The sequence below is a fragment of the Janthinobacterium sp. GW823-FHT06H09 genome (genome assembly GCF_058794735.1).
In genome coordinates this window covers 112,533-222,629 of record NZ_JBXAHC010000003.1, presented here as the reverse complement: position 1 = coordinate 222,629, position 110,097 = coordinate 112,533, and the positions used below count along the sequence as shown (strand labels likewise).

112 protein-coding genes and 1 pseudogene (1 of these 113 cut by a window edge) are annotated in these 110,097 nt (G+C 63.5%); 55 read left to right on the top strand and 58 right to left on the bottom strand.

Annotated features, from left to right (window positions below):
• Positions 1–721 carry the 5' portion of a LysR family transcriptional regulator gene (locus AC1Q6X_RS05825; protein ID WP_492495692.1) on the bottom strand. It extends 233 nt beyond the left edge of the window, so 721 of the gene's 954 nt are visible here — the first part of the coding sequence; its start codon is at positions 719–721; its stop codon lies beyond the left edge, outside the window.
• A 110-nt stretch (positions 722–831) separates the two neighbouring features.
• Here AC1Q6X_RS05825 and AC1Q6X_RS05820 point away from each other — a divergent pair, with 110 nt between their 5' ends.
• The 3 genes from AC1Q6X_RS05820 (at position 832) to AC1Q6X_RS05810 (ending at position 2,520) form a co-directional block, all read left to right on the top strand.
• On the top strand, positions 832–1,071 hold the full coding sequence (locus tag AC1Q6X_RS05820; protein ID WP_492495690.1) for a DUF2798 domain-containing protein: 240 nt from the start codon (positions 832–834) through the stop codon (positions 1,069–1,071).
• Between the two features lie 101 nt (positions 1,072–1,172).
• On the top strand, positions 1,173–1,571 hold the full coding sequence (locus AC1Q6X_RS05815; protein ID WP_492495688.1) for a VOC family protein: 399 nt from the start codon (positions 1,173–1,175) through the stop codon (positions 1,569–1,571).
• Positions 1,572–1,671: 100 nt separating this feature from the next.
• Complete coding sequence (locus AC1Q6X_RS05810) at positions 1,672–2,520, top strand: alpha/beta fold hydrolase (RefSeq protein WP_230503029.1); 849 nt, start codon at positions 1,672–1,674, stop codon at positions 2,518–2,520.
• Positions 2,521–2,668: 148 nt separating this feature from the next.
• Here AC1Q6X_RS05810 and AC1Q6X_RS05805 read toward each other — a convergent pair whose 3' ends face one another.
• Positions 2,669–4,756, bottom strand: a complete 2,088-nt coding sequence (locus AC1Q6X_RS05805; protein ID WP_492495685.1) for a 3-hydroxyacyl-CoA dehydrogenase NAD-binding domain-containing protein — start codon at positions 4,754–4,756, stop codon at positions 2,669–2,671.
• A 617-nt stretch (positions 4,757–5,373) separates the two neighbouring features.
• Here AC1Q6X_RS05805 and AC1Q6X_RS05800 point away from each other — a divergent pair.
• The 4 genes from AC1Q6X_RS05800 to AC1Q6X_RS05785 are packed head-to-tail and all read left to right on the top strand — an operon-like array spanning position 5,374 to position 10,248.
• Positions 5,374–7,374: a methyl-accepting chemotaxis protein gene (locus tag AC1Q6X_RS05800; RefSeq protein WP_230503027.1), complete on the top strand. Its 2,001-nt coding sequence runs from the start codon at positions 5,374–5,376 to the stop codon at positions 7,372–7,374.
• 3 nt (positions 7,375–7,377) lie between these two features.
• A complete protein-coding gene (locus tag AC1Q6X_RS05795) occupies positions 7,378–8,202 on the top strand; it encodes a CheR family methyltransferase (protein ID WP_070288497.1) in 825 nt (274 codons plus the stop codon).
• On the top strand, positions 8,199–8,729 hold the full coding sequence (locus AC1Q6X_RS05790) for a chemotaxis protein CheD (RefSeq protein WP_070288498.1): 531 nt from the start codon (positions 8,199–8,201) through the stop codon (positions 8,727–8,729). The genes AC1Q6X_RS05795 and AC1Q6X_RS05790 overlap by 4 nt, the downstream gene beginning before the upstream one ends.
• On the top strand, positions 8,716–10,248 hold the full coding sequence (locus AC1Q6X_RS05785) for a chemotaxis protein CheW (RefSeq protein WP_492496056.1): 1,533 nt from the start codon (positions 8,716–8,718) through the stop codon (positions 10,246–10,248). The genes AC1Q6X_RS05790 and AC1Q6X_RS05785 overlap by 14 nt, the downstream gene beginning before the upstream one ends.
• Positions 10,249–10,263: 15 nt before the next feature.
• Here the strand turns inward: AC1Q6X_RS05785 and AC1Q6X_RS05780 are convergent.
• Positions 10,264–11,907, bottom strand: a pseudogene (locus AC1Q6X_RS05780) (3-(methylthio)propionyl-CoA ligase); the annotation flags it as partial.
• A gap of 137 nt (positions 11,908–12,044) precedes the next feature.
• On the opposite strand from AC1Q6X_RS05780, the gene AC1Q6X_RS05775 reads away from it, so the two are divergent.
• The 7 genes from AC1Q6X_RS05775 (at position 12,045) to AC1Q6X_RS05745 (ending at position 17,535) form a co-directional block, all read left to right on the top strand.
• Complete coding sequence (locus tag AC1Q6X_RS05775) at positions 12,045–13,601, top strand: protein adenylyltransferase SelO (RefSeq protein WP_492495682.1); 1,557 nt, start codon at positions 12,045–12,047, stop codon at positions 13,599–13,601.
• A 9-nt stretch (positions 13,602–13,610) separates the two neighbouring features.
• Positions 13,611–14,012 (top strand): peptide-methionine (R)-S-oxide reductase MsrB, encoded by a 402-nt coding sequence (msrB, locus tag AC1Q6X_RS05770; RefSeq protein ID WP_070311881.1) that lies wholly within the window; start codon positions 13,611–13,613, stop codon positions 14,010–14,012.
• 74 nt (positions 14,013–14,086) lie between these two features.
• Positions 14,087–14,716, top strand: coding sequence for a septation protein A (locus tag AC1Q6X_RS05765; protein ID WP_492495680.1), 630 nt, complete (start codon positions 14,087–14,089; stop codon positions 14,714–14,716).
• Positions 14,713–15,015, top strand: coding sequence for a BolA family protein (locus tag AC1Q6X_RS05760; RefSeq protein WP_492495678.1), 303 nt, complete (start codon positions 14,713–14,715; stop codon positions 15,013–15,015). The genes AC1Q6X_RS05765 and AC1Q6X_RS05760 overlap by 4 nt, the downstream gene beginning before the upstream one ends.
• Positions 15,016–15,128: 113 nt before the next feature.
• A complete protein-coding gene (locus tag AC1Q6X_RS05755) occupies positions 15,129–15,908 on the top strand; it encodes a peptidylprolyl isomerase (protein ID WP_070218374.1) in 780 nt (259 codons plus the stop codon).
• Positions 15,909–16,019: 111 nt separating this feature from the next.
• On the top strand, positions 16,020–16,796 hold the full coding sequence (locus AC1Q6X_RS05750) for a peptidylprolyl isomerase (protein WP_034756072.1): 777 nt from the start codon (positions 16,020–16,022) through the stop codon (positions 16,794–16,796).
• Positions 16,797–16,854: 58 nt separating this feature from the next.
• Positions 16,855–17,535: a DNA alkylation repair protein gene (locus AC1Q6X_RS05745; RefSeq protein ID WP_492495676.1), complete on the top strand. Its 681-nt coding sequence runs from the start codon at positions 16,855–16,857 to the stop codon at positions 17,533–17,535.
• On the opposite strand, the gene AC1Q6X_RS05740 is transcribed toward AC1Q6X_RS05745, so the two are convergent.
• On the bottom strand, positions 17,498–18,193 hold the full coding sequence (locus AC1Q6X_RS05740; RefSeq protein ID WP_492495674.1) for a TetR/AcrR family transcriptional regulator: 696 nt from the start codon (positions 18,191–18,193) through the stop codon (positions 17,498–17,500). The two genes, AC1Q6X_RS05745 and AC1Q6X_RS05740, sit on opposite strands and share 38 nt — an antisense overlap.
• A 107-nt stretch (positions 18,194–18,300) precedes the next feature.
• Between AC1Q6X_RS05740 and AC1Q6X_RS05735 the strand changes: the two genes are divergently transcribed.
• The gene (locus tag AC1Q6X_RS05735; protein WP_070288503.1) at positions 18,301–19,005 is read left to right on the top strand and encodes a DAPG hydrolase family protein; all 705 of its coding nucleotides are present in this window, start codon (positions 18,301–18,303) and stop codon (positions 19,003–19,005) included.
• 6 nt (positions 19,006–19,011) lie between these two features.
• Here AC1Q6X_RS05735 and AC1Q6X_RS05730 read toward each other — a convergent pair whose 3' ends face one another.
• Complete coding sequence (locus AC1Q6X_RS05730; RefSeq protein ID WP_492495672.1) at positions 19,012–19,905, bottom strand: GNAT family N-acetyltransferase; 894 nt, start codon at positions 19,903–19,905, stop codon at positions 19,012–19,014.
• Positions 19,906–20,072: 167 nt separating this feature from the next.
• Here AC1Q6X_RS05730 and ypfJ point away from each other — a divergent pair, with 167 nt between their 5' ends.
• Positions 20,073–20,966: a KPN_02809 family neutral zinc metallopeptidase gene (gene ypfJ, locus AC1Q6X_RS05725; protein ID WP_492495670.1), complete on the top strand. Its 894-nt coding sequence runs from the start codon at positions 20,073–20,075 to the stop codon at positions 20,964–20,966.
• A gap of 44 nt (positions 20,967–21,010) precedes the next feature.
• Here ypfJ and AC1Q6X_RS05720 read toward each other — a convergent pair whose 3' ends face one another.
• The 5 genes from AC1Q6X_RS05720 to AC1Q6X_RS05700 all read right to left on the bottom strand — a co-directional run bounded on the left by AC1Q6X_RS05720 (position 21,011) and on the right by AC1Q6X_RS05700 (position 26,774).
• Positions 21,011–22,090, bottom strand: coding sequence for a TIGR03118 family protein (locus AC1Q6X_RS05720; protein WP_492495668.1), 1,080 nt, complete (start codon positions 22,088–22,090; stop codon positions 21,011–21,013).
• Positions 22,091–22,197: 107 nt separating this feature from the next.
• Positions 22,198–22,962: a substrate-binding periplasmic protein gene (locus tag AC1Q6X_RS05715; RefSeq protein WP_070292299.1), complete on the bottom strand. Its 765-nt coding sequence runs from the start codon at positions 22,960–22,962 to the stop codon at positions 22,198–22,200.
• Complete coding sequence (gene nadC, locus AC1Q6X_RS05710) at positions 22,962–23,828, bottom strand: carboxylating nicotinate-nucleotide diphosphorylase (protein ID WP_070218382.1); 867 nt, start codon at positions 23,826–23,828, stop codon at positions 22,962–22,964. Before nadC ends, AC1Q6X_RS05715 begins: the two co-directional genes overlap by 1 nt.
• On the bottom strand, positions 23,825–24,958 hold the full coding sequence (nadA, locus tag AC1Q6X_RS05705; protein ID WP_070218383.1) for a quinolinate synthase NadA: 1,134 nt from the start codon (positions 24,956–24,958) through the stop codon (positions 23,825–23,827). The genes nadC and nadA overlap by 4 nt, the downstream gene beginning before the upstream one ends.
• Before the next feature lie 217 nt (positions 24,959–25,175).
• Positions 25,176–26,774 (bottom strand): ABC-F family ATPase, encoded by a 1,599-nt coding sequence (locus tag AC1Q6X_RS05700; protein WP_492495665.1) that lies wholly within the window; start codon positions 26,772–26,774, stop codon positions 25,176–25,178.
• Positions 26,775–26,984: 210 nt separating this feature from the next.
• Between AC1Q6X_RS05700 and AC1Q6X_RS05695 the strand changes: the two genes are divergently transcribed.
• The 3 genes from AC1Q6X_RS05695 (at position 26,985) to AC1Q6X_RS05685 (ending at position 28,774) form a co-directional block, all read left to right on the top strand.
• A complete protein-coding gene (locus tag AC1Q6X_RS05695) occupies positions 26,985–27,533 on the top strand; it encodes a DUF2939 domain-containing protein (protein ID WP_492495663.1) in 549 nt (182 codons plus the stop codon).
• A gap of 74 nt (positions 27,534–27,607) precedes the next feature.
• Entirely contained in the window at positions 27,608–28,279 is a 672-nt protein-coding gene (locus tag AC1Q6X_RS05690) for a hypothetical protein (protein ID WP_492495661.1), read from the top strand.
• A 48-nt stretch (positions 28,280–28,327) separates the two neighbouring features.
• The gene (locus AC1Q6X_RS05685) at positions 28,328–28,774 is read left to right on the top strand and encodes a GNAT family N-acetyltransferase (protein ID WP_492495659.1); all 447 of its coding nucleotides are present in this window, start codon (positions 28,328–28,330) and stop codon (positions 28,772–28,774) included.
• A 59-nt stretch (positions 28,775–28,833) separates the two neighbouring features.
• On the opposite strand, the gene AC1Q6X_RS05680 is transcribed toward AC1Q6X_RS05685, so the two are convergent.
• Positions 28,834–29,526, bottom strand: a complete 693-nt coding sequence (locus AC1Q6X_RS05680; RefSeq protein WP_070218387.1) for a DUF3334 family protein — start codon at positions 29,524–29,526, stop codon at positions 28,834–28,836.
• A 306-nt stretch (positions 29,527–29,832) separates the two neighbouring features.
• Positions 29,833–30,090, bottom strand: coding sequence for a DUF1488 family protein (locus AC1Q6X_RS05675; RefSeq protein ID WP_070310574.1), 258 nt, complete (start codon positions 30,088–30,090; stop codon positions 29,833–29,835).
• Positions 30,091–30,384: 294 nt separating this feature from the next.
• Between AC1Q6X_RS05675 and AC1Q6X_RS05670 the strand changes: the two genes are divergently transcribed.
• The 11 genes from AC1Q6X_RS05670 (at position 30,385) to AC1Q6X_RS05620 (ending at position 38,096) form a co-directional block, all read left to right on the top strand.
• Positions 30,385–30,747 carry a hypothetical protein gene (locus AC1Q6X_RS05670; protein WP_492495656.1) on the top strand — a complete coding sequence of 121 codons (363 nt, stop codon included), beginning with the start codon at positions 30,385–30,387 and terminating at the stop codon, positions 30,745–30,747.
• A 76-nt stretch (positions 30,748–30,823) separates the two neighbouring features.
• The gene (locus AC1Q6X_RS05665) at positions 30,824–32,494 is read left to right on the top strand and encodes a DUF6138 family protein (protein ID WP_492495654.1); all 1,671 of its coding nucleotides are present in this window, start codon (positions 30,824–30,826) and stop codon (positions 32,492–32,494) included.
• 111 nt (positions 32,495–32,605) lie between these two features.
• A complete protein-coding gene (locus AC1Q6X_RS05660; RefSeq protein ID WP_492495652.1) occupies positions 32,606–33,295 on the top strand; it encodes a hypothetical protein in 690 nt (229 codons plus the stop codon).
• A 25-nt stretch (positions 33,296–33,320) separates the two neighbouring features.
• Positions 33,321–33,647: a hypothetical protein gene (locus tag AC1Q6X_RS05655; protein ID WP_099411814.1), complete on the top strand. Its 327-nt coding sequence runs from the start codon at positions 33,321–33,323 to the stop codon at positions 33,645–33,647.
• A gap of 106 nt (positions 33,648–33,753) precedes the next feature.
• On the top strand, positions 33,754–34,395 hold the full coding sequence (locus AC1Q6X_RS05650) for a hypothetical protein (protein WP_492495650.1): 642 nt from the start codon (positions 33,754–33,756) through the stop codon (positions 34,393–34,395).
• 85 nt (positions 34,396–34,480) lie between these two features.
• Entirely contained in the window at positions 34,481–35,353 is an 873-nt protein-coding gene (locus AC1Q6X_RS05645) for an alpha/beta hydrolase (RefSeq protein ID WP_492495648.1), read from the top strand.
• Positions 35,354–35,448: 95 nt separating this feature from the next.
• Positions 35,449–36,303 (top strand): undecaprenyl-diphosphate phosphatase, encoded by an 855-nt coding sequence (locus AC1Q6X_RS05640; protein ID WP_492495646.1) that lies wholly within the window; start codon positions 35,449–35,451, stop codon positions 36,301–36,303.
• A gap of 59 nt (positions 36,304–36,362) precedes the next feature.
• Complete coding sequence (gene mntP, locus AC1Q6X_RS05635) at positions 36,363–36,932, top strand: manganese efflux pump MntP (protein ID WP_070218395.1); 570 nt, start codon at positions 36,363–36,365, stop codon at positions 36,930–36,932.
• A gap of 95 nt (positions 36,933–37,027) precedes the next feature.
• Positions 37,028–37,234 (top strand): hypothetical protein, encoded by a 207-nt coding sequence (locus tag AC1Q6X_RS05630; protein ID WP_070292290.1) that lies wholly within the window; start codon positions 37,028–37,030, stop codon positions 37,232–37,234.
• A gap of 237 nt (positions 37,235–37,471) precedes the next feature.
• Positions 37,472–37,777 carry a hypothetical protein gene (locus AC1Q6X_RS05625; protein WP_070218397.1) on the top strand — a complete coding sequence of 102 codons (306 nt, stop codon included), beginning with the start codon at positions 37,472–37,474 and terminating at the stop codon, positions 37,775–37,777.
• Positions 37,778–37,850: 73 nt separating this feature from the next.
• Positions 37,851–38,096, top strand: a complete 246-nt coding sequence (locus AC1Q6X_RS05620) for a hypothetical protein (RefSeq protein ID WP_492495643.1) — start codon at positions 37,851–37,853, stop codon at positions 38,094–38,096.
• A 7-nt stretch (positions 38,097–38,103) separates the two neighbouring features.
• On the opposite strand, the gene AC1Q6X_RS05615 is transcribed toward AC1Q6X_RS05620, so the two are convergent.
• On the bottom strand, positions 38,104–38,325 hold the full coding sequence (locus AC1Q6X_RS05615) for a hypothetical protein (protein WP_070218399.1): 222 nt from the start codon (positions 38,323–38,325) through the stop codon (positions 38,104–38,106).
• A 146-nt stretch (positions 38,326–38,471) separates the two neighbouring features.
• On the opposite strand from AC1Q6X_RS05615, the gene AC1Q6X_RS05610 reads away from it, so the two are divergent.
• A complete protein-coding gene (locus tag AC1Q6X_RS05610; RefSeq protein ID WP_492495640.1) occupies positions 38,472–39,188 on the top strand; it encodes an SOS response-associated peptidase in 717 nt (238 codons plus the stop codon).
• Between the two features lies 1 nt (position 39,189).
• On the opposite strand, the gene AC1Q6X_RS05605 is transcribed toward AC1Q6X_RS05610, so the two are convergent.
• The 8 genes from AC1Q6X_RS05605 to queE all read right to left on the bottom strand — a co-directional run bounded on the left by AC1Q6X_RS05605 (position 39,190) and on the right by queE (position 47,926).
• Complete coding sequence (locus AC1Q6X_RS05605) at positions 39,190–40,371, bottom strand: DUF418 domain-containing protein (RefSeq protein ID WP_492495638.1); 1,182 nt, start codon at positions 40,369–40,371, stop codon at positions 39,190–39,192.
• Between the two features lie 5 nt (positions 40,372–40,376).
• Entirely contained in the window at positions 40,377–41,294 is a 918-nt protein-coding gene (ldcA, locus tag AC1Q6X_RS05600; RefSeq protein WP_492495636.1) for a muramoyltetrapeptide carboxypeptidase, read from the bottom strand.
• Positions 41,295–41,326: 32 nt separating this feature from the next.
• Positions 41,327–42,244: an alpha/beta fold hydrolase gene (locus AC1Q6X_RS05595; RefSeq protein ID WP_070218402.1), complete on the bottom strand. Its 918-nt coding sequence runs from the start codon at positions 42,242–42,244 to the stop codon at positions 41,327–41,329.
• Positions 42,245–42,512: 268 nt separating this feature from the next.
• Positions 42,513–43,667, bottom strand: a complete 1,155-nt coding sequence (locus tag AC1Q6X_RS05590; RefSeq protein WP_492495634.1) for a hemin-degrading factor — start codon at positions 43,665–43,667, stop codon at positions 42,513–42,515.
• Positions 43,668–43,728: 61 nt separating this feature from the next.
• On the bottom strand, positions 43,729–46,092 hold the full coding sequence (locus tag AC1Q6X_RS05585) for a TonB-dependent hemoglobin/transferrin/lactoferrin family receptor (protein WP_492495632.1): 2,364 nt from the start codon (positions 46,090–46,092) through the stop codon (positions 43,729–43,731).
• Between the two features lie 240 nt (positions 46,093–46,332).
• Complete coding sequence (gene tadA, locus AC1Q6X_RS05580; protein WP_492495630.1) at positions 46,333–46,842, bottom strand: tRNA adenosine(34) deaminase TadA; 510 nt, start codon at positions 46,840–46,842, stop codon at positions 46,333–46,335.
• Positions 46,835–47,281: a 6-carboxytetrahydropterin synthase QueD gene (gene queD, locus AC1Q6X_RS05575; RefSeq protein WP_035819191.1), complete on the bottom strand. Its 447-nt coding sequence runs from the start codon at positions 47,279–47,281 to the stop codon at positions 46,835–46,837. The genes tadA and queD overlap by 8 nt, the downstream gene beginning before the upstream one ends.
• A gap of 9 nt (positions 47,282–47,290) precedes the next feature.
• On the bottom strand, positions 47,291–47,926 hold the full coding sequence (gene queE / locus AC1Q6X_RS05570) for a 7-carboxy-7-deazaguanine synthase (protein ID WP_070218406.1): 636 nt from the start codon (positions 47,924–47,926) through the stop codon (positions 47,291–47,293).
• 290 nt (positions 47,927–48,216) lie between these two features.
• Between queE and AC1Q6X_RS05565 the strand changes: the two genes are divergently transcribed.
• From AC1Q6X_RS05565 to AC1Q6X_RS05550, 4 genes are all read left to right on the top strand, one after another.
• Entirely contained in the window at positions 48,217–49,116 is a 900-nt protein-coding gene (locus tag AC1Q6X_RS05565; RefSeq protein WP_070292281.1) for a sensor histidine kinase, read from the top strand.
• 90 nt (positions 49,117–49,206) lie between these two features.
• A complete protein-coding gene (locus AC1Q6X_RS05560) occupies positions 49,207–50,193 on the top strand; it encodes a sensor domain-containing diguanylate cyclase (RefSeq protein WP_070218408.1) in 987 nt (328 codons plus the stop codon).
• A 150-nt stretch (positions 50,194–50,343) separates the two neighbouring features.
• Positions 50,344–53,208, top strand: a complete 2,865-nt coding sequence (locus AC1Q6X_RS05555) for a M16 family metallopeptidase (protein ID WP_492495627.1) — start codon at positions 50,344–50,346, stop codon at positions 53,206–53,208.
• 106 nt (positions 53,209–53,314) lie between these two features.
• Complete coding sequence (locus AC1Q6X_RS05550) at positions 53,315–53,950, top strand: VOC family protein (protein WP_492495625.1); 636 nt, start codon at positions 53,315–53,317, stop codon at positions 53,948–53,950.
• Positions 53,951–53,987: 37 nt separating this feature from the next.
• Here the strand turns inward: AC1Q6X_RS05550 and AC1Q6X_RS05545 are convergent, their stop codons facing one another.
• Both AC1Q6X_RS05545 and AC1Q6X_RS05540 read right to left on the bottom strand, forming a co-directional pair.
• On the bottom strand, positions 53,988–54,242 hold the full coding sequence (locus AC1Q6X_RS05545; protein WP_070218411.1) for a nucleotidyltransferase family protein: 255 nt from the start codon (positions 54,240–54,242) through the stop codon (positions 53,988–53,990).
• A gap of 24 nt (positions 54,243–54,266) precedes the next feature.
• On the bottom strand, positions 54,267–55,052 hold the full coding sequence (locus AC1Q6X_RS05540) for a DNA/RNA non-specific endonuclease (RefSeq protein WP_230502997.1): 786 nt from the start codon (positions 55,050–55,052) through the stop codon (positions 54,267–54,269).
• 237 nt (positions 55,053–55,289) lie between these two features.
• Here AC1Q6X_RS05540 and AC1Q6X_RS05535 point away from each other — a divergent pair, with 237 nt between their 5' ends.
• Entirely contained in the window at positions 55,290–55,817 is a 528-nt protein-coding gene (locus AC1Q6X_RS05535; protein ID WP_034755971.1) for an SRPBCC family protein, read from the top strand.
• 72 nt (positions 55,818–55,889) lie between these two features.
• Here the strand turns inward: AC1Q6X_RS05535 and AC1Q6X_RS05530 are convergent, their stop codons facing one another.
• The 6 genes from AC1Q6X_RS05530 to AC1Q6X_RS05505 form a co-directional block, all read right to left on the bottom strand.
• Positions 55,890–56,903 carry a response regulator gene (locus AC1Q6X_RS05530; protein ID WP_070218412.1) on the bottom strand — a complete coding sequence of 338 codons (1,014 nt, stop codon included), beginning with the start codon at positions 56,901–56,903 and terminating at the stop codon, positions 55,890–55,892.
• Positions 56,896–57,993 (bottom strand): hybrid sensor histidine kinase/response regulator, encoded by a 1,098-nt coding sequence (locus AC1Q6X_RS05525; RefSeq protein WP_492495622.1) that lies wholly within the window; start codon positions 57,991–57,993, stop codon positions 56,896–56,898. The genes AC1Q6X_RS05530 and AC1Q6X_RS05525 overlap by 8 nt, the downstream gene beginning before the upstream one ends.
• 1 nt (position 57,994) lies before the next feature.
• Complete coding sequence (locus AC1Q6X_RS05520; RefSeq protein ID WP_070310594.1) at positions 57,995–59,338, bottom strand: sensor histidine kinase; 1,344 nt, start codon at positions 59,336–59,338, stop codon at positions 57,995–57,997.
• Positions 59,339–59,340: 2 nt separating this feature from the next.
• Positions 59,341–60,735, bottom strand: a complete 1,395-nt coding sequence (locus AC1Q6X_RS05515) for a class I SAM-dependent methyltransferase (protein ID WP_070218415.1) — start codon at positions 60,733–60,735, stop codon at positions 59,341–59,343.
• A gap of 263 nt (positions 60,736–60,998) precedes the next feature.
• A complete protein-coding gene (locus AC1Q6X_RS05510; protein ID WP_492495619.1) occupies positions 60,999–62,024 on the bottom strand; it encodes an AraC family transcriptional regulator in 1,026 nt (341 codons plus the stop codon).
• Positions 62,024–62,932 (bottom strand): GGDEF domain-containing protein, encoded by a 909-nt coding sequence (locus AC1Q6X_RS05505; protein WP_492495617.1) that lies wholly within the window; start codon positions 62,930–62,932, stop codon positions 62,024–62,026. The genes AC1Q6X_RS05510 and AC1Q6X_RS05505 overlap by 1 nt, the downstream gene beginning before the upstream one ends.
• A 308-nt stretch (positions 62,933–63,240) precedes the next feature.
• Here AC1Q6X_RS05505 and AC1Q6X_RS05500 point away from each other — a divergent pair, with 308 nt between their 5' ends.
• Complete coding sequence (locus tag AC1Q6X_RS05500; protein WP_492495615.1) at positions 63,241–65,778, top strand: TonB-dependent receptor; 2,538 nt, start codon at positions 63,241–63,243, stop codon at positions 65,776–65,778.
• 17 nt (positions 65,779–65,795) lie between these two features.
• Complete coding sequence (locus tag AC1Q6X_RS05495) at positions 65,796–67,655, top strand: phytase (RefSeq protein WP_492495613.1); 1,860 nt, start codon at positions 65,796–65,798, stop codon at positions 67,653–67,655.
• An 82-nt stretch (positions 67,656–67,737) separates the two neighbouring features.
• Here the strand turns inward: AC1Q6X_RS05495 and AC1Q6X_RS05490 are convergent, their stop codons facing one another.
• The 4 genes from AC1Q6X_RS05490 to AC1Q6X_RS05475 all read right to left on the bottom strand — a co-directional run bounded on the left by AC1Q6X_RS05490 (position 67,738) and on the right by AC1Q6X_RS05475 (position 69,703).
• Positions 67,738–68,151 carry a hypothetical protein gene (locus tag AC1Q6X_RS05490; RefSeq protein WP_492495611.1) on the bottom strand — a complete coding sequence of 138 codons (414 nt, stop codon included), beginning with the start codon at positions 68,149–68,151 and terminating at the stop codon, positions 67,738–67,740.
• 229 nt (positions 68,152–68,380) lie between these two features.
• Positions 68,381–68,761 (bottom strand): hypothetical protein, encoded by a 381-nt coding sequence (locus AC1Q6X_RS05485; protein WP_492495609.1) that lies wholly within the window; start codon positions 68,759–68,761, stop codon positions 68,381–68,383.
• Positions 68,745–69,476, bottom strand: a complete 732-nt coding sequence (locus tag AC1Q6X_RS05480; RefSeq protein ID WP_492495607.1) for a CPBP family intramembrane glutamic endopeptidase — start codon at positions 69,474–69,476, stop codon at positions 68,745–68,747. The genes AC1Q6X_RS05485 and AC1Q6X_RS05480 overlap by 17 nt, the downstream gene beginning before the upstream one ends.
• A gap of 119 nt (positions 69,477–69,595) precedes the next feature.
• The gene (locus tag AC1Q6X_RS05475; RefSeq protein ID WP_492496054.1) at positions 69,596–69,703 is read right to left on the bottom strand and encodes a hypothetical protein; all 108 of its coding nucleotides are present in this window, start codon (positions 69,701–69,703) and stop codon (positions 69,596–69,598) included.
• Positions 69,704–69,995: 292 nt separating this feature from the next.
• Here AC1Q6X_RS05475 and AC1Q6X_RS05470 point away from each other — a divergent pair, with 292 nt between their 5' ends.
• The gene (locus tag AC1Q6X_RS05470; RefSeq protein WP_492495605.1) at positions 69,996–70,874 is read left to right on the top strand and encodes an EamA family transporter; all 879 of its coding nucleotides are present in this window, start codon (positions 69,996–69,998) and stop codon (positions 70,872–70,874) included.
• Between the two features lie 103 nt (positions 70,875–70,977).
• A complete protein-coding gene (locus AC1Q6X_RS05465; protein ID WP_227741974.1) occupies positions 70,978–71,412 on the top strand; it encodes a c-type cytochrome in 435 nt (144 codons plus the stop codon).
• Positions 71,413–71,458: 46 nt separating this feature from the next.
• On the opposite strand, the gene AC1Q6X_RS05460 is transcribed toward AC1Q6X_RS05465, so the two are convergent.
• From AC1Q6X_RS05460 to AC1Q6X_RS05440, 5 genes are all read right to left on the bottom strand, one after another.
• Entirely contained in the window at positions 71,459–71,809 is a 351-nt protein-coding gene (locus AC1Q6X_RS05460) for a hypothetical protein (RefSeq protein ID WP_070310599.1), read from the bottom strand.
• 12 nt (positions 71,810–71,821) lie between these two features.
• Positions 71,822–72,085, bottom strand: a complete 264-nt coding sequence (locus AC1Q6X_RS05455; protein ID WP_083287945.1) for a DUF378 domain-containing protein — start codon at positions 72,083–72,085, stop codon at positions 71,822–71,824.
• Positions 72,086–72,297: 212 nt separating this feature from the next.
• Positions 72,298–72,828, bottom strand: coding sequence for a GNAT family N-acetyltransferase (locus AC1Q6X_RS05450; protein ID WP_492495602.1), 531 nt, complete (start codon positions 72,826–72,828; stop codon positions 72,298–72,300).
• Between the two features lie 7 nt (positions 72,829–72,835).
• Complete coding sequence (locus AC1Q6X_RS05445) at positions 72,836–73,408, bottom strand: helix-turn-helix domain-containing protein (RefSeq protein WP_492495600.1); 573 nt, start codon at positions 73,406–73,408, stop codon at positions 72,836–72,838.
• A 32-nt stretch (positions 73,409–73,440) separates the two neighbouring features.
• Positions 73,441–74,340: a LysR family transcriptional regulator gene (locus tag AC1Q6X_RS05440; RefSeq protein WP_492495598.1), complete on the bottom strand. Its 900-nt coding sequence runs from the start codon at positions 74,338–74,340 to the stop codon at positions 73,441–73,443.
• Between the two features lie 105 nt (positions 74,341–74,445).
• On the opposite strand from AC1Q6X_RS05440, the gene AC1Q6X_RS05435 reads away from it, so the two are divergent.
• Together AC1Q6X_RS05435 and AC1Q6X_RS05430 are read left to right on the top strand one after the other, a co-directional pair.
• Complete coding sequence (locus tag AC1Q6X_RS05435) at positions 74,446–75,522, top strand: YeiH family protein (protein WP_230502984.1); 1,077 nt, start codon at positions 74,446–74,448, stop codon at positions 75,520–75,522.
• 106 nt (positions 75,523–75,628) lie between these two features.
• A complete protein-coding gene (locus AC1Q6X_RS05430; RefSeq protein ID WP_070218425.1) occupies positions 75,629–76,270 on the top strand; it encodes a LysE family translocator in 642 nt (213 codons plus the stop codon).
• 2 nt (positions 76,271–76,272) lie between these two features.
• Here AC1Q6X_RS05430 and AC1Q6X_RS05425 read toward each other — a convergent pair whose 3' ends face one another.
• Entirely contained in the window at positions 76,273–77,037 is a 765-nt protein-coding gene (locus tag AC1Q6X_RS05425; protein ID WP_492495595.1) for an alpha/beta fold hydrolase, read from the bottom strand.
• Positions 77,038–77,125: 88 nt separating this feature from the next.
• Between AC1Q6X_RS05425 and AC1Q6X_RS05420 the strand changes: the two genes are divergently transcribed.
• Positions 77,126–77,884 (top strand): AraC family transcriptional regulator, encoded by a 759-nt coding sequence (locus AC1Q6X_RS05420; RefSeq protein ID WP_492495593.1) that lies wholly within the window; start codon positions 77,126–77,128, stop codon positions 77,882–77,884.
• Here AC1Q6X_RS05420 and AC1Q6X_RS05415 read toward each other — a convergent pair.
• The 7 genes from AC1Q6X_RS05415 to AC1Q6X_RS05385 form a co-directional block, all read right to left on the bottom strand.
• A complete protein-coding gene (locus AC1Q6X_RS05415) occupies positions 77,881–78,522 on the bottom strand; it encodes a CatA-like O-acetyltransferase (RefSeq protein WP_492495591.1) in 642 nt (213 codons plus the stop codon). The genes AC1Q6X_RS05420 and AC1Q6X_RS05415 overlap by 4 nt on opposite strands.
• 37 nt (positions 78,523–78,559) lie before the next feature.
• On the bottom strand, positions 78,560–78,949 hold the full coding sequence (locus AC1Q6X_RS05410; protein ID WP_492495589.1) for a DUF5071 domain-containing protein: 390 nt from the start codon (positions 78,947–78,949) through the stop codon (positions 78,560–78,562).
• Between the two features lie 13 nt (positions 78,950–78,962).
• The gene (locus tag AC1Q6X_RS05405) at positions 78,963–80,183 is read right to left on the bottom strand and encodes an MFS transporter (protein WP_492495587.1); all 1,221 of its coding nucleotides are present in this window, start codon (positions 80,181–80,183) and stop codon (positions 78,963–78,965) included.
• A 134-nt stretch (positions 80,184–80,317) separates the two neighbouring features.
• Positions 80,318–80,629, bottom strand: a complete 312-nt coding sequence (locus AC1Q6X_RS05400) for a pentapeptide MXKDX repeat protein (RefSeq protein WP_492495585.1) — start codon at positions 80,627–80,629, stop codon at positions 80,318–80,320.
• Between the two features lie 190 nt (positions 80,630–80,819).
• A complete protein-coding gene (locus AC1Q6X_RS05395; protein ID WP_492401205.1) occupies positions 80,820–81,596 on the bottom strand; it encodes a molybdopterin-dependent oxidoreductase in 777 nt (258 codons plus the stop codon).
• 4 nt (positions 81,597–81,600) lie between these two features.
• Positions 81,601–82,197: a cytochrome b/b6 domain-containing protein gene (locus tag AC1Q6X_RS05390; protein ID WP_492495583.1), complete on the bottom strand. Its 597-nt coding sequence runs from the start codon at positions 82,195–82,197 to the stop codon at positions 81,601–81,603.
• Positions 82,197–83,003, bottom strand: coding sequence for a DUF1223 domain-containing protein (locus AC1Q6X_RS05385; RefSeq protein WP_492495581.1), 807 nt, complete (start codon positions 83,001–83,003; stop codon positions 82,197–82,199). The genes AC1Q6X_RS05390 and AC1Q6X_RS05385 overlap by 1 nt, the downstream gene beginning before the upstream one ends.
• Positions 83,004–83,134: 131 nt before the next feature.
• Between AC1Q6X_RS05385 and AC1Q6X_RS05380 the strand changes: the two genes are divergently transcribed.
• The 10 genes from AC1Q6X_RS05380 (at position 83,135) to AC1Q6X_RS05335 (ending at position 94,094) form a co-directional block, all read left to right on the top strand.
• Positions 83,135–83,725 (top strand): sigma-70 family RNA polymerase sigma factor, encoded by a 591-nt coding sequence (locus AC1Q6X_RS05380; protein WP_070292257.1) that lies wholly within the window; start codon positions 83,135–83,137, stop codon positions 83,723–83,725.
• Entirely contained in the window at positions 83,722–84,369 is a 648-nt protein-coding gene (locus AC1Q6X_RS05375) for an NrsF family protein (protein WP_492495579.1), read from the top strand. Before AC1Q6X_RS05380 ends, AC1Q6X_RS05375 begins: the two co-directional genes overlap by 4 nt.
• Positions 84,370–84,500: 131 nt before the next feature.
• Positions 84,501–86,009: a DUF4331 domain-containing protein gene (locus tag AC1Q6X_RS05370; RefSeq protein ID WP_492495577.1), complete on the top strand. Its 1,509-nt coding sequence runs from the start codon at positions 84,501–84,503 to the stop codon at positions 86,007–86,009.
• A gap of 13 nt (positions 86,010–86,022) precedes the next feature.
• The gene (locus AC1Q6X_RS05365; RefSeq protein WP_230502968.1) at positions 86,023–86,271 is read left to right on the top strand and encodes a hypothetical protein; all 249 of its coding nucleotides are present in this window, start codon (positions 86,023–86,025) and stop codon (positions 86,269–86,271) included.
• A 64-nt stretch (positions 86,272–86,335) separates the two neighbouring features.
• Positions 86,336–87,550 (top strand): hypothetical protein, encoded by a 1,215-nt coding sequence (locus AC1Q6X_RS05360; protein ID WP_492495575.1) that lies wholly within the window; start codon positions 86,336–86,338, stop codon positions 87,548–87,550.
• A complete protein-coding gene (locus tag AC1Q6X_RS05355; protein WP_492495573.1) occupies positions 87,547–88,680 on the top strand; it encodes a HupE/UreJ family protein in 1,134 nt (377 codons plus the stop codon). Before AC1Q6X_RS05360 ends, AC1Q6X_RS05355 begins: the two co-directional genes overlap by 4 nt.
• Before the next feature lie 129 nt (positions 88,681–88,809).
• Positions 88,810–89,319, top strand: a complete 510-nt coding sequence (locus AC1Q6X_RS05350; RefSeq protein ID WP_230502962.1) for a sigma-70 family RNA polymerase sigma factor — start codon at positions 88,810–88,812, stop codon at positions 89,317–89,319.
• Positions 89,316–90,308 (top strand): FecR domain-containing protein, encoded by a 993-nt coding sequence (locus AC1Q6X_RS05345; protein ID WP_492495571.1) that lies wholly within the window; start codon positions 89,316–89,318, stop codon positions 90,306–90,308. Before AC1Q6X_RS05350 ends, AC1Q6X_RS05345 begins: the two co-directional genes overlap by 4 nt.
• Before the next feature lie 103 nt (positions 90,309–90,411).
• Positions 90,412–92,880 (top strand): TonB-dependent siderophore receptor, encoded by a 2,469-nt coding sequence (locus tag AC1Q6X_RS05340; RefSeq protein ID WP_492495569.1) that lies wholly within the window; start codon positions 90,412–90,414, stop codon positions 92,878–92,880.
• On the top strand, positions 92,880–94,094 hold the full coding sequence (locus tag AC1Q6X_RS05335) for a PepSY-associated TM helix domain-containing protein (RefSeq protein ID WP_492495567.1): 1,215 nt from the start codon (positions 92,880–92,882) through the stop codon (positions 94,092–94,094). Before AC1Q6X_RS05340 ends, AC1Q6X_RS05335 begins: the two co-directional genes overlap by 1 nt.
• Here AC1Q6X_RS05335 and AC1Q6X_RS05330 read toward each other — a convergent pair whose 3' ends face one another.
• Both AC1Q6X_RS05330 and AC1Q6X_RS05325 read right to left on the bottom strand, forming a co-directional pair.
• Complete coding sequence (locus tag AC1Q6X_RS05330; RefSeq protein ID WP_492495565.1) at positions 94,095–94,640, bottom strand: RNA 2'-phosphotransferase; 546 nt, start codon at positions 94,638–94,640, stop codon at positions 94,095–94,097.
• Between the two features lie 17 nt (positions 94,641–94,657).
• Complete coding sequence (locus tag AC1Q6X_RS05325; protein ID WP_492495563.1) at positions 94,658–96,727, bottom strand: TonB-dependent receptor; 2,070 nt, start codon at positions 96,725–96,727, stop codon at positions 94,658–94,660.
• Between the two features lie 95 nt (positions 96,728–96,822).
• Between AC1Q6X_RS05325 and AC1Q6X_RS05320 the strand changes: the two genes are divergently transcribed.
• Entirely contained in the window at positions 96,823–98,052 is a 1,230-nt protein-coding gene (locus AC1Q6X_RS05320) for a response regulator (RefSeq protein WP_070218440.1), read from the top strand.
• Here the strand turns inward: AC1Q6X_RS05320 and AC1Q6X_RS05315 are convergent.
• The gene (locus AC1Q6X_RS05315) at positions 98,031–98,402 is read right to left on the bottom strand and encodes an immunity 22 family protein (protein ID WP_492495561.1); all 372 of its coding nucleotides are present in this window, start codon (positions 98,400–98,402) and stop codon (positions 98,031–98,033) included. The two genes, AC1Q6X_RS05320 and AC1Q6X_RS05315, sit on opposite strands and share 22 nt — an antisense overlap.
• Before the next feature lie 4 nt (positions 98,403–98,406).
• Positions 98,407–101,100, bottom strand: a complete 2,694-nt coding sequence (locus tag AC1Q6X_RS05310; protein WP_492495559.1) for a polysaccharide deacetylase family protein — start codon at positions 101,098–101,100, stop codon at positions 98,407–98,409.
• Positions 101,101–101,261: 161 nt separating this feature from the next.
• On the opposite strand from AC1Q6X_RS05310, the gene AC1Q6X_RS05305 reads away from it, so the two are divergent.
• A complete protein-coding gene (locus AC1Q6X_RS05305; RefSeq protein ID WP_256267169.1) occupies positions 101,262–101,384 on the top strand; it encodes a hypothetical protein in 123 nt (40 codons plus the stop codon).
• Between the two features lie 29 nt (positions 101,385–101,413).
• Here AC1Q6X_RS05305 and hmgA read toward each other — a convergent pair whose 3' ends face one another.
• The 8 genes from hmgA to hemB form a co-directional block, all read right to left on the bottom strand.
• Positions 101,414–102,715, bottom strand: a complete 1,302-nt coding sequence (hmgA, locus tag AC1Q6X_RS05300; protein ID WP_492495557.1) for a homogentisate 1,2-dioxygenase — start codon at positions 102,713–102,715, stop codon at positions 101,414–101,416.
• Positions 102,712–102,897, bottom strand: coding sequence for a DUF2783 domain-containing protein (locus tag AC1Q6X_RS05295; protein WP_070218444.1), 186 nt, complete (start codon positions 102,895–102,897; stop codon positions 102,712–102,714). Before AC1Q6X_RS05295 ends, hmgA begins: the two co-directional genes overlap by 4 nt.
• 118 nt (positions 102,898–103,015) lie before the next feature.
• A complete protein-coding gene (locus AC1Q6X_RS05290; RefSeq protein ID WP_492495555.1) occupies positions 103,016–104,683 on the bottom strand; it encodes an FAD-dependent oxidoreductase in 1,668 nt (555 codons plus the stop codon).
• A 12-nt stretch (positions 104,684–104,695) separates the two neighbouring features.
• Positions 104,696–106,048: an MFS transporter gene (locus AC1Q6X_RS05285; RefSeq protein ID WP_492495553.1), complete on the bottom strand. Its 1,353-nt coding sequence runs from the start codon at positions 106,046–106,048 to the stop codon at positions 104,696–104,698.
• A gap of 175 nt (positions 106,049–106,223) precedes the next feature.
• Positions 106,224–107,042 (bottom strand): helix-turn-helix domain-containing protein, encoded by an 819-nt coding sequence (locus tag AC1Q6X_RS05280; protein ID WP_070291432.1) that lies wholly within the window; start codon positions 107,040–107,042, stop codon positions 106,224–106,226.
• 18 nt (positions 107,043–107,060) lie between these two features.
• The gene (gene msrA / locus AC1Q6X_RS05275; protein WP_492495550.1) at positions 107,061–107,570 is read right to left on the bottom strand and encodes a peptide-methionine (S)-S-oxide reductase MsrA; all 510 of its coding nucleotides are present in this window, start codon (positions 107,568–107,570) and stop codon (positions 107,061–107,063) included.
• A gap of 56 nt (positions 107,571–107,626) precedes the next feature.
• Complete coding sequence (locus tag AC1Q6X_RS05270; protein WP_492495548.1) at positions 107,627–108,970, bottom strand: MBL fold metallo-hydrolase; 1,344 nt, start codon at positions 108,968–108,970, stop codon at positions 107,627–107,629.
• Positions 108,971–109,081: 111 nt separating this feature from the next.
• Positions 109,082–110,056, bottom strand: coding sequence for a porphobilinogen synthase (hemB, locus tag AC1Q6X_RS05265; RefSeq protein WP_070218449.1), 975 nt, complete (start codon positions 110,054–110,056; stop codon positions 109,082–109,084).
• Positions 110,057–110,097 lie beyond the last annotated feature (41 nt).

The following is a 110,097-nucleotide window of genomic DNA, read 5'->3' as shown; positions in this document are numbered from 1 at the left end:
ACTGCAAAAGCGGACACAGCAGGATGCCGATGCCCGCGTCGGCCATTTCCACGGCCAGGCGCATTTCGTTGACGCGGAGGCGCGCCTGCGGCTCGATCAGCATTTCGGCGCCGTCGCCGGGCCGCCGCAGCCGCCAGCTGCGCAGCGGTTCGGCCACGATCAGCTCGTGCTTTTCCAGTTCCTGCAAGTCGCGCGGCACGCCCGCGCGCGCCAGGTAGCCGGGCGCGGCCACCATCACCAGCGCGGCGCTGCCCAGGCGGCGCTGCATCAGCGAAGAATCGTCGAGCGCGCCCACGCGAATGGCCAGGTCGGCGCCGCTGCCCACGAGGTCTTGCAGCAGGTTCGACAGTTCCAGTTCCAGGCGGATATCCGGATACTGCTGCATGAAGCTGACCCAGGCGGGCGTCAGCAAGCCGCTGGCAAAGTTCACGGGCGCCAGCACGCGGATACTGCCCGAAACGGCCGACAGACTGGCGTCGAGCTGCTGCGTCGCCTGCCGCAGCGCGTGCACGAGGGGACGGCACTGCTCGTAGTATTGCCAGCCTTCCGCCGTCGGCTGCAGGCGGCGCGCGCTGCGGTTCAGCAAACGGTAACCGAGCTGGCTTTCCAGCTTCTGCAGCCGGCGCGTGACGGTGGCGGCGGGCAAGTCTTCCTTGACGGCCGCCGCATGCAGGCTGCCCGCCTCGACGATGGCGACAAACAGGGCTAGATCATCAAGCATGATTCGTCGAGCATGATTGCATTTTCGGAATTTGAAATTAAAAATATGGCTCTAGTATAGATTGCCGCAAGTTGTTACGCTGCATATCTTCACCATTTTGAAAGTGTCCCATGACCGACGCCCTGCGCCTGCGCTGCGTATTTGCCTTTCTGATGTCGCTGCTCATGACCCTGCTGATGAGCGCCTGGGTCACCTGGCTCAATATCGGTTTGCAGGCGGACTTCCTGCCCCGCTGGCGCCATGCCTTCTTTGCCGCGTGGCCCGTGGCCTTCTGCGCCGTGATGCTGTTCGCGCCCCGCGTGCAGCTGATGAGCCGCAACATCGTGGCGCGGCTGGCCAGCCGCCCTTAACCGGCAGTCGGCCAGCAACAGTATCACTCGGTCACTCCCGCCCACGGCCGCCCTGATCCGGGCTATGCTATGGCCGTCCTGTTTTTTACAGCGGAGTGCCCATGCTCGATCACGTATCCCTCACCGTCAGCGACCTGGAACGCGCCGAGCGCTTCTATGACGCCGTCTTTGCCGCGCTGGAGGTGCCCAAGGTGGGCAGCGACCATGCCAACGCCTGGATAGGCTACGGCGAGCGCAGCGATGCACAGCACCCCGAGCGCAGCTACTTTTCCGTGCGCCTGGGCCCGCAGCCCGACGACGCGCCGCGCCGCCACTGCTGCTTCAAGGCCCCCTCGCGCGCGGCCGTGGACGCGTTTTGGCAGGCCGGACTGGCGCATGGCGGCATCGACCTGGGCGCGCCCGGCCTGCGCCACTATCACGCCAGCTATTACGCGGCCTTTCTGTTCGATCCGGACGGCAACCGGATCGAAGCCGTCTGCCACCGCGCCGAGGCCGGCTGACAGGTGGGGAAATCCGGCTCTGTTCGGCATTTCCACTTCGAGACGATTTGCCTATAATGGCTGGCACGCCATACCGGTCCGTGAACAAAGAAGGAGATTCATGCATCATCTATTCGTCGGCCGCCCCGCGCGCACCATGCTCCTCTCCAGCGCCGGCTTGCTGCTGGCAGGCTGTTTTTCCGGCTGCTCTCTGTTTCCATCCGCCCCGGCCACGCCAGGTGTGCCGGCCACTGCGGCCCTGCCCGACGCCAGCATCGCGTATACCCTGAGCGGCCAGGACGGCTTGCCCGTCGTGTTCCAGTCGGCCATGGGCGACGGCAAGGATGTATGGGCCAAGGTCGTGCCGGAAGTCGCCCGGCAGCACCGCGTGCTCGTCTACGACCGTCCCGGCTATGGCGACAGCCAGAAGACCACCACGCCGCGCGATCCCTGCACCATTGCCGCCCAGCAGCGCGCCCTGCTGGCGCAAGCGGGCCTGAAGCCGCCGTATGTGCTGGTCGGCCATGGCTTGGGCGGGCTGTACCAGTACGTGTATGCCAGGCTGTACCCGCAGGACGTGGCCGGTCTGGTCCTCCTCGACCCCACGCACCCGCAGCAGTGGAACCGCCTGCAGACGGACGCGTCCACCTACGCCATGCTCGTGAAGACGCGGCGCAAACTCATGTTCAACAGTACGGAATCGGCCGAATTCGATGCCCAGACGCAATGTCTGCAACACGTCGACATGAACAGCCCGCTGCGCGTGCCCGCCATGCTGCTGGTGCGCGACAAGTTCGGCATCGAGGAAATGGGCTCGTTTGAAAACGTGGTGCGGGCGCAGGAAAAGGATTGGCAGCGCCTGTCCGGCGCGCCGGCCATCGAGCGCATCACGGGCGCCGGCTATTACATCCAGAAAGACAACCCCGTCATCGTCAACGAGGCGGTCAAGATGGTGGCGAAGAAGAAGTAAAACATGCTTGCTGGCGTCCGTGGTGGTGTCGGATTACGCGGCGTGCCGCCGCTAATCCGACCTACGCCTCTACGAGGGCTCAAGAGCCGGGTAGGTCGGATTAGCGCGGCAAAGCCGCGCGTAATCCGACAATATTGTTGGCGTCGGCTTAGCTATTGAAACCCTTGCCTTCGCCCGCCAGCTTCACCAGCAGCGGCGCCGGCGTCCACGCTTCGCCGTGGCGGCCTTTGGCGTAGCCGGCGATCGTATCGAGCACGTTCGGCAAGCCCACCGTGTCCGCGTAGAACATCGGGCCGCCGCGGAACAGCGGGAAGCCGTAGCCCGTCAAATACACCATGTCGATATCCGAGGCGCGCAAGGCGATGCCCTCTTCCAGGATGCGCGCGCCTTCATTGACGAGCGCATACACGAGGCGTTCGACGATTTCCTGGTCGCTGATCTTGCGCCGCGTCACGCCGATGTCGGCGGAATGCTGGACGATCATGGCGTTGACCTGTTCCGACGGATACGCCTTGCGGTCGCCCGCCTTGTAGTCATACCAGCCGGCGCCCGTCTTCTGGCCGTAGCGCCCCAGTTCGCACAGCAGGTCGGCCGTCTTCGAATACGTGACGTCCGGCTTTTCCACGTAGCGGCGCTTGCGGATGGCCCAGCCAATGTCGTTGCCGGCCAGGTCGCCCATGCGGAACGGACCCATGGCAAAGCCGAATTTCTCGACGGCCTTGTCGACCTGCTCCGGCAAGCAGCCTTCTTCCAGAAGGAAACCGGCCTGGCGGCTGTATTGCTCGATCATGCGGTTGCCGATAAAGCCGTCGCACACGCCCGAGACGACGCCCGTCTTCTTCAGCTTTTTCGACAGCGCCAGCGCCGTGGCCAGCACGTCCTTGCCCGTTTCCTTGCCACGCACGATTTCCAGCAGTTTCATGACGTTCGCCGGGCTGAAGAAATGCGTACCGATCACGTCTTGCGGACGCTGGGTGAACGCGGCGATCTTGTCCAGGTCCAGGGTGGACGTGTTCGAGGCAAGGATGGCGCCCGGCTTCATGACGGCGTCAAGCTGCTTGAAGACGGTTTCCTTCACGCCCAGTTCTTCGAACACGGCTTCGATGACGATGTCGGCTTGCGCGATGTCGGCATACGCCAACGTGCCGCTGACCAGCGCGATGCGCTGCTCGGCCTTCTCTTGCGTCAACTTGCCCTTCTTGACCGTGTTTTCATAATTCTTGCGGATCGTGGCCAGGCCTTTGTCCAGCGCTTCCTGCTTCGTTTCCAGCAGCATCACGGGAATGCCCGCGTTGGCGAAGTTCATGGCGATGCCGCCGCCCATGGTGCCGGCGCCCACGATGGCCGCGCTGGCGATCGTGCGCACGGGCGTGTCGGCCGGCACGTCGGGCACCTTGCTGGCGACCCGTTCGGCAAAGAAGGCGTGGCGCAGGGCTTTCGATTCCGGCGACTGCACCAGTTGCATGAACAGTTCGCGCTCGTACTTCAAGCCATCGTCGAATTTCATCGTCACGGCGGCCGCCACGGCGTCCACGCATTTGAGCGGCGCCGGGAACGGGCCGGACATGGCTTTGACGGTATTGCGCGAAAACTGCAGGAACGCTTCATGGTTCGGGTAATCGACCTTGCGCTCGCGCACTTTCGGCAGCGGGCGCACGTCGGCCACTTTCGTGGCGAAGGCCACGGCGGCATGCAGCAAGTCGGCGCCGGGGGCGATGACTTCGTCGAACAGGGCCGTGCCGGCCAGTTTTTCGGACGCCACGGGCGTGCCCGAGACGATCATATTGAGGGCCATTTCCAGGCCCAGCACACGCGGCAGGCGCTGCGTGCCGCCCGCGCCCGGCAAGATGCCGAGTTTGACTTCCGGCAAGGCCATCTGCGCGCCGGGCGCGGCCACGCGGTAGTTGCAACCGAGCGCCAGCTCCAGGCCGCCACCCATGCAGACGCTGTGGATCGCTGCCACGATGGGCTTGGTCGACTGTTCGACGACGTTGATCAGAGTGTGCAGGGTCGGTTCCGTGAGCGCCTTGGGCGAATTGAATTCCTTGATATCGGCGCCGCCCGAAAAGGCCTTGCCGGCGCCCGTGATGACGATGGCTTTGACGGTCTCGTCCGCCAGCGCCTGGCGGATGCCGGTCACGGCGGCCGTGCGCGTCGCCAGGCCCAGACCATTGACGGGCGGATTGGCCAGGGTAATGACGGCAACGGCGCCGTTCACTTGATATTCAGCACTCATGTCTCTTCCTTATTGGTTTTGCTCAACGTATGAGGTGGTTGCAAGGGATGAAGCTTTACTATACCGCATAAAAGAACGCTCGTATTATTTTTGTCGTGTGCGCGCGGCCGCCAGCATGCTGCGCCATGGTACAACATCGTTTGCGGATCGATTCTGCTGCCGACAGCAAACTCCGGCAGAAGCTATCAATTGGATATTCATTCAAATAACAAAACCGCAATAATAATAACGTCGTTTTATTATACGAAGGAATGCGTTTGTGATATGCCGGCATGGGGTAATTACGACAATACTTACATTATTTATTCCCTCCCCTTGTTTTTCGCCAGACGCTGGGGAATAATAAAATTATTGATTCAAATCAATACTCTACAATTTATCTCCTATAGGCCAAGCGCAGAAAAAACGTGGGCGGCAGTTCATTGCGCACATTCTCACCGATTATCACCAAATCACGGCCGATGCAATGACATTTTTGCCTTATACGGATAGCAGAAAAATAATAACAGCAGCCTTATCGCCCCCATTCCTCTTCTCATATCGAAGGACATACTATGGACGCAGCCAGCCATGTCAGCCCCACGCAGGATCTGGACTTAGAAGCGATAAATACTGCATTGAACCGTGTCCAGGCCGTCATCGAATTCGAACTCGACGGCACCATCCTGCATGCGAATGACAATTTCCTGCGTGTCGTCGGATACAGCCTGGCCGAGGTGCAAGGCAAGCACCATGCCATCTTCTGCGATCCCGAGTATGTAAAAACGGCCGAATACGCCAACTTCTGGGCCAAGCTGGCACGCGGCGAATTCGACCAGGGCGAATACAAGCGCCGCGCCAGGGATGGCCGCGAAGTGTGGATCAACGCTTCCTACAACCCCATCCTCGACGCGGACGGCAAACCGTATAAAGTCATCAAGTTCGCCACCGACATCACGGCCAGCAAGCACCGCAACGCCGATTATGAAGGCAAGATCGACGCCATCAGCAAGGCCCAGGCCGTGATCGAGTTCCGGCTCGACGGCACCATCATCCGCGCCAACGACAATTTCCTCAAGTCCGTCGGCTACACGCTCGACGAGATCGAAGGCAAGCACCACCGCATGTTTTGCGAGCCCGAGTACGCCAAGAGCGCGGAGTACGCGCAGTTCTGGCAAAAACTGGGCAAGGGCGAGTTCGACGCAGGCGAATACAAGCGCCTCACCAAGGACGGACGCGAAATCTGGCTCAATGCCTCGTACAACCCCATCTTTGACGCGGAGGGCCGCCCCTTCAAGGTGGTCAAGTTCGCCAGCGATGTGACGGCCCTGAAAAAGCGCAATGCCGAATACGAAGGCAAGGTCAGCGCCATCGGCAAGGCACAGGCCGTGATCGAATTCGACATGCAGGGCAAGGTGCTCGATGCCAACGGCAATTTCCTCGCCGTCATGGACTATGACTTGAGCGATATCCAGGGCGAACACCACCGCATGTTCTGCGAGCCCGAGTATGCGGGCAGCGCCGAGTACAAGAAATTCTGGCAAAAACTCAACCGGGGCGAATTCGACGCGGGCCGCTACAAGCGCCTGGGCAACCATGGCAAGGTGGTGTGGATACAAGCGACCTACAACCCCATCCTGGACCTGAACGGCAAGCCGTATAAAGTGGTCAAGTTCGCCATCGACATCACGGACCAGGTGAACCTGGAAAACAGCATCCAGGCCAAGGCCGCCAACGACAGCCGCAAGGTCAATGCCCTGCTCGACTCGGTGGCGCGCGCGGCGCAAGGCGACCTGACCTGCCATATCGTGCCCGAAGGCGGCGAACCGATCGATTTGCTGGCCGGCGGCATCAGCAAGATGATCGTCGACTTGCGTGGCGTCATCGGCAACGTGGTATCGGCGGCCAACGGCTTTGCCGAGGCTTCGCACACGATCGCCGAACGGGCCACGGGCGTAGCCGTGGGCACGCAGGCGCTGGGGGCCACGGTGGAAGAAATGAACGCCTCCATCGACGGCTTGACGTTTTCCATCAATTCCATCGCGGAAAACACCTCGAACGCCGATTCGCTGGCGAAAGCCACGCAGCAGGAAGCGGAATCGGGCGCGCGCGCCGTCGCCAAATCGATCGAGGCGATGGACCTGATCAACCGCTCGTCGGAAGACATCGGCGAAATCGTCAAGGTCATCAGCGAAATCGCCAACCAGACCAACATGCTGGCCTTCAATGCGGCCATCGAGGCGGCGCGCGCGGGCGAGCACGGCCTGGGCTTTTCCGTCGTCGCCGACGAGGTGCGCAAGCTGGCCGAGCGTTCCTCGCAGGCGACCAAGGAAATTTCCAAGCTGATCAACGAATCCGTCAAGCGGGTGTCCACCGGCAGCGAGATTTCGCGCCAGGCCAGCGACGCCTTCGACAAGATCGTCTCGGGCGTGGCCAAGACCACGCTGGCCATCTCCGATATCTCGAAGGCGGCCAACGAGCAGCTGCTGACGGCGCGCGAAGTGTCGACGGCGATCCAGTACATCGCCGAGGAAACGGAAAAGTCGGCCGCCAACTGCGACAGCATCGCCCGTTCGACGGATGGCTTGAACGAGCGCGCGGGCAGCCTGAACCAGACTGTCTCCGGCTTCGTGGTGTAGGCCATGAGCCACGCGGCCACCTTGACGCCCGAGGTGCTGACGACGCTGATCGCGCTGGTGCGCCAGCATACGGGCATCGCCATGACCGCGCGCAAGAGCGTCTTGCTGGAACGGCGTTTGCAGCCACGGTTGCATGCGCTGTCCCTGACCAACTACCAGGCGTACCTGGACCGGGTGGCCAGCGACCGCGACGAGGTCGCCCATTTCATCGACCTGGTGACCACCAACGACACCCTGTTCTTCCGCACGCCGCAGGTCTGGGATTACTTCCGCGACCGCTACCTGCCCGCCTGGGCGCGCGCCCATCCCGACGGCTGCCTCGCCATCTGGTCGGCGGCCGCCGCCAGCGGCGAGGAGCTGTATTCGATCGCCATGCTGTGCGAGCAATTCAAGCTGCAAGTGCCCGCCTTCCGCTACCAGATCCTGGCCAGCGACATTTCGCAGCAGATCCTCGCGGCGGCGAAGGCCGGCCAGTACAGCGGGCGCTCCGTCGAGCGTATCCGGCTGTCGCACCCGGACTTGCTGCGCAAATATTTCTCGCCCGCGCCATATGGCGTCAAGGTCAACGACGAGCTGCGGCAGCATGTCAGCTTTGCCCAGCATAACCTGCTCGAAGCGCTGCGCCCGGCGCGCCAATTCGACCTGGTGTTCCTGCGCAATGTACTGATTTATTTCGACGCGGAGCACCAGGAAGCCGTGCTGCGCCAGACGCGCCTGAGTCTCAAGGATGAAGGCCGGCTGATCCTGGGCGAGTCGGAAACGATCGCCCGCCTCGGTACCGGCTATCAGTTCGAATTTCCCATGATTTACAAGGCGGGCAGCGCATGAGCATCATCATCGAACATGGCCTGGCGCCGCAACATGTTGGCATGGGGCAACTTAGCGTCGGTACGCATGGCGAGCAGCTGCAAGCCTTGCTCGGCTCCTGTATCGGCATCGGCTTCATCTGGAAAAACGGCCCCTGCTGCGGCCTGGCCCACTGCTTGCTGCCGGAAGCGCCCGGTGCCGGGCATGCCCTTGGCGCCCGCTATGTGAGCCAGGCCGTGCCCTCGTTGCTGCGCCTGATGGGCGTGCGCCAGGCCGATTATGCCGATATCGAGGTGGTGCTGGCAGGCGGCGCCAGCATGTTCGGCCCCGCCCACGTCCACGGCCGCCTGCAGGTGGGCCGGCAAAACGCGGAAGCGGCGCAAAAATACCTGGCCCAGTGCGGCTTGCACGTCAGTTTTTGCGCGCTGGGAGGCCGCCACGGGCGCCAGCTGCTGATCGATTGCGCCCGGCACAGCTACGCCGTCACCGAGGTGGTGGCGCCACCCGAATGGATTCCACGCAAGGAAGGCGCATATGGATATGCATGAAGCGACGGGCTTGCAGGCCCATGGCGCAAGCGACACGGCCGCCGAACTGTTCGGCTCCTTCCACCTGGGCGGCGATGAATTCGCCCTGCCCGCCAGCTGCATCCGCGAAGTGGTGAACTATCCCGCGAAAGTCACGGCCCTGCCCCTGTCGCCCACGTATCTGGAAGGCATGTTCACCTTGCGCGGCAGCGTCATTCCGGTAGTCAACCTGGGGCGCTTGTTCCGCGCCGATGCGCCGCGCGCCGTGGCCACGGACAAGATCGCCATCCTCGATTTCCAGCAAGTACTGATCGGCATCGTCTTCCAGGATACGGGCGAAATCCTGCGCGTGCCCGCCAGCGCGCGCAGCGCCCTGCAATATGCGGCCGGCGACAGCCAGGCCGTCATCGCCGGCACGATTTTGCTCGACGGCGGCGCGCGCCTGCTGCAGATACTCGACCCGCACGCCCTGCTGCGCATCGAAAACGTGCCCCACGTACTGGCCCTGCAGGCGACGGGCGCCAAGCTGAGCACGGCCCGCTACCATGCGCAAAGCGAACGCCGCCAGTGCGTCAGCTTCCATGCGGCCGGCGCCACGTTTGCCTTCGAAATGCTGGCCATCCAGGAAATCATCAAGGTGCCGGAACTGCACAGTTCCCTGCTGAACAACGAACTGTGCCTGGGGCGCATGCATTTCCGCGGCAACCAGGTGGCCGTCGTCGACTTCGGCGCCCTGCTGCAGGCGCCTGCGTGCGGCAAGGCGGCCAGGGAAGCCACGCCGGACCAGCGCGTCATCGTCGTGCGCCTCGACGGCACGACCGTGGGCTTCCTCGTCGACTCCGTCGACAGCATCGTGCATTTCTTTGGCGACCAGGTGTTGCCGATCCCCCTGCTGAGCAAGGCGCGCGCCGCCATGTTTGCCGGCTGCATCACGAAAGAGGGCTTGGGCGACATCATTTTCCTGAACCACAAGGACATCCTGTCGCAGGCGGAGATCGTCGAGATGCGCGACGGCCACGCGCGCCTGTACCCGGCCGACACGGAAACGGGCGCCGCCACGCACAAGGCGCGGCGCCGCGTCTACATCACCTTTACAGTGGAAACCCGCTTCGCCGTGGAAATCGGGCAAGTGCGCGAAATTATCGATTTCAGCCACGCCATCACCACGCCGCCCGGGATGCCGGCCTGCATGCTCGGCATGCTCAACTTGCGTCAGCAAATGATCAGCATCATTGATCTGCGCCAGCTGTATGCGATGCCGGCCCTGCCGGACGCCAGCAGCGGCAAGATCTTGATCGTGGAACGGGGCGCCGAACGCTACGGCTTCCTCGTCGACCATGTCGACAACATCATGACCATCTCGGACAGCCAGCGCTTTGCGGCGCCGCAAATCATCCGCACGGGAGAGCACGACGACTTGCGCAGCGAAATGGATGAAATGATCGACATCGGCACGGATGCGCAGCGCCAGACCCTGTCCGTCTTCCAGTGCGATCATCTGCTGGAAAAGCTGGAGACGGCGCTGCCGCAAGCGGCCTAGCTTGCCTTCCATCCCCGGCAACTGGTGTCCCTTGAACTGCTCGCGCAGCTTGTTCTTCTGAATCTTGCCCGTGGCGCCCATGGGCAAGGCGTCGATGAACAGCACGTCGTCGGGCGTCCACCACTTGGCGATCTTGCCCTCAAAGAACTGCAGCAAGGCGTCGCGCGTGACCGTCATGCCGGGGCGCAGCACCACGACGAGCACGGGACGCTCGTCCCATTTCGGGTGGAACACGCCGATGCAGGCCGCCTGCAGCACGGCCGGGTGGGCCATGGCCAGGTTTTCCAGGTCGATGGTGCCGATCCACTCGCCGCCCGACTTGATCACGTCCTTGCTGCGGTCCGTGATCTGCATGTAGCCGTCCGCATCGATGGTGGCCACGTCGCCCGTGGGGAACCAGCCATCCTGCAGCACTTCGCCGCCCTCGTTCTTGTAGTACGAGGAAATGATCCACGGCCCCTTCACCAGCAGATGGCCATACGCCACGCCATCCCACGGCAATTCCTTGCCGTCGTCGTCGACGATCTTCATGTCCACGCCGTAGATCGCGTGGCCCTGCTTTTGCAGGATCTTGCGCTGCTCGTCCTTCGGCAAGTCCAGGTGCTTGGTCTGCAAGCCGCCGGCCGTGCCCAGCGGCGACATTTCCGTCATGCCCCAGGCGTGGATGACCTCGATGTCGAACTTGTCGATCAGGGTATCCATCATGGCCGGCGGGCACGCCGCGCCGCCGATCACCGTGCGGCGGAAGGTGGAAAACGTCAAGTTATTCTGCAAGGCGTGGTTCAGCAAGCCCAGCCAGACGGTGGGCACGCCGGCCGAGAACGTCACTTTTTCCGCCTCGAACAATTCATACAGCGACTTGCCGTCCAGCGCCGCGCCGGGAAACACCATGCGCGCGCCGGACAGGGGCACGGAATACGGCAAGCCCCAGGCATTCACGTGGAACATGGGCACGACGGGCAGCACCGTGTCGGAGGCGCGCACGTTCAGGGCGCTGGGCATGGCCGACGCATACGCGTGCAGCACGGTCGAGCGGTGCGAATACAGGGCGCCCTTGGGATTGCCCGTCGTGCCCGACGTATAGCACAGGGTGGCGGCCGAGTTCTCGTCGAACAAGGGCCATGCGTAGTCGTCCGAATGCGTGGCGATCAAGTCTTCATAGCACAGCAGGTCGGGGATGGTGCTGCTGGCGGGCATGCGCTCGCGGTCGCACATCAGGACGAAATGGCGGACAAAGGTGCAGTCGGCGGCGATTTTTTCCACCACGGGCAAAAAGGTCAGGTCGAACAATAAAACCTGGTCTTCCGCATGGTTTGAGATGTAGGCGATCTGGTCGGGGAACAGGCGCGGATTGATCGTGTGCAGCACAGCGCCCGAGCCGGACACGGCATAGTACGCTTCCAGGTGGCGATAGCCATTCCAGGCCAAGGTGGCGACCCGGTCGCCCATGCCGATGCCGAGGCCATGCAAGGCATTGGCCAGCCGGCGCGCGCGCTGGTGGCAATCGCGGTAGGTGTAGCGGTGCAGATCGCCTTCCACCCGGCGCGAAATGATTTCGCTGCCGCCATAATGACGCGCTGCAAACTCGATAATGCTGGAAATCAGCAGGGGCTGATTCATCATCTGGCCCATCACTGGACTCAAGGGGAATGCCGACATCGTGTCTCCTGGGGTAGCTACTCGGTTATTGTTGGAATTGACAGATTTTTTCCTAGTTTCGTACGGTCGTGCGGAAATCGTCAACGCATTTCGATATTGCGCTGCAGCATGGAATTTTTGATTCCGTTTCCAGCCGCATGGGCAAGCGCCACGCGCCTTGGCGCGGTGCGGTAAAATCGCATTCCAGGCTGGCGCACCTTGCCGGTCCACCTTATTTGACTGGAATTGCCATCACCGCTCATACCTTACCACTGGATAACGCCTTTGCGGCCTTGCCGCCCGCGTTCTATACGCGCTTGATGCCCACGCCCCTGCCCGCCCCATATTTCGTGGCCGCCAGCGCCGCCGCCGCCGCCCTGATCGGCCTCGATGCGGCGCGTCTGGCCGAGCCTGATTACGTGGCGCTGCTGGCCGGCAATGCGGTTGCCGAGCGCTCGCAGCCCCTGTCGGCCGTGTATTCGGGCCACCAGTTCGGCGTCTGGGCCGGCCAGCTGGGCGACGGCCGCGCCATCCTGCTGGGCGATATCGCCACAGCGAGCGGCCCCATGGAACTGCAGCTGAAAGGCGCCGGCGCCACGCCGTATTCCCGCATGGGCGACGGGCGCGCCGTGCTGCGCTCGTCCATCCGCGAATTCCTGTGTTCGGAAGCCATGGCGGCGCTCGGCATTCCCACCTCGCGCGCGCTGGCCATCATGGGTTCGCAGCAAGGCATCATGCGCGAAACGGTGGAAACGGCGGCCGTCGTCACGCGCATGGCGCCCACGTTTGTGCGCTTCGGCTCGTTCGAACACTGGTTTTACCGCAAGCAGCCGGACGAACTGAAAATCCTCGCCGATTACGTGATCGACAGTTTTTATCCCGAGTTGCGCGCCGCAGCAAATCCATACCAGGCCTTGCTGGCCGAGGTCTGCGTGCGCACGGCGCACATGATCGCGCAATGGCAAGCCGTCGGCTTCATGCATGGCGTGATGAATACGGACAATATGTCGATCCTGGGCCTGACGCTCGATTACGGCCCGTTCGGCTTCATGGAAGCGTTTGACGCGGAGCACATCTGCAACCATACGGACCAGCAAGGCCGCTATTCCTATGCCAACCAGCCGCAGGTGGGCCACTGGAACTGCTATGCGCTGGGCCAGGCTTTGCTGCCCTTGATCGGTGAAGTGGAACTGGCGCAGGCGGCGCTGGACACGTACCAGGGCGCGTTCGCCGAGAAGATGAATAGCTTGCTGCGCGCCAAGCTGGGCTTGCAAACGAGCCAGGACGACGATACGGCCCTGTTCGACAGCATGTTTGCGCTGATGCAAGCCAATCATGTGGATTTCACGAATTTCTTCCGCGCCTTGTCTACACTGCAGGTAGCGGCGCCCGAACATGACACCATGCTGCGCGACATGTTCATCGACCGCCCCGCCTTCGATGCGTGGGCAGCACAATACCGCGCGCGCCTGTTGCTTGAGAATAGCGTCGATGCCGAACGGCAAGCGGCCATGAACGGCGTCAACCCGAAATACGTGCTGCGCAACTATCTGGCGCAAGTGGCCATCGAGAAAGCCCAGCAGCAGGACTACACGGAAGTGGCGACATTGCTGGAAGTTTTGCAAAAGCCATTTGACGAACAGCCCGAACACCAGCACTATGCGGCCCTGCCGCCCGACTGGGCCAGCCACCTTGAAGTCAGTTGCTCATCCTGAGGAGTCATTATGACCACGAATAAAGTCAAGAAAACCGACGCCGAATGGCGCGCCATGCTCGACTCGATGCAATACGAAGTCACGCGCCACGCGGCCACGGAACGGGCCTTCACGGGCAAGTTCTGGGACCACCATGAACACGGCATCTACACCTGCGTCTGCTGCAACACGCCCCTGTTCGCGTCGGACACCAAATTCGATTCCGGCTGCGGCTGGCCCAGCTACTTCCAGGCGCTGGACCCGGCCAACGTGACGGAAATCACCGATCGCAGCCACGGCATGGTGCGCACGGAAATCGTCTGCGCCGTCTGCGACGCCCACCTGGGCCACGTCTTCCCGGACGGCCCGCCGCCGACCGGCTTGCGCTATTGCATCAATTCGGCCTCCTTGCGCTTCGATCCGCAGCCTTGATCTGGCGATGGCTTGGGCGTTGCTCCTAAGCCATTCCTAAGATGATTCTAATAAGACCAGTGTAAAGTCTCGCCATGAAATTTCTATTCGACCTATTCCCCCTGATTGCCTTCTTCACCGCCTTCAAATTGGGCGGCATGTATGAAGCGGCCACGCACGATTTCGTGCAGCAATACTTGTCCGGCTTCGTGTCTGGCGGCCTGATCAAGGCCGACCAGGCGCCGTGGATACTTGCCACCCTCGTCGGCATCGTCGCCACCGCTTGCCAGGTCAGCTATCTGCTGCTGCGCGGGCGCAAGGTGGACGGCATGCTGTGGCTGTCGCTGTTCATCTTTGTCGTGTTCGGCGGCGCCAGCATCTATCTGCATGACGATTTCTTCCTGAAATGGAAGCCGACCCTGATCTACTGGCTGTCCGGCCTGGCCCTCTTGATCGCCTATGTGGTTTTCAAGAAAAACCTGATCCGCAAGACCATGGAAGCGCAAGTGCAATTGCCCGATGCCGTCTGGAACCAGCTGCTGGCCGCATGGATCATCTTCTTTGGCGCCATCGGCGCACTGAACCTGTTCGTCGCCTTCGTGCTGTACAAGGGCGACATGGCCGCCTGGGTCAGTTTTAAAGCGTTTGGCGCGACGGGCATCTTCTTTGCCTTCATCGTGGCGCAAACCCTGTTCCTGGCCAAACATATCAAGGAAGACGCATGATGAGCTCCATCACTGAAAACACCGCGCCGGAAACGCGCATGCAGCGCATTCGTACCCGCCTGGAAACGGCACTTTCCCCTCTGGAATGCGTGCTGGAAGACGACTCGGCACGCCACCGGGGCCATGCGGGCGCCGCCTCGGGCGGAGGCCATTACAATCTGCGCATAATTTCTAGTCAATTTGAGGGGCTCAGACTCGTCATGCGTCATCGACTGGTGTATGATTCCGTGCACGATATGATGCATAATGAGATACATGCATTGGCGATTGTGGCCCTGGCGCCGTCCGAAGTAGTGTAAGGGCGGCGTTTTTGGCGTACCGGGGCAACTTGGTATGCCATTTGCCGCAAGCGCCATGCACGCGTTTTCTTCCCATGCGTTTTTTACGAAACTTTCCCTAACAGGATTTAATAATGACTTTTAAGCCAGCCCGCTTGCTGATCGCACTACTCGCCGTTGTCGCGGTACCTGTTTTTGCGCAAAATGTTGCCGTTGTTAATGGCAAGCCTATCCCATCGTCGCGCGTTGATGCAGTCGTCAAGCAAGTCGTCGCCCAAGGCCAGCAACCGGATTCGCCGCAACTGCGCGAAATGATCAAGAAAGACTTGATCGGCCGTGAAGTGCTGATGCAAGAAGCGGAAAACAAAGGTTTCGGTAAAGATGCAGCCGTCAAGCAGCAAATCGAGAACGCACGCCAAGCCATCGTCATCAACGCCCTGGTCGGCGACTACCTGAAAAAGAACCCGGTCAACGACGCTGAAATCAAGGCCGAATACGACCGCTTCGTGGCGCAGACGGGCGACAAGGAATACCACGTACGCCACATCCTCGTGGGCACCGAAGCAGAGGCGAAAGACATCATCGCCAAGCTGAAAGGCGGCGCCAAGTTCGAAGATCTGGCCAAGCAATCGAAAGATACCGGTTCGGCCGACAATGGCGGCGACCTGGACTGGGCAGCCCCTTCGTCGTTCCCGAAAGTGTTCTCGGACGCCTTCGTGAAACTGCAAAAAGGCCAGGTCACCGACACCCCGGTGCAAACGCCTAACGGTTTCCACGTGATCAAGCTGGACGACACCCGCGCGGCAAAACTGCCGACCCTGGAAGAAGTCAAGCCACAGATCGCCGAAGCGCTGCAGCAAAAGAAACTGCAAGCGTATCAGGAAGAAATGATCAAAAAAGCGAAAGTTCAGTAAGAACTGACCTCCCCGGCGCCCTTTTCGGCGCCGGTCGTGTATTCTGCGCCTGAATGCGCACTGCGCGCCAGTCGCGTATATCGATTTTTAGTATATTTATTAGGAATGAACATGATTTTGAAGCCAGCCCGCCTGATCTTAGCCCTGGTCGCCGTCGTCGCGATCCCTGCGTTCGCGCAAAACGTGGCCACCGTGAATGGCAAGGCCATCCCATCGTCGCGCGTCGACCAGGTCGTCAAGCAAGTCGTCGCCCAAGGCAAGCAAGCCGATTCGCCGCAATTGCGCGAAGCCATCAAGAAAGACCTGATCGGCCGCGAAGTGCTGATCCAGGAAGCCGACAAGCAAGGCTACGGCACGCGTCCGGAAGTCAAGTCGCAGATCGACAATGCCCGTCAAAGCATCATCATCAATGCTCTGCTGGCCGACTACGTCAAGAAAAACCCTGTCAAGGACGCTGAAATCAAGGCCGAATACGACAAGTTCAAGGCACAGGCCGGCGACAAGGAATACCATGCACGCCACATCCTGGTGGCCACCGAAGCGGAAGCGAAAGACATCATCGCCAAGCTGAAAGGCGGCGCCAAGTTCGAAGAACTGGCGAAAGTGTCGAAAGACGGTTCCGCAGCCAATGGCGGCGACCTGGACTGGGCTAGCCCGGCTTCGTACGTCAAGCCATTCTCCGACGCCATGGTCGCCCTGAAACCAGGCCAGGTCACCCAAACGCCCGTGCAATCGCAATTCGGCTTCCACGTGATCAAGCTGGAAGAAACCCGTCCGACGAAGCTGCCGGCACTGGAAGAAGTCAAGGGCCAGGTAGCCGAGTCGCTGCAACAGAAAAAACTCGCCGCCTACCGCGATGAACTCATGAAAAAAGCCAAGATTCAGTAATATTGGATCGGCATGAAAAAGCGCTCCCTGGAGCGCTTTTTTTACGCCTGGAGATGCCATGAATCTACATGCAGAATTGAAAGCCGCGCTGGAAGCGGCCGCCGAACCGGGCCGCGCAGAGCCCATGCAGGCGTACATGCGCGGCCAGTTCGTTTTCCTGGGCGTGGCAGCACCGCAGCGGCGGCTGGCCGCCAGGGGCTTGCTGGCGGGCTTGAAAGGCGTGGGGGCCGAGGTGCTGCTGGAACATGCGCAACTGCTGTGGCAGCAGCCAGAGCGCGAATACCAGCACGTGGCGCTCGACATGCTGGCCCTGCACCGGCGGCAACTGGGCGTCGAACACCTCCCCGCCCTGCTCGGCCTGGCGCGCCAGCGCGCGTGGTGGGACAGCGTCGACGGCATGGCGGGCATCGTGGGCGAGGTGCTGCAGGCGGAACGCCAGCGCGGCGGCAATGGCCATGCGCACATGGATGGCGCCTTGCGGCACGCGGACTTCTGGCTGCGCCGCATCGCCATGCTGCACCAGCTGGGCTGGCGCGCCGACACGGATGCCGGCTGGCTGTTCGGCGCGGCGCTGGCGCTGGCGCACGAAGACGAGTTTTTCATCCGCAAGGCCATCGGCTGGGCCCTGCGCGATTACGCGCGCCACGCCCCGACAGAGGTGCTAGCGTTTGCCACAGAGCACCGCCAACGGCTCTCTCCCCTCAGCTACCGCGAAGCGCTGAAGCACCAGCGACCTTGAACGACTGGCCGCCCAGCAATCGCAGCGCCGCGTCGATGCGCGGTGCCGCATCCCAGGCCGGCACGGGCGCCAGCAAGCCCAGCGCCATCTGCCGCAGCGGCTCGGCGATCACCATGGCCAGCAGCAAGCCGGCCAGTTCGTGCCCATCGTGCCCATCCTGCAGCACCAGATGGCCGCGCGCCGCCTGGCGCTGCAACCACTGGGTCAGCAAGGCCGTGCCCCGCTCGATGCCGTTGCGCTGATACACGGCCAGCAAATCGGCGCGGGCGGGAAACTCCGTGCACAGCAGACGGAACAGGCCCACGGCGTCCGCCGTCAGCACGCGCGCGGCCATCGCCTGCAAGACCTCCTTCAATAATGGCAGGACCTCGCCCGGCGCGGCCGCATCGTGCGCCATGGCGGGCAGGAACGCATCCGTCCAGCCGCGCACTACCAGGGCCACGAGTTCCTCGCGGTTGGCCGCATACTGATACAGCGACTTCTTTGCCATGCCCGCGTGGCGCGCCACCGCTTCCATGGTCGTGGCCGCATAGCCTTCGTGCAGCAGCAGCCAGGTGGCCGCCTGCACGGCCGCCTGGCGCGCTTCTTCGGGCGGGCGCGCCGGACGGCCCCGTCCACGCACAGCCTTGCTCTCTGCCTTGCTCTCTTCTTCCTGCATGCCGGCTCCAAGCTTGATCGATGGGCAATTTTACACTGAAACACATTTAGGAAACGTTATTCGTTTCTTTAATATATAATTGGCTCACCCCAACAAAGGAGAACGACATGACGAGCTACACGCACAATGCATTCCCATGGAGCATCACCGGCACGGGCGACTTGCTCGACCCGTTTCCCCTGCACCTGGAAACGGGCATCACGCGCCTCGACGATGGTTGCCTGCTGGTGGCGGCGCGCACCGAGCTGCACGGCTGCAGCGGGCGCATGCTGGACTGGTGGTTTACATTTTTCGAGACGACGCAGCACATCAAGTGGTGGCATCCGCACGACCATGTGGCCCATCACGGCTGGAACAGCGCGTGGAAAAAGGGAGAGAGTTACTACGGCGCCTCGATCGAGGCAGTGGAGTCCTTGGGCGATATTCCACCCGTGAAAGCCAAGCTGAAGTTCCATGATCCAAAGGAAGTCTTCGACCCGGCGCAGCTGCAGCAGGCAAGGGACAGCGGCGCCCTGTCGGCCGCCATCTGCGCCCGCATCGGCTTTGGCGATTACGTCGTGCTCGATCCGTACGGCGATCCGCTCGATGGCGAAATGCTGCACCTGACGCGCGACACGCCGACGGGCTGCGTGCTGCGCAGCCGCTTCTTGCTGGGCCGCAACAGCCTCAATCCCGTGCGCGACGTGCCCGACGTGCTGGGCCTGAATTTGCTGCGCCATTGCTACAGCGAATTTACCTATCTGTCGCGCTTTTTGCCGTCGCTGTACTACGGCGAGCACGCCAATGGCGAAAAGGCGCCGCTGCCCTGGTAAAGAGCCTTACAGCCGCTTGTGCATGCGCGCCAGCGGCAGTTTGATCGCGTTGGGCAAGTCGAGGTGAAAATCTTCCGTGACGGAAAAGCCGCTGGCCAGGTACAGCGGCACACCGGGCAAGGTGGCGGCCAATTCCAGCGCCGTAAAACCGGCGGCCCGCGCCTGCCGTTCGCAATGGCGCATCAGCATGCTGCCCAGGCCCTGGCGCGCCGCAGCCGGTTCCACGAAGAAGGCGCGGATGCGGCCCGGCTGGCTGGCCGGGTCAAGCAGCGGGTCAGGCCCGCTCTTGGCGCGGTCGGCACCGTACAGGGTGGCACGCCGGCTCCAGCCGCCGCAGGCCAGCATGGCGCCATCGCGTTCGATGATGAAATACGTGCGGTCGGCAACGAGCTGCGTATCGACGCCGAACACGTGGCGCGTCACGGCCTCGGCCTGTTCAGGCGTATAGAATCCCGCGCTCAGCGCCACCCCGGAACGGGCGATCAGCGCGTTCATGGCGGGCACGTCGGCCGGCAGCGCCACGCGCAGGCGCGTCAACGCGCCAAAGCTGAACCAGGCACGGCGGATGCGTCCCTGCTCCACCTCATACGTGGCCACTAATTCCTGCGCGGAAACACCGTCCGGCGTGTCGCCATGGACGATTTCATGATCGATCACCAGCTTGCCGCAGGCGATGCGGTTGAGCAACTGCGCCCGGGGCTGGCTGGCGGCGAAACGGGCCGCGAAACGGGGGCCGATTTGCGCGCCGCCTTGGGCCAGCAAGGTATCGGGGTGCTGGAATTGCTGTGCGTCATCGGCGTAAATGGCCAGCAAGGCCGCCACGTCGTGGGCATTGTAGGCGTCCAGTTGCGCCTGGACCACCGCCGTGGGCGAAATGCGTGTATCGTTGGCAAGCGCCATGCGTGTACCTGTTGTGGAGTCGATGGAAAGTTGCAAAGGGTAACATTGTCGCCCCTGTCGCGGCGTCGTTTACTGCGATAATAACAAGATTCGTCGCCAGTGGCATATTGAGGCGTCATCCATCAACCGTACAGCGCAATCGCACAAGCACAGCAGGAGTAAATATCATGAAATGGGAAGGCAATCGCGAAAGCGACAATGTGGAAGACCGCCGTGGCGAAGATGGCGGCGGGGGCGGCGGTGGGGGCGGCTTTGGTTTTGGCGGGCGCTCGATCGGCATCGGCACCATCGTCATCGCCCTCGTCGGCTCGTATGTGCTGGGCGTCAATCCCCTGACCCTGCTCAACCTGCTCAGCGGCGGTGGCGGCCAGGTCAGCACCCAGCAAAGCCAGGCCCCGGCGCGCCAGCCGCCCGAATCGGACGAGATGGCCCGCTTCGTGAAAACGGTGCTGGCCGATACGGAAGACACCTGGGGCGCCCTGTTCAAGGCCGAAGGCGGCAGCTATGTGAAGCCCAAGCTGGTCCTGTACTCGGGCAGCACGCCGACGGCCTGCGGCACGGGCCAGAGCGCCAGCGGGCCCTTCTATTGCCCCGGCGACCAGAAAGTCTATCTGGACCTCGATTTCTTCAATCTGATGCAGCAGCGCTTCAAGGTCTCGGGCGAGTTTGCGGAAGCCTACGTGATCGCGCATGAAGTGGGCCACCACGTGCAGAACCTGATGGGCTTGTCCGAGAAGGTCGACAATGCGCGCCGCACGGCCTCCGAACGCCAGGCCAACGCCATGTCCGTGCGCCTGGAATTGCAGGCCGATTGCTTTGCCGGCGTGTGGGCATTTCACGCGAACCAGGACCGCAAGATCCTCGAACAGGGCGACGTGGAAGCGGCCCTGAAAGCGGCCACGGCCATTGGCGATGATGCGCTGCAGCGCCAGTCGCAAGGCCATGTTGTGCCGGACTCATTTACGCACGGCACCTCAGAGCAGCGCGTGCGCTGGTTCAGCAAGGGCATCGAGAGCGGCCAGATTGCCCAGTGCAATACGTTCGAGGCGCGCCAGCTGTAAAGATCGCCCCCGTGCCGCCCTGCGCGCGCACGGGGACGTTGCTTCTACTTCAAATCGATGCGCCCGTATTGCCCATGCGTCTCGTCATCCGGCCCGGCCGCATAGAACAGCGTATTGACGGGCTGGCTGTTGAGGCCATTGCCGAAGGCGATGCCCCACAAGCCATCGATCGCCAGCGGCGTGCCATCGGTCTTGCGCAGCACGCCAGCGGCGGTACCCGTGTCGGGGTCATAGGCATTGATCTTGCCATCGCCAAAATTCCCTATCAACAACATATTGCTGGCCGTGCCGAAATCGGCGGGCGCCAGTGCCATGCCCCATGGCGCATTCAGGGCGCCGCCGCTCACCAGCCGCTTGATCAGTGTGCCGCCCGTGTCATACACGTTCACGATACCGAGGCCGGCGCCGGCCTCTTCATCGTCGCCGCTGGCTTCCCGCTTCGCGTAGGCGACATAGATGCGCTCGCCAATGGCCTGGATGCCGAACGGCGCATAGCCGGCCGGCAAGCCGGGGTCGCTGAATGCGCCAGGCAGGGCGACCCTGGCGAAGCCGGCATCGAAGACGTCGACGCGCCCGTTGTGGAAATCGGCCGCATACAGGTAATTGGCGCCCGCATAGCGCGAAATGGCCAGGCCCTTGTAGACGCTGCCGCCCGCGCTGCCGTCGAACACGACCAGGGCCGTCGTCGGGCTGACCGTGGGCGACCAGGCGGAAATAGTCCCGCTTTCGCTGGCGAAGATGAAGGGGCTGGGTGCCGTCACGCCGTTCTGGCTCAGCTTGAAGTCCTGCGTGCCGTTGAAGACAATCCCCGTGGGCCCGGCCGGCGTGCCGACCACCAGCGATTGCGGCACGCCGTTGCCATCGTACAAAGTGGACTTCGCCGTGCCATTCGCGGCCACCCAGACGAAACCGCGCGGGTTGAAGGCCACGCCCCAGGCGTTGACGAGGTTGGGGTCCGTGTGCGCGGCCGGCACGGCGGGCGTGTCCGACACCAGGCTGGTGGCCGCATAGGCGCTCACGGCCGGTGGATGGTGATGATGGCCGCCGCCGCAGGCAAACAGGGCCGCGGCCAGCGCGATGACGAAACCGGTGCAGATCAGTTGCTTGATGCGGTGCGTATCCATGGCATTCCCCTCGGCGTGATGGGCAGTATTGTGCTGCCTGCTTTCAGGGTAGAACCGGGCCATGGAGCATGCTTGAGGCGTGTCAAGCGCGGCAAAGATAGCCAGTGTCAGGGTATGCTGACGTCGTAGCGCTTGCCCAGTCGTTTCAATTCGCCCGTCTCGATCAGGTTATTCAGTTCCTGGTCGAACTGCAGCCGCAGCCTGTCGAAAGCGGGTGAGCGTGGATAGGCAAAATAGCCGTTTTGCAGTTCGATGATTCTGGGCAGCGGTTTCACCTGGCGGCCATAGCCGAGACGGGCGATGACGGGGTCGGTATTGCGGCGGTTGCTGATGAACACGTCGACGTGGCTGTGCACCAGCATCTTCAAGCCATTTTCCACATTGTTGGCCACACTGACCTGCAGGCCGGGCCGCACGCGCTCCCAGTCCGCGCCATAGGCCCAGCCATTGAGCAGCACCACCCTGCGGTTCTTCAGTGCCGCGTAATCGCCATCCCAGCCGAAACTGGCGTCCTGGCGCGTATAAAAGACCATCTGGTCCTGGTAGAACGGCTTGTCGGAAAACGCCATGCTGGCGATGCGCTCGGGCGTCTTGTAGGGACCGATCAGGATATCGGCCTGGCCCTGCACCAGCATGGCTTGCGCGCGCGCCCACGGCACCATGCGAAAACGCACGGTGTTACCCGTGCGCGCCGCCATCACGCGCAGCAGTTCCGCGCCCAGGCCGCCGTATTCGCCGCTGTCCTGATATTCGAACACGCGTTCGAACTGCGCACCCACGGCCAACAGCTCGCGCGCCGGCGCCGGCAAAGGCACGGCAAACGCCGGCCACAGCAGCGCCAAGGCCAGCAGGCGCCGCCCCGCTCTTCTCATCAGCCGACGATGCGCAAAGAGTAATCGGTGGCCCGCACGTCCTTCGTCAGGCTGCCGATCGAGATGCGGTCCACGCCCGTTTCGGCGATGGCGCGCACGGTGTCGAAGTTAATGCCGCCCGACGCTTCGAGCAAGGCGCGGCCGTTGGTGAGGGCCACGGCCTCGCGCATCATGTCGTTGCTGAAGTTATCGAGCAAGACGGAGACGGCGCCCGCGTCCAAGGCTTCCTGCAATTGCGCCAGGGTTTCCACCTCGATCTGCACGGGCACGCCCGCATCGAGGTTGCGCGCATTTTCCAGGGCCTGGCTGACGCCGCCGGCGGCCGCGATATGGTTTTCCTTGATCAGGATGCCGTCGTACAGGGCCAGGCGCTGGTTCTTGCCGCCGCCAACGCGCACCGCATACTTTTGCGCCAGGCGCAGGCCCGGCAAGGTCTTGCGCGTGTCCAGGATGGACGCCTTGGTGCCGGCGATCACATCGACATACCGGCGCGTCGCCGTGGCCACAGCCGACAGCAGCTGCAGGAAATTGAGGGCGCTGCGCTCGGCCGTGAGCAGCGCGCGCGCCGGCGCTTCAATCGTGCAGACGACGCTGTCGGCCGTCATCATGTCGCCTTCGGCGTAATGCCAAACGATGTCGATGCTGCGGTCCAGGCTTTTCATGATGCCTTCGAACCACGGCGCGCCGCACAGCACGGCCGCTTCGCGCACGATGACACGGGCCGTGACGATGTGGTCGGGCGGCACGAGCTCGCCCGTCAGGTCACACTGGCCCACGTCTTCCAGCAAGGCGGCCAGCAGATTGCCCTCGAACGCGCGCGCCAGGGCCGGATCGAAGGGAGCGAAAGAATTAACGAGGGTACTCATGCTGGACCGATTCCTTGGAACAATGTGGTTTCTTTTGCCAGGTCCGCGCCCGGCTTGAGGCCCGCCTTCTTGGCGGCGGCGAAGTCGAGCATGCGATTGATCGAACGCACGGCCAGCTGCCCGACGGCGGGATCGACGTGGATTTCGTTGTGCATGTTTTCCAGCGTTTGCGCCAGGTTCAGCAAGCCGTTCATGGCCATCCACGGACAATGCGCGCAGCTTTTACAGGTGGCGCTGTTGCCGGCCGTGGGCGCTTCGATGAAGCGTTTACCTGGCGCGGCCGCGCGCATCTTGTGCAGGATGCCGTTGTCGGTGGCGACAATGAACGTGTCCGTGTCCATGGTTTGCGCTGCCGCAATCATTTGCGACGTCGAGCCCACCATGTCGGCCAGGGCCACCACGTTCGCGGGCGACTCCGGATGCACGAGCACCTTGGCTTGCGGATACTCTTCCTTGAGCAAATCGAGTTCGATGCCCTTGAATTCGTCGTGCACGAGGCAGCTGCCTTGCCACAGCAGCATGTCGGCGCCCGTTTCCTTCTGGATGTAGGAACCCAGGTGCTTGTCGGGCGCCCACAGGATTTTCTTGCCCTGCGCATGCAGGTGGGCAACGATGTCGAGGCCGATCGACGACGTCACCATCCAGTCCGCGCGCGCCTTGACGGCCGCGCTGGTGTTGGCGTAAACGACGACCGTGCGGTCCGGATGGGCATCGCAGAAGGCCGTGAATTCATCGACCGGGCAGCCGAGGTCGAGCGAGCAAGTCGCGTCGAGGTCGGGCATCAGGACGGTTTTCTCGGGACTGAGGATTTTCGCCGTTTCACCCATGAAGCGCACGCCGGCCACGACGAGGGTCTTGGCCGGATGGTCGCGCCCGAAGCGGGCCATTTCCAGCGAGTCGGAGACGCAGCCGCCCGTGGCTTCGGCCAGGTCTTGCAGGTCGGCATCTACGTAATAGTGGGCAACGAGCACGGCTTCGCGCTCGATCAGCAAGCGCTTGATGCGCGTGATCAGTTCGGCTTTTTCAGCCGGGGACGGCGTCGCTGGCGTGCGTGCCCAGGCGTGGGCAGTGCAGCTGGCTCCGTCTTGTGGATGTTCGTACTCGACGGATTTGATGGCTAAAGTTTGCATGGCTGTGTCAAACAAAAACGGGATAGACCGGCACGATTGCAATGAAGCAGGTGCGCCGGAACGAATGAACCGCGGCGCGTCGGTGTGGTGCTGGCCGATGGTACAGCTGGCCGGCATTGTCGGATTACGCTACGCTAATCCGACCTACATGGCCTGCCTACTAGCGTAGGTCGGATTAGCGCACAGCGCGTAATCCGACCCAACGTGAGCGTACCAATTAATCGATACCCTGGCTCTTCAGGTAATCCTCGTAATTGCCGCGGTAATCGACCACTTCATCTTCCTTGATTTCGATGATGCGGTTGGCCAGCGAGGAAACGAATTCGCGGTCATGCGACACGAAGATCAGGGTGCCCGCGTATTTTTCCAGCGCGATGTTCAAGGATTCGATCGATTCCATGTCCATGTGGTTGGTCGGCTCATCGAGCATCAGCACGTTGTGGCGGCCCAGCATCAGCTTGCCGTACATCATGCGGCCCTTTTCACCGCCGGACAGTACCTTGACGGCCTTTTTCACATCGTCGCCGCCGAACAGCAAGCGGCCCAGGATGGAACGCACGGCCTGGTCGTCGTCGCCCTCTTTCGTCCACTGGCCGATCCAGTCGGTCAGGTTCGTGTCTTTGGCGAAATCTTCCGTCGGATCTTGCGGCATGTAGCCCACGTTGGCGTTTTCCGCCCACTTCACGCGGCCCTGGTCCGGCTGCAGGCCGGCGATGTCGCCCGCGATGCAGCGCAGCATGGTGGTCTTGCCGGCGCCGTTGGCGCCGATGATGGCGATGCGTTCGCCCGCTTCGACCATGATGCTGAAATTCTTGAACAGCTGGCGATCAAAACCTTTCGAGATATTCTCGACTTCCACGGCCAGACGGTGCAATTTCTTTTCGCCGTCGAAGCGCACGAACGGGTAGGCGCGCGACGATGGCTTGATGTCGTCGACCTTGATCTTTTCGATCTGCTTGGCGCGCGACGTCGCCTGGCGGGCCTTCGATTTGTTCGCGGCGAAGCGACGCACGAATTCCTGCAGTTCCGCAACCTTGTCTTTCGCTTTCGCGTTGTTGGCCAGCTGCTGGTTGCGCGCCTGGGTCGAGGCGAACATGTATTCGTCGTAGTTGCCCGGATAAATCTTCAGGGTGCCGTAATCCATGTCGGCCACGTGGGTGCACACCTGGTTCAGGAAGTGGCGATCATGGGAAATGATGATCATGGTGGAGTTGCGCTCGTTGAGCACGTCTTCCAGCCAGCGAATCGTGTTGATGTCCAGGTTATTCGTCGGCTCGTCGAGCAGCAGGATGTCCGGATTCGAGAACAGCGCCTGCGCCAGCAGCACGCGCAGCTTCCAGCCTGGCGAGACATTGCTCATCGGGCCTTGATGCAGGTCAATGGCGACACCGGCGCCCAGCAGCAGTTCACCGGCGCGCGATTCGGCCGTGTAGCCGTCGTATTCGGACACTTTGCCTTCCAGCTCAGCGGCCTGCATGTAGTCGTCGTCCGTCGCTTCCGGGTTCGCGTAGATGGCGTCGCGTTGCTGGATGGCGGCCCACATTTCCGTGTGGCCCATCATGACGACGTCGAGCACGCGCATGTCTTCAAACGCGAACTGATCCTGGCGCAGCTTGCCCAGGCGCTCGTTGGTGTCGAGCACGACGTTGCCGCCCGACGGGTCCAGGTCGCCGCCCAGGATCTTCATGAACGTCGACTTGCCGCAGCCGTTGGCGCCGATCAAGCCATAGCGGTTGCCGTCACCGAACTTGACGGAGATATTCTCAAACAATGGCTTGGCGCCAAACTGCATCGTAATATTTGCTGTAGAGAGCATGTGATATTGGGTCTTTATTCAGTTAAAACAGCTAGTTAAATACTTTTCTCCCATTATACAGCACCCACCCTCATCACTCTATAGCGGTCCGCCGAGGGCGACCGGAGCACATGCGGAGAAATAATGGCAAGAAAATATGATTGCCGTATTTTAATTTAACGGATACGCTGCGGGGCATCCGTTTCCACCCCTCCATCTCACAGGCTTCACTTGAAAAAAATCACCATCGCCGCGGCCGTGGCCGCCATTGCCATCGCCGCCACCGTCTACGCGTCGCCGTACTATGCCTTGCACCAGATCAAGACCGCCCTGGCCGAGCGCAATGCCGAGGCCCTGGCCGGACACGTGGACTTCCCCTCCCTGCGCGCCAGCGTCAAGACGCAGCTGGAGGCGAGCATGGCGCGCAGCATCGCAGCGACCGCCGGCAGCGATAACCCGCTGGCCGCGCTGGGCCAGTCGATCGCCGGCGCCATGCTGGGCAAGATGGTCGATGCCATGGTCTCGCCGGCAGGTGTCGTCGCGCTGGTCAACAAGAGCGCCGTCAGCCCGCAAGCGGGAGCCGCAGGCGACGCGGACGCACCCGCCGATGGCGCCCGGAAAAAAGCCGCGTATTCCGCAGGCTATGCCGGCCTGAACACCTTCGTCGTGCGCGCACAAGACGGCAATGCGCAGGACGGCGCACTGGTCCTGCAGCGCCATGGCGTGTGGGGCTGGAAACTGAGTTCGATCGAGATTGCGTCGGCGATGGCCGCACGTTAAAGGAAAGGAACGCGCATGCGCAGGCGATCTGAGACACAATGCGTGTCATTTTGCCTCGGATTGCAGGAAATTTCATGCTGAAACATACGGCTTTATCGCTGGCAATGGCCCTGGCCTGCGCCACGCCATTGGCCCACGGCCTCGATGGCACAGCCGGGAGCAGCCACTCCGTTGCCTCGCGCATGCAGGCGGAAACGTCCAGCGCGGCCGACCCCGACGCCCCCGCGCCACTGCCCGTGCCCAGCGATATCTCGCTGGCCGAACTGGAGCGCCGCCTGGCGCTGGGCCAGGCGCAAACCGCCGAAAAACACTATACCAGCGCGCTCGATCCGGCCGTGCTGAGTACCTTGGCGCAGCAGATGGGGTGCCACGATATCGCCGGCGTGCATCCGTTCGGCTTGCCGCTCGATCAAGCGCAGCCCACCGTGCTGAGCGGCGCCCACCTGCTGGCCCGCTGCCCGGACCGCGCTTACGTGACGATCACGGCGATGTCGATGGCGGGCAAGGCGGGCAAGCGCGCCTCCCTCAACCCGCAGGCGTTCAGGCACACGGTCGATGGCCGGCCCGCGCGGCGCCTGTATTACAAGGCGCCCAACGGCCGCCAGAAGGAATCGCTGACCATCATCGATGGCAGCTATGCGTATGCGCTCGAATACTGGTCGCTCGATGACAGCCAGCACAGCGGCATGGTGGGCATGCGCCGCATGGAAACATTGACGTTGCCGCAACCAGACGGGCAAAAATAGCCGAAATACTGTATATTCATACAGTTACTAGCTATTTTCCTGCCCGCCATGCCCGCCAACCAGCAGCACGCCTTGCCCTACACCATTTCCGTCAGCGCCACGATCGATGCGGAGGTCGAGCAAACCATCCTCGACGGCTTGAACGCCTATAACGATGCGATCACGGGATACCAGGACAGGCAGGTGTTGAGCGTGGTCGTGCGCGACCGCGACAGCCAGCGCGTGCTGGGCGGCGCCATGGGCCGGACCTCGCTGGGCCTGCTGTTCCTCGATTTGTTTTATCTGCCCGCCGCCTTGCGGGGGCTGGGACTGGGCAGCCAGGTACTGGCGCAGTTCGAGGAAGAAGGACGCCGGCGCGGCTGCGCCTCGGCGGTGCTGTACACCATCAGTTTCCAGGTGCCCGAATTTTACGAGCGCCGCGGCTGGCGCCGCTTCGGCGACATCGCCTGCAGTCCCGAAGGCACGAGCCGTATCTTCATGAGCAAGACCTTGTAGGCTGTCAACGGCAGCGGCCGGCGGCAAACCGGCCGCCAGCCGCTCTCCGATACCGCTGCTTACATGCCCAGCGATTTGAGCAGGTCGGCGTTGTCGTCGTCTTCCGGTTCCGCCGCAGGCGCCGGGGCGGCGTCGCGTTCGCGGTTCGCATACTCGCTATCCATCAGCGAATCGGCGTCGATTTCGCGCGAATCGAAATCGTGCAGCTTGATGAACTCGGTACGGTCGATCGCCAGTTCCAGATAGAAAATATTATTCTTTTCCGTATAGAAAGTGACGCGGCGCATTTCCGGGCGGTCCAGCGGCGTGTCGACGCTGAGCATCACCTGCTTGTTCAGCACCAGCATCTTCGGCTGGCTCTGGGTGATGTTCGTTTGCAGCTCGCGCCGCACCTTGCCCGTGAAGTCGCCGACGATCTGGTTCATCAGTTCGCCCATGATGTTCGACACTTCATCCGACGTGTAGAAGCTGGCCAGCTCCGACTTCGGCATACCCATGTGCAACATGTAGCGCTCGTAGATTTCCATCGCCGTATCGGCGGCAAAATTGAGCACCACCAGGCCCGTGAAACCGCCATCGAACATCACGAAGCAGCCGATGTCGGGCTTCAAGCCCGTCTTGGTGATGCGCTGCACCATGCCTGAATAATTGACCTTGCTTTGCGTGGCCACGTTGAGCACCCGAACCACCGAGTTGCACAAACTCATCAACAAATCTTCTGTACCGTACACAACATCCTTTTCTGCATCCATGAGCAACCTCTCCTACTATTTTAAAGATGACAGCACTGTTCCCTGCCCGCCGCGAGCCGAAACATGACCGTTTCGCTCAGCAAGCGGACGACTTCACCTTTGCATGCCTGACCTTGCGTGGCAGTGCGCGCCGCGATGCCGCCGGCCCGAACCACCCTCTTACCTTTTTCTGTATAGAAATAAGTATCAGATGCGCAGAATACCGAGATGTAACATTTCCGTCCAGCCATACCTGCATTTACTTGACGATCTGTGCGGAAATACCATAGCTGGCCAGGACACGGGTGCAGGCAGAAGAAATAGTAACTAAAAATCAAGTGCGCGCAAGACGACACTGCTGACCAGCAGATCGCGGCTCAGGTAAGCGAAGGCGCGCTGGCCGATGCGCAGGCGGTGGCTGTCAAAGATGTCCAGCAAGTTGCCGCCCTGCTCCTGGTCCAGGCTATGCAAGGCCGTCACGGTGATGCGGCAGGTCTTTTCCGCCCCGAAGACGGACAAATGGAAGCGAATGGCATCGCCCGCCGACTCGAGCGCGATGCTGTCGCGCAGGATTTCATAGGGCATGGGCTGGCATCCCGCTGTGCGTATGGTCCGCTGGCCCCCGGCACCACCTGACTGACGGAATCGCCGAACAACGACGCTCAAGCTCGGCGCGGTTTTCTGCTAGGAATAAATGCATCATGACGTGTACGGCAATCTCAATGATTAATAACAAGCAAGCGTAGCGCGACGGCTCGTCAACTACCGTCTGTTACCGTACATATTCAACCGCGCGCCTGCCTTGGGGCCGTGCGGCGCACGTCCCGGCCCTCCCCCTGTGCTATTGTCGTCAGGTACATCACCAGGCAGGAGCCATGCATGAGCAACATCGTTACCAGCGTCTCGTTCCGCTACATCGATCCGCGCCACAAGGAACCGGGCCCCAGCCGGGAATTCATCAACCAGAACATTCTGCTGCCGCCGGGCGCCCATCTGCCGCGCATGGGCGAAGCGATCGAACTCATGCACTGGGACTTGAACCGCGACATGAAATCGGGCGTGTATTCCGTGCTGTTCGTCCACACGCGCATCGCCTTATTTGATGGCAATGACAAGCCTTCGGCTGGCACACCACGATCACCGTGGGCCCGCAGTCCGACGATATCGACGCGCGCTTCCTCACCGCCCCCTCGTGACAACCGTGCGGCCCTTGTTGCGGCCAGGCCCGACCACCTAAAATAGTGCTTTATATTAAACATGATCGTGACGGCAGCCGGTGGCACCGTCACGTGCAATGCAGGGAAAGACGACGATACAGATGAGCAATCTTGTAGAGCAGGCAACACAAGAAATGACGGCGGCAATCGAAGCGTGGTTTGCCGAGCGCCTCAAGCGTACCGACCTGGAAGCCGCCGTGAAGCGGACCACCTTGCAAATGGGCGTTTTTAACGATTTCCTGCTCGACTACAAGCCGGGACGCACCACGGCCGACGATTTCCATCTGGCCGAGGCCGATGATGTCGCACCGAGGACGCCTTCGCGCCTCGACGAAGCCGTCGTGCGCGACACCATCGCGCCCCGGCTGGCAGCGCTCGTGCGGGCGAAGCTGGAAACACTGGCCGACACGCCCCTGATCGACTACCGCTTCAGCTTTCGCGGCAAATTCCAGACGGCGCAGGGCATGCTGCACCTGAACCTGCTCGAGTATGTCAACGCAGGCAAGCGCACAAGCTTGCTCGAGCACATACACAGCTACGTCACGCAAAAGCTCGAGCATGGCAACCGTCCGACGAAAAAGCTGGAAACCTTCTTCCTGGCGCGCCACCTGCTCGATCCCCACCTGTTTCCCCAACCCGATATCGCCTGGACGATCGCCCAATTCGAGCGCATCGAGCAGCTGAACAAGTCGCGCCCGCAAGCGCTGGCCGAACACCGCAGCGATATCATCCAGGCCGTGTCGGCGTGGGCGGAAAAGCAGTTCCTGCCGCAGTTCTACGACGTGCAGCAATCGAGCTACCGCAGCACCGAATACACCTTGAAGGCGGGCGCGGCGCTTGACACGCAGGCGCTGGCGTCCATCGACCTGCTGCTGTATGGCGCCGTGATGATCTTGCGCCACGAACCGAGCTACGCCAAGTCGACGGGCGTCAAATTCCTCGACATCGCGCGCGAACTGGGCAGCGATCGGGCCGTGCGCATGCTCAAGGAAGGCAGCGGCACCTTCGCGCCCGACGCCGTCCACCTGAAAAATGCGCAGCTGGAATGCCGCGCCAACGATGTGTTTGCCACCATCAGCATCACGATAGCCCGGGAAGAGGAAGGAGCGTATGCGCAGGCGCTGGCCTTCATCACGCATTTGCTGAACAACGGTTTCCCGAAAAGCTGCCAGATCAAGCTCAAGTCCAAGGTCAAGCAGTATCTGCCGATCAAGGGACTGGCGAAATCCGATACGCACCGCTTCTTTGCCAACGCCCTCGCCTACGCCACCCTGCAGCCGCAGCTGGAAGCGTATGCGCGCGCCGCCATCGAGCAATTCGAATTCTATGCGGACACGGAAGGCGAAAAGAATTGCATGCCCGGCAGCTACGCCACGTTCGGCCTGGGCCTGCTCGATGCGCGTTATTTTTCGCTGGTGCAGCACTACATGGCCTACGTCGACGAGGAACACCAGTCCGTGCAGGACCAGTTCACGGCGGCCTTTGCCGAGCAGTATGGCGTCACGCGCGACTCCGCCCCCGTGCTGGCGGCGTGCCTGCGCGCCTGCACGGACAACGCAAAGGTCAAGATCCAGGCGGAACTGGAAGAGGTGGAGAAACTGGAACTGTTCTGCCAGCAACTGCAAGGGCTGGAAGGCTATCTGGTCGAGCACATGCTGTATCCCATCTGGGGCAAGCTGGAAAAACTGGCTACCCTGGCGCGCAAGGCGCAAGGCCGGCGCAAGGAGCTGCTGCTGGCCTTGCTGGAAGCGGCCAGCAAGGCGGACGCCTGAGGTGCACAAACTTCTGTGCGCAACGTTATGACTTTTACCATCTATAATGCGCGCGCCATAGTTACCATAAAGCATTTTTTGGCGCCTGACATTGAATCGTGGAGAAAATACATGCACCAAACATTAGCAACATCGCGCACTGCCCTGCTGGCGGCAGCCTTGGCCGCCGCCATGGCGTTGGCCCAGCCCGCCATCGCTGCGGAAACCGCCGTGGAACTGGCGCCCATCGACGTGGCCAACCTGTACATCAAGACCATCATCAACCATGATGCAGCGAGCGTCGCCCAGCTCAATGCCTACCTGCGCCCCACGCGCCTGGCGGGCCAGCAATCCGCCGAATATGCGTCGTACAGCGGCTTGAAGGAAACGGATGCAATATTCCCTGCAAAGACGGGCAAGCTGATCGCCGACCTGTTCCCTGCCGCCATGCGCGCGGCCGTCACGCCGGCCGCCGAACAGCTGGCCGCCAATGTCATCGCCGCCATGAATGGCGCCGCGTGCCAGGCCACCAAGGCGGCCCCCGTGACGGTGGAAAACGGCATGCAGACGGCTGCCGTCAGCTTCGAATGCCAGGTCGTCAAGGTGCCCGTGGCATGGGCGCCTGCCGCCCAGCAACTGGCGAAGAGTGGCTGCAAGGTCGAGCAATGCAAGGCAGGCCTGCAAAAGATCGCCGCCACCTACACGAGTTCGCCGAAGCAGACGTGGCGCGCCGTGTTCGCCGTCAGCCGCGAAAAGAACTCGGAAGCCTGGCGCAACGATTTCGCCCGCGAAACCTTCGATGAAATCTGGGAATACCTGTAATCCCGACCTCGTTTAGAATGACTGGATGGACAAATTGACACCGGTACCACAGCCTGCGGGCCTGGCCTTGCTGCGCTTGATCGACCCCGACCATGTGGAAGGCGCGGTGGTCGCGCAAGCGCTGGCGCAAGACTTGCCTGCCCTGCACGCCAGGCAATTGCTGGCGCTGCTGCGCCGGCTGCGTGCCGCGCAATCCAATCAGCAGGATTATGCGGGCGCCAGCCCGGCGCAGGCCGAACAGCAGTTCGGCGCCGCCATCGCCGCCGTCAAGGCGGAGCTGGCCACGCGCCCGCACATTCCCAACAAGCAGGAAGCCAAGGCCCTGCGCCAGGCGGCGGCAAAGAGGCGCTGAACGAGGCGCAAGCCGCCCGCCAGCAAGGCCGTTTCGTGTGGGCAAGGACGCCAGCCCCCTCCTATAATCGGAGACTCTCCTGTTTCCGCTCTTGAAAGGCATCCCCATGTCCACACGATTTTCCCGCCACGTAGCCGGCTGCGCCATCCTTGCCGTCGGCGGCCTGGCCGCCATCCAGGCGGCCCATGCCCTGGAGACGGGCCCCATCGACGCGCGCGCCGTGTGGCAGGAGCGCTCGCTATCGGCTTGCCGCAGCGAACAATCGCCCACGGCGCCCGACGTCTGCCTGCTGCGCACCATGCAGCGCTCGGGCGCCCGTCCGCAAGCCATCGCCGCCGCCAACATGCTGGTGAAGGCAAACAAGGCGGGCTTCATCTCGGCCTGGCGCCCGCTGGGCAAGGCGGCCCTGGCCACCGTCACCTATCCGTTCCGCGCCAACACGAATGAAGGCACCCTGCTGATCGGCAGCGATGGCGCCGCCATCGACGTCGACGAGGACTCCGTGCGCGAGGAAGACCGCGCCACACCGGCCTGGCGCGCGTTTGCCGCCGCCCACCCAGACTCTGTCCCGTTCGCCCCCGCCGACTTTATTGGCAGCACAGCGACCGCCGATGGCGGCCAGAGCGTGCTGTTTTCCACGCCCCTGATCACCTGCCACGCCTGCGCCGAGGATGGCGCGCTGCTGGTTGCCTACACGATCGACAAGGCGGGAATCGTGCGCGAGCGCAAGCTATTGACGATCAAGTAAGCCTGCCTCAAAGATAAGATAGAATTGCTTGATGGCATGTCTATACGCGTACATGCCATCTATCCACTACTTATTATGGGAAAACATGCGCCGCTCTTGCCTTGCACTGCACCTCACCGCCGCCCTGCTGCTGTCCAGCTCTGTCCACCTCGCCGCTGCCGAGCCCGCCGCTACGGCTAACGCTGCCGCCAGCGCGGCCACGCCGCTCGTCATCGGCGAAAGTTTCACGATCGACTCGCAAGCGCTGAAAGAACAGCGCCGCATCAATGTGTATGTGGCGCGCGCCTGGGACACGCCGCCCGACGCGCCGCTGCCCGTGCTGTACATGCCGGACGGCGGCGTGGCCGAAGACTTTCTGCACGTGGCCGGCTTGCTGCAGGTGTCGGTAGCCAACGGCACGATGCGCCCGTTCATGCTGGTCGGCATGCAAAACACGCAGCGCCGGCGCGACCTGACGGGGCCGACCGATAATGCGCAAGACCGCAAGATCGCGCCCGTCGTGGGCGGTTCGCCAGCCTACCGGGCCTTCATCCGCGATGAACTGATGCCGGAAGTCAAACGCCGCTACCGCACGACGGGCGAGACGGCCATCGTCGGCGAATCGCTGGCGGGCCTGTTCGTGGTGGAAACATACCTGCTGGAACCGCAGCTGTTCGACCACTACCTGGCCTTCGACCCCAGCCTGTGGTGGAACCAGGGCGCGCTGCCGCGTCAGGCGGCGGCGCTGCTGGCCAAGGGCAAGCCGGGCAAGCACAGCCTGTACCTGGCGTCCAGCAGCGAAGCGGGCATCGCCATCGAAGTGCAGCGCCTGTCCGACGTGCTGCAAAAGCAGGCGCCGCCCGGCTTGCAATGGCACGTGGAAAAGATGCCGGAAGAGACCCATGGCACGGTCTACCATCCCGCAGCCTTGAAGGCTTTCCGCAGCGTCTTCAAGCCGCAAGAACCGGCCGGGCAGTAAGACATGGACAAACTGTAATCTGGTGAGGGGCTCATCCGCAGGGTCGGGCGGGTAAAATCGGCGGCCCTGCTTTTCCCGCCTGAGTCCCGTACGCCATGAGCTTTTTGCAATTATTTATCCTTTCCATCGTCCAGGGCTTCGCCGAGCTGCTGCCCGTGTCCAGCTCCGCCCACGTCATCATGGCGGAAAAATGGATGGGGCTGGACCCCACGTCGCCCGAGCTGACCATGCTGCTCGTGATGCTGCACACCGGCACCATGTTCGCCGTCATCGTGTATTTCTGGGCATCCTGGCGCGCCACCTATTTCAGTTCGGCCAGCGCCTTCCGACGCAATGTCCTGCTGCTCGCGGCCGCCACGGCCCTGACGGGCATCGTCGGCTTCGGCTTGCTCAAGGGCATCACCCATGTCATGAGCAAGGATGCACCCGGTTTTGAAATCGAGCACCTGTTCGGCAACGCGAAACTGATGGCCGCCGCGCTGGCCGCCGCCGGAGTGCTGATCATTGTGTCGTCGCGCCTGCAGGCGCATCAGCATGGTACCTTGTCCATCGGCAAGGCGATGGTGATCGGCGCCGTGCAAGGCCTGTGCCTGCCCTTCCGCGGCTTTTCCCGCTCGGGCGCCACCATTTCCGCCGGCATCGCCATGGGCGTGCCGCAGCGCCGGGCCGAGGAATTCAGCTTTGCCCTGGCCGTCGTGCTGACGCCGGCCGTGCTGGCCAAGGAAGGCTGGCGCTTCTACCAGGCCGTGGCAAATGGCAGCGTGGATCATCTGGAACACGGCAACAGCCTGCTGCACCTGCTCGGCCCCAGCCTGCTGGGCATGCTGCTGTCGTTCCTGGCTGGCTTGCTGGCCTTGCGCTGGCTGTCGCGCTGGCTGGAACAGGGCCGCTGGCATTTCTTTGGCGCGTATTGCCTGCTGGCCTCTGCCGTGGTGCTGTACGTAGGGTAAAATCGCCGGGTTTGTCATTTGTCACTACCATCCCAGCCAGGTTTTACAGAAAGCCAACGATGAATTTCGCCGCCACCGCCGCCCTCTCCCTCGCCATGTCCACCGATGCCTTCGCGGCAGCCGTCGGCAAGGGCGCAGCCCTGCACAAGCCGCAATGGCGCGAGGCGCTGCGCACGGGGCTGATCTTCGGCGTCATCGAGGCGATCACGCCCATCATCGGCTGGGCCCTGGGCAGCGTGGCAGCGCCCTACGTGGAAGCGTGGGATCACTGGATCGCCTTCAGCCTGCTGGGCATCATCGGCCTGTTGATGATACGCAATGCCCTGTCCGACGCCGACGAGGAAGAAGCGCCGGCCCAGTCGCACTCGTTCTGGGTGCTGGCCGTCACGGGCCTGGCGACCAGCATCGACGCCATGGTCGTGGGTGCGGGCCTGGCCTTGCTGGGCGCCAATATCGTCGTCACGGCGGCCGCCATCGGCTTTTCCACCTTCGTCATGGTGACCCTGGGCGTGATGCTGGGCCGCGTGCTGGGCACGGTAGCGGGCCGGCGCGCCGAACTGGTGGGCGGCCTGGTACTGATCGTCATCGGCTGCGTGATCTTGTACGAGCATATCGGCCACCCGGCCTGAAGCCCGGGCGCGCACGGCACAAGCGCCGACGTGGACGGCAGCGCGCTTTGTGCTACATTCAATGCTCTGCATTCCTGTCTCGCAAGGTGACCATCATGGAAACTATTGAGCTGCTTTTTGCCGCGCTGTTGCGCGAAACGGCCGAATCGATACGCGACCACCACGTCCCTTTTGCCATCAAACACGATGAGCGCGCGTATTTCGAGTGGATGGATGGGCACCCGATCCATGGCTATATTCAGGAAGCGTATCGCGAGATCGAGGAAACAGCCCAACAGATCCGCGCCATTCGCGCTGGGTGATGACGGCTGGCAGAATCGGCTGCGCGGGACGCTTTGCGGCCTGCGATGCTCACCGTACTTATGTACGGTTGCGCTTCTTAGCCACAAATCGCCGCCGCTCGCTTCGATTTTGCCAGCCGTCGTGACGTGCGTTGGATCGTGGTCAAGAAATGGGGTATTGATCGAGATCAAACACTCTGCTGTTCGATACGCGTGGCATGGTCTGGCCCATGACAATCAGGTCTGGAGGCGGCAAACATGGATCAGCAACAAAAACACCAGATCCGGGGCTATGAATTTCATGTGGCGGGGGCGCTGGAGAAGGATGGGCGCTACCGGGGCATGATTTTGATCAGCAAGCGCGGCGATACCCTGCAGGTGTACGCCAAGCCCGTGCTGATAGAAACGCCGAGCAGTTTCAAGTCCGTGCATGCGGCCTTGATCGAGGCATCGGCGTATGCCCAGGAACTCATCTATAACGGCGCCATCAAGGCGCTGCTGCCGGCCGACGGGCCGCTGGCCGGAAAACAGGCGCCGCAGCCGCCGGATTTCGTCGGCAACTGACGCCGGCAAGCGCATCCGGCCATCCAGGGTGGCGCGTATAATGACGCGCTTTCCCGGATGAAAAATCAACACCATGGAATTTGTGAATTTACCGCTCGTCTTCCTGGTCGGCTGCGCGCTGATCGCCTTGCTGGCCAAAAAGAATGGCTATTCGTGGTACATGTTTTTCTTCGCGATTGCCGTGCCCGCTCCCCTGTTGCTGCTGGCTTTGCCCCATGTGCTGGGCGTGGAGGCCGCGTCGCTGACCTCCGTACGGCTGGGCACCGTCCTGCTGTTCCCGCTAGCAGGCTTGCTGCTGGCCATGCGGGGCAAGCGCTAAGGCTGTTTCAGCGTACCGGCACCCCATCGGCCAGGCGCCAGCCTACCGACAAGGCTATTTGCTGCGCCTCTTTTTCATTGCTGCAATCATCATAATCACAGGTGTCCGCATACGCGCCGCACGCCTGGTTCTGGCTGATGTACGAACCGACCCAGCGGCCATCGCGGCGCTGGCTGGCCGTGGCGCTGATGATAAAGCCTTTGTGGATGGTGGGGTTTTCAAAAGACATAATTCCTCCGATGCAAAAAAAGCGTCAGGGATCTGACTGGATTCCACTGTGCGCCACATGCTGCCAGCAGTCTGTACGTTTGATCACACTCACGAAAAGGACGCACGCCGCGCTCGCGCCAACAGGCGATCGGGTATGATTTCGGCATGTGTGGACGATTCGATCAAAATGACACGGCGCGCGTGCTGGCGTCATCCTTCGGCTGGACCGACGCGGTGTTCGACAGCGATGCCGAGCCGCACCTGAACGTGTCGCCCGGCACATACCGGCCCGTGCTGCATATCCAGGATGGTGTGCACCGGGTCGACGATGTCTTCTGGGGCTACCGCCCTGCCTGGGCCACCCAAGCCGTGCCCGCCCCCGGCAAGAAAAAAATCCCCATCGCCATCAATGCCCGGCTGGAAAAATTGGCAAGCGCCTACTGGAAACCCTTGCTGCGCGCGGGGCGCGGCATCGTCTGCGTCGATGGCTGGTATGAATGGACGGGAGAGAAAGGCCGCAAGCAGCCGTGGCACATCCACCGCAAGGACCGCGCGCGCCTGTTCCTGCTGGCGCTGGCCCAGTTCGGGCCGTACAAATTCAACCGCGAGGAAGCGGGCTTCGTGCTGGTGACGGCCGACAGCCTGGGCGGCATGGTCGATATCCACGACCGCCGCCCCGTCGCCGTCAGCCTGGAAGACGCGCACCGCTGGCTAGCCCCCGCGCTCACGCCCGAGCAGGCGCTGCACCTGGCGCGCACCTGCATGCTCGACGTGGACTTGTTCGAGTGGCATGCCGTCGATAATCCGCTCGTGCCGTCCGCCAAACCCAAGGCACCACCGCCGGCGTCGCCGCAAGGCGCGTTCGACTGGGGCGCCGACTAACTCAGCCGGGCAAGCGCGCCAGCCGGCGCCACAGCGCTTCCATCGGCCCCTGGCGGAAGTGCCGCAACCAATAGTGGCTGAGCAGCACCTGCCCCGCCATGATCACTATGGCCAGGCCCAGCATCTCGATGGGACGCAGCGTGGCGCCCCAGCCCAGGCCCGGCCCCTGCAGCAGCCAGGTGCCAAGCAAGGATTGCAAGAGATAATTACTCAGCGCCATGCGGCCCACGGGCGCCAGCCATGCACCGAGCCAGCGCAGCATGAAGGGACCGGCCAGCATCAGCGCCGCCACATAACCGGCCGCCAGCACGGGACCGCCGGCGAACAGGCCCACTTCGAACAGGGCCGTATCGAACACGGTTTGATACGGATCGGACACCTGCCACGCGACGGCCCCCGCCGCCAGCAGGTTGAACGGCAAGCCCACGCCCAGCCCCACGGCGCGCACGCGCCGCCACACGCGCTCGTGGCGCTGCGGCTGCGTCAGCCAGCCGCAGCGCACGGACAAAATGCCCAGCAGGAACAGCACGATGATGTGCGGCAGCATGACGGCGGCGTACAGCAAGGAGACGAGGAAATCGTTGGCGCGCAGCCTGGCCACGGCCCACACACTGCCTTGCGTATAGGTGGCGTGGCGGGTGGCGAAGTTTTGCAAATCCTGCGCCGTATCCGGCGCGCCGCCCTGCTGGCCCACGGGAATGAGCAAACACATGAACAGCAGAAAACCGGCTGCCACCAGCCAGGCGCGGTTGCGTATGCGGCTCAGTTTGGCCGCAGCCAGCGGCAGGATCAGCATGCCGGCGACAGCATACGAGGTCAGCACGTCGCCGCTCCAGATGCAGAAACCGTGCAGCAGGCCGAACACGAGCAGCCAGCGCAAACGGCGCCGGTACGCCGCTTGCGCCGCTTCCCAGCTGCCCAGCTGGCGTTTCAGTGAACGTGTTTGCAGGGCAAATCCGGCACCGAACAAGAAGGCGAAGACGGGATAGAACTTGAATTGCGCCAGCGCCGCCACGCCGAAAATGACGAGCTGGTCGAGCACGGGCGGCTGCGCCGGCAAGGTGCCGTAGCGCAAGGACAGCGTGCCCCAGGCAAAGCCCCAGATATTCACGAGCAGGATGCCAAACACGGCGATGCCGCGCAGCACGTCAAGCTGCAGCAACCTGCCGGGCCTGGCGCTCATGGCGTTCAGGGGCGCGCCAGGGTCGGGTAATCAACCACCTGCAGGGTGAAGCCGGACGCGTCCGATTGCAGCCGCGCCTGGCCGCCGAACGGCAAGGTGACCCGCCGGCGGATGTGGCCGAATTCGAGCCCCGTCAGCACAGGCACGGGCAGGCGCTCGCGCACGTAGGCCAGCATGACGTCGAAATCGTAGCCCTTGTCCATCGGACTCAGCTTATAGGCGGAAAAGTCACCGAGCACGACCGCCTGCTGGCGCTGAAGCACGCCCGCATGCAGCAATTGCAGCAGCATGCGCTCGACCCGGTACGGGTGCTCGTTGACGTCTTCCAGGAACAGAATGCCGCCGTCGATCTCGGGGAAATACGGCGTGCCGAGCAGGTGGACCAGCATGGCCAGGTTGCCGCCCCACAATTTCCCCACCGCCTCAACCTGTGGATTGCCAGCTGCCGTGCCCGTGACCGTGTGCGTGGGTCCCGCCAGGCATGACCACAGCTGATCGAGCGTAAATTGCTCGGGCTCGTCGCGCGTAAAATCGTCGCAGATCATGGGGCCGGCAAAGCTGGCGCGGCCCGTTTTCGCCATCAAGCCCATGTGGAAGGCAGTAAAATCGCTGTAGCCGACGAACAGCTTGCGGCTGGCGGCCATGCGGTCGAAATCGATGTCGGGCAGGATGCGGCTGATGCCGTAGCTGCCGCGCAAGGCGATCACCACCTGCACGTCGGGGTCGGCGGCTGCCGCGTTCAGCTGCGTCAGGCGGCCCGCATCCGTGCCGCCGAAACGCTGGAAGCTGTGTGCGGGGTCGTAGTAGTTGTGGACGGTGGCGCCTTGCGCCTGCAGGCGGGCGATGCCGCGCGCCACGGCCGCGTCATCGGGCGCGCAACCGCCAGGCGCCACGATGGCGATGCCAATTTCAGGTGTCTTCAAAATGCCCATGCCTTCAAAAGTGGTGGGCGCGCCTAGGCTGGCTGGGAGCGCATCTGGGGCGCCATCTTACCTTGCAGATGCACATCGATCAAGGCGAGCAGGCGCTCGATCAGCTGGGGCGGCATGTCGTGCCCCATGCCTTCGATCACTTCGAGCGTGGCGCCCGGAATCAGCGCCGCCGTATCGATGCCGCAGGCGACGGGGATCAGGGGATCGGCCGCGCCATGGATCACCAGCGCCGGGCAGCTGATACTGGGCAGCAAGGCCGTGCGCTCGCCCGAGGCGGCAATGGCCACCATTTGCCGCGCCACGCCTTCCGGGCAACTGCCCCGCTGCAACGCCGCTTCGATGCGCTGGTACAGCAGCTTTTCCGACACGGGATAGGCGGGACTGCCGATCACGCGCACGGTGGCCGCCATATGGGCCATCAGTTCGGCGCGGCTGGCATTGCGTTTCGGGCGTTGCAACAGCGCATTGCGTGCCGCCCGCGTGGGGCCGGGCAAGCCGCGCCGGCCGCTGCTCGACATGATGGAGGTCAGGCTGAGCACTTGCAGCGGCGCGCGCGCCGCCATCACTTGCGCGATCATGCCGCCCATCGACACGCCGATCACGTGCGCCTGCGCAATGCGCAGAGCCGCCAGCAAGCCCAGCGCGTCGTCCGCCATGTCATCGAGGGTGTAGGAAGTTTTGAGGGGCCAGCCCAGCAGGTTTTTCACGTAGGCCAGCGGCAGATACGGTTTGCCCGCCTGCGCCATCTTGCTCGACAGGCCGCTGTCGCGGTTATCGAAACGCACGACGCGAAAACCTTGTTCGACGATGCCTTCGACAAAGTCCGCCGGCCAGGCGATCAGTTGCATGCCCAGGCCCATGACCAGCAGCACGCACGGATCATCCGGGTTGCCGTGGCTTTCATAAGCTATGTTGAGGCCGTTCGCCATGATGGTTGCCATGATTGCCTCTCTTCAGGAACCAGCACGCAGACACGATCGCTGCGGCCTTGCAATCAGCATACCACTATTGTGCTTCAGACATGAGACCGGCACGCGGCACCCACACTGAAGTGTTGCTCTGGTCGCACATGACATAACCTACTGCGCGTCGCGACTTGCGGCCTGCGATGCTCACCGTACCTAAAGTACGGTTGCGCTTCTCGACCACAATTCGCTTCCGCTCGCTACGGTTCTGTCACGTACTGATACTCATCAACTTGCAAAAACCTTATTTTGCCTTTGGCAGACTATCGGCCAGATCCACCCAGCTTTGCGGCTGCGGTTTGCCCCGCTCGCGCACGCCGAAGAAGGAGACCACTTGCGTGCCGTCGTTGTCGAAGAACTCGACGGACGTGACGCCGCCGCGCTTGACGACCCAGCCGCTGCGCAGGGCCGTGTCGCGGATGTGCAGGTTGAAGTCCGGGTCCAGCACATTGAAGAAGCCGCCGGCCGCCATGGTTTTTTCGATCTTGCCGCTGTAGATCTGCGTCAAGCCTTCATTACCCAGAAACACCATGATGGCGACCTTGTCCCTGGCCGCGTTTTCCAGCAGGGTGCGCAGCGCTTGCGGCGTCACGCGCTCGACGACGCCGGCCGGCGCCAGGCGCAGCGCCTGCTCGCGCGTCAGGTGGAATTCGCGCATGATTTGCGCAAACTGGTGCACGTCCGTCATGTCTTTCCAGGCCAGCTGGAATTCCTTGACGTCGATCTCGCTGTCCGGCTTTTCAGCCGCCTTCGGCGCCACGGCCAGCACGTTCAGTTCCGCGCTTTGCTGAGGTGCACGGAAGGTGGCCACCAATTTATCGTAGACGGCCACGCCAGGCTCGTTGCGCAGGTAGATTTTGTGCACGGCCGTGCCGTTGGCGTCAAAAAATTGCAGGCTGCGCGTCGGCTTGCCGTCACGGCCAGCTTGTTCCACGGCAAATGCGTATTTCCAGTTTTCAAAGTGGAAACGCAGGTCGATCTGGCCGCCCAGGTAGCCGCCCGCGATATTGCGCTGGCGCGCTTCCGTTTCCGGGTCCTTGGCGTCGGCCTGCTCGGACTTGTCGCCCGCCTGCTTGAACTTGCTGGCGACGCCCGTCGTTTCGATGACGCCGTTTTCATTGCGCGTGATCGCTTGCACGACGCCCAGGTCCAGCGCGGCGCGCATGATTTCGCGCGGCTGGTTGCCGTCCGCCTGCAGGCGCGTGACGCCCTTGCCGATGTTGGTTGCCAGCAATTGCGCTTCGGACACGCCCAGCGCGCGCGCCGCGTCGCGGATCTGCAGCTTCGGCTGTTCCGTGCGCAAGGTGGACCAGCGTTCCGCCAGGGTGGCTGGGGCCGCATATGCGTTTGCAATCAGCAGGCTGCCTAGCAGGGATAGAACGAGTTTGGATAACTTCATAGAGAGACCATTCAATCAAACATGGAAAATAAGAGGGGCAGGCGCCCCTCCCCGGTAAAAATCAGAAATTGACGCTGAGGCTGGCTGCGACGTTGCGGCCCGGTTTGGCGTAGCGCTCGATCTCGGCGCGGCTGGCGGCCGTGGTGCCGGCGGCCAGGCTGCGCGAGGCGGCGTAGTCCCAGTACTTGCGATCCGTCAAGTTGTACACGCCGACGACGATCTTCGCGTTCTTGTGCACGTTCCAGTACGTCGACAGGTCGAAGATGGTGTACGACGGCACGGTAAACAGCGGGCCGGCATCGCCGATCAGCAGGTTTTCCGGCGCCTGCTTGGCGCCCGCATGCACGGCCGTCAGCGCCAGGCCGAACAACTGGTTCGCATGGTCGTAGCCGAAGGTCAATGCCGACTTGGCCGGCGCCACCGAGTTCAGGCCGCCGCTCTCGCCCGTCTGGGTATTGAAGGAGCGGCCCTTGGCCACGCCGGTCGCCAGGTCCACGTGGTAGCCCTGCATGGCCGGCGCCCAGGCGCCCAGCTCGGCGCGCAGGGTCAGCTCGGCGCCCCAGGTGCGGGCATTGCCGATGTTTTCCGGGCGGAACAGGCCGCGCGTGATGGTGGGGTAGTTCACCGGATCATCTTTTTGCATCACGTAGTCGATCATGTCCGTGTATTCCGTCTGATAGACGGACGCGTGCATGCTCAAGCCCCTGATGACGTCGCCCTTCAGGCCCAGTTCATACGCCTTACTCGTTTCCTTGCGCAAGTTCGCATTGCCCAGCACGGCATAGCCCTGCCCCGTGCCCGTATAGCTGAACGAGTCGTAGGTGCCCGTGCGCTCGGCCGCCGTCGGCAGGCGCGTGCCGCGCGTGAAGGTGGCGTAGGCGTTCATCTGCGGCAAGACTTCCACGGACAGGCTCAGGCTGGGCGTGAAATAGGTGTCGCTCTCTTTGCGCACCTCCTTGGCTGCGTTCGGCACGGCGATCGCATAGGTTTGCAGGTTTTTCGGTTCGTTCTTGCGGTAGTCGGCACGCAAGCCCGGCGTCAGCACGGCTTTCTTGCCCGCCAGATTGAAACTGAGATCGTCGCGCGCATACAGGGCCAGCTTGCTCGTGTCCATGTCGGCCATGCGGTTCTTGTTGGTGACCTGATGCTGGCCCGTGGCGACGATGACGCGGTCTTCGCGCCACGGACGGCGCGTTTTCAGCTGTTCCAGCTGCACGCCGTACAGCAGCGCGTTGTCCGCATTGAGCTGCTTGAACGCTTCCGACGTCAGGCCGATGCTGTCATTCTTGAAGCTGGTGGCTATGGAGCGCTGCGCCGGGCTGCCGAACGTGTAGAGGCCTTGCGTCTTGTCGTCGGTTTTCGCATTCTGCAGATACACTTTCGAGGTCAGGCGGTCGAACAGGGCGAAATCCTTGAGCACCACGTCGTGACCCAGGCTCACGCGCGTGCGCTTGGTGGTGGAATCCTGCTGCACGCCCGTCGGGTAATACGTGCTGACCTTGCTGCGCAGATCGCGCTTGTTCTTGCGCTCGAACATGTCGACCGTCAAGTCCAGCTTTTGTTCGCCAGGCAAGGTCCACACGAGCTTGGACAGCAAGGCGTTCGAATGCCAGTCATCCGGGTTGACGGGCGTGGTGCCGCGGCTGTCCATCTGCTCGCCATCGCGGTGCACGTAGACGGCCAGGCCCTGCAGATTGGCGCCGATTTTGGCGGCGCCCGTCAGCGTGTGCGCATTGCTGCGGTCGGCCGTGGCGCGGCCGTATTTATAGGCCACGTAATGGTCCGTGCCTTCGCCCAGGTAATCCTCGGGCGACTTGGTGATGAAGGCCACGCCGCCGCCCAGGCCGGGATTGGCGCCGCTGGCGGCCGTCGTGCCCGAATCGATGCGCACTTCGCGGAAGGTTTCCGGATCAAAATAATCACGGCCCGTGGCAAAAGCGTTGAGGGTGTTGCCGTCCGGCTTGGGCGCCGCGTCGGGCAGCGAGATGCCGTCGAGTTCCAGGCTGACCCGGTTGCCTTCCAGGCCGCGGATGTTGTAACCGGTATTGCCGGAGCCGTCCCACACGCTGCCGCTGCCCGAGGCCGCCGCCGGCGCACTGATCAAGGGCAAATAGCGCACGATGCCGCCCATCTCGGTGACATTGCGGCGCTCCAGGTCGTCCGCCGTGACGACCGTCTTGGTGCCGGCGCGGCGCTCATAGTCCTGCTTGGCGTTGACGACGATTTCCGGGAAGACAGGCAACTTGGCCGGCTCCTGAGCGGCCGTGCCCGCATTGATGGCGGCCGTCTGCGCGAGAGCAGGCAGCATCGGCGCCGCGAACAGGCCCAGCAAGGCGGCGCGCAGCACCAGGTTATGGCGGCGGGCAGGCAGATGAGCTGAGAATACGACGGGTGCAGCGGTGCGCTGCGGAAGCACAGTAGTCATGATGGTCCGGTTTAAGAGTGGAGGCTGGCTCTTGAACCCGGATCGATAACGAAAGTGTTAACGATGCATAAGGAAAGTTTGCTGGCGAAAACAATACTGTAACACGAATCATTCTCATTTGAGAATGGCAATTGGTCTAGACAGATGTTATTTCGCAACAATTATAAAAATGCCAGCCGGATGGCTGGCATGGTTATCACCTGGACAAGGCCATCGGGCCCTGCCCTGCTGCACAGGATGCTAGCCCTGCGGATTGGCCAGCTTGCGCGCCTCCGCCTGCGCACGGCGGCGCTCGGCAAAGAAACGCTTGAGGAAGGCGCCGCACTCGTCGGCCAGCACCCCGCCTGCGATTGCCGTCTGGTGGTTCAGCGCGGGCTGCTCGAACAGGTTCAGCACGGAGCCGCAGGCGCCCGTCTTCGGGTCGCCCGCACCGTACACCACGCGCGCCAGCCGGGCATGCAGCATGGCGCCCGAGCACATCACGCACGGCTCCAGGGTCACGTACAGCTCGCAGCCGGGCAGCCGGTAGTTGCCCAGCTTTTCGGCAGCGGCGCGCAAGGCCATCACTTCCGCGTGCGCCGTGGGGTCGTGGCGGCCGATGGGCTGGTTGTAGCCCACGGCGATGACTTCGTCATCCTTGACGACGACGGCGCCGACGGGCACTTCGCCCAGGTCCCATGCGTGCTGGGCCTGCTCCAGGGCCAGCTGCATGTAGCGCGCATCGCGCGCGCCAGCGTGCATTTCAGTCATCGGTCACTTCTGCCCAGCAATTTGGCGTTTCATGCAGCACCAGTTTATGCAGGTGCAAGCCCGTGCCGAAATGGTCGGTGAACGCCGCTTTCAGTATCTCGAAGGCGATGCGCGCCAGGTTTTCCACCGTCGGGATGCGGTCGATGACGACGGTTTTATGGTCGGGCAGGCTGGCCAGGAAATCGCGCACGGCCGTATCCTTCTCGTAGACGAGGAAGGCGTGGTCCCAGACGTCGACCAGGTGCTGCTTGGCCAGGGTTTTCACGTCGGAAAAATCCATGATCATGCCATTGTCGGAATTGCCTTCCGCTTCGATGACCTTGCCGACCAGCGTGATTTCCACCGTGTAGCGATGGCCGTGCAGGTTGCGGCACTGGCTTTTGTGGTCGGGAATGCGGTGGCCCGCGTCGAATTCGAGCTTGCGTGTGATAGTCAGCATATTGTTTTATTAAGGTATTTGCAGGAGTTTATGGGTTTGCAGGCTCAGCTTCCACTTCGGGTTGCTTTTGCACGTCTCGATGGCCAGCTTCATGTTGTGCGCGGCCAGGGGGCCATCCATCGCCTGCACGAAGAAGTTCTCGAAGTCGAGCCCTTCGTAGGCGGCCAGGTCTTGCTGGAACTGGGGGATGACGACCTTGATCTCATTGCCCTTGTGGACGACCAGTGTCGAACCCATCTTCGGGCTGACGCAGATCCAGTCCACGCCGGCCGGCACGGGCAAGGTGCCGTTGGTTTCGATGGCGATGGTAAAACCCACCGCGTGCATGGCGTCGATCAGGGCCGTGTCCAGCTGCAGCAGCGGTTCGCCGCCCGTAAACACCACGTATTTGCTCGGCGCGTAGCTGGCCGGCCACAGGCTGTCGATCAGCGCGGCCAGCTCCTCGGGCGTCTTGAACTTGCCGCCCAGTTCGCCATCGGTGCCGACGAAATCCGTGTCGCAGAACTGGCACACGGCCGTGGCGCGGTCGCTTTCGCGGCCCGTCCACAGATTGCAGCCGGAAAAGCGGCAAAACACGGCCGGACGGCCCGCGTGCGCACCTTCGCCCTGCAGGGTGTAAAAAATCTCTTTGATGCTATAAGTCACTGTATTTCCTAAGAGCTGGCCGGCACATCGCGCATGGATGCGGGCGCGCCCGGCGCAAAACACCTGGCCGGGGGCGTGAAGCCGATTGACAACCCTCTATTATATGCCGCCGCGACACTTCCCGTGCAAATGCCGTGCCTGCCGTCTGGCGCCGCGGCATCCGGCAGCAAGAAAGCCACAGCGGCCGGCAAAACTGCGCAGCTTTTGCGTTTAGACAATATAAATAACCCAAGGTTAATATATTTTCTGTAAGAACATTGCCTGTTGGAAAACATTTAGGGAGCGAGAAAATGATGCAACGCTGGCTACGCCCGCCGTGTCGCCTGAGCATTCTGGCTTGCCTGGCGGCCGGCGCACTCGCTTCTCTGCACGCCGGTTACGCCGCCGGCCCGATACTGCAGACCGGCACGCCCTTGCGCCTGATGCTGGCCTGCGCCATCCTGTGCGGTGCGCTGGCGCTGATGCTGTGGCGCCAGCACCGCCTGGCGCTGCGCCTGCGGGCGCTGGAACAGCTGCGCGCGGACGCCGAGCAGGAGCGCCTGGCCAGCGGGCAGCAGCAGGCGCGCGAACAAGAGCGCCAGCGCATCGGGCGCGACATCCACGACGACCTGGGCCAGCATCTGCTGACCTTGAAGATCGACCTGTCCATGCTGCAGACCAGCACGCATGGCACGGCGCCCCAGCTGGCGCAGCAACTGGCCGTGATCGTGCGCAATGTCGACCTCAGCATCGCTGCACTGCGCTGCGTCATCCATGACTTGCGCCCGCCCGCCCTCGACGCCGGGCTGCAAGCAGCATGCGAAGAGCTGCTGGCCGACTTCCGGCGCACCACGGGCATCGATTGCCGCTGCGATTACCGGCTCGATGCCGCCGCCGGCCGCGCGCACGGCGCCTTGCTGTACCACGTGGTGCAGGAAGCGCTGGCCAATATCGCCCGCCACGCGCGCGCCACGCATGTCCGGCTGTGCCTGCAGCAAGCGGGCGCCACCGTGGAATGCCGCATCCGCGACGACGGCATCGGGCTGCCGGGCTCGCCGCCGCGCCTCGGTTGCGGCCTGTCCGGCATGCATGAGCGCGTGGCCGCCGCCGGCGGCAGCCTGCACATCGACAGCCGCAGCGGCGCCGGCACCACCTTGCGCCTGTCGCTGCCGCTGCCGGTCCGCCATGACGAGGCGATGGCCCATCGCTGAAAATATTGCTCAATATCAACACCTTCGGCCCGCCACGCTGCATCATGGCCAACGAACCAGCCCCCACTCACGCCCAAGAAGGATGCTTTCATGCCGGATAGCCACGCACATGCCAGCGTATCACCGTATGGTGAAGCCCAGGGTTTCGCCGTCAAGATGATGGAATTACTGGTCGTGCCCACCTTCGTACTCGATGTGCATGGCAGGGTGATGATCTGGAACCGCGCCTGCGAGCAGCTGACGGGCGTGCCAGCGTCCGAAGTGCTGGGCGCGCGCGAGCCGGGCCGCTGCTTTTACAACGACGAGCGCCCCACCCTGGCCGACCTACTGCTGTCCGGGCGCGGCGGCGACATGCGCGCCCTGCATGCCCAGCAACAATATCGCAGCGGCACGGGCAGCAACCTGTGCGCGGAAAACTGGTGCGACATGCCGCGCACGGGGCGGCGGCGCTACCTGGCCGTCGATGCCAGTCCCATCCATGGCAATCACGGTGAACTGATCGCCGTGGTCGAAACCCTGCGCGACATGACCGATGAAAAACGCGCGCAGGTGGAACTGGAACGCCTGGCCACGCGCGATGGCTTGACGGGGCTGGCCAACCGGCGTTGCTTTGACGACACCATCCTGGCCGAGTGGCAGCGCGCGCAGCGGCAGGAGCAGCCCCTGTCGCTGCTGATGGTCGACGTCGACAATTTCAAGGAATATAACGACAGCCACGGCCACCAGGGCGGCGACCTGTGCCTGCGCAAGGTGGCCGGCGCCGTGGCCAGCGAAATGCGCACGAACGACCTGGTGGCCCGCTACGGCGGCGAAGAATTTGCCGTCATCCTGCCGAACCAGTCGCTCAAGGGCGCGGCCATCGTGGCCGAACGCATCCGCCAGCGCGTGGAACGGCTGCAGCTGCCGCGCAAGCGTCCCGACGGCGCCTGCGTCACCGTCAGCATCGGCGCCGCCACGGCCCTGCCCGGTCCCGGCACGGAACTGGGGCAGTTGATCCACACGGCCGACTGCGCCCTGTACCGCGCCAAGCACCTGGGCCGGAACCGCATCAGCCTGCCGGAAACGACGCTGACCTGAGCACCGGTCCCTGCGGCACGCCTTGCCTGCCCTGACGCCCCCCTTCATGCCAAAACGCCTTGCCCCTATGCACGGCGGCATGAATATTCTATGCTGCGGCGTTGCACTTTCATAACATCCAAAAAAGAAGGAGCCCCCGTGTCAAGAATCATGCCTGCTTTATTACCCGCTTTCGCCCTGGCCCTGTCGGCCATGGCCGCGTCGAACCTGGGTGCGGCGCCCGTCAAGCCGGCCGCCGCCCACGGCGCCACCGCCGCCAAGGCTGATTTGCTGCCGTTCAAGGCCACGGAAAAGACCCTGGCCAACGGTTTGAAAATCATCATCGTGCCGACCGGCTTCCCGAACCTGGTCTCGCTGCAGATTCCCGTACAGACGGGTTCGCGCAATGAAGTCGAACCGGGCAAGTCCGGTTTCGCTCATTTCTTCGAGCACATGATGTTCCGCGGCACCAAGGCCTATCCGCCCGAGAAATACCAGGAAGTCATTACCCGCGCCGGCGCGCGCCAGAACGCCTATACGAGCGACGACCTGACCAATTACCACACGACGTTTGCCAAGCAGGACCTGGAAACCGTGCTGAAGGTGGAGGCGGACCGCTTCCAGCACCTCGACTATGCGGAAGACGCGTTCAAGACGGAATCGCGGGCCGTGCTGGGCGAATACAACAAGAACAGCGCCAATCCCGTGTCGAAACTGTTCGAAGTGATGCGCGACAGCGCCTACACGACGCATACCTACAAGCATACGACGATGGGTTTTATCCAGGACATCGAAGACATGCCGAACCAGTATGCGTATTCGAAGCTGTTCTTCGACCGCTGGTACCGTCCCGAGCGCACCACCATCATCATCGCCGGCGACGTGGAGCCGCAGCAGGCGATCGCGCTGGTGGAAAAGTACTGGAGCGGCTGGCAGCGCGGCAAGCAGCAGGCGGCCGTGCCCGTCGAACCCGCGCCGCGCGGCCCCGTCTACAAGCACGTGGCCTGGCCCACGCCGACCCTGCCGTGGGTAGCCGTGGGCTTCCACGCGCCCGCGTTTTCCGTCAAGGACAAGGACCAAGCGGCGCTGGCGACCTTGCTGTCGCTGTCGTTCGGCCGCACCTCGCCGCTGTATAAACGCCTGGTGCAGAACGAACAGAAGGTCGACCAGTTGTTCGAGATGACGCCGGACCGCGTCGATCCGACCCTGGCCGTGCTGGGCGCGCGCGTGAAAAACATCGATGACGCCGTCTACGTGCGCGACGCGATATTGGCCACCGTGGCGCAGCTGCGCGACACGCCGGTGAGCGAAAAAGACCTGGCGGACGCCAAGTCGGCCGAAAAATACGGCTTGATCCGCTCGCTCGACAACACGGAGCAGATCGCCGGCACCCTGGCGTCCTTCGTGCACTTCGACCGCTCGTATGCCACCATCAACCAGTACTACCGCCTGATCGACACGCTCACGCCGGCCGACCTGCAGGCGGCCGCGCGCAAATACCTGACGGATGACGGCCTGGTGGTGACCACCCTGTCGCACCAGCCGATGGCGGCCGCCATCGCCACCACGCCAAAGCTGGCCAGCCTGCTGCCGGCCGCTTCGAACGCGAAATTCGACGTGCTGGTGCAAAAGTCCGCGCTGCCGCAAATCCGCTACAAGCTGTTATTTACGGCCGGTTCCGCGCAAGACCCGCAGGGCAAGGAAGGCCTGGCCGCGCTGACGGCCGCCATGGTGGCGTCCGGCGGCTCGTCCGAGCGCAAGATCGACGAAGTCAACCAGGCACTGTTCCCGCTCGCCGGCAGTTTCAGCCAGCAGACGGACAAGGAAATGACGACGTTTACGGGTTCCATCCACAAGGATAACTGGACCCAGTTCAACGCCATCGCCCTGCCGCTGTTGCTCTCGCCCGGTTTCCGCGAAGACGACTTCCGCCGCCTGAAGGATGCGCAAAAGAATGCGCTGCTGCTGGACCTGAAGGACAACAATGAAGAGGAATTCGCCAAGGAACGGCTGCAAACCAATGTATATGCGGGCACGCCGTACGGCCATCCCGTACTGGGCACGGTCGCCGGCATCGACGCCATCACGCTCGACGACGTGAAACAGTTCTGGCAGACGGCGTACGCGCAAGGCGCCGTGAAGGTGGGCCTTTCCGGCGACGTGTCCGACGCCATGACGGCGTCGCTGACGCAGGCGCTGGCAAGCCTGCCGGCCGGCCCCGGCTTGCCGGCCACCGTGAAACCCGCGGGCCGCAAGGCGCAGGGACTGGAAGTGGAAATCATCGAGAAGAACACGCGCGCCACGGCCATCTCGTTCGGCCTGCCTTTGGAGGTGACGCGCACGCACCCGGACTTCCCCGCCCTGTGGCTGGCGAAGACGTGGCTGGGCGAGCACCGCGCCTCGAATTCCTATCTGTACCAGCGCATCCGTGAAATCCGCGGCATGAACTACGGTGATTACGCGTACATCGAAGCTTTCCCGCGCGGCATGTATCAGTTCTTCCCGAATCCGAACCTGGGCCGCAAGGCGCAGCTGTTCGAAATCTGGATCCGCCCCGTGGCGCCGGACAACGCGCACTTCGCCCTGCGCGTGGCGCTGACGGAATTGGGCAAGCTCATCGACAACGGCCTGACGCAGGACGATTTCGCCACCACGCGCGACTACCTGATGAAGAACGTCTTCGTCATGACGTCGACGCAAGACCAGCAGCTCGGTTACGCGCTCGATTCGCAATGGTATGGCACGCCCGAGTTCACCAAGCTGATGCGTGACGGCTTGTCGAAACTGACGGTGCAAGACGTCAACCGCGCCATCAAACAGCATCTGTCGGCAAAGAACCTGTCCGTGGTGATCGTCGCCAAGGATGCGGCCGGCCTGAAGGAAAAGCTCGTCAGCGACGCGTTTTCTCCCATCAAGTATGACGGCAACAAGCCGCAGGCCCTGCTCGATGAAGACAAGGTCATCGGCGCGATGCAGCTGAACATCAAGCCGGAGGCCGTCACCGTGACGCCGGCGGCGCAGGCGTTTGCGAAGTAAGAGCTAGTGCTGGATCAACCTCATCTGACGAAGAATGTCGGATGAGGTTACCTCCGAGGATGACCTGGCATGAACATCTCAACGACCTTACGGTGAAGGATCTGCAATGCCACGCTGCCACATTGACCATATCGCCATCACGGCGCCAACGCTGGAAGCGGGTGCGGAGCTGGTGCGGCTGGCGCTGGGGGTGGAACCTCAGGCTGGCGGAGCACATGCCCGCATGGGGACGCACAACCTTCTGTTGCGGCTTGGCGATGCTGTCTATCTGGAGGTGATCGCGCCCGGCCCCAGGGCGCCGCTGCCGTCCAGGCCCCGCTGGTTCGCGCTTGACACCCTGGCCGCCGATGCGGTGCCGGCACTCGCCACCTGGGTAGCCCGCACCACCGATATCCAGGCAAGCGTTGCGGCTTGTTCGGAGCCGCTTGGAAATATCGAAGCCATGAGCCGAGGCGCCCTGAATTGGCTGATCACCATCCCCGATGATGGCGCGTTGCCCCTGAACGGCGTCGCCCCGGCACTCATCGAGTGGCAGGCAGAGGCGCACCCCGCGGCCAAACTGCAGGATCATGGGCTGTCCCTCATCAAGCTGGAACTGTTTCATCCCGAACCCGAACGCATTGCTCGCTTGCTGCTATCGCTGGGCCTGGATAGCCAGCTGACGGTGCACCCATCGACAGGGGAACGCGGCGCCGGCCTGGTGGCCCACATCGATACGCCGCAGGGGCCGCGCCAACTGTAAGCAAGGGGGACGATCAACCGCCCCCGAGCTTGCCAACTCACTCGAAGGGATTGGCCACTGACGTCACCTCGGGCGGCGGCAGCTGGTCGGGCAGTTCCTGCTTTTCCAGCTGCGCCACCACGTCGGCCAGCAGTTTTTGCAGCTGCTTGGCCAGCGCCAGGCCCGGCTTGTCCAGGGTCAGGTCGATGTCGCCGCTGATGCTGATGCGGTCGATACGGTTTTCGATGGTCAGGCTGCCAATTTCCAGCACATCGCTTTCATTGGCATACGGGACGAATTTTTTTGCGCACATGGGATTTCCTTTTTGACGGTCTTGTTATTTCTTGGACTTGCTCTTCACCTTGGGCAAACTCAGCATGCGCAGTTTCTGCTGGCGCGTCAGCGACGGTAACAGATCGATGCCTATCCTGTCTTCCAGTTGCGCAATGCTCAGCACTTCATACGTCTTGGTGTCGACGTTTTCAATGAAGTAGGCGGCGCCGGCACGCTGGCGCGGGCTGTACACGGCCTTGTACAGATGGCTGGGCACGATGACTCTTCCCACCTTGCGCAGGTTGCCGCCAATAAAAGCCGGCCCCGTGATCACGTACAGGTCGCCCTCTTTCTTCGCCATCTTGCGCACGGCGCCTTCGATGCCGGCCCACACATAGCGGTTGTTGCGCGCGTCTTGCGGCACCATGTTAGCCAAGGTAAAGCTGTCGCGCTGGCTCTGGCGGTCCGGCATGTCGCCGTTGGGCGCCATGTGACCACGGTCGAAGCCGCTGCGCGCGTAGTCGGCCAATTCGGCGCGCTGGGCGGCGGGCAGCTTGCGTTCAGCGTGAAAGGAGTTTTCGCGCGACAAATCCTGCGCCGCTTCCAGATTGTTGGCCGTCAAGTGCTCGGCCGACCACAGCGGCGTGCGCGTGATACCCGAGTGCATGACGCCAAACACGTTGTAGCACAGCTCTTTGGTTGCCACGTCCAGCTTGGGGTTGGTGATTTCCGGCTTGCGGCCGTCGACGTAGTGGGCGGGACAGGCATCGGCATGCGCCAGGTTCGCGGCAAAGGCGGAAGCCAGCACGCCGCACGCCAGGGTCAGCCTGGCGATCGTTCCTTGAATCATATTTCCCTTTGAAATCTTTGCAGGCCAGCATTCTAGCGGACGGCGGCCCTCGCCACAAACCGGCACCAGCCTGGCGTGCGCGCCTGTGCGGGGCGGCGAATGGGCGTGCAGGCGGGCGGGCAAGCGGCCCTGCGCAAAGCCGGCGCAAATAAAGGCCAACAGGCCGCGCACGGCCATTCATATCTGCTAAGATTGCCTTGATTCGTTCGCATCGACCATTCAAGATTTGGAGAGCATATGATCAAAAAAACCCTGCTGCTGATCGTTGTCGTCGTCGCCGCCATCCTCGGCTATGCCACCACCAAGCCCGACACCTTCAGTGTCCAGCGCGAAATCACCATCAAGGCCCCGCCCGAGAAAATCGCCGCCCTGATCACGGACTTCCATTACTGGGCCGCCTGGTCGCCGTGGGAAAAGCTCGATCCGGCCATGCGCCGCACGTTTACGGGCCCGGCCAATGGCCTGGGCGCGCAGTATGCATGGCAAGGCAATGACAAGGTGGGCGCCGGCCGCATGGAAATCACGGAGGCGGCCCAGCCCGAACGCACCGTCATCAAGCTGGACTTCCTCAAGCCGTTTGAAAGCCACAACACCACCACCTTTACCATGACTCCCGAGGGCGACGGCACCAAGGTGAACTGGACCATGACCGGCCCCAGCCCTTACGTCAGCAAGGTCATGACCGTCTTCGTCAGCATGGACAGGATGATCGGCAAGGATTTTGAAAAAGGCCTGAACAACCTGAAGGCAGCTGCGGAGCGCTAAGTCTGCTCGCAGCACATGGCAACAGGGCCCGCGCGGCCCTGTTTTATTTGGCGCTCCCCCTTGCGGGCCCCGTCAGAACTGCTCGATCCAGGCGGCCAGGTGATCCGGCGTGAGCGCCGGTTCAGCCTGCACTACCTTGCCCTGCAAGCCCAGTTCCGTCTTGCTGAGCTGCAATGACCAGCCGCGCCGCGCCAGCCACAGCAAGCTGGCCAGCCAGAACGAGTGGATGGCCGAGACGGGCGCGGTGGTCGGCGTTTCCAGAAATTCCGTCAACAGCCGGCCATCGAGGAACAGCGCCGTGCCGCCCTGGTTTTGCAGCGCCGCGCCAAACACGGGCAGCAGCATGTCGATCGCCTGCTCCACGCCGCGCCCCGGATGCTCGCGCTCGAGCGTGTCGAGCTGCTGGCGCACGGCGGCGGCAAAGGCCGTGCCGCGGAAGGCTTCCGAACTGACCAGGTCGGCATAATCCATCAGCAGCCAGTCCGGCTCCGGCGGCGTGACGCCGGCCGTCAGGGCCGCCGACAGATACGCTTCCACAGGCAGCTGCTGTTCCGGACCGGCCAGGCTGGCGCACAAGGCGTACAGGGTGCCGATGCGGTTGGCGACGGCTTGCCGCTGGCGCACCATCAGCTTTTCGCGCAGCAACTGGGCGTGCTCATTGCGCAAGCGCGCCAGTTCCAGCGCCTGCTTGAGCTCCATGCGCAACGCCGCGATATCCCACGGCTTCTGGATGTAGCGGTGGATCTGCCCCTGGTTGACGGCTTCCACCGTGTGCTCGAGCTCGGAATACGCGGTGGTCAGGATGCGCACGATGTGCGGATGGCGGTCCCAGCAATACGACAGCAGCTCGTTGCCGTAGGCGCCGGGCATGCGCTGGTCGGAGACCAGCACGGCGATGCGGTCGGCCTGCTCGTCGAGTATGCGCTTGCCTTCCTCGACCGAAGTGGCCGTCAGCACGTCGGCCAGCGGCGCGATGGCGCGCTGGAAGTATTTGAGGGCGTTGGCCTCATCATCGACATAGAGTATCGTCGGCAAGCCTTGCGCCGGCTCACGCTGAGCCGGTAAACGCAGATTGGCGTCAATCATGCTCGTTCCTTATATGTACTGGAAAATTCAGGGTTACCGTGGTGGAAGTGTCAAATTCGGTGGCGATATCGAGGTTGCCGCCGAACGACTGCATCATGCGGTGGCAAAACACCATGCCCCAGCCCTTGCCTTCGCCGCCACCGGCACTGACGGGGTCGGTCAACAGCTGTGCGACGATCTCGGGGGCGATGCCGGCGCCATTGTCGCGCACCGTGATGCGGCCCGCATCGATACGGATGCCGATCGCAGGACGGGCTTGCTCGCCGGCCGAACGCAAGGCATTCGCCAGCACCGACGATAAAATCAGCGCGACGCAATTGGGCGACTCGGCAATGGAGAAATCGTCGCCCACTTCCACCGTAATGGCGGCGCGCTGGTCCGTGCTCAAGGGATAGCTGTCGAGCAAGGCATCCAGCAGCTGGCGCGCGCTGCCGGCGCGGCGTCCGCCCTGCATGCCGGGCCCGGCGCTGGCCAGGCGCACCGTGTCGACAAAGCTGGCCAGCACGGACAAACAATAGCGCGCATTGTCGTGCATCAAGGCGGCCGCTTCGCCGATCTCGGCCTGCTGTGCGGCGTCCGATTGCGCGCGGCGCGCAATGCCGCGCGCAAAATTGGCGATGGCCGCCAGCGGCGTGTTCAATTCATGCGCGAGAAAGGCCAGCGATTCCTCCATCGCCACCAGGCCCTGGCGGCGGGCGGCGCGCTCGCGTCCCGTCTGCACGGCCAGCTGCAGCGCCGCTTGCATGGCGGCCAGGTCGAGCGGTTTTTCCAGCAAACGGAACAAGGTGCCGCCGTTGATCAGCTCGAGCAGCACATCCTTGTCCGCATACGCGGTGACGAGCATGCAGACGATGTGCGGATAGCGCTGCGCCACTTCCTGCAGCAATTCGCTGCCCAGGCGGTCCGGCATGCGGTAATCGGTGACGAGCACGTCGATCTGGCCGGCCTCGTCTTCCAGCAAGGCCAGCGCAGCATCGACGCTCTGCGCCGTCAGTACGCGGTAGCGCTGGCCGACGGCGCGCTCGAAATACTTGCAGGCGAGCGCTTCGTCGTCCACGTACAGCACGCTGGCGCGGCTATCGTTATCCATGCTAGCGGCCCTCCCAGTCGGAACGCTGCAAGTCGAAATTCATGCTGGCCCATTCGCCGAGCACGCTTTCGGCGGAGAGGGTGCCGCCGTGGCGCTCGATCACGCCATAGCTGATGCTCAGGCCCAGGCCCAGGCCCTGCCCCACTTCGCGCGTGGTGAAGAACGGTTCGAACACGCGCGCCAGATTTTCCGGGGCGATACCGGGGCCGTTGTCGCGCACGCTGATGCGCAGGCGGTTGTCATCCCAGTGGGCCGTGATGCGGATCTCGAACGGCGGCGCATTGCCCTTGCGCATGGACAGCACGGCATTGCCCAGCAAATTGATCAGCACGCCCACGATGGCCGCCTCGTCGCCGCGCACCAGGGTGTCGACCGGCAAGTCGTGGCTGATGCTGACATTCTTCGTTTCGTGACCCACGAGGCGGATGGCGGCCTCGAGCGCGCTGCGAAACTGGAAGTGGCCCGTTTCCAGCTGGTTGCCGCTCTTGCGGTAGGCAAAGGTTTTCAAATCGGACACGATGTGCTGCACGCGCAGCATGCCCTGCTTCGCGTCGGCCAGGCATTCGCTGACCAGCGCGCTTTGCTTGGCGGCCGGGTCTTCGATGGCCACCTCGATGGCCATCATGCAGAAATTCACGGGGTTGTTTACCTCGTGCAGCATGCCGGCGGCCAGGGTGCCGATGGCGGCCATCTTCTCTTGTTGCAGCATCTGTCCCTTGATATCGGCCAGGCTTTTATTCGTTTCTTCCAGCTGCGTGTTCTTTTGCGCCACTTCCGCCTTCAGCTGGAACAGCATGAAGCGGGCGCGTTCATTAAAATAGGTAAATACGGCGCTGATGCTGGCCGACATGATGAGGAATAAACAGTTGACGACAAACGTGCTTGGCAAGTCGAAACCGCCCGCATGCCAGGCGCAGGCAGCCACATACAGCAGGCAGGAAATCGCGCCAAAGACCATATTTTGCCACAGGCCGAAGGCCAGCACGATGCCCGACGAATAGATGGCCAGGGTCATGCCCACATAATAGATCGAGGTGGCGCCTTCCGTGACGGCGATCATCCAGGCGATCATGATTTGCGGCAGGATCAGCCAGACAAAGGTCAGTCCCTGGATGCGGTCTTGCGCCCAGCGCGTGCGCATGGCCAGCACGACGCAAAAGATCAGCACGGACACGACGATGCGCGCGCTGGTGAACGCCGACTGCTTGTCCGGATACAGAGCTGAATCGAGGCCCATGCCCAGCAGGATCAGCACGATGCCCGTGTAGGCCCCGCCGCGGCTGAATTCCAGGCGGAAGTCGCGCAAAACGGCCGTGTAGCCGGCGTGCAGGCCTGGGGTATCCATGATCAAGGAATGCTCACTTCCGCAAACACATTCACGCCCGTGGCGTCGACATAGATTTTCGGGTCCCTTGCATGCTCGGGCAGCAAGGCCGACAGGCCCGCTTCATTGCGATAGATCAAATGCCATTCCAGCAAATGCTCCATGCCGAACTTGCCCGGATTATCCGCGTGCACATTCGTCACCAGCAGCCGCCCGCCGGGACCCACGCGCGAGGCGAAGTGCATCAGCAGGCGCGCGCAGACCTTGTCGGACAGATAGTCGAACAGGCCGGCGCAATACACGGCGTCAAAACTGCCGGGCAAACCCGTGGCGCCCGAACCGTGGCGGCGCTTGAGCAGGTTGTGCACGGAATCGTGCACATAATCGATCTCGACCACGCGCCCCGTGCGCTGCATGATGGTGGTCAGGCGCGCGCGCGTCCAGTCCAGCGTCTCGCTGCTGAAGTCGACCAGCTCGAAGGCCAGCCATTGCGCATCGGGGCACGTTTCCAGGAAACGCTGCACCTCGATGGCCGGGCCGCAGCCCACGTTGAGCACCTTATACACGCGCCCGGCGGCGCGCGCCGCGGCCGCCTTTTGCGCCAAAAACTCCGTCAGGATATCGATGCGGTTGCGGTGCGCCGTCGCCACGGCCGCCTGCAGAAAGGCCGCATTGACGATCTGAAAATACGTGCTCGGGCCCTGGCGCGGATCGTCCAGCAGCTGGTTGACCATCTGGTAGTCGCCCGCATAGCCGAGCGGCTTGGTAAACGTGCGGAAGACGAACGGGGCGCGCAGGATCAGCGGGTGCAAGGCCGCCTGGGCGAAGGCGCGGTGGGCCGGCGCCCGCTCTTCCTCGACCAGCGACGCTTCCACCTCGAGCTGGCGCAAGTAAAGCTGGGTCTGTTCCATCAGCGGCAAGGCCAGCTCGTCGAAGATATCGGGACGCAGGCGGCCGTTTTCCTTGGGCAGCGAGTCGGACAAGTCGACCTGCTCGACCCAGCGCGCCACTTCCGACAGGAAGGCGCGCATTTCGTTGACGACGATCTGGTAGTCGCGGCGGATGCGGAAGCGCTCGCCCCAGCCGGCGACAAAGGCGCTCGACTCTTTCAACACGGCGCCCTTGACGACGACCACATCGCTCAGCTCGCGCCACTCGTCGATCAGGGTCACGGAAACGATGGCGGTCAGGCCCGTGTTGACGCTGCTGATGACGACTGCCTTGCCCACGTAGGCGTTTTTCGCCCCCATGCGCACGGTCACGTCATTGAGCACCTCGCTGACCTGCACAATCGAGTATGGATTATAGATTTCCATGACCAGCGAATTGCGCTGCAAGTTGAAAATCGTGCCGCGCACCGCCTCACCCTGGGTGTTGCGGAAACTGACGACTGGATCGATCTGCGATTGTGAATACACGATTGAGCATTATCAAGTTGCCCGGTTTCCGGCGCACCACACTGGTGACGCCAGTTTCCAGGCTGGGTTAAGGCACGGCACGCCGGTTGTCTGCCGCCGGCCCGCCATCGTGATGGCGGTATTGCGGCGTCGCGTGACGCCGTACCGGAGCGCCTCAAAGCGCGTCTGTCCGCTCTCTGATCGAGTGTACTATGGATGTAGCAGAACGGGCAATTGTTCCCTCAGGAACGACCTTGCGTGGCGCCGGCGCGCAACGCCGGCGATCATCCAGCAACGAACAGGGCCAGCGCGTGACGCAATAATTGCGGCGTTTGCCCCGTCCAGCGTTTGAACGAGCGGCGGAAGTTGGTGGCATCATGAAAGCCGAGGTAGGCGGCCACGGCATCGTTGTCGTAGCCATGCGCCTGGAACAGATAAATCGCCTTGTGCGCGCGCACCTGGTCCAGCTCGGCCTGGAAATGCGTGCCATGGCGCGCCAGATGGCGTTTCAGGGTGGCGGGACTGACGCCGAATTCCTGCGCCGTGCGCTCCAGGGTCGGTGCGCAGCGGATATTGAGCAGCAGGTAGTCGTACAGCGCACCGAGCAGGCTGGCTGCCGGCACGGGCGCCAGGGCCGCCGCGCGCAAGGCCAACGCCGCCGCCGTGGCATTGCCGCGCGGCCAGGGCTTGTCGAGCCAGCTCGAATCGATGAGCATGGCGTCCACCTGGCAATCGAAACGCAGGGACTGGCCCAGGTGCACTTCGTGCTGCTCCACGTGGCGAGGCCGCGCGCGGTTGAAACAGAAGCGCCATGGCAAGGACTCGCCCGCCAGCCAGCGGCACATGGCCGCCAGCGCCGTCATGTGCATTTCCACCAAAAAAGGCAGCTGGCTGGGCGCGCCGAACGCATCGACCCAGTACAGCACGTGCATGTCGCCGGCCTCGCGCAAGCGCGGCTGCAGCAGCGGACACAGCAAGGTATGAAAATCGCACAGGATGGTCAAGGCCTGGCGCAGATTCTGCGCCTGCAGCAAGGCATGGCTGGCGGCGCCGTAATGGCCGGGCAACATTTGCTGGCCCAGCATGAAGCTGGTGTCGGCACTGTCGAGGCCGCGCGCCACGTTGGCCAGCAATTGCAGGTATTGCGCGGCGCTCACCTGACTTTCCGCGGACGGCAGCGCGCCGCCATCGAGGCCCGTGCCCTTGAGCAGCGGCGCCGTGGCCAGGTCGCGGCTGCGCGCATAATCGAGCACCAGCGCCGGCTGGTGATGGGCCGCGATGCCGGGGTCGCCCTGCTGAATCAGCTGCATCAGGCGGGCGCGGCGCTGCCGGCCCTGGGACTGGTGCTGCGGCCCGGCGTTTCCACGGCCCGGCTCAGCTCGGCCAGCACCACTTCCGGCACGCCATCGGTGAGCGAGCACGCATGCCGCAGGCTCAGGCGGATTTCGCGGTTGTCGTTGGTGTGGTGGCGCATCTGCCCCACCATGACGCACAGGTGGCGTGCGCGCACGGCCGCATCCTCGCGCGACACGCTCGGCATCAGCACGGCGAAGCGGTCGCCCGCATAGCGGCACAGCAGATCGTCATTACGCAAGTTCAACAGCAGCATGTGGCCCACGGCTTGCAGCACGCGGTCGCCTTCGCGGTGGCCGTATTCACGGTTAATCAGGTGAAAGCTGTCGATGTCGAGCAAGACCAGCGCGCAATCGAGTCCAGGCCGGCGTTCCTGCTCCAGGCGCATCTGCGTGCGCAGGTAGCTGGCGTCGGCCAGCTGCGTGATGCGGTCGAAGGCGCGGTGGTCGCGGAACAGGCGTTCGCGCTTTTGCAGATGCTCGTTCAGGCGGAACTGTTCCTGGCGCCAGTAATACATGCCGATCGTCAGCACCAGCATGCCGAACGGGATCAAGGCTTCCAGCCAGTTATCCCATACTTCCTGCTTGTCGATGGCGAAGAATTCATCGAGGCAATCGGCCCAGGACCCCAGCATGATGGCGCACAGGCCGCCGGCGATCAGGCTCGTCACCCGTCCACGCGGCCGGCTGCTGAGGGTAAACAAAAACCAGATGCCCGCCATGACGGCCGTGCCGCCTTCGCAGACGATATCCATCCACTTCCAGACGGCAAACGGTTTAACGTGGCCCAATGTGGCGTACAGGAACAAGAACAGGGGCAAGGCCAGTGCGGCGGCAATCAGGCTGTTACGGTGCAATGGCAGCATGTGGGAAAACCTTTAAAAGTGGTGCTGCCGCCACGATAGCGCCCGCCCATGACGGCACGATGACATGCCCCGCTCCCGTGCGGCAGGTGCAAACGGCTCATCATTACCATGGACTCCCATGCAAATACGGCGAGCCTTTGCCCATGCGCCCTGCGCCGGCAGGTCATTTCAGCTCACCCCGGTTCATTTCCGGCCGGAAAGCGTTCACCCGCCGTTGTTTTCAGGGTGGCAATCGATTGCCTGTCACGCAACCGTCATATTTGCTGCCTAGAATCCGCCCGGTTCCTTCCTCCCTAACCGAGCTCTTCATGAAAACCACGCACACATCGTTCCCCTCCCCGCTGCGCCTGACGGTCCTGTCCCTGGCCATCATGGCCGTCTTCAGCGGTCAAAGCCGTGCGCAAGCACAAGATGCGGCTGGCCAGCCGGCCGCCACCGTGGTCGTCAGCGGCCAGCGCGCCAGCCTGCGCAACGCCATCGCCGCGCAAGAGAAAGCCGACAACATCATCAGCGTCATCAGCAGCGACGATATCGGCGGTTTGCCCGATAAAAACGCGGCCGAGGCGCTGGCCCGCTTGCCGGGCGTGTCCGTCCAGCGCGACCAGGGCGAAGGCCGCTACATCACGGTGCGCGGCCTGGGGCCTGACCTGAATGCCGTCACCATCAACGGCGCGCTGGTGCCGTCGCCGGAAGCGGGCCGCCGCGCCGTGGCGCTCGATATCCTGCCTGCCGGCCTGATCCGCACGCTGGAAGTCTCGAAGACCTTGCTGCCGGAAATGGACGCCAACTCCCTGGGCGCCACCATCGAAGTGAAATCGCTGTCCGCCTTCGACTTGCCGGGCAAGCTGCTGTCGGCCAACGTGGCCGCCAGCCATGATGAAAAGACGGGCAAGACCAGCCCCAGCGGCGGCGCCCTGTGGGCCCAGCGCTTCCTCGACGGCAAGCTGGGCGTGGCCGCCGGCCTGAGCGCGGAAAAGCGCTCGTTCGGCTCCGATGACGTGGAAACGGGCGGCGCCTGGAGCAAGGGCAAATTGTCGGGCCTGGAATTGCGCGACTACCTGCCCGTGCGCAAGCGCGGCGCCCTGGCCGTCAACCTCGATTACCGTCCGGAAGCGGGCAACAGCTGGTTTTTGCGCTCGTTCGTCAGCGAATTTTCCGACGATGAAGTGCGCGACCGCCTGACCATCAGCAATATCGCCGGCGGCAGCCTTGCCGAAGGCCAGACGGCCAGCGCGCGCGCCGAACGCCGCATCCGCCAGCGCAAGTACACGCAGCAAGTGCGCTCGCTGGTGTTGGGCACGCAGCAGAAATCGGGCGACTGGACCCTGGACGTGAAAGGCGGCCTGAGCCGCGCCACGGAAGACACGCCGGAATCCTTGAACGACGGCCGTTTCCGCGGCCTCAGCAATTTTGCCGGCATCAGTTTCAATGGCACCGAGCAACCATTGTTGAGCGGCCCCGCCTCGCTGTACGACCCGGCCAGCTACGCGCTCAACGCCATCACGCTGCAAAAGCGCTACTCGAAGGACAATGAACACCATGCACGCATCGACCTGGCGCGCAAGTTCGACATCGCCACCCTGAAATTCGGCGCCAAAGTCAGCCGCCGCGAAAAGACGAATGACACGGATCAATGGGCGTATAACAGCAGCAAGGCTTCCAGCGGCAATTACTGGGGCGCCGGCTCCACCTCGATGAGCGCCTTCGTGCAGGGCCACAATCTCGATTACGATCTGGGCAACATCGGCGTGGCGCTGGACCCGGCGCTGATCCGTGCCCGTGTGGCCGGCCTGGACCGCGACAAGGCGCGCCTGTCCACCGAGTCCATCATCAACGATTACCGCATGCATGAAGACATCAACGCCATGTATGTGCAAAACAGCTATGATTTCGACGCCTGGCACATCCTGGGCGGGGTGCGCGCCGAACGCACCAGTTTCGAGGCCGCCGGCTCGCAGGTGGACAGCGCCGGGTTGGCCACGGCCTTGACGCGCGAACGTTCATACACCAATTGGCTGCCAAACCTGCAAGCCCGTTATGATGTGGATCAAAAAACCAGCGTGCGGGCCGCGTGGACGCAAGCCGTCGTGCGCGCCAACTTCAGCCAGCTGGCACCCGGCATCAGCCTGGCCAGCAACACGGAAGCCGTGATCGGCAACCCGGACTTGAAACCCTTGAAAGCCAACAACCTGGACCTGGGTATCGAGAGAGTCCTGGGCAACGACGGCGTGATGTCGGCCTACGGCTTCTACAAGGACATCAAGAATTTTACCTACACGACCAACCTGGCCGGCACGGGACAATGGACGGGCTACACGACGGCCACCTCGTATGCGAACGGCGACGCGGCGAAAGTCAAGGGCATCGAACTGGCTTACATGCAGCCGCTGCGCATGCTGCCGGCGCCCTTCAACAAGTTCCTCGTCGGGGTCAACGGTACCTTGAGCACCTCGCGCGCGCAAATCGGCCGCTACGACAAGGCGAGCAAGCAGCAGATGAACCGCGACATCCGTCTGCCGGGCCAGTCGAACCAGGTGATGAACTTGATGCTGGGCTATGAAACGGGCCCGGTCAGCGCCCGCCTGGCCCTCAACTACAAGTCGCCCTACCTGCTGGAAATGGGCGGCGATATCCTCGATCAAAGCCAGGACCGTATCGTGGACAGCCAGAAACAACTCGATTTCTCGCTGTCCTACCAGATCAACAAGCAGTTCCAGGTGACGTTCGAGGCGGCCAACCTGAACAACGAGAAATACTATGTCTACCAGGGCACGAAGCAATACAACGTGCAAAACGAACAATATGGCCGCACCTTCAAGGTGAGCCTGAAAGCCAGCGCCTTCTGATGATGATTCTCAATAACATGAAAAAAACCGTACTCTGCAGCGCTTTGCTGGCTGCCTTTTGCCTGGGCGGCATCGCGCAGGCCGCCCCCACCAACGCCCTGCCGTCCTTTACGCAGGAAGCGGAAGAACTGGCCCGCCTGCCCGGCGGCGGCTGGCTGACTTTGGACAAGCACGGCTTGCGTCTGTTCAATGCGGCCGGCCAGGAGCAGGACCGCATCGCCGTGCGCGCCAAGCAGCTCGACACGCGCATCGATGGCAACCGCATCCTGGCCGTCTTCCTGGAAGCGGACACGCAGCGCCCGCTGCCCGCCTCCGTCGACGTGCAGGCGGGCAAGCTGGTGAAACTGGCGCCGTTTCCGGTGCCGACGTTTTCCGTGGAAGCATCGTGCCTGTACCGCGACGCCCAGCAGCTCGATCACCTGTTCTTGATCGGCAAGGATGGCCAGGCGGAACAGTGGGTGATGCAGGGCGAGCAGCGCAGCCTGGTACGCAAACTCGCCCTGCCGCCGCACGCGAAACATTGCCGCGCCGACGATGGCGCGCAGCGCCTGCTGGTGAGCGAGTCCAACATGGGCGTGTGGGCGTATGACGCCGAGTCCGAAGGCATGGGCAAGCGCGAAGTGGTGGCCCTGCGCAAGCCGTACGGCCAGCTCGACGGCGGCGCCGGTGCGCTGGCCGTGCTGCCGGGCGGCGTGGCCGTGCTCGACGGCAAGGCGGACAAGCTGCACCTGTTCGCCCACCAGGACGGCCGATGGACGGCACAGCCAGCCCAGTCCGTCGCCTTGAACGTGCGCAAGGGCGACAGCCAGCTGGCGCTGGACAAGGACGCCTTGCTGCTGCGCGGCAAGAACGGTTGGCAGGCGCGGCCCTTGAAATGGGCAGGCAAAGCGGAAACGCAGCCTGCGGTGGCCATCATCGCCCCGCAAGCGCAGACGGAACCGATGGCGCGCCAGGGCGACGCGGCCGACGACCCGGCCATCTGGCTGTCCAGGAATCCAGCCGATGCACGCATTCTCGGTACCAACAAGAAACAGGGGCTATTGGTCTACGACCTGCAAGGCAAGCAGACGCAGCTGCTGGAAGTGGGACGCCTGAACAACGTCGACGTGCGGCAAAACATCCAGTTGGGCGGCAGCAAGGTCGACCTGGCCGTGGCCACCCAGCGCGACGACAACAGCATGATGTTATTTACCATCAATGCCAGCGGCGAGGTGGCGGAAGCGGGCCGTTTTCCTACCGGTCTGAAAAGCATCTACGGCATGTGCTTGTACCAGCCAGCCGGCGGCGGCGTACAAGCGTTCATCAACGACAAGGACGGCACCTTCCAGCAGTACAGCATCGGCCTGGAAGGCGGCAAATTCAGCGCGACTCTGTTGCGCAGCTTCAAGGTCGCCACCCAACCGGAAGGCTGCGTGGCCGACGACGCCAACGGCCGCCTGTTCCTGGGCGAGGAAACGCGCGGCGTGTGGACCACTTCGGCCGACGCCGTCAGGCCGGACGCTCTCACCATGGTCTTGCCCGTGGGAGCGCACCTGACGGCGGATGTGGAAGGCATGGCCATCTACCGCCAGCCAGGCGCCAAGCCCGACACCGGCTACCTGATCGTCTCCAGCCAGGGCGACAGCAGCTACGTGGTGCTCGACGCGCAAGCGCCCTACAAGGTGCGCGGCCGCTTCAAGGTGGGCTTCAACTTGCCCGCTGGCATAGACGGCACCTCGGAAACGGATGGCCTCGACGTCACGTCCGCCAACCTGGGCGGTGCGTATGCGCAAGGCATGCTGGTGATCCAGGACGGCTACAAGCGCTTGCCCGATGGACCCCAAAACTTCAAGTATGTGGCATGGGGGGATGTGGCGAAGGCGTTGAAGCTGGAATAATCAGACTGGAGCGGGGCCGGCCCCGCCGGGGGAATGCGCACCAATGGGGCGCATCCCAATCCCGACGAGCCCGGCCCCGATACTATCTGCGCGGCATATCGATATGAAATGGCAGGCGCTTGCCGCACAAGTCCACCATGCCCGACATGGCTAGTCGATCCGCCGACAATTCAATGATGTTGACAGCCGACACGTCACCATATTCCATCATATAGATACCCGATTCCTCCGCCTCGGGATGCATATCCAGCATCCCGATCGCCAGCGCTCCTCCCTGCCCTTCCGGTATGCGCAAGCCGTGCAGGAAAAACGCCGGCGGATACAGCGCCCACGACCATTCCGCATCCTCCGGCTCGGTCAAGCGCATGAACACATCGTCATCCCCATGGATATCGATATTCAGCTCCAGCATGCCGCTGCCATGAGCTTCCAGACTAATGTTTGATTTCGCTACATCCACTTCAAAATTGGTGTTGCCGATACTGAAAACAGTCATTCAATACTTCTCCTGAGTTACAAGCAAATATACAGCGCGATAAACAGCAAGAAATGCAGGATTGCCCTGCCTTCACCATATTCATTCAACTATTGTCAATGCGCACAGCAATGACATTAAACTTTACCGCCTTTAATAATGTCAATGAATGCAAGAAAGGGCCGTTTACTCCGCAAAACACGTAAAACTTGTAATGCCCGTTTCCGCCCCATAGCGGAATTTCCAGATGCTAATTATTGCCTTGCTTCGGCGTGTGCTTTGGATTAGGTTGAAAACTGCCCGGAACGATATTCCCGGATAAGTCCACTTTCCAAGCGCCGGCTACTGCTTCAGGAGGGACGGCATCCTTGGGAGCGTAGTTACCCGTAATGACGTATACCCATCCGTTCGGATGCTTTTTTGCTTCCGAAACCAACTCTGGTGTGGGCTTCAGATTTCCGAAATCGACTTGTTCAGCCACGGCGGCTCCAGTAAGAAATAGCTGCGCAGATAGCGTTGCGCAAATCAAAGATGTATTGAAATTCATACGTTTGTACTCAAACCGGTTATCGATAATATCTGCTTCTGGCCGAAAAACGCCGTTTTCACTCGACTTAAACTGAAACAGCATCGATTGGCTTCGCTTGGTTTAACTTACGAACCGCAAAGAGCATCGATACTGGCACAGCAGCATGAAACACAATTAGCCACCACAGGCTTCCAGTGAATGCATATCCAACAGTGAAAAGAAGCGACGCTATAATCGAGCCAGCAAACTGTTTTGAACTTTCAAAGCCATGTCCCGCACCGTAAGCAACGGCTGCCAGAACGATAGCAAATGGCATACCCATCAAGGGCGTAAGCACCAGTAGTAAGTAGCCTCGGAAGAGAACTTCCCAAGTCATAGTCATCCCGACCGTGGTTATGAGGTAGGCAGCACTTTCCAACCGCGTCTGAGGCATTGGAAACGGCAAATTCCGCAGTTTTTTTGCAAGCTCGTTGCGCTCGTCGGTGGACATCCTGGATTCCTGCCGTATTCCCAAAAAATGCATGATAGTTAGTACGACCAGAGCTATCCCAAGCCCCCAAGTCCCAACAGTGGAAGTTGGAATAGCTAGCCCAAGCTGATTAGCAGAATGATTCCCTAGCCAACTCACCAATAACAACGCTGCGAGATGAGCCAGGACATAACGCCCTTGCCGCCAGTAGCTCTGCAATACGGATAACTCTGGCTTCGGCAACTTGACGTATAAACTACGTCGAATTCCATCGAATGGGAAATACACCAGCAAATACAAAGTAAATGCTAGGTCGGTAAATGGTTGGTGAAAAATCTGTAGTGTCACTTCAATCCTCTTCGTGAACCTTGTAGCGATTGTGGAGCTATAACAACGTCGGCTTCTGGCCGATTGCCGACTCTTTTAGTCGAAATTCCGATTAGCATTGGTATTGGTCTTTGATGTGCTCATTGTAGTAAATACCCTTGGAGTAGGCACGCATGAACGCATGCATGCACATTTGGAGGTACTCGGCAAAAATCATAACTATGTCCCTGCTGGAATTGGATGCGCATGTGAGCTGTTTGCTCGTCGTAACCAATTGCAACAATGGCGCTGGAATTTACCCGGACCATTTGCATGGCAGCTCCCGAAAGTGTTAAGACTCAAAATGGTAAAGGTTGTTCGATTAGGAGCGGCTACTTCTGACCATTAGTAAATGATTCCACAACTGTAGCGTATCTTGCAACATGATATCGAAAAAGAAGCCGCAATGCGCCAGTCATGTCAGCAACTACCTCGTTAAATCTCCCCGGCTTACCAATCTGCCAGCGACTGCCAGCCTCAGGCATATTAAAATACCGTCCCATGACCTCCCCAGCCTCGACCTCCGCCCTCCCCGACAGCATCCTGCTCCCTTCCCTGGCCGTTCTGGGAGGGCAGATTTCCGTCAATCTGGGGGCGGCGATAGCGAAAAACTTGTTTCCCGTCATTGGCGTGGAAGGGATTACGGCGTACCGCGTGGGGTTTTCGGCGCTGATCCTGCTGGCCATCTTCCGGCCGTGGCGCTACCGGCTGACGCGCAAGGATGTGCTGAATCTGCTCGTCTACGGCTCCGTGCTGGGGTTGATGAACTTGCTGATTTACCGGGCGTTTGCGCTGATACCGATCGGCATTGCGGTCGCCATCGAGGTGACGGGGCCGCTGGCCGTGGCCATGCTGTCATCGCGCCGGCCCCGCGATCTATTCGCCGTGGCGTGCGCCGTGTTCGGTTTATATTTGCTGCTGCCCCTGCAGGGCAGCCCGGGCAGCCTGGACCCTGTCGGCGTGGCGTATGCGCTGGGGGCGGCCCTGTGCTGGGCGCTGTACATCATCTTCGGCAAGCGCGCCTCGACCTTGCAGGGCGGCCAGGCCGTCGCCTGGGGCATGACGGTGGCGGCGATGGTGACGGTGCCCATCGGCATCACCTACTCGGGAACAGCCTTGCTGGCGCCGTCGATTGCCTTGATGGGCCTGGCCATTGCCATGCTGTCCAGCGCCCTGCCGTACTCTCTGGAAATCTTTGCCCTTCGCCGCTTGCCGCAAGGGGTGTTCGGCATGTTCAGCAGCGCGGCGCCGGCCGTCAGCGCGCTGGCCGCCATGGCGGTGCTGGGAGAATTGCTGAGTCTGACCCAGTGGCTGGCCATCGCCTGCATCGTGTTTGCGTCGGCCATGGCGGCGCTGGGCGCACAGGGCGGCAAGCGCTAGCGGTATTGCATCCGTCGTGCGCCGCTTCCTCGCATCCATGTCGTGCGGGCGGGCAGGTTTTGATGTGCGCCTGTAAAATGCGTCATCGCTTGCCACGCATTGCATGCCCGCCTCACCGATGACATCCACCTTTCTTTGTCGCCTGCTCTTCCCTCTGGCCGCTGCAGCCCTGCTGCTGGCGCCAGCAGCCGTCGCGCAGGCTGCCGCTCCCGCCCCCCTCACCGGCAATGCCGAAGCGGGCAAGGCAGCATTTCGCAAATGCGCTTCCTGCCATCAGGTGGGACCATCGGCGCGCGGCGGCTTCGGCCCCAAGCTGACGGGCGTGATCGGCCGCAAGGCCGGCGCCACCACCGACTACAAATACTCGGCGGCCATGAAAAACGCGAATATTGTCTGGACCGAGCAAAACCTGGCCGCCTTCCTCAAGGCGCCCAGCGATTTCATTCCCGGCAATAACATGCGCTTCTGGGGCATCGGCAATGCGCAGCAAGTGGCCGACTTGCTGGCCTACCTGCGCACGCAGCAAGCCGTCCCATAACGCATGCATGGACAGCCGGACACCGCATCCAGCTCATGACGCCAACTCAAGCCTCCAGCGCTTGCAGCACGCCCTTGCGCTTCTTGTGTGCCGCCTCATAAGCGCGCAGCCGCTTGCGCTGGGCAGCGGACAGGCTGTCCAGCTTGTCGCGGATCTGCGCCACCGTCAGTTGCTGGTAGCCGGCGATGGGCAAGTCAGGCGGTGACGCCTCCGGGGCAGCGCCGCCGGCTTTTTTCCGCTCCTGCGCTTGCCTGGTTTCACCCGACTGCGCCCTTTGCTTGTTCACGATGCGCGCCGCAACCTCTTCCTCGCGGCCCGGGTAACGTCCTTCCTGCTTGAAATCGCGTTCCAGCTTCTTGAATTCGCGTTCACGCTTGGGGCTTGCACCAACAGGCATGTATCCTCCCGTCTAGGATTTGGCCGGGAATTTGCGCAGGCACAGGTAAATGGAATACAGCGCCGCCAGCCCCACCAGCACGTACACGCCGCGCGAAGCCGCCGTCATGGCACCGAGGATGCGGGCCACGATGTCGATATCGAACAGGCCCACCAGCGCCCAGTTCAAGCCGCCCACGATCAAGAGGATCATGGAGATCCAGTCGACCACGTTCAAGCGCTTTGCCGACATTTCCTGTTTTGCCGCACCGTCCGATCCTGCCTGGATATTCGCCATATCAGCCTCCTGTAAGAAGAAAGGACCCGCCGCCGGGTCTATCAAAGAACAGTGTAGGCGCGGCACCGGCACACGCCAGTCGGACGATGCCGGGTATCGAGGTAGGACGGTTCTGTAATCAGACGGGTGATTTTATCTGGCAACAAGCCAGCCGACATTGGCTGGCAGCGGCAACATGCGGTCCTTGCAATGCATGAGTTCCCTTTGCCAGGTCAATGCTGCAGTTGCTTGTACAGGATGGTGGTGGCGTCCAGCCGGTCGCCGGCCGGCGCCAGCGCATAGGCGGGGATGCAGCCCGCCACCATGTAGCCGAGCGACAAATACAGCGCTTGCGCATGGTCGCTGCTGCGCGTATCCAGGGTCAGCAGGCTGCACGGCAGCTGCCGCGCCTGTTCTTCCAGCGCCTGCATCAGCTGGCGGGCGATGCCATGCCGGCGGAAAGCGGGCGCGACCAGCAGCTTGCGCACTTCGGCCCGGTGCGCCTGGTTGGGATTGGTATCCCAGTCCAGCTGCACGGCACCGGCCACCTTGCCTTCCACTTCGGCCACCAGCAGCAGGCGCACGCCGCGCGTGACGGCCGGCAAGACGTTATCCGTCCAGAAAGCCTGGCTGGCCGCCGTATCGAACGGCAGGATAAAACCGATGCTGGCGCCGTCGTGCACGCAGTCTTGCAGCAAGGCGCCCAGTTCCGGCAGGCGTACAAGAATATCGGCGGACGAAAAATGGCGTAGCGATGGGGACATATCAACCTCAGACGATGAACAAGAAATAGCGGGCGCCGCTGTCGGCTGGCGTCGTGAACGCGCTGGCGCCATGCAACTGGTAGCGCAGGCAATCGCCGGGCATCAAATCGTGGGAGCGGCCGTCGACCGTCACGTTGAGCTTGCCCTCTTGCAGCAGCAGATGATGTTCCATGCCGGGCCGGGGCGAGGCGGCATAGCTGATCGTCACGCCCGCGCCGAGCTCGCATTCGAGCGCTTCGCCGGCCAGCGCGCGCGACGGCGGCGAGACGGAGCGGCGGACAAAGCCCGTGTCCGGGTCCGTCCACACGCTTTGCTGGCCCCGCCGCAGCAGGGGCGGAAAATCGTCCTCGACCATGCGCAGCAAGCGCGACATGACCAGGCCATACGCGGCGCACAGCTTGCCCAGCACGGCTGTCGTCGGGCTGACTTCGCCATTTTCCAGGCGAGACAGGGTAGCGCGGCTGACCTGGCTCAAGTGAGCCAGCTGGTCCAGCGACCAGCTCCGCTCCACGCGCAACTGTTTTAATCGCGCGGCCAGGCGCTGTTCCGTCTCGCTCTCTGTGAGTATCGAATTTTCCATATAAGGGAATTTATTCCATATATGGAAAAACGTCAAGCCATGCGCGAGGCGTGGCGGCACAGTTCCAGAAAACCTGTCAAACGGGGCGAGAGGATCTTTTTGGCTTGGCGGATCAGATAGAAATTGCGTTCCAGGGGCGGCAGCATGGTTTCCAGCTCCACCAGTTGGCCGCTGGCCAGCAAATCGGCCACCACCACCCGCGACAGGCAGGCGATGCCGAGACCGGCCGCCGCGCCATACTTGATCGCTTCCGAATTGCTGAACTCGCCTGCGGCGCGCAGATAGTGCAGGTACGGCACCAGCGCCTGCTCCACGGCTTCGCGCGTGCCCGAGCCCGCCTCGCGCAACAGCCAGCCCGCCTGGTTCAGCTCCGCAAAGCTGAGCAAATGGCGCAGCTGCGCCAGCGGGTGCGTGGGCGCGGCCACGATCAGCATCTGGTCCGTCAGCCACGGCTCGACCAGCAAGCCCGCTTCGTGACACGGCCCTTCGATCAGGCCGATATCGACACGGAACTCCGCCACGGCGGCCGCGATGTCGGCCGTGTTGGCAATCGTCACCTGCGGGATGCTGCGCCCGTACTGCAGCGCCGCCTGGGCCAGGATCTGCGGCAACAGATAGATGCCGATGGTCGTGCTGGCGCCGATCTGCAGGCTGACGGGCACGGACGGGTCGGCGCCCGCAAACTGGCGCTCGATGCTGGCGGCCGCGTCGCGCATCTGCCGCGCCTGCGGCAACAGCAGGCGGCCATTGTCGTTGAGCAGCAATCGCTTGCCGACCCGGTCGAACAGCTGCGCGCCCAACAAGGTTTCCAGCTCGTTCAGGGCGGCGCTGGTGGCCGATTGCGACAGCGCAATCAGCTCGCCGGCCGCGCTGGTGCTGCCCGTGTCCGCCACGGCCAGGAAAATCTGCAGTTGCCGCAAAGTCAAAGCCATCTGATTTACCTATTTTTAAGGTTAAACATACAAAAACAATCCGTTTTACCATTTAATCGACAAACTGTACAGTCATGTCATACGCATAAAAACATGGAGTACGGCATGTCTTCTCTCTCAACAACTAATACCACCAGTTTCAGCGACCGCTATGGCCGCCTCCTGCCGGGCCTGCTGCTGAGCGGCCTGATCGCCTGGGGCGCCATCGCGCTGGGCAAGCTGGAATGGATGCAAAGCCACGGCATGAGCGCCCTGACCCTGGCCATCATGCTGGGCATTGTGCTGGGCAACAGCGTGTATGGCAGCCTGGCGCCCACCTGCGGTGCGGGCGTGGCTTTTTCCAAGCAGACATTATTGCGTCTTGGCATCATCCTCTACGGCTTCCGCTTGACGTTCCAGGATATCGGCCAGGTGGGCCTGGCCGGCATCGCCATTGACGCGCTGGTGCTGGCGTCCACGTTTGGCCTGGCCATGTTCCTCGGCACCAGGGTGTTCAAGCTGGAACGCAACAGCGCCATTCTGATCGGCGCGGGCAGTTCGATCTGCGGCGCGGCGGCCGTGATGGCGACGGAGCCCGTCGTCAAGGGGCGCAGCGAAGATGTCACTGTCGCCGTCTCGACCGTCGTGGTGTTCGGCACCATCGCCATCTTTTTGTATCCCGTGCTGTACCAGCTGAACCTGGGCTGGCAAGTGCTGGGCGCCACGCCCACGGCGTTTGGCGTGTACATCGGTTCGACCGTGCATGAGGTGGCGCAAGTCGTGGCGGCCGGCAAGTCGATCGGGCAAGAGGCGGCGAATGCGGCCGTGATCGCCAAGATGGTGCGCGTGATGATGCTGGCACCGTTCCTCGTCATCCTGTCGGCCCTGCTGGCGCGCGGCAAGGCCAAAGGTGGCAGCCACGACAAGGCGGCCAAGCTGGCCATCCCCTGGTTTGCCTTCATTTTTATTGCCGTGGTGGCCTTCAATTCGCTGGGCCTGTTGCCAGCGGGCACGGTCGCCACCATCACCGACATCGACACGGCCCTGCTGGCCATGGCTATGGCAGCCCTGGGCTTGACGACGCACATGTCGGCCATCCGCCGCGCCGGCATCAAGCCCCTGCTGCTGGCCGGCCTGCTGTTCTGCTGGCTGATCGCCGGCGGCGCGGCCATCAACCATGTGGTCGCCAGCCTGTTTGCCTGACCTTGAGCCGGATTCAGGCCGGGGCCGCTGACACGGGAGCCGAAAACTTCGTACAATAGACATGTTTTGACTCCCCAATCCGGCTTCGGCCCCACCAGGAACATCCATGCATCTCTCGAACTGGCTGCTTTTCTGCAGCGTCGCCCTGCTCGTCACGTTTTCTCCCGGCCCGGCCGTCTTGCTGGCCATCTCGAATGCCATCGCCGTCGGCCCGCGCCGCGCGATGATCAGCAGCATGGGCAATGGTTTTGGCTTGTTCATCATTTCCGGCGTGGCCATGGCCGGCATGGGCGTCGTGCTGGCCACCTCGGCCACGGCCTTCATGCTGCTGAAACTGGCCGGCGCCCTGTATCTGGTGTTCCTGGGCATCAAGCAATGGCGCAGCAAGACCAGCGTCGTGGCCGATGCGCCCGTGGTGCAAGGCGCGGCGAATCCAAATTCATTCTGGAAACTCTTCCGCCAGGGCTTGACGGTCGCGCTGACCAATCCGAAAGCCATCCTGTTCTTTTCGGCCCTGTTCCCTCAATTCATCACGCCGGGCGAGCCGGTGGCCATCCAGTTCACCGTGCTGACGACCTCGTTCGTCGCCTGCGCCATGCTGGCCCATCTGTTCTATGCCAACCTGGCGCGCCTGCTGAAAACCCAGCTGGCAACGCCGGGCCGCGCCAAGCTGTTCAACCGCATCACGGGCGGCGCCTTCGTGCTGCTGGGCCTGAGCCTGCTGCGCCTGCGCAGCAAGGCAGCATAAGATCACTGCGCCGATAGAAACGCCTCGATGCTGGCCGCCAGGGCCAGCGGCGTTTCATTCATCGGATAGTGTCCCGCATTACCCAGCACCTCCAGCCGGGCTTGCGGGTACCACGCCAGATACGTGCGGCGCATCAAGTCCGCATCAAAGCGGGGGTCGTGTTCCCCCACCAGCGCCAGCAAGGGCAGTTTCGACGCCGTTGCCTGCACTTCGCCGCTGAAATCCGTCCCGCTCCACGCGAGGAAATAGGCGGCAAACGCGGCCTGATCCGCACTTTCCCACGAGTACTGCGCCTTCCAGTCCAGCCAGCTTGCAGGCAAGCGCCCGCCCGTGCTGCGATCGATGATGGCGCGCCGCGCATCGATGTTCGCGCTGGCATCGAGAAACAGTTGCCGGGCCGGCCCCTGCAGCGCCACGCCGCAGCTGGGCACGGGCGCCACGGCCACCAGCTTGCGCAAACGCAAGGGCGCCAGCAAGGCCAGCCGTTCCAGCGCCATGCCGCCCATGGAGTGACCGACCACGCTGAATGTGGCAAAGCCCAGCGCATCGGCCAAAGCCAGTGCATCACAGGCGACCTCTTCCATCGAATACTCGCCCGCCACGCCGCGCATGCCGCCATAGCCGCGATTGTCCATGAAGACATAGCTGAAGGCGTCGCCATCGAGGGCCGTTTCCATCGGCGCAAACGCGTGCGCGTCGCCAAACCAGCCGTGCAGGACGATGACGGCGTGGGGGCCATGGCCCACGCGATGATAGGTATTGTGCATATGCATCCTTGAAGGAAAAGTCTGCATGGTAGTGGTACAGGCAACGACCCGCTTTCGATGGCAGGTCAAATACTGTAGAGTACGGGCCATGGATGATTTTTATACGGAAGTGCCGCGAACACTGATCGCCACGGCGCGCGACTATGCTCCCGGCGAGATATTTCCCAGCCACAGCCATGCGCGCGGGCAATTCGCCTATGCGGCGCGCGGCGTCATCAGCGTGCACACGCCGCAGGGCAACTGGCTGGTGCCGCCGCAACGCGCTTGCTGGGTACCGGCCGGACTCGTCCACGGCATGCGCATGCATGGCGCCGTGACCATGCACAATGTGTTTGTCGATCCGCACGCCATCGCCGGCATGGATTTGCCGCCCGATTGCCAGGTGCTCGATGCCACGCCGCTGCTGCGCCAGCTGCTGGCCGAAGCCGTGACCGTCGATGCCTTGTATGTGCAGGCATCGCGCGCCGGACGACTGATGGCTTTGCTGCTCGACGAGATCGGCGCTGCCAGGCCCCTGCCCCTGAGCGCGCCCCTGCCCCAGGACGCCAGGCTGGCGCGGCTGTGCATGGAATTGCTCCAGCACCCCAGCCTGGACAGCGGCCTCGACGCGATGGCGGCGCAGGCAGGCATGAGCCGGCGCACGTTTACGCGGCAATTCCGCGCCCAGACGGGGCTGGGCTTTGCCCAATGGCGCCAGCAAGCGTGCCTGCTGGCCGCCATCACGCGGCTGGCCGAGGGGCAAGCCGTCACCCGCGTGGCGCTCGATCTCGGCTATGCCAGCCCCAGCGCCTTTACGGCCGCCTTCCGCCGCGTGCTGGGGCAGGCGCCCAGCGACTATTTAGCTTAGGCAATCATGGCGGCGATGCGCTGTGCCAGCGCCTGCGCCAGTTTCTGCACATGGTAGCCATCGACAAAGCCATGGTGGGCCTGCGCGGAAAACGGTATCCGCATGCGGTCGTCCGGCTGCGCGGGGCCGAACTTGCCCCAGGTAAAGGTCGGGATATCGGCGTCGCGGTGGCGGCAGATCGGGTGCTCGATGGCCGCCAGCTCCAGCCATGGCAAACAGGTAATGAAGATATTGTTGCGCTGCTCGCGCTCGCTTTGCCCCTCGCCCGTGTTGATCAGCGCGCAGCTCGCTTCGGCGATGCGCTTGGCTTCCAGGCTGCGTTCGATGAATACGTCGAGCTGGTCGGTCATGGCAAAACGCGTGTAATTGAGGTTCTCGTCGCTGTTGATGACGGTGTAGGACGCGGGAAAATCGTCGATACGGATCACTTCGCCCTGGCAGATGCGGTACATGAAATTGTCGATGTCCTTGACCGTATTGAGCAGGCAAAACAGGAAAAAGTGAAACACGGGAATGTTCCGTTCCTTGCACCAGGGGCGGAAATCGGGCACGTCGAGCTGGAAATTGATGTTGACGAGGGGATTGTCGAACGCGCGGAACAAATCGTAGCGGTCGCGCCGCTTTTCAAAATTTTTCATGCGGCGAGTGTAGACGATGCAGGTGCTGGCGGGCAAGTCACGCCGCACCAGCGCCGCTGCCCGCCAAAATCTCCCGGGCCACCTCGGCCACGCCTTCTTCCAGCTCGGCAGCCGTTGGCGCCAGGGCGAAGCGCTGCAATTGCCCGTCCACCGCGGCAGCGAGCCCGGGGGAATGGCGCACGATGCCCAGCAGAACAATGTACTTCCACTGTTCATCGTCGCTGGCCAGCACCGTTTTGACATAGGGAGCCAGGCGCGGACCGATGCCGGCCAGGTAAGGCAGGAGGACGGCGGCCACGGGCCAGTTGGCGTCCTGCACCCACTCCAGGATCTGCGGCATGGCGGGACGCAGTTCTTCCCAGCGCAAGGCGGTCAGGGCTTGCGCATTGTCCGTATCGTGTTTGTCGCGCGGCAATGGCAGACTCATGCGAGGCATCCTGTCATGCGGCGCCGCCATGCGCCAGGCCCCGCTGCACCTTCCACGCCAGCGGCAAGGTCAGCAGTAATACGGCCGCCAGCGCCAGCAAGGCCGTGGGCACGCTCGTATGGTCGCCCAGCGCGCCGAACAGCACGGGCGACAGCGCGCCGCCGCCGATGCTGCCCGTGTAGAACAGGGCAAACGCGTGCTCGCGCTTGCCTGGCTCGGCCAGTTCCGGCACCACGCCGTACAGCACGGACGAGGTGCCGTTCAGCGCCAGCCCCAGCAGGGGCAGCATGGCCATGATGCCGGCCAGCGGCAGCCACAGGGCCGCGACGATCAGCAGCGAGGTCATCGATTCCGTCAGCCACACGGTCTTCATCATGCCGATGCGCGCGCCCAGGTAACCGCACAGCAGCTTGCCGAAGGCGCCGCCCACGAACAGCAGCGACAAGGCCACGCCGATGCCGGCCGTGCCCGCGCCCTTGCTTTTCAGCAAGAACGGCAAGAAGGTGAGAAAACCCATCCGCACGGCGCTGTCCAGGGTGCCCGTTGCCAGCAGCGCGCGAAAGCTTGCTTTGGAGCCGCTGCCAGTGACGGGCTTGACCGCTTTCTTCTGACTGGCCTGGATCTCTTCCGGCTTCGGCAGCAACCACCACAGCAAGCCGGCCGCCGCCAGGCCCAGCAAGCCCAGCAGGGAAACGCTCGCTTGCCAGCTGCACACCAGCAACAGCAAGCCCACCAGCGCGGGAATCAGGGTCTTGCCGATATCGCCCGCAAAATTGTAGTGCGACAACGCTTCCTTCACGCCGCCGCCCGCCTCGTGCGTGTCGGTGACGATGGAAGACGCCAGCGGATGCTGGGTGCTGGCGCCCAGGCCGCCCAGCAGCAAGGCGATCAGCAGCACGGCAAGGCCGCCCGCCTGCCCCGCGATCAGGTAGGCGACGCCGGCCAGCGCCGTGCCGCCCACCAGCATGCGCTCGCGTCCCCAGCGCCTGGCCAGCCGGCTGGCCAGCAGCTGGAACCCGGCCATCATGCCCGAGTACGACCCGCGCAACAGCCCCACCATGGCGTAGCTGATGGCAAACTGCGCCTGCCAGATGGGCAGCAGCACATAGATCACGTCCGTCAAGCCGTCATGCACGGCATGCGCGCTGCAGGCGGCGAACAGCGAGCGGCGCCGGATCGATTTATCGGAGGAAGGTGCTTCGGGGGACAACGCGGCAACGGACGGTTCGGTCATGACTGTGCATGCGGGAAATCAGGAGGCGTCCAGCTTACACCAATTAGCAACTTCGCATCATGCGGCAGCATGGGTGAACGCTGGAAGACGCGCGCGGCCTGGCGCCATCGCGTTGACGGCGCCAGGCCCCTGCACTACTTGGCCATCGCATCCTTGGCCATGCCATCCTTTTTCATTTCATCCTTTTTCATCTCATCCTTCTTCATACCGTCTTTCCCCATGGCATCTTTTGCCATGCCATCCTTGGCCATGTGATCCTTCTTCATGTGTTTCTTGGCCATCGGCTTGTGCATGCCGTCCTTGTCCATCGCGTCCTTGTGCATGGCGTCGGCCGAGGCAGGCTTGGCCATCGCGTCTTTCTGCATGGCGTCCTGGGCAAACGCGGCGCCCGACATGAGGATGGCGGAAGCGATGATGGCGGCGAAGGTGGTAATGGTGGTTTTCATGATATGTCCTTGTCTCAGTGTTGGATGGGCGAGATTGCCCGGTGGTAAAACTATTGCTGCGCTACAGGGTGCTGCTTGCTGCTGAACATAAGGAAGGCCGGGAGGTGGTCAGGGCCAGGCGCATTGCCGCAGGCAGTAGACTAGTACGACAAGGCAATGCAACGCCGCCCTGGCCGGCTCCCCGGCCTTCCTAGGAACCGCCGAACCAGTTGTAGCCCTGATTCTCCCAATACCCTCCCGGGTAGGTATTCGTGACAAAAATGGCCTGGATGTGCTTGGGGTTCTTGTAGCCCAGCTTGGTCGGCATGCGCAATTTCATCGGGTAGCCGTATTTCGGCGGCAATTCCTGGCCGTCGTAGGTCAAGGCCATGATGGTTTGCGGATGCAGGGCCGTGGCCATGTCGATGCTCGTAAAATAATCGTCGGCGCACTGGAAGCCGATGTATCTGGCCGTCGTGTCGGCGCCCACGCGCTTGAGGAAGTGGGAAAACGGCACGCCGCCCCACTTGCCGATGGCGCTCCAGCCTTCCACGCAGATGTGGCGCGTGACCTGCGTTTCCTGCGGCAAGGCGCGCAGCTGCGGCAGGGTCCACGGCTTCTTGTCGGCGATCAAGCCGCTCAACTCCAGGCGCCAGGCGTCGCCATCGACCTGTTCCACCTCATCCTCGCCGTAATAGGCGTTGAAGGGAAACGGCCGCGTGATCATGGAGTCCGGGTAAGTCGGCGCCAGTTTGTTGGGGTCGAACAGCCAGCCCTGCACCCGGTCGTTCATGCGCGACACGGCCGTCAAGGCCGTCTCGATGCTGGACGGGTCGCTGGCGTTGCAACCCGTCAGCAAGGACAGGCCCCCCAGAGTCAGGCTGCGCTGCAAAAACAGGCGGCGCGACGGCTGTTTGATCTGGCGCAAGGCGTCGGCCAGCATGGCCTGGCCCTGCTCTTGCACGAGGATGGATTTTTTCATGCTCATCTCCTTAGCGGCCGCGCAACATGGCGACCAGGGTGCGCGGCACCAGCGCCACCATCAGCAGGTGCACGCCCACAAAACCCGTCAGCAGTGCCATGGCGATGAAGTGGACCCTGCGCGCGCTCTCGTAGCCGCCCAGCAGTTCGCGCAAGATGGGAAACTGCACGGATTTCCACAGCACCAGGCCGGACAGCACCAGCACGATGCAATCGAGCATGACGAACAGATAGGCGGCGCGCTGCACCATGTTGTAGCGGCGCGGGTCCGCATGGGCCAGCTTGCCCTTCAGCGCGGCGATGAAATCGGCCAGCAGCGCTCGCGGCGCGAGGGGAAAGAACTGGCGCCGCAGCCGTCCCGAGACGATATTGATGACCAGATACAGCAGGCCATTACCCACCAGCAGCCACATGGCGGCGAAATGCCATTGCAGGGCGCCGCCCAGCCAGCCGCCCAGGGTCAGCGCGCGCGGCAGTTCGAAAGGGAAGAATGGCGCCGCGTTGTAGATGCGCCAGCCGCTGGTGGCCAGCACCACCACGGCCACGGCATTGAGCCAGTGCGTGACGCGCAGCCAGGCGGGGTGGATCACGCTCGCTTGTCCGTTCATCACATCGCTCCTTTCGCGCAGGATGCCGTACTGACGGCTTGCAGAATGGCGCTGCTGTCGGCCCGCTGCACGAAGGCGACCACTTGCAGCTGCTCGGGCCGCCAGCTGGCGGGCAGGCTGACTTCGCGGCGCAGCCGGGCGCGGCCTTGCGCCAGCGCAACCGGCCCCAGCCACAGGCGCACGGCCGCATCGTGATGCAGGGTGGCGCCCCGGTTTTCGCCGCGCAGCACGGTCGAGACGATGCCGCTTTCGCTGAGGGCGACGTATAGCTGGCCACCCGTCCGCGCGTCCGGCGCGCTGGCATCGGCTTCCAGCAGCAATTTTCCACCCGGCGCCGGCACGGCGGACAGGCGGATAGCGACGGGCGCGGCGGTCGCGTTGATGCGGCGGATGGCGGCCGGCAACTGCGTATCCCAGCCGCGCAATTCCGTGCCGCCCACGAAAAACTGGGGCGTATAGGCCACATGGCGCGGCTGGTGGCGCAACAGCTCGGCCTGGCGCGCATCGAATTGCGCCTGCGCCAGCGGGTCCGTCCAGCCGATCTGGTCCCAGTACGTGACGTGCAGGGCCAGCGGCACGACCAGGCTGGCCGCCCCCGCTTCCTTGCGCAAGGCGTTCAGACGCTGGTCGGCGGGCGGGCAGCTGGAGCAGCCTTCGCTGCTGTACAGCTCCACCAGCGCCGCCGTCTGCGCACCGCTTTTGACTTCGCAGCGCTGGCCGGAAGCCATCTGCGCGATGGCCGGCGCTACCACAGCCATGCTCAGCAAGGGTAAAAGTAATGTTGCAAGGCGCTGCTTGATGTCCATGGTCTTTCACCGGTATATTAAAAATAGGAAGCGTGCTTGCCTGTCAATTCGCCGCACCGTGCGGATTGGTTACAGCCACCCTCAAATAATTTAAGATTTATTTTTTTCAACGCCTGTCACCAAAGGCTTGCATGCAACGAATACCAATAAGCGAGCAGTTGCACGGCACGGAATTGCGGCTGCACGGCTTGATGCTGCGCGGCCTCGATGGCGATGCGGCGGCGTATCGCAGTTTCTTGCAGGCAAGCAGCGCCCATTTGCGCGCATTTTTCCGGCGCCGTCTGCAGCGCTGGCCGGACGAGGCGGAAGACCTGGTGCAGGAATGTTTATTAGCCATCCACAACCAGCGCTTGACGTATGACACGGGCGTGCCGCTGACGTCATGGATCCATGCGATCGCGCGCTACAAGATGATCGACTGGCTGCGCCGGCATGGGCGGCGCGAGGCGCAGCACTTGCCGTATGACGAAGAAGATAGCGCGCAGGAACTGTTTTCCAGCGCCGATGCCGAGGCGGCCGAGGCCAGCCGCGACCTGGGCAAGCTGCTGGCCACCTTGCCGGCGCAGCAGCGCGACGCCATCGTGCATACCAAGCTCGACGGCTGGTCCGTGCGCGACACGGCGGCGGCCATGGACATTTCGGAAGCCAGCGTCAAGGTGGCTGTGCACCGCGGCTTGAAAGCACTGGCGGCCCATTTAAGGATAGAAGGAAGCGCACCATGAAAACCGATGACTTGATCGCCATGCTGGCCAGCGGCCCGGACGTGGCCGCCGCGGCACCGCCCGGCACGCACTGGCGCGCCGCAGGCACCTTGGGCGCCGGCCTGCTGGCCAGCGTGGCCCTGATGGCCATGCTGCTGGGCGTGCGGCCCAACCTGGAACAGCTGGCACTGCTGCCCGACTTCTGGATCAAGGTGGGCTTTGTCGTGTGCCTGTGCCTGGCGGCCTGGCACGTCAGCCGCCGCCTGTGCCTGCCGGGCGCCGCTACCCGCGCCCTGCCCCTTCTGCTCGCCATGCCCGTGCTGCTGATGTGGGCGCTGGGCGCCATCATCCTGAACGAAGCCCCGCCCGAACAGCGGGCCGAGCTGTTCTGGGGCGCCACCTGGCGCAGCTGCCCCCTGCTGATCGCCATGCTGTCGCTGCCCATCCTGGCCGCCGTGCTGCGCCTGATGCGCCAGCTGGCGCCCACGCGCCTGCGTCTGGCGGGCGCCGCCGCCGGGTTTGCCGCCGGCGCCATGGCCGCACTCGTGTATTGCCTGCATTGCCCGGAGCTGGCGGCCAGCTTCGTCGGCTTCTGGTACGTGCTGGGCATGCTGGTGCCGACCGCCATCGGCGCCGCCATCGGTCCCAAAGTGCTGGCCTGGTAGGGGGCCTACAAGGTCAGTTGCAGACTTTGACAAAGAGTTGAATCCGTTTTTTGTAGCCGTTCGTATAAGTCAGGCAGCCTGCAGTTTCTTGGACTTGTCTGTCAACGCCAACAAAAATCGGGAGAATCGAAATGTCATTGTCACACTCGAAAACCGCACTGGGTGCCGCCCTCCTGGGCAACCTTCTCGCCGTTTCCTTCACTTTGGCCATCGCGCCAGCCGCCTACGCGTCCAGCCACCGCGAAGCGCCGTTCATCACGCAAAACCCCAAAGTCGACGCCACCGACTTCTACATGTTCCGCAGCTATGAAGCGGGCCGCGGCGCCTACACCACCCTGGTGGCCGACTATATTCCCCTGCAGGACGCCTACGGCGGCCCGAATTATTTCGCCATGGACCCGAACGCCCTGTACGAAATCCATATCGACAACAATGGCGACGGCAAGGAAGACCTCACCTTCCAGTTCCGCTTCAACAACACCATCAAGGACGGCCAGTTCACCGTGGGCGGCAAGAAAGTGTCGATTCCGCTCGTCATCAACGGCGGCGCCATCGATTCCGTCAACCCGGCCGGCCTGAACGTGCGCGAAACCTACAGCGTGACGGTGGTGCGGGGCGACCGCCGCTCGGGCACGCGCAGCAGCGTGACCAATGCCACGGGCGGCGGCACGACGTTCGACAAGCCCGTCGACTACATTGGTACCAAGTCCATCCCCAACTATGCCGCGTATGCCGCGCAGCACGTCTACACGGTCAACATCCCCGGCTGCGCCACGCCGGCGCGCATGTTCGTCGGCCAGCGCAAGGACCCGTTCGTGGTGAACCTGGGCGAAACGTTTGACTTGATTAACATCAAGGCGCCCGCCACGGAGTTTGCCGCGAATGCGGAATCGGCCGCCAAGGATGACCTGGCACGCAAGAACGTCACGGCCATCGAGATGGAAGTGCCGACCGCCTGCCTCACGGCCGGCAGCGACCCCGTCATCGGCGGCTGGACCACGGCCAGCCTGCGCCAGGGACGTCTGCTGAACCCGGCGCCGGGCAGCACCGCGGCGTCGAAGGAAGGCGGCGCGTGGGTGCAAGTGTCGCGCCTGGGCATGCCGCTGGTGAATGAACTGGTCATCGGCCTGAAGGACAAGGACCGCTTCAACGCCAGCAAACCGTCCGGCGACGCGCAGTTTGCCGACTATGTCACCAACCCGACAGCGCCGGCGCTGGTGGAAGTACTGTTCGGCTCGGCAGGCGCCAAGGCGCCCACCAACTTCCCCCGCAACGACCTGGTGGCCACCTTTTTGACGGGCATCAAGGGCGTGAACCAGCCCGTCACCGTGACGGCATCGGAAATGCTGCGCCTAAATACGTCCATCACGCCCACCGCCGTGGGATCGCAAAACCGCCTGGGCGTCATCGGCGGCGATAACGCGGGCTTCCCGAACGGCCGCCGCCCTGGCGACGACGTGGTCGACGTGGTGCTGCGCGTGGCCATGGGCAAGCTGTGCACCTTGAACATCGGCTGCGCCCCGGCCGACGCACCGGCCGGCGCCCTGCACTTCACGGACGGCGCTTTCCTGGATGAAACCTTCTTCACGGCGGGTTTCCCTTACCTGAAAACGCCCGTGGCCGGTTCGCCACAGCAGTAACAAGGAGAACGCGATGAAAAAGCTCTATCTGATCGGCGCCCTGGCGCTCGCGGCCCTGCTGGCCGGCTGCGGTGGCGGCAGCAGCAGCCACGACGGCGATAACGGCAACGGCGGCACCACGCCGCCGCCCGTGGTCTTGCTCGATGCGTTTTATGTGGCCGTCAGCAACGTCATCCTGACCACCAGCGATGACAAGGATGGCGTCGCCATCGACGCCATCATGGCGACGTCGCCGGAAGACACGGAACCGGTGCCGTTGTAAGGCCCTCGCGGGCGCCGGGGAGTCCGCTCTCCGGCGCCCGCATCAATGACTGTTGATGGCATCCATGATGAAAACACCGATTTCCCTGCTGTGCGCCTGCCTGCCCCTGCTGGCCCTGGCCGCGCCCTACACGCCGAAAGACGGCGGCGCCGTCATCGAACAGCTGCCGCGCCGCGCCGACGCCACGCAGAGCGAGCTGCGCGGCCTGCGCCAGCAATTGAATGCTACGCCGCAAGACCTGGCCTTGGCGGCAAGCCTGGCGCAGCGCTACATCGCCCTGGCGCGCAGCGAAACGGACCCGCGCTACCTCGGCTACGCGCAAGCGGCCTTGGCGCCCTGGTGGCGGCAAGCGGCACCGCCCCTGCCCGTGCGCCTGCTGCGCGCCACCATATTGCAAAGCACCCACAAGTTCGGTCTCGCCCTGCAAGACCTCGACGCCGTCATCGCGCAGGAACCGGCGAATGGCCAGGCCTGGCTGACGCGCGCCACCGTCCTGACCGTGCAGGGCGATTACGCGCAGGCGACAGCCAGCTGCGCCCGCCTGTCAGCGCTTTCCACGCAGCTGGTCACCGTCACCTGCCTTGCCAATATCGCCAGCGTCACGGGGCGCGCCGCCGCCAGCGAGCGCCTGCTGGACCTGACCCTGCAAAGAAGTGCCGGCGCGGCGCCCGAGCTGGAAAGCTGGGCCGCCACCCTGCTGGCGGAAATGGCCACGCGGCGCGGAGATTCAACGCTGGCCGAGGCGCGCTACACCAAGGCACTGGCGCGGCAGCCGCGCGACAGCTATCTGCTGGGCGCCTACGCGGATTTCCTGCTCGACCGGCAGCGTCCGCAGGAAGTCGTCCAGCTGCTGCAGGACCGGCAGCGCATCGACGCCCTGCTGCTGCGTTACGCGCTGGCCCTGCAATCGCTGCCCGGCCAGCAAGCGGCATTCCAGGCGGCCAAGGCCGAGCTGGCGGCCCGCTTCACCGCCGCCATGCAGCGGGGCGACACCGTGCACCAGCGCGAGCAAGCCCGTTTCGCCCTGTTTTTGCAAAAAGATGTGCCGGCCGCCCTGCAGCTGGCGCAGCAGAACTGGGCCATCCAGAAGGAAGTGCCCGACATGCGCATCCTGCTCGAAGCGGCCCTGGCCGCGCACAATGACGGCGCCGCGCAACCGGTGCTGGCCTGGATCGGGGCCAACGGCGTGGAAGACGTGGCTCTGCAGCGCCTCGTCAGGCAGCTGGGCCCGCAGGATGGGCAAAAAGTCAGTATTATCAGGAAAGCAGGTGTGCTGTGAGGTGTGCTGTAAAGCGCTGCCTGTTCATCCTGCTCCTGTGCGCCTGGCTGGCCCCCGCGCAGGCGCACAAGCCCAGCGACAGCTATCTGAGCCTGGCCGTGCACGGCCAGCAGGTCGAGGGGCAATGGGATATCGCCCTGCGCGACCTCGATTTCGCCATCGGCCTCGATGGCAATGGCGACGGCGCGCTGACCTGGGATGAAATCCGCGCGCGCCATGCGGCGATTGCCGCCTATGCGCTGCAGCGCCTGCAGCTGGCCAGCGACCAGGGCGTCTGCCCCTTGCAAGCCATCGAACAGCTGGTCGACAGCCACACGGACGGCGCCTACAACGTGCTGCGCTTCCAGGCCACTTGCCCGGGCGGCGCTGCGCCGGCCAGTGTGACCATTGGCTACACGCTGTTCGCCGACCTCGATCCGCAGCACAAGGGGCTGCTCAAGATCGATAGCGGCGGCGCCACGCAAACGGCCATCTTCGACCCGGACAGCCCGCGCCAGACCATTTCGCTGGCCGCGCCCGACCGCCTGGCGCAGTTCGGCGCCTACGTGAAACACGGCATCTGGCATATCTGGATCGGCTACGACCATATTTTGTTTTTGCTGTCGCTGCTGCTGCCGGCCGTGCTGCTGCCGGGCTTGCGCGAGCAGCAGCACGGTCTGAAGGCGGCCTTCCTTGACGTGCTGAAAGTCGTCACGGCGTTCACGCTCGCCCATTCCATCACCCTGAGCCTGGCCAGTCTGTCGCTCGTATCGCTGCCGTCGCGCTGGGTGGAGTCGGCCATCGCCGTTTCCGTGATCCTGGCCGCGCTGAACAACCTGCTGCCGCTGTTCCGCGGCAAGCGGCCCGTGGCCGCCTTCGCCTTCGGCCTGATCCACGGCTTCGGCTTTGCCAGCGTGCTGCGCGACCTGGGCTTGCCGCAAGGCTCGCTGCTGGCCAGCCTGCTGGGCTTCAACGTGGGCGTGGAACTGGGCCAGCTGGCCATCGTCGCCGCGTTTCTGCCCCTCGCCTGGCTGCTGCGCAAAACCTGGCTGTACCGGCAAGTGCTGACCGTGGGCTCGCTGGCGATTGCCCTCGTGGCGTGCGTGTGGCTGGTCGAGCGGGTGGCCGATATCAAGCTGATCCCGGCCTGATGCGAGCCCGACAGCGTTGCTGGCCCGCCACTGCCGGGCCACAGGTCGCGGCAATCGGGCTACAATACGAACAATTCTCAATCGCATCAAGGCCTGTCTGTCCTGTGGACCGTGGCATGGAAAGGTTGCATGCTACGCCCCGAACTGGAACTGCACCATCAAATCGAAATCCTGTACAGCGACCACCACGGCTGGCTGCAGGGCTGGCTGCGCCGCAAGCTGGGCAACGCCTTCGATGCGGCCGACCTGGCGCACGACACGTATCTGCGCATCCTCGCGCGGGGCCGCGCGCCCCAGCCGGAAGAATCGCGCCAGCATCTGGCGCAGATCGCCAACGGCCTGGTGGTGGACCTGTTCCGCCGTCGGCATATCGAGGCCGCCTATGCGGACGCCATCGCCGCGCAGCCGGAAGCGACCGTCCCCACGCCGGAAATGCGTGCGCTGATCGTCGAGACACTGCTGGAAATCGACGCCATCCTCGCCAGCCTGCCAGCCAAGGTGCGCGACGCCTTCCTGCTGTGCAAGCTCGAAGGCATGGCGTATGCCGACATCGCCGCGCGCCTGGGCGTATCCGTCTCGTCCGTGGAAAAATACATCGCCCGCGCCCTGCTGGCCTGCTGTGCGGCGCAATTCGCATGAGTTCCCAAGCGGACGGCGCCCCCATCGCCCCTGCCGCGCTGCAGCGTGCCGCCGAGTGGATGGCGCGGCTGTGGGCGGAAGACGCCAGCGCGGCCGACGCGGATGCGTGCGCCGCCTGGCGCGCCGCCCACCCCGAGCACGAGCGGGCCTGGGCCCGGCTGCAGCGCTTCGCCCGGCAATTCGACGCTTTGCCGCGCGAGGTGGCGCGCGGCGCGCTGGCGCCGGTCCAGCGCCGTGCCGCCGGGCGCCGGCGCGCCTTGCAGCTGCTGGGCCTGATCGCGGCGGGCGGCGGCACGGCCCTGCTGGCGCACGAATCCGGCCTGTGGCAACGCATGGGCATGGGCAGCGACTACCGCACTGCCGTGGGCGAGACGCGCGCCATCGTGCTGGCCGACGGCACGCAGGTGGTGCTCGACACGGCCAGCGCCATCGACGTGCGCTACAACGCCGGCGAACGGCGCATCGTGCTGCGCGCGGGCGCCATCCTCGTCACCAGCGCGCACGAAAACGCGGCAGTCTACCGCCCGCTGCTGGTGGCAACGCCGCAGGGCACGGCCACGGCACTGGGTACGCGCTTTTCCGTGCGCCTCGACGATGGCGTCAGCCAGGTCGCCGTCTTCCAGGGCGCCGTGGCCCTGCAGCCGGCCCGCGCCGGGGCGGAATCCCTGCATCTGCAGGTGGGCCAGCGCGCCGGCTACACGCGGCAGGACGTGCAGGACGTGGCGAGCGTGGAAGACAGCGCCGCCGCCTGGGCGCAGGGCAGCCTGGTGGCCGAGCGCATGCGCCTCGATGACTTGTTGGCCGAGCTGGGCCGCTACCGCCACGGCGTGCTGCGCTGCGACGAATCCATCGCCGCTCTGCGCGTGACGGGCGTGTATACGCTGCGCGACACGGACCGCTCGCTGGCCAACCTGGCCCTGAGCCTGCCCGTGCAATTGCGCTACCGCACGCGCTACTGGGTCAGCGTGGGGCCGCGCCAGGCGTCCTGAAAAATACCTGCAAAAAAAATGAAAAAACGTTGAGGGTTTTGGCTTTTCGTTCGGAATACGGGAAGAACGAATTTTTTCCCGCCACTTTCCAAGGATTTGCACCATGCCTGCTCGCCTGACCGCTCCCGCACCCAAGCTGCGCCCGTTTCCCCTCGCCGCCGCCATCCAGGCCCTGTTCCTCGCTGGTGCCGCCGTGGGTGCCCTGGCCGTCACGGTCCCTGCCGCCCACGCCCAGGCGGCAGGCAACACGCAGGCGCAGCGCCAGTACGCCATTCCCGCCGGACCGCTGGAACGTGCGCTGACCAGTTTCGCCAGCACGGCCGGGGTGGAACTGTCGGCCGATGCCGCGCTCCTGCAGGGCAAGCGCAGCGGCGGGCTGGCGGGCAGCTACACGGTGCGCCAGGGCTTCGAGGAACTGCTGCGCGGCCAGGGCCTGCGCCTGGTGGCGGGCGCGCATGGCGCGTATGCGCTGCGCGCGGACGCCTCCGCGGCACAGACGCCAGCGCCGGCCCAGGCCAGCGCCACCCTGCCCGCGATCACCATCAATGCGAGCAGCGAGCGCGAGACGGCCACGGGCCCCGTGCGCGGCTATGTGGCGCGGCGCGCCGCCTCGGCCACCAAGACCGACACGGCCCTGAACGAGAACCCGCAATCCGTCTCGGTGGTCACGGCCGATGAAATCAGCGACCGCAATGCCGAATCGCTCGACGAAACCCTGCGCTACACGGCCGGCGTGACGCCGAACCAGCGCCCGCTGGGCAGCGACGATTCCTCGCTGCTGCGCGGCTTCACCATCGAGACGAACGGCATCCTGCAGGATGGCTTGCGCAATTCGGGCCGCACCTTTGGCGCCTCGATCGAGCCGTATGGCCTGGAACGCCTGGAAGTGCTGCGCGGCCCCGCTTCCGTGCTGTACGGGCAGATTCCGCCCGGCGGCATGGTCAACGCCGTCAGCAAGCGCCCCAGCGCGGATGCCGTGCGCGAAGTGGGGATTGAGTACGGCAGCTACCAGCGCCGCCAGCTGAAAGCCGACGTGGGCGGCGCGCTCGACGCGCCAGGTGCCTGGACGTATCGGGTCGTCATGCTGGGCCGCGAAGCCCATACGCGGCTGGAGCGCGACCGCGACAACCGCCTGTACTTCGCCCCCTCGCTCACGTGGCAGGCGGGACCGGCCACGCGCTTGACTTTGCTGGCCCGCTACGAGCAGGACAACCAGCAGTACGCGTTTCCCAACCAGCTGCTGCAGCCTGGCCCGCGCGGCCAGGTCGATCCGAAGGTCAACCTGATGGGCGACGATAACCGCTTCAAGCGCCGCAATACCATGCTGGGCTACGAGTTCGAGCACAGCTTCAACGACACCTGGTCGCTGCGCCAGAACCTGCGCTATACGCGCCTGAACAACGACCGCACGGACATGTTCCCCCTGGGCCTGAACGACGATGGCACGGTGGAGCGCTATTTCATGCCCGTCGATACGGCGTCGAAAAGTCTGTTCGCCGACACCCAGCTGCAGGCGCGCTTTGCCGCCGGCGGCCTGGCGCACCAGGTGCTGCTGGGCGTCGATTACGCGAACATCCGCAACACGGACGACTACCGCCATCAAAAAGGCTTTATCGCGCCGATCGACCTGTACCAGCCCGTGTACGGCAAGCAGCCGCTGCTTCCCGCCAAGGCGCCCACGCGCGCTGAAGCGCCGTCGCGCCAGCTGGGCCTGTATGCGCAGGATCAATTGAAATGGGACCGCTGGGTCGTGACGGCCGGCCTGCGCCGCGACAAGGCCACGCAGTCGCGCGACGTCACCGACCTCCATAGCGGCGCAGTCAAACCCGACTTCCACCAGTCGCCGTCGGCCACCACGGGCCGCGTGGGCGCCGTCTACCTGCTCGATGGCGGCTGGGCGCCGTACGTCAGCTACGCCACTTCGTTCTCGCCCGAACTGGGCATCACGGCCAACGGCAGCGCCCTGAAGCCATCGCACGGCAAGCAGTTCGAGGCCGGCGTGCGCTACGAACCCGTGGGCCAGCGCGCCAGCTATACGGCGGCCGTCTTCGACCTGGTGCGCGACAACGTCACCACCTCCGACATCGGCAATCCGGGCCGCCTGCAGCAAACGGGCCAGGTGGGCTCGCGCGGCCTGGAACTGGAAGCGCGCACGGAGTTTGCCAGCCGCCTGAGCCTGATCGCGCAATACACCTACCTCGATACGGAAGTCAGGAAGAGCAATAACGGCGACCTGGGCTTGCAGCAAGCGGGCGCGCCGCGCCACAGCGCCTCGGCCTGGGCCCGCCAAGCGTTCAACCTGAGCACGGCGCTGCCCGCGTATGCGGCGCTGGGCATGCGCTTTCTCGGCGCCATGCGCTCGAACTCCGACGGCGAGAACCTGAATATCCGCAATGGCGGCATCACGCAGTGGGATGCGGCGCTGGGCGTATCGCGCGGACCGTGGCAGTTTGCCCTCAACGTCAACAATGTACTCAACAAGCAGACCCTGTATGACTGCGGCTACCTGCCCAATCTGTGCTACCGCAATGCCGAACGCACGGCCAACGTCAGCGCCATGTACCGCTTTTGATGCCATCGCTGCAAATGCGCCCTGCATTGGCGGCCATGCACCGCTATGCCGGCCTGCTGATGGCCGGCTTCCTCATCGTGGCCGGCGTCACGGGCAGCGCGCTCGCGTGGAAGGATGAACTGGAGGCGGCCCTGCTGCCTGCCGTCTTCCGCGCGGCGCCGCCAACGCCGGGCGCCGCGCCGCTCGACGCCCTGCTGCTGCGCGAGTCCGTCGCCGCGCGCTTCCCGCAGGCGCAGCTCAGCTACGCGCCGCTGTCGGCGCCGCCCGGCCACAGCATGGTGTTCTACCTGCGCCAGTCTGGCGACGCGCCGCTGGTCAGCGATGAAGTGTTCGTCGATCCGTACACGGGCGCGCTACTCGGCCAGCGAAAATGGGGCGAGATCGGCCAGGGCGCCATCAACCTGCTGCCCTTCATCGAGCGCCTGCACTATGCGCTGGCGCTGGGCGACACGGGCTTGCTGATCTTCGGCCTGATCGCCATCGTCTGGACCATCGACTGCTTCATCGGCGCCGCCCTGACCTTCCCCGCACGCCTGAAAAAACGCTCGCCGGGCAGCAAACCGTGGCTGATGCGCTGGCGCCCGTCGTGGCTGCTGCGCCGCCATGGCGGCACTTATAAACTGGTGTTCGACCTGCACCGCGCGGGTGGCCTGTGGCTGTGGGCCATGCTGCTGGTGTTTGCCTGGAGCGGCGTGGCCTTCAACCTGTACGGCGCGTATGCGGCCGTGATGCATCCGCTGTTTGCCCATCAGCCAGCCGAGGAAGTCGTGGCGCGGCACACGCCGTCGCCAGGGCCGCAGCTGGACTGGCCGGCCGCGCGCGCGCAGGGCCGCAGCCTGATGGCGCAGCTGGCGCGCAGCGGGAACTTTGCCATTTATGAGGAAAACGCGCTGGCCTACGAGCGCGGGCTGGGCGTCTACAGCTACAGCGTGCGCAGCAGCCGCGACGTGCGCGCCCACAAGGGCCTGACCACTGTCTTTTTCGACGCGGCCAGCGGCCGGCAACTGGCGGCCTGGCTGCCCACGGGCGCGGCCAGCGGCGACACCATCCGCAGCTGGATCAGCGCCCTGCACATGGCCTCGATGTGGGGCTGGCCCTTCAAGCTGTTCATCTGCGCCATGGGCGCGCTGGTGACAGGCCTGAGCGTGACGGGGGTGCTGATCTGGCGGCGCAAGCGCCTGGGGCAAGCCAGGGCCAGGGCGCTAAGCCATTAATCAGGGAAAACCGATGAACGCCCGCGGCACGGCCTGCGTCAGCCACACGCCATTGGCCGACACGTAAAACACGTGGCCCTGCGCCTGCATGGCGGCCGCGTCGACCGTCAGCACGACGGGCTTGCCGTGGCGCGCACCCACGGCCACGGCCGTTTCGCGGCTGGACGACAGGTGCACGTGATTGCGCGATCCCGGCAGCAGGCCGCCGGCGCGGATCGCTTCCACGAAACGGCTGGCCGTGCCGTGGTACAGCATGGCGGGCGGCGTGGCGGGCGGCAGTGCGATATCGACGGCGGCCAAGGAATGCCCCTGGTTGGCGCGGATGCGCAAGCCGTCATCGCTGATCGCGTAGCGCGTCTTGCTGTCGCGCGCCACCACCTCATCCAATTGTTCGCGGGAAATATGTCGCCCATGCTGGGCAGCGTGCGCCAGCAGCTGACCGATATCGGCCCAGCCCTGGGCATCGAGCGCGAGGCCGATTTTTTCGGGAGAGTGGCGCAGTATGAGGGCAAGGAATTTACTGGTATTTACTAGGTGATCGGTCATGCCCCAGTTTATCGTTATCAGAACGCATACGACAAGGTCAAGCGCGCGGACCGGGGTTCGACGGGATGAAAGTGCCGGTCATTCACGCCGTCCGCCCCCTCGCCGGGCAGGCGCGACGCATAGTAATAATCGATGTCGCTGGCGCGCTTGTTGAACAGGTTGAAGACGTCGAGCGACAGCCGTGTCCTGCGGTCGAGATGGTAAGCGAGGCGCGCATACGCCAGGGTGGTCGAGGCCGAGCGCACGCTGTTGTCTTCGATCAAGGGACGGGGGCCGAAATAGCGCAGCTGCAAGGCGCCCGACCACGCTCCCCTGTCCGTCACGGTCACGCCGAACGACGCCACCTTGCCGATCGCGCCCGGAATATGGTTGCCGGCCGCATCGTTTTGCGTGTAGCGCGAGCGCGAGGCTGCCAGGTCCAGGTCGAACAGCAGCCACGGCGCGGCAACATAATGGTTGTTCCACTCGATGCCGTGGCGGCGGCTGGCACGGCTCGGCTGCGTTTCGCCCGCGTCGCCGACGAACAGCAGTTCCGACGCGAGATCGAGGCGCCACAGGGCCAGCGAGCTTTGCAGGCCCGGCAGCCATTCCGTGCGCGCGCCCAGTTCCAGGCCCCTGGTCGGCACGAGGGGCGTCACGGGAGCCGAAGGCGTGCCATCGGGCAAGCGCGTCTGCGTCGTGCCCCGCGCATCGTTGCTATGGAAACCCTTGCCGTAGTTCACGAAGAATTCCGTCTGGCTCCACGGCCCCAGGATCACGGACAGTTTCGGCGACACCACGTGGTCCTGCGCCGTACCGCTGTTGCCGGCGATGCTGCTGGCCACATTGAAACGGTAGGTGTCGTAGCGCACGCCCGCCACGGAACGCAGCCACTGCAGCCACTGGGTCGTGTTTTCGCCGTACAGGCCGACGCTGGCCTCGCGCACCCGGTCTTCGCGCACCGTGGCTTGCCGCACTCTGTCCACCGTGCTGTACAGGCCCACGGGCGACACCCGGTCATAACGGGCCTGCACGCCGAGCTTGTTGCGCATGGAAAACCCCGCCAGCTCCGTGGTCCAGCTTTCGCTCGTGTTGACACCGGCCACCGTGCGCCGCTCGCTTTGCTGGAACTGGTCGCCGGCGGCCGGGTCGGCCAGGAAATAGGTGAAGTCACTGTTGAGTTCCAGCTGCGAGCGGATCAGGTACGCGTCAAACTCGAACACCCGGTTTTCCGTGCGCCGGCGCATGGCGTACGACAGGCTGGCGCGCGAGGTGTCGCCGCCGTCGCTGGGCGCGAGCGAGCCAAAACGGCCGATCTGGCCGGACTCCACGGCGCGCAGCGGCACCTGGTCGGTGGCATTCCAGCTGTTCTTGTAGGCCATGGCCGTCACGCTGAAGCCGTCATCCTGCGTGCCCTGGCTGTAGCGCAGCACGCCGCTGACCTTGCGCACGCGCTCCGGCACGTCCCAGGGGCCATTGTTGCGGTTCACTTCCAGGCCATACAGCAAGGTGCCTGGTCCCGCATCAAGGGAATCGGCCACGACGGCGCGCACATAACCATGCTGGCCCACGGACACGCTGGCCTGGCCTTGCGGCAATCTGTCGGCCAGGCGGATGCGCGCCGCGCCCGCCGAGGCGAAATCGCCTTCGTCCGCGAAATACGGCCCCTTCTTGTAATCGATGCGCTGCACCAGCTCGGGAATGAGGAAATTGAGATCGGAATAGCCCTGGCCATGCGCATGCGTGCGCATGTTGACGGGCATGCCGTCCACATAGGTGGCGAAATCCGTGCCATGGTCGAGGTTAAAGCCGCGCAAGAAATACTGGTTGGCCTTGCCGTCGCCGCTGTGCTGGGTGACGATCAGGCCCGGCACGAATTCCAGCAATTCGCCCGTGCGCAAGGCGGGCCGGTTGACGATCAGCTCATTGGTGATGACGCCTTGGCTGGCCGCGTCCGAGGTGCCGACGGCGTTGTCGTAGTGGCCCGTCACGCGCACGGTGCGCGACGCATCCGTGGGCGATGCGGCCTCCGGCGCAGCCGCCTTGCCGGCACCGGCCACCAGCAACAAGGCACAAGCTGCCAGCTGTTTGCGTTTTATCAACCGCATCGCGTCTCCCCTTTTTATGATGTCAGTACAGGCTCCTACGGGATATATACGCGGCAGACCGGCTGCCTGGATTCAGCATTTTTCAAGGAGCGACCGTGGACCTGAGCGACAGCAGCGGCAAGGCGAGCAAAAGCGTCACGGCGGCCGTGCGCAAGCGCGACGTGCTGCCGTACATCCTGCTGTTCATCTTGCTGGCGGGCTTGCTGGCCGTGCTGGCGGGCGCCCTGCTGCCGCCCTACTACCACGCCGTGCCGGCCCTGCTGTGGAGCCTGGGCTTTTGCGTCAGCGGCATGCTGCTGGGGTTTTTATTCGGCATACCGCGCAGTCTGCCCTCGGGTACCGTCAACGCCGCCCCGCCCGACGAGCAGGCTAATGGCAAGGGCCGTTCCACGGACGAGCCTCCCCCGGCAAGCGCGGACGCGGCAACCGGCAACCCCAGCAATACCCTGTTTCTGGGCACGCCCACGCCCATGGAAATCAATTCGAATCTGGTGGAAGTGTCGGACTGGCTGACGAAAATCATTGTCGGCGTGGGTTTGATCGAGCTCAAAAGCCTGCCTGGCAGCGCGCGCAGCATGGCCGCCTTTATCGCGCCCAGCCTGGCCACGGACACGCCCACGGCCATGGCGGTAGTGGGCGGCATCATGCTGTTCTTTTCCGTGCACGGCTTTTTGATCGGCTATTTGCTCACGCGCATTTACCTGTCCATCATGATCAAGCGCGCCGACAGCCTCGTCAAAAACGAATCCGTGCGCCTGGAAAGCGGCAAGGAAATCGAAGTGACGGAACTGAGCCGTTTGCAGCAAAAGTCGCTCGACGACATGCAGGAAGCCGTCACGCAGCTGCTGCTGGCCCATCCCCCCGATGGCGCCGCCGCCGTCACGGCCCTGGCCGCCGCGCCGACGGCGCAACGGCCGGTCAGCCTCGTGCTGTGGCTGGACGACCACCCGCGCAACAATACCTTGCTGATGGAGCAGCTGGAGCGGGAAAACATCAAGGTGGACCAGGCCGTGTCGACGCGGCAGGCGCTGGCCATGCTGCAACAGAAGCACTACGCGCTGTTCATCACGGACATGGCCAGGGTGGAAAACGGCCGCCGGGTCAAGGATGCGGGCGTGCGCACGGTGCGCGAAGTGCGGCAGGCGCAGCCCGCATTACCGATCATCGTCTATTGCAACAAGGATACGTTGGCAAGCTATGGCACGGAAGCGCAGGCGGCGGGTGCCCGTTTCATCACCACCTCGGGCACCAGCCTGCTGGCCAGCGTCAACAAGCTCATACATGAACAACGCGGAAATGAGGCTCAGCCGCCGTCGCAGGCGTAGCTGCCCACGTGGTGCAGCGAGCTGCGCTGCGGATGCGCCAGTCGATTCGGCGCGAACACGCAGACGGCCGTATCGGCCAGCAAGCCCTGCGCGTCCGCGCACGCCTGCGCCAGCCAGCTGTCCGCATACGACACGCCGTCGAGCAACTCTGCCAGCGGCGCGGGCGCGGCCAGCAGCGCGCTCTCGAAGCAGGCCGGCTCATAGTCCGTCAGGCCCGTTTCCAGGAAGAATGGCGACGGCACGGCATCGCCATCTTCCGTGTACGCGGGCGCCAGGTAGGCCTGCAGCGCTTCCCAGCTGGGAAAGCGGCCGCTGCAGGCAAACACGTGGACCGTGGACAAGATGGACATCAACTTACAGCTTTTCCATCTTTTGCCGCACGGTCGGCGCCGTCGAGGCCGTCGGCGCCAGTTCCAGATAGGTTTTATAGGCCGCTTTCGCCTTGGCCGCATCGCCGGCTTTGGCATACGCGTCGCCCAGGTTCAGGTAGGCGATGGCGCGCGACGGGTCCATCTTGACCGTGTTTTCAAACCAGCGTGCCGCTTCGCGGTATTTTTCCTGCTTGTAGAAGACAAAGCCCAGGTTATTGGCCGCCAGCGCGAAGTCGGGGCGCAATTTCAGCGCTTCCGTAAATTGCGCTTCCGCCTGCGCGTACTGTTTCTCCTTGTACAGCTGCAAGCCGCGGTCGTTGGCCCGCTGGGCCAGCTGGCGCGTGGAGGTCGGCACGGCGCCCGGCGTGACGATCTTCTGTTCGCCGCCCTGCAAATCCTTCACCGTCACGCTGGCCGCCGCCGGTTTGGCGTCGAGCTTGCTGTTCAGGGCGATGGCTTCCGTTGACAGCTGCGTCGTGTTCGGGCTGAGGAATTCCGTCTCGCCCGGCAATTCGAAGACGAAATCGCCTCCTTCCGATCCGGGCAGGCTGCCGAACGCGGGCGTCTGGTTCGACACGCTGGACACGGCGGGCGCTACATACGCCGCCAGTTCCGTGGCCGTGATGAGGCCGTCGCCGTTCAGGTCGCCCTTGCCCGCCAAGCCCTGCAACAGGGTCCACGTAAACACGGAGTGACCGTTCGGTCCGCCATCGGCCACCAGCTGGTCGCCGCCGCCGGCCGTCAGCATTTGCCGGCCGATGCGTTTGGCATTGTCGCGCAAGAAAGAGCTGGAACCGGCGCCGCGCGTGAGGCCCAGGCCGCTGTAGCAGGCGTCCATGACGAAGAACGCATGCTTGGCCGTCAAGGACTCCGCGATATTCTGGATTTCCGTCATCGGAATCGCATCCGTAGCGAACTGCGCCGGGTCGGAATCGACGGGCACGATGTAGCCGAGGTCGCGCCCGGAGCTCAGCTTGCGCGTGGCGCCGTGACCGGCGAAGAAGACGAAGATACGGTCATTCTTTTGCACGCCGCCATGGGCCAGCTTGTCGTGGAAGGCGGCCAGGATGTTGTTGCGCGTCGCTTCGCCGTTTTTCAGGGTCACGACGCGCTCGGGCGCAAACGCGAATTTTTCGATCAGGGTTTCGCGGATGCCTTGCGCGTCGCGCACCGCATATTGCAATTTCGGCCATTTCGCGTAATCGTCGATGCCGATCACGACGGCCCAGGAATTGGCGTAGCCCGTGGTGACGGGAACTTTCTCGGGCGCGGGCGCCGTGCTTTTCGCCACCTGGAAGCTCGCGCCATCCCAGCCCGCGAATTGATAGCCTTCCGCGATCAGCTTGTCGAGCACGGCCGGCAAGGCTTTCACCGTGCGTTCGTGGATGTCGTGGAACAGGACGATGCCGCGCCCCGCCTTGTCGACGGACGCCAGCACCCGATTCGTGATCGAGCTGGGCACGGGATCGGCCCAGTCCAGCGAATCGATGTTCCACATCACGGATTTCAAATGGGCATCGGCCAGCGCGGCCATGCCTTCGCTGTTGCGCGCGCCATACGGAAAGCGGAACAGCGCGGCCCGCTCGGGGCTGATGGCTTTTAATAAAGTGTCGGTGCCGAGGATTTCGCCTTTCAGCTTGTCGCCCGTCTGCTTCGACAATTGTGCATGGCTGAAACTGTGGTTGCCCACGGCATAGCCTTCCTTCATCAACTTGCGGCTCACTTCCGCGCCCGCGCCCAGCTTGGCGTGGCCTTCCGCGTCCAGGCTGCCCAGGTTGCGTCCCACATTGAAGAACACGGCCGGCACGCCATACTGTTTCAAAATGGCGCTGATTTCTTCCGTGTAACGGCGGTGCGGGCCGTCGTCGAAGGTCAGCACGATGGTTTTCTTCGGCAAGCCCAGGCCGAAGATTTCCGCCTCATCTTTTTTTGGCGCCGGCTTGGCTTCGGGCATGGAGCCGGCGGGAGGAACGGCATACGGCACGACGATGCCGTTTTCCTTCAGAATCTGTTCGCGGCTGTACAGTTTTTTCAGCTGCGCCACATAATCATCCCACCGTTCACGCTTGAGTTCGATGGACCGCTGGCCCAGGTTGCCGAAGATTTGCCGGATTTCCTTCTCGTAATTGCGCTCGATCTCGCCCAGCGCGTCGAGGTCTTCGGAAATGCGCTTGTGAAGCTTGATCGCCGGCAAGGACGAGTCCTTGGCCACGTCGGCCAGCATGCTTTGCAGCAGTTCGCGGAAAGCCAGGCGGTCCGCGTCATACAGGCCGGGATCGGATTCGATATAGGTGAGCAGGCTGTCGAGCGCTTCGAAGCGGCCCGGATTGGTGGGCGCCGTCAGTTGATCCAGCGCTGCATCGAGCTTGGCGATGCGTTCCTGGTTTTCATGGAACAGCGCCTGCCCCACTTTACGGGCTTCGTCGCGCGCGCCTTCGGGCAATCTTTGCTCGTCGGCCAGCAGCACGATGATCTTGCGGAAATTGCCCAGCAAGTCGCGGAATTGGCTGGCCACGGCGGCCGTGTCGACGGCGGAGTGCGGCGCGGTGGCAGGGCTGCCCGAAGCCGGGGCACCGGGCGTGGCGGTGGCGGCCGGACGGGTGTAGCTATAAATGCCGGCCCCAGCGGCGAGAGCCACGACAACGGTGGCGGCGATCTTGATCGGCTTGGAAGTCACAGGCTTGTCATTCCCTTCACATACTATGCATACAATTCAGATGGCGCGGATGCGCAAGATGCATAATTGTAAAGCACGCTTGGCACTTGCTCAGCCCGCACGATGAATTTCGGCAATAATATCGCTGCACACCTTCATAGATAGTGAAAACGGGAACGACGATGCACAAGAAACTCTGCGCTGCGGCGCTGATGCTGGGCGTGGCGCTGATGCTGCTGCAACTGCGCGCGCATGCGGGCGACGACGTGGTCAATGTGGCGGGGCGCGTGTGCCTGCCGCACTGACCACCTGAGTAAGCCGGACCGTGTGCCTGTCACTGGTCCGGATCGAAATGCTTGCGCAATCCTTGCCAGCACTCGAAATAATCGTGTTGCAGCAGGCCGCCGTCCAGCGCGAACGGCGTGGGCTTGAGGATGGTGCGCGTCTCGAACATGAAGGCCATGGTGTCGCCCACCTTCACGGGCGCGGACGTGTCGCTGTGCGAGGCTTTTTCGAACGTCTGCGCATCGGGGCCGTGGCCGGACATGCAGTTGTGCAGGCTGGCGCCGCCCGGCACGAAACCGGCTGCCTTGGCGTCGTACACGCCGTGGATCAAGCCCATGAATTCGCTGGCCACGTTGCGGTGGAACCAGGGTGGCCGGAATGTGTGTTCGGCGGCCAGCCAGCGAGGCGGGAAGATGGCGAAGTCGATGGCGCCCAGCAGCGGATTTTCGCTCGGCGCCTGCAGCACGAGGAAGATCGACGGGTCCGGATGGTCGTAGCTGATCGAGCCGATGACATTAAAGCGGCGCAAATCGTATTTGTACGGCGCGTAATTGCCATGCCAGGCCACCACGTCGAGCGGCGAATGATCCAAGGTCGTGCGCCACAGATGGCCGCCGAACTTGGCCACCAGTTCGCAATCGCCGTCGATATCCTCGTAGGCCGCGTGCGGCGTGAGGAAGTCGCGGCTGTTGGCCAGGCCATTCGAGCCGATGGGGCCCATGTCGGGCAGGCGGAAGGCGGTGCCGAAGTTTTCGCAGACATAGCCGCGCGCCTTGCCGTCCGGCAGGGTGACGCGGAAGCGCACGCCGCGCGGGATCACGGCGATTTCCTGCGGTTCCAGCTCGATCAAGCCCAGTTCCGTGGCAATCGCCAGCCGCCCTTCCTGCGGCACGACCAGCAATTCGCCGTCGGCCGAATAAAAGAAGCGCTGCATGGAACGGTTGGCCGCGTACACGTGGATGGCGCAGCCGCTCATCGCTTCGGCGCTGCCGTTTCCCGCCATCGTTTGCCAGCCGTCGATGAAATCGACCGGCGTGGCGCCGTCGGGCAGCGGCAGCGGGTCCCAGCGCAGCTGGTTCGGCGGCGTCGGCGGCATGGCGTGGAAATCGCTGACGATGCGCGTGTTTTCAGCCAATGTAAACGGCGGATGCTGGCTGGCGGGACGGATGCGGTACAGCCAGGAACGCCGGTTCTGCGCGCGCGGCGCCGTGAAGGCCGTGCCCGACAATTGTTCCGCATACAGGCCCAGCGGCGCTTGCTGCGGCGAATTTTGCCCCTGCGGCAAGGCACCGGGGATGGCTTCCGTGGCAAACTCGTTGCCGAAGCCGCTTTGGTAGCCGGCGCCTATCATGCGCGCTCCGCCAGGCCGTCGGCCGCGTCGCGCAGCAAGCCTTGCACCACGTCGGCCTGGCCGATGGCGCCCATGGCCAGCAAGGCGAAGCGGGCCAGGAACAGCGGCGAGCGCTGCTCGCCCAGGCCGCCCATGGTGTGGCACAGCTCGGTGTATAAATTATCGAGTTCGATGTCGGTCATATGATCTCCTGATTTACTGTGCTCTTCCTTCGTTAACCCAAAAAGCGGAAGAGCTGGGGTCGGACCCTCAGGGACTCGGCGCCCCCGTCCGACCCCGGAATTTGCCACTGGGTTTGGTTCAAGACAACGCGCGTTTCAATGCATCCGCCACCTGCCCCACCCTCACCTCGCGCCAGCGCCCCAGCACGTGCCCATCCGGGCGCACGAGATAAAACGTGCCGGGCTGCGCGTCGAACAGCGAGCATACCTGCGCCGTATGGTCCCAGGCGCCCCCTTGCGCCCCGCTGCGGGCGATCGCCACGGTCGTCAACGGCAAGCTGTCGCCCAGCGCCAGCAGTTCCGCTGGCACCGCGCCATCGTCGCTGAAATACAGGCCCGTGAAATGGCCATCCGCGCGTTTGAGCAAATCGGTAATATACCGCGCTTTTTGACCGCCGTTGTGCGGCAGCGCGAGCGGGCACTCGGGCAAGACCGTGCCCGGCGCGGGACCGGCCGTGAACACGTCCAGCTCAGGCGCATTCAAGGCCGATTGCGCATACGCGATGGCGCTGGTCTGGCGCGGGTTGATCAGCGAGCGCACGTGCGCATGCTTGCCCGCCAGGCCCAGCACGGCCGTGCGCATCAGCTCGAAGGCAAACGTGGGCGGCGCCATGAATTCCGTGCTTTTCGTGCCGTGACGCAGGTTTTCATGGGCGACGAACACGCGTTCGTTCGAATAGCTGTCGAGCAAGCTATCCGGCGCCCGGCCCTTGACGACGTAGGCGAGCTTCCAGGCCAGATTGTCCGCATCGTCGATGCCGGAATTGGCCCCACGCACGCCGAAGATGGGCACCAGGTGGGCCGCATCGCCCGCGAACAACACGGCGCCGTGCCGGTATTTTTCCAGTGTCAGCGCGTTGGCCTTGTAGATGGTGATCCACACGGGATGCCATGGCTGTGTCTCCCCCATCATGGCCAGCAGGCTGTCCACGCGCGGCGCCACGTTTTCCAGCAGCACGGCCGCCTGCGCATCCTCGTCGTCGCGCAGTTGGTAGTCGATGCGCCAGATGTCGTCGGGCTGCTTGTGCACCAGCACGGTGGAGCCAGGATTCGACGGCGGGTCGAAATACGCGAGGCGCTCCGTGGGGCGCTCGCTCTTCAGGTGGATATCGACGATCACATAGCGGCCTTCATAGCTGGTGCCCCGCAATTTCAAGCCCAACGCCTCGCGCACGGCGCTGCGCCCGCCATCGGCCGCCACCAGCCAGTCCGCGTCGATGGTGTAGGTGTCATCGGGCGTGGCCAGCGTGACCGTGGCGCCATCGGCGCGCTGCTGCACGCCAGTGACGCGCGTTTGCCAGCGGATATCGATCAGCTCGCTCTGGCGTTCGGCCGCGTCGAGCAGGAATTGCTCGATATGGTATTGCGCCAGGTTCACCATCGGCGGCAATTTCTGGTTCGCGTCTTGCGGCATCGTAAAGTGCAGCACTTCCTCGTCGCGGTAAAAGCTGCGGCCGCCCGCCCACGGCAAGCCTTTGCTGATAAAACCGTCGAGCGCACCGAGGCGGTCGATGATTTCCAGGCTGCGCCGCGAGATGCAGATGGCGCGGCTGCCCGTGCAGACGCCATCGTCCGCCTCGATCAGCACCGAGTGCACGCCGTGGCGCGCCAGGCCCAGGGCCGTGGCCAGCCCCACGGGACCGCCGCCGACGATCAGGACCGGCACGTGCTGCGTGCCGGCACCCGCAGGCTTGCCGGGCGGATACACTTTCGGCACATGGGGATAAGGGTGAAACGTGTCGCGCATGATGGTGTCCTCTCAAGAATGTGTTTTGCCGCCGCGCGCGATGGGCAAGGTCAGCACGATGGCAGCACCGGCCACCAGCAGCACGCTCGCATACAGCAAGCCCGTGGCAAAGCTGTGCGTGAAATCCTTCAGCCAGCCCACGACGACGGGGTTCAGGGCCGAGCCGATATTGCCCGTGGCATTGATGACGGCGATGCCGATGGCGCGCGCGCCCAGGCTCAGGGCCCGGTCCGGCGTCGTCCAGAAGACGGACATGGCCGTGTAGGCGCCCGTCGAGGCCATGCACACGCCCAGCAGTTGCAGCACGGGGTTGCCGGAATAGGCGGTCAACAGCCAGCCGCCGGCCGACAGCAGCATGGGCCAGACGATATGCCAGCGGCGCTCCTGCAAGCGGTCCGAGCGGCGGCCCCAGACAATCATGCCGATCACGGTGCAGACCTGCGGTATCGCCGCCAGCAGCCCGATCTGGGTGTTGCTGGCGCCGCTATTGAAACTTTTCACGATCAGCGGCGTCCACACGGCCACCATGGCCAAGGTATTCACCAGGCAAAAGTAGGCGATGCCGAATTTCAGCACGGTGGGCGACAGCATTTCCGCCAGCACGGAGACTTTTTGCCGGGGCGCATCAGGCTTGTGCTCGGCCGCCAGCATGCGCGCCAGCACCTGCTGTTCCAGCTTGCCCAGCCAGTTTGCCTTGTTGGGCGCGTCGTCGAGGTAGCCGTAGACGGCCAGGCCCAGCAGCACGGAAGGCATGCCTTCGAGCAAGAACAGCCATTGCCAGCCTTTCAAGCCCCAGTGACCGTCCAGCCCCAGGATCAGGCCCGACAGGGCCGAACCGATGGCGGCCGTGACGGGCATGGCGATCATGAACAGGGCATTGGCCCGTGCCCGGTAGGCGCTGGGAAACCAGTACGTGAGGTAGAGCAGCATGCCGGGCAGAAAGCCCGCCTCCGTCACGCCCACCAGAAAGCGCAGCGCGTAGAGGCTGGCCGGGCCGCTGGCGAACAGGGTCGCCGTCGAGGCCAGGCCCCAGGCGATCATCATGCTGCCGATCCATTTACGCGCGCCGATGCGTGCCAGCACGATGTTGCTGGGAATGCTGCAAGCGATGTAGGCGATGTAGAACAGGGTGGTGGCAAAGCCGAACTGGGTGCCGGACAAGCCCAGGTCCTGCATCATGGTCAGGCCGGCAAAGCCGATGTTGATGCGGTCAAGAAAGGAAAACACGAACAACAGGAATAAAAATCCCAGCAGATGGCGCGATACCTTGCGCATCACCTGCTGTTCCAGTTGCACGCTGGCCGCGTCGAGGACGGGCGCCGGGGTGGCGGCGATGGCGGGGGTGGCCCCTTGGGCGATGGTCATGCTTGTCTCCATAAGGTGTCGCCCTCCCCTTGTTGATTTTATTGGGTGAGGGCGGCCGGGTGATCCCGGCTTGAAACACAGTATGCAGACGCGCGCCGCGAACCCTGTCCCCATTTTGGGGACATTTCGCGGCGAACACAGTCAAAAAGGCGGAGCCGTCCCTACGTCCAAGGGACTAGACAGGTGCTGGCGCCATGCACAGCGCAAACAACTGGCGCTGGCTGGAAATACCCAGGCGTTTATACGCGCGCTTCTGGTAGGTGATGACGCTCGATGGCTGCAGGCCCATGGTCTCGGCGATTTCCACGGCCGTGAAGCCTTCGAGCACGCAGCGCAGCACGTCCAGTTCGCGCTTGCTCAAGGCGGGACAATGCTGGCGCAGCCTGGCCAGCATCATGGGCGCGACACCCTGCGCGGGCTGGCCGTTCAGGCTGTAGTGGTGCCTGGCCGCATGGGCAAACAGCGGTGACAGGGTTTCGATGGCGGCGATTTCGCCAGGCCGGAACTGGCCCTGGCTGCTGTCGCGGTAAAAATTGACGGACAACCAGATATCGCCGGCCGGCTGCACCAGCAGGGACAGCCGGTCCGAGACATTCGGTTTTTGATAGCAGGTGGCGCGGTAGCCGGGATGGTCGATCTCGTCGCTCGCTTGCTGGTGCAGCACGATGGCGGGATCGATTTTCCGCCCGGGCGCGGGCGCGATCACGCGCTGGTTGCCGTCGAGCGCATAGTAATGGCGCGCGTAGCTGTCCGCGATATCCTGCAGGAAACGCCCGCCGCGCCGGTCGGCCACGGCCACCGTGCGGGGCCGGTTGCCGAATTCATAGGCAAAGATCGTGCACTGGGAAATGGGCGCGGCCGTGCTCACCGTCTTCAGGATGGCCCCGGCGACGGCATTCACGTCGGCATGGCCGATGGCGGCCACCAGGTCGAGGGCGCGCCCCAGATCCAGTTGCCCTTCCGCCTGCCGCCGCTCCACCTGCCAATAGCGCATGGCCGTCTCCCGTGACGCTTATTGTTGACGCTGCGGCAAGACCCAGTCCGGCCGGATGTAGTGGCAGGTGTAGCCGTGCGGCAAGCGCTGCAGATAATCCTGGTGCTCCGGTTCCGCTTCCCAGAACGGGCCTGCCGGCGCCACTTCCGTCACCACCTTGCCGGGCCACAGGCCGGACGCGTCGACGTCGCGGATGGTGTCTTCGGCCACGCGCTTTTGCTCGTCGTTCGTGTAGAAGATGGCCGAACGGTAGCTGGTGCCGCGGTCGTTGCCCTGGCGGTTCTCCGTGCTGGGGTCGTGGATCTGGAAGAAGAATTCCAGGATCTTGCGGTAGCTGATCGTTTTCGGGTCGAAGATGATTTCGATCGCTTCCGCATGCGTGCCGTGGTTGCGGTAGGTGGCGTTGGCGACGTCGCCGCCGCTGTAGCCCACGCGCGTGGCAAGCACGCCCGGATAGCGGCGCAGCAAGTCTTGCACACCCCAGAAGCAGCCGCCGGCCAGGATCGCGGTTTCGTTGTCTTGTGCCATGGTGTCTTTCCCGTTCTAGTCAGAAGCAGCTATCTTACTCTGTCGCGCGACTTTCTTCAGCGGGCCAGCAAGCGCTTGAGCTGCGCCGCCTGGTAGGCACCGATGGCGTCATTGAACAGGCAGCGGATCAGCGGGTCGTCGACGATGTCCGCCTCCGCCAGTGCGGCCCGCGCCCCGGCATCGAACGGGCCATCGTTGATGCGCATGTACATCGACGTCAGCGATTCGCCCAGCACCAGCGCCGCATGGCATTTCACCAGCGGCACTTCGGTGGTCCAGCCGGGCGCCTCGTTCGTCTCGGGCACGAGGTCGATCAAGTCGCCGTGCGTGCGGTAATGCAGGACCGTGGCCGCGCCGTCATGGCCGTACAGGGCCAAGCGCCACAGGCGCGGTTGCTGGAAGTAGCTGTCCTCGGGCAGTTCCATGTCGCGATAGCGCTCGAGCAAGCCACCCTGGCAGAAATCGAGCACCAGCGCTGCGTCGGCATCGCTCAAGGGCGCGAAACGGCGGGCGATATCCGCCGTGGCGGGCGGCGTTGCGTCGGGACGGTAGTCGAAATCCACGTCTTGCGGACCCACTGGAATCACCCAGGGCAAGGGTTCGGCGCTGCTCACTCCGTGCGCATCGAGCAGCACGGACGTCGACGGGTCGAGGCGGAAGATGTGCGCCTCGGGCAGCGCGGCGCCGATTTCATCGGCAAAGCGGCGGTAGGTAACGGGGAACATCGCGTGGTTGTACCAGGACCAGTCTTCCTGCACGAACTGACAGGAGCTGGGCACGATATAACGGGGCGCCAGCGCGCGCAGCTGTGGCACCCAATCGTCGGGAAGTTCGACCGGGCCTCGCGCTGCCAGCGACGGCGCGATGACGGCGATCTCGCGCATGGTCTGGAACGGCCACAAGACCATGTCCCAGGGCGCGAAGGCGGCCAGCTGCGCCAGCGTCTCGGGGCCGATCCACGAGTCGACGACGTTGAGCACGTTCACGCCGGCGGCGCGCACCTGGAACAGCGAGTCGACATCGTCGTCCAGCGCGCGGCGCGGGATCACCTCGATGGCGCCCACGCGCACGGGCACGTCCACGTGCAGCCGCTCGACGGCGGTAAAACCCAGCGCGCGCAGCATCACGAACAGTTCGTCGAAGACGCAGTACAGATAGATGGGCGTGGTGCGGTCGAGCACGTCGAGGCTGTCGAGCGAGCAGTGGTCGTCATGGAAGTGCGAAATGAAGACGGCGTCCCAGCGCAGCCGGCGCACGGCGTCGAGGTCGAAGCGCACGGACGGAAACGCGTGGCAGTTGCGGCTGAACGGGTTTTCAACGATGGGATCGAAGGCGATGGCCGTGCCTTCGCATTCGAAGACATAGCCGGCGTGCAGGATGCGGGAGATTTTCAGGGGCATGGGAAGCTGTATAAACCCAACCGCAAATTCCGGGGTCAGACCCGCCGGGTCTGACCCCAGCACTTGCTTTTGGGGTAAAAAAGGACGCTAGCTGTGCGCCAGAGACAAGGCTCAATACGGATTATTCAGCACATCCATCGCAAAATACGTAAAGATCATGTCCGCGCCCGCGCGCTTGATGGCGCCCAGGGTTTCCTGCACCACGCGGCGTTCGTCGATGGCGCCCGCCTGCGCGGCGAACTTGATCATTGCATATTCTCCACTGACCTGGTAGGCGCCGATCGGCAAGCGCGTCACTTCGCGCAGGTCGCGGATGATGTCAAGGTAGGCGCCCGCAGGTTTCACCATCAGCGCGTCCGCGCCTTCGGCTTCGTCGATCAGGGACTCGCGCACCGCTTCGCGGCGGTTCATCGGGTCCATCTGGTAGGTCTTGCGGTCGCCCTTCAGGGTGCTGCCGGCCGCGTCGCGGAACGGGCCGTACAGGCCGGAGGCGAACTTGGTCGAATACGCCATCACGGGCGTGTCGTGGAAGCCGGCCGCATCTAACGCGCTGCGGATCGCCGCCACCTGGCCATCCATGGCGGCCGACGGGGCGATGATGTCGGCGCCCGCCTGGGCCGCGATGACGGCCTGCTTGCCCAGGTTCAGCACCGTGCTGTCATTGTCGACCGTGTCGCCATGCAGGATGCCGCAATGGCCGTGGTCCGTGTATTCGCAGAAGCAGGTGTCGGACATGACGACCATTTCCGGCACGGCGTCCTTGATGATGCGCGACATGCGCGCCACCAGGCCGTCCGGGTTCAGGGTGTCCGTGCCGTGGCTGTCCTTGTGGTGCGAAATGCCGAAGGTCATGACGGAGCGCAGGCCGGCGCGCGCGTAACGCTCGATTTCCTGCGCCAGCTTCGCTTCGGGAATGCGGCGCACGCCGGGCATGGACTTGATGTCGATGAAATCGCTGCTGCCTTCGTCGACGAAGATCGGCAGGACCAGGTCGCGCGGATTGATCTCGGTTTCGCGGAACAGCTCGCGCAGTTGCGGGGTCGCGCGCAGGCGGCGCATGCGCGAAGTGGGGAATTGTGCTGGCATGGGGTGACTGGCTTCAGGTTAACAACGCCAGCAAGTATACG

Coding starts and splice junctions, on each gene's coding strand:
- AC1Q6X_RS05620 (WP_492495643.1), top strand. CDS start 37,851: ATGGAATTTGTGAATTTACCGCTCGTCTTCCTGGTCGGCTGCGCGCTG.
- hemB (WP_070218449.1), bottom strand. CDS start 110,056: ATGCCAGCACAATTCCCCACTTCGCGCATGCGCCGCCTGCGCGCGACC.
- AC1Q6X_RS05420 (WP_492495593.1), top strand. CDS start 77,126: ATGGATGATTTTTATACGGAAGTGCCGCGAACACTGATCGCCACGGCG.
- AC1Q6X_RS05765 (WP_492495680.1), top strand. CDS start 14,087: ATGAAATTTCTATTCGACCTATTCCCCCTGATTGCCTTCTTCACCGCC.
- AC1Q6X_RS05330 (WP_492495565.1), bottom strand. CDS start 94,640: ATGACCGATCACCTAGTAAATACCAGTAAATTCCTTGCCCTCATACTG.
- AC1Q6X_RS05345 (WP_492495571.1), top strand. CDS start 89,316: ATGAGTTCCCAAGCGGACGGCGCCCCCATCGCCCCTGCCGCGCTGCAG.
- tadA (WP_492495630.1), bottom strand. CDS start 46,842: ATGACTGAAATGCACGCTGGCGCGCGCGATGCGCGCTACATGCAGCTG.
- AC1Q6X_RS05305 (WP_256267169.1), top strand. CDS start 101,262: ATGCACAAGAAACTCTGCGCTGCGGCGCTGATGCTGGGCGTGGCGCTG.
- AC1Q6X_RS05815 (WP_492495688.1), top strand. CDS start 1,173: ATGCTCGATCACGTATCCCTCACCGTCAGCGACCTGGAACGCGCCGAG.
- AC1Q6X_RS05590 (WP_492495634.1), bottom strand. CDS start 43,667: ATGAAGTTATCCAAACTCGTTCTATCCCTGCTAGGCAGCCTGCTGATT.
- AC1Q6X_RS05715 (WP_070292299.1), bottom strand. CDS start 22,962: ATGAGAAGAGCGGGGCGGCGCCTGCTGGCCTTGGCGCTGCTGTGGCCG.
- AC1Q6X_RS05670 (WP_492495656.1), top strand. CDS start 30,385: ATGAGCAACATCGTTACCAGCGTCTCGTTCCGCTACATCGATCCGCGC.
- AC1Q6X_RS05605 (WP_492495638.1), bottom strand. CDS start 40,371: ATGAGCGCCAGGCCCGGCAGGTTGCTGCAGCTTGACGTGCTGCGCGGC.
- msrB (WP_070311881.1), top strand. CDS start 13,611: ATGACCACGAATAAAGTCAAGAAAACCGACGCCGAATGGCGCGCCATG.
- AC1Q6X_RS05595 (WP_070218402.1), bottom strand. CDS start 42,244: ATGGCAACCATCATGGCGAACGGCCTCAACATAGCTTATGAAAGCCAC.
- AC1Q6X_RS05540 (WP_230502997.1), bottom strand. CDS start 55,052: ATGATTCAAGGAACGATCGCCAGGCTGACCCTGGCGTGCGGCGTGCTG.
- AC1Q6X_RS05395 (WP_492401205.1), bottom strand. CDS start 81,596: ATGAGCATGAAAAAATCCATCCTCGTGCAAGAGCAGGGCCAGGCCATG.
- AC1Q6X_RS05550 (WP_492495625.1), top strand. CDS start 53,315: ATGCCACGCTGCCACATTGACCATATCGCCATCACGGCGCCAACGCTG.
- AC1Q6X_RS05525 (WP_492495622.1), bottom strand. CDS start 57,993: ATGGATAACGATAGCCGCGCCAGCGTGCTGTACGTGGACGACGAAGCG.
- AC1Q6X_RS05565 (WP_070292281.1), top strand. CDS start 48,217: ATGATGCAACGCTGGCTACGCCCGCCGTGTCGCCTGAGCATTCTGGCT.
- AC1Q6X_RS05645 (WP_492495648.1), top strand. CDS start 34,481: ATGCGCCGCTCTTGCCTTGCACTGCACCTCACCGCCGCCCTGCTGCTG.
- AC1Q6X_RS05755 (WP_070218374.1), top strand. CDS start 15,129: ATGACTTTTAAGCCAGCCCGCTTGCTGATCGCACTACTCGCCGTTGTC.
- AC1Q6X_RS05805 (WP_492495685.1), bottom strand. CDS start 4,756: ATGAGTGCTGAATATCAAGTGAACGGCGCCGTTGCCGTCATTACCCTG.
- AC1Q6X_RS05440 (WP_492495598.1), bottom strand. CDS start 74,340: ATGGCTTTGACTTTGCGGCAACTGCAGATTTTCCTGGCCGTGGCGGAC.
- AC1Q6X_RS05410 (WP_492495589.1), bottom strand. CDS start 78,949: ATGAGTCTGCCATTGCCGCGCGACAAACACGATACGGACAATGCGCAA.
- AC1Q6X_RS05270 (WP_492495548.1), bottom strand. CDS start 108,970: ATGCCCCTGAAAATCTCCCGCATCCTGCACGCCGGCTATGTCTTCGAA.
- AC1Q6X_RS05535 (WP_034755971.1), top strand. CDS start 55,290: ATGATCAAAAAAACCCTGCTGCTGATCGTTGTCGTCGTCGCCGCCATC.
- AC1Q6X_RS05400 (WP_492495585.1), bottom strand. CDS start 80,629: ATGAAAACCACCATTACCACCTTCGCCGCCATCATCGCTTCCGCCATC.
- AC1Q6X_RS05315 (WP_492495561.1), bottom strand. CDS start 98,402: ATGTCCATCTTGTCCACGGTCCACGTGTTTGCCTGCAGCGGCCGCTTT.
- AC1Q6X_RS05340 (WP_492495569.1), top strand. CDS start 90,412: ATGCCTGCTCGCCTGACCGCTCCCGCACCCAAGCTGCGCCCGTTTCCC.
- hmgA (WP_492495557.1), bottom strand. CDS start 102,715: ATGATAGGCGCCGGCTACCAAAGCGGCTTCGGCAACGAGTTTGCCACG.
- AC1Q6X_RS05495 (WP_492495613.1), top strand. CDS start 65,796: ATGAAAAAAACCGTACTCTGCAGCGCTTTGCTGGCTGCCTTTTGCCTG.
- ypfJ (WP_492495670.1), top strand. CDS start 20,073: ATGAAATGGGAAGGCAATCGCGAAAGCGACAATGTGGAAGACCGCCGT.
- AC1Q6X_RS05690 (WP_492495661.1), top strand. CDS start 27,608: ATGCTGAAACATACGGCTTTATCGCTGGCAATGGCCCTGGCCTGCGCC.
- AC1Q6X_RS05685 (WP_492495659.1), top strand. CDS start 28,328: ATGCCCGCCAACCAGCAGCACGCCTTGCCCTACACCATTTCCGTCAGC.
- AC1Q6X_RS05415 (WP_492495591.1), bottom strand. CDS start 78,522: ATGAAAAATTTTGAAAAGCGGCGCGACCGCTACGATTTGTTCCGCGCG.
- AC1Q6X_RS05640 (WP_492495646.1), top strand. CDS start 35,449: ATGAGCTTTTTGCAATTATTTATCCTTTCCATCGTCCAGGGCTTCGCC.
- AC1Q6X_RS05485 (WP_492495609.1), bottom strand. CDS start 68,761: ATGCTGTTTCAGTTTAAGTCGAGTGAAAACGGCGTTTTTCGGCCAGAA.
- AC1Q6X_RS05585 (WP_492495632.1), bottom strand. CDS start 46,092: ATGACTACTGTGCTTCCGCAGCGCACCGCTGCACCCGTCGTATTCTCA.
- AC1Q6X_RS05820 (WP_492495690.1), top strand. CDS start 832: ATGACCGACGCCCTGCGCCTGCGCTGCGTATTTGCCTTTCTGATGTCG.
- AC1Q6X_RS05660 (WP_492495652.1), top strand. CDS start 32,606: ATGCACCAAACATTAGCAACATCGCGCACTGCCCTGCTGGCGGCAGCC.
- AC1Q6X_RS05560 (WP_070218408.1), top strand. CDS start 49,207: ATGCCGGATAGCCACGCACATGCCAGCGTATCACCGTATGGTGAAGCC.
- AC1Q6X_RS05285 (WP_492495553.1), bottom strand. CDS start 106,048: ATGACCATCGCCCAAGGGGCCACCCCCGCCATCGCCGCCACCCCGGCG.
- AC1Q6X_RS05500 (WP_492495615.1), top strand. CDS start 63,241: ATGAAAACCACGCACACATCGTTCCCCTCCCCGCTGCGCCTGACGGTC.
- AC1Q6X_RS05530 (WP_070218412.1), bottom strand. CDS start 56,903: ATGATTGACGCCAATCTGCGTTTACCGGCTCAGCGTGAGCCGGCGCAA.
- AC1Q6X_RS05455 (WP_083287945.1), bottom strand. CDS start 72,085: ATGGCGAATATCCAGGCAGGATCGGACGGTGCGGCAAAACAGGAAATG.
- AC1Q6X_RS05390 (WP_492495583.1), bottom strand. CDS start 82,197: ATGAACGGACAAGCGAGCGTGATCCACCCCGCCTGGCTGCGCGTCACG.
- msrA (WP_492495550.1), bottom strand. CDS start 107,570: ATGGCACAAGACAACGAAACCGCGATCCTGGCCGGCGGCTGCTTCTGG.
- AC1Q6X_RS05430 (WP_070218425.1), top strand. CDS start 75,629: ATGCATCTCTCGAACTGGCTGCTTTTCTGCAGCGTCGCCCTGCTCGTC.
- AC1Q6X_RS05450 (WP_492495602.1), bottom strand. CDS start 72,828: ATGTCCCCATCGCTACGCCATTTTTCGTCCGCCGATATTCTTGTACGC.
- AC1Q6X_RS05425 (WP_492495595.1), bottom strand. CDS start 77,037: ATGCACAATACCTATCATCGCGTGGGCCATGGCCCCCACGCCGTCATC.
- AC1Q6X_RS05335 (WP_492495567.1), top strand. CDS start 92,880: ATGCCATCGCTGCAAATGCGCCCTGCATTGGCGGCCATGCACCGCTAT.
- AC1Q6X_RS05760 (WP_492495678.1), top strand. CDS start 14,713: ATGATGAGCTCCATCACTGAAAACACCGCGCCGGAAACGCGCATGCAG.
- AC1Q6X_RS05630 (WP_070292290.1), top strand. CDS start 37,028: ATGGAAACTATTGAGCTGCTTTTTGCCGCGCTGTTGCGCGAAACGGCC.
- AC1Q6X_RS05370 (WP_492495577.1), top strand. CDS start 84,501: ATGTCATTGTCACACTCGAAAACCGCACTGGGTGCCGCCCTCCTGGGC.
- AC1Q6X_RS05295 (WP_070218444.1), bottom strand. CDS start 102,897: ATGACCGACATCGAACTCGATAATTTATACACCGAGCTGTGCCACACC.
- AC1Q6X_RS05625 (WP_070218397.1), top strand. CDS start 37,472: ATGGATCAGCAACAAAAACACCAGATCCGGGGCTATGAATTTCATGTG.
- AC1Q6X_RS05375 (WP_492495579.1), top strand. CDS start 83,722: ATGAAAACCGATGACTTGATCGCCATGCTGGCCAGCGGCCCGGACGTG.
- AC1Q6X_RS05470 (WP_492495605.1), top strand. CDS start 69,996: ATGACCTCCCCAGCCTCGACCTCCGCCCTCCCCGACAGCATCCTGCTC.
- AC1Q6X_RS05465 (WP_227741974.1), top strand. CDS start 70,978: ATGCCCGCCTCACCGATGACATCCACCTTTCTTTGTCGCCTGCTCTTC.
- AC1Q6X_RS05490 (WP_492495611.1), bottom strand. CDS start 68,151: ATGACTGTTTTCAGTATCGGCAACACCAATTTTGAAGTGGATGTAGCG.
- AC1Q6X_RS05365 (WP_230502968.1), top strand. CDS start 86,023: ATGAAAAAGCTCTATCTGATCGGCGCCCTGGCGCTCGCGGCCCTGCTG.
- AC1Q6X_RS05735 (WP_070288503.1), top strand. CDS start 18,301: ATGACGAGCTACACGCACAATGCATTCCCATGGAGCATCACCGGCACG.
- AC1Q6X_RS05555 (WP_492495627.1), top strand. CDS start 50,344: ATGCCTGCTTTATTACCCGCTTTCGCCCTGGCCCTGTCGGCCATGGCC.
- AC1Q6X_RS05290 (WP_492495555.1), bottom strand. CDS start 104,683: ATGCGCGACACGTTTCACCCTTATCCCCATGTGCCGAAAGTGTATCCG.
- AC1Q6X_RS05510 (WP_492495619.1), bottom strand. CDS start 62,024: ATGCAGCTGATTCAGCAGGGCGACCCCGGCATCGCGGCCCATCACCAG.
- AC1Q6X_RS05360 (WP_492495575.1), top strand. CDS start 86,336: ATGATGAAAACACCGATTTCCCTGCTGTGCGCCTGCCTGCCCCTGCTG.
- queD (WP_035819191.1), bottom strand. CDS start 47,281: ATGCTGACTATCACACGCAAGCTCGAATTCGACGCGGGCCACCGCATT.
- AC1Q6X_RS05650 (WP_492495650.1), top strand. CDS start 33,754: ATGTCCACACGATTTTCCCGCCACGTAGCCGGCTGCGCCATCCTTGCC.
- mntP (WP_070218395.1), top strand. CDS start 36,363: ATGAATTTCGCCGCCACCGCCGCCCTCTCCCTCGCCATGTCCACCGAT.
- AC1Q6X_RS05745 (WP_492495676.1), top strand. CDS start 16,855: ATGAATCTACATGCAGAATTGAAAGCCGCGCTGGAAGCGGCCGCCGAA.
- AC1Q6X_RS05675 (WP_070310574.1), bottom strand. CDS start 30,090: ATGCCCTATGAAATCCTGCGCGACAGCATCGCGCTCGAGTCGGCGGGC.
- AC1Q6X_RS05775 (WP_492495682.1), top strand. CDS start 12,045: ATGGGCAAGCGCCACGCGCCTTGGCGCGGTGCGGTAAAATCGCATTCC.
- AC1Q6X_RS05615 (WP_070218399.1), bottom strand. CDS start 38,325: ATGTCTTTTGAAAACCCCACCATCCACAAAGGCTTTATCATCAGCGCC.
- AC1Q6X_RS05795 (WP_070288497.1), top strand. CDS start 7,378: ATGAGCCACGCGGCCACCTTGACGCCCGAGGTGCTGACGACGCTGATC.
- AC1Q6X_RS05280 (WP_070291432.1), bottom strand. CDS start 107,042: ATGCGCTATTGGCAGGTGGAGCGGCGGCAGGCGGAAGGGCAACTGGAT.
- AC1Q6X_RS05475 (WP_492496054.1), bottom strand. CDS start 69,703: ATGCGCATCCAATTCCAGCAGGGACATAGTTATGATTTTTGCCGAGTA.
- AC1Q6X_RS05700 (WP_492495665.1), bottom strand. CDS start 26,774: ATGCTCTCTACAGCAAATATTACGATGCAGTTTGGCGCCAAGCCATTG.
- AC1Q6X_RS05385 (WP_492495581.1), bottom strand. CDS start 83,003: ATGGACATCAAGCAGCGCCTTGCAACATTACTTTTACCCTTGCTGAGC.
- AC1Q6X_RS05610 (WP_492495640.1), top strand. CDS start 38,472: ATGTGTGGACGATTCGATCAAAATGACACGGCGCGCGTGCTGGCGTCA.
- AC1Q6X_RS05740 (WP_492495674.1), bottom strand. CDS start 18,193: ATGCAGGAAGAAGAGAGCAAGGCAGAGAGCAAGGCTGTGCGTGGACGG.
- nadA (WP_070218383.1), bottom strand. CDS start 24,958: ATGCAAACTTTAGCCATCAAATCCGTCGAGTACGAACATCCACAAGAC.
- AC1Q6X_RS05520 (WP_070310594.1), bottom strand. CDS start 59,338: ATGGATACCCCAGGCCTGCACGCCGGCTACACGGCCGTTTTGCGCGAC.
- AC1Q6X_RS05445 (WP_492495600.1), bottom strand. CDS start 73,408: ATGGAAAATTCGATACTCACAGAGAGCGAGACGGAACAGCGCCTGGCC.
- AC1Q6X_RS05350 (WP_230502962.1), top strand. CDS start 88,810: ATGCTACGCCCCGAACTGGAACTGCACCATCAAATCGAAATCCTGTAC.
- AC1Q6X_RS05785 (WP_492496056.1), top strand. CDS start 8,716: ATGGATATGCATGAAGCGACGGGCTTGCAGGCCCATGGCGCAAGCGAC.
- AC1Q6X_RS05810 (WP_230503029.1), top strand. CDS start 1,672: ATGCATCATCTATTCGTCGGCCGCCCCGCGCGCACCATGCTCCTCTCC.
- AC1Q6X_RS05790 (WP_070288498.1), top strand. CDS start 8,199: ATGAGCATCATCATCGAACATGGCCTGGCGCCGCAACATGTTGGCATG.
- AC1Q6X_RS05505 (WP_492495617.1), bottom strand. CDS start 62,932: ATGCTGCCATTGCACCGTAACAGCCTGATTGCCGCCGCACTGGCCTTG.
- AC1Q6X_RS05750 (WP_034756072.1), top strand. CDS start 16,020: ATGATTTTGAAGCCAGCCCGCCTGATCTTAGCCCTGGTCGCCGTCGTC.
- AC1Q6X_RS05655 (WP_099411814.1), top strand. CDS start 33,321: ATGGACAAATTGACACCGGTACCACAGCCTGCGGGCCTGGCCTTGCTG.
- AC1Q6X_RS05545 (WP_070218411.1), bottom strand. CDS start 54,242: ATGTGCGCAAAAAAATTCGTCCCGTATGCCAATGAAAGCGATGTGCTG.
- AC1Q6X_RS05720 (WP_492495668.1), bottom strand. CDS start 22,090: ATGGATACGCACCGCATCAAGCAACTGATCTGCACCGGTTTCGTCATC.
- AC1Q6X_RS05665 (WP_492495654.1), top strand. CDS start 30,824: ATGAGCAATCTTGTAGAGCAGGCAACACAAGAAATGACGGCGGCAATC.
- AC1Q6X_RS05730 (WP_492495672.1), bottom strand. CDS start 19,905: ATGGCGCTTGCCAACGATACACGCATTTCGCCCACGGCGGTGGTCCAG.
- AC1Q6X_RS05460 (WP_070310599.1), bottom strand. CDS start 71,809: ATGCCTGTTGGTGCAAGCCCCAAGCGTGAACGCGAATTCAAGAAGCTG.
- nadC (WP_070218382.1), bottom strand. CDS start 23,828: ATGAGTACCCTCGTTAATTCTTTCGCTCCCTTCGATCCGGCCCTGGCG.
- AC1Q6X_RS05435 (WP_230502984.1), top strand. CDS start 74,446: ATGTCTTCTCTCTCAACAACTAATACCACCAGTTTCAGCGACCGCTAT.
- AC1Q6X_RS05405 (WP_492495587.1), bottom strand. CDS start 80,183: ATGACCGAACCGTCCGTTGCCGCGTTGTCCCCCGAAGCACCTTCCTCC.
- AC1Q6X_RS05680 (WP_070218387.1), bottom strand. CDS start 29,526: ATGGATGCAGAAAAGGATGTTGTGTACGGTACAGAAGATTTGTTGATG.
- AC1Q6X_RS05380 (WP_070292257.1), top strand. CDS start 83,135: ATGCAACGAATACCAATAAGCGAGCAGTTGCACGGCACGGAATTGCGG.
- AC1Q6X_RS05325 (WP_492495563.1), bottom strand. CDS start 96,727: ATGCGGTTGATAAAACGCAAACAGCTGGCAGCTTGTGCCTTGTTGCTG.